Genomic DNA, 115343 nt, shown 5'->3' on the forward strand with positions numbered 1-115343 from the left:
ACGCGACGACGAGGCCGCCCTCGATATCGTTCAGGATGCGATGATCCGTTTGGCCGAGAAGTACGGCGACAAGCCGCCGTCCGACCTGCCGCTGCTGTTCACGCGCATCCTCCAGAACACCATTCACGACTATTTCCGCCGCCAGAAGGTGCGCAACACCTGGGTCACGCTGTTCTCCAACCTCGCCGGCCCCGGCGACGACGAACGCGACGACTTCGACCCGCTGGAAACCTTACTGGGCGAGGATGGGTCAGTGCAAACCGAGAGCAGTGAAGACTCGGTTTCGCGTGCCGAAATCCTCACACTGATCGAAGCGGAAATACAGAAACTACCGACACGTCAACGAGAAGCCTTCCTCATGCGTTACTGGGAAGACATGGACGTTGCTGAGACCGCCGCCACGATGGGGTGCTCGGAAGGCAGCGTCAAGACGCACTGCTCGCGTGCCACTCACGCGTTGGCACAGGCGTTGAAGGCAAAAGGGATCAGGTTATGAGTCACGATCTGGAAACGAGGGAAATTCGCTTCGCACATCGCGTGCGACTGGCATTGGACGAAGCGTCCGAGGCACCGTCGCCGAACATCGCGGCCCGGCTGGCCGCCGCGCGCCAGGAGGCGCTCGCCCGCAAGAAGCCCGAACCGGTGGCCGTTGTGCAACCGGCGCTGGTGCTCGCGGGTGTGGGTGCCATGCAATCGCCGGAGATCGGCGGGCCACGTCGCGCGTTCGACAAACTGGGCCGTCTGGGTCTGCTCTGGCCGCTCGCCGCATTGGTGATCGGTCTGGCAGGCATTGCGTACTGGGAACACCAGCAGCATATTCAGGATCTGGCAGATATCGACGCTGCCGTATTGAGCGACGAACTGCCGCTGTCGGCCTATGCCGACCATGGTTTCAACGCTTACGTGAAGCGTGCCCAGTAGTCCCCCCATCCAAGACCAGCCAGTGACGCGACGCAACGTACTTTTTCTGGTCGCCGCGCTAGTCGTCGCCGCTCTTGCCGGCACGGCAGCGCTGCGCCGCTCGCAAGCCCCCGAACCGGTGTCCGACGTGCCGCCGGTGATCGACGGCACCACCGCCTCCGGTAACGGCACGGCGGCGGCCTCCGGCCCTGTAGGTACGCTCACGACCAGCCAGCCCGCCGCAGCCAGCGCGCCGCTGGCCGCCCTGCCCTCGCCGGGCGGCGCATGGGCGAAGCTCAATGCCGCGCAGCAGGAAGCCCTCGCACCGCTCTCCCAGGACTGGAACCGGATGAGCGACCGTCAGCGCGAGAAGTGGGTCGAGATCGCCAAGCGTTTCCAGACGTTGTCGCCCGAAGGCCGCAAGCGTCTGCATGACCGCATGGCCGACTGGGTGCGTCTGACGCCCGAGCAGCGCCAACTGGCCCGCGAAAGCTATCAGAACGCCAAGACGCTGCCGCCGGAACGCAAGGCGCAGGTCTGGCAGCAGTACCAGCAGCTCACCGAAGAACAGAAAAAGCGTCTGGCGGCGGACGACAAGAAGCAGTCCAACCGTCCCAACGTGGTCAGCGCACCGCCCACGGGGCGTTCCGGCGTGAAGAACCCGTACGCCGCGGTGCATCGCAAGGACGGTGCGGCCGCGAAGAACGGTGCCCTGCCCGCACCGGCACCGGTCGCGTCGAGCCCGTCGGCTGCCCTTCCGGCACCGGCATCGGGCTCGTCGTCATCCGCCGCCTCGACGCCGTCGGCCGCCAGCAATGGCGCAGCCAGCGCCGCCCCGGCCAACAGCGACAAGAACGCGGATACCTTCAATTCGGATCTGTATCACCACAACTGACGCGAACCGTCAGCCAAACAGTCAGCCAGCCTGACAGTCGACGGCCGCCTACGGGCGGCCGTTTGCATTTGGCGCGCCGTGGACGCCCCGGCTGGCTGGCCCATCCGTCCAATCTTCCGCATAATGGGCGACGCCTTCTCAGCAAACACATCACGAACAAATCACGAACGCATGCTGCCGGATGCAAGCCGGGCCGCCACGCGCCTTCGACAACAAGACCTCAGACCACGCCGCGATGACCGATTCCGCTACGACTCAGCCTGCCAAGCCGCCTCGTTCGCCTCATTCGTCCCGTGCCACCGACACGTCCCGCACGCCCAACACGCCTGATACCACCGGGCCGCAAAGCTATGCCGTGCCGACGCTGCGCCGCCGTCTGCTCTCGATGGTCTACGAGTCGCTGCTGCTCTTCGGCGTGCTCTTCCTTGCGGGCTATCTCTTCAGCGCGCTGACGCAACAACGCAGCGGCCTGATGTACCGTCACGCCATGCAAGCCTGGCTGTTCCTCGTACTCGGCGCGTACTTCGTCTGGTTCTGGACACATGGCGGCCAGACGCTCGCCATGAAGACCTGGAAGATTCGTCTGGTCGACGCGCACGGCCTGCCCGTTCGCCCGGTCCGCGCGGTCCTGCGCTATGTCCTCGCCTGGCTCTGGGTGCTGCCGGCCATGGCGCTCGACTGGGCGCTGGGGCTCACCGGCTGGAACAGCGTAGCGCTGCTCGCGGGCTGGCTCGTGATCTGGGCGCTCGCGATGCGCGTGATGCCCGATCATCAGTTCGTTCACGACCGGCTCGCCGGTACGCGGCTCGTCAGCGTTTTGGGCAAATGAGGGGACGATGAGCACGCCGCCGGCCGCCGCCCCGGAGCTGCGGCCCTCCCGTCCACATCTGATTTACGGCGCGATCCAGATCGTCCTGTCGATCGTCGTCGCCATCGCGACGTGGTCGGCTTGGCACAGCCCGTGGACGACCGTCCTCTGGACACTCCTCTGGCTCCCGGTCTCCCACGCGCTCGGCCTTGCGGCCGGTTTCGTCATGGCCGCGCACGGCGACCCGAGCGCCGAGCGTCGCACCAACGCCGGCACGAACATCGCTGTCTGGGCTTACGAGTGCGCAGCGTCGATCCTCCTGCTCGATCTGTACCAGCCGTGGTTCAGTGCCGCCCCACTGCCGGCACCCAGTGGCCCGGCACGCCCCGTGGCCATCCTCCTGCTGCACGGTTACGGCTGCAATCGCGCCTTCTGGCTGCGCTTCTCCCGTCATTTGGCGGACGCCGGCTATCACTGCGACGCAATCAATCTCGCCCCGATATTCGGCGATATCGACGACTACGCCGAGACCATCGCCAACGCTGCACAACGCCTTGCAGAGCGCACGCGGCTGCCCGTGGTCATCGTGGGTCACAGCATGGGCGGGATCGCCGCACGCGCCTGCCTGCGCCGTTATCCGACGCTGCCTGTCGCGCACACCATCACGTTGGGTTCGCCGCACTTCGGCACGCTGCATGCGCGTCATGGCATTGGCCACAACGTCCGTCAGATGAGCCTCGGCAGCGAGTGGCTGGTGGCGCTGGCGAGCAGCGAAAAGGATTCGGAACGCGCGCGGATCACATCGATTTACACGGCGCACGATAACGTCGTGTATCCGGTGCGCACGTCGGTGCTGCCCGGCGCGCACAACATTGCGCTCGACGGTCTGGGCCACGTCTCTCTGGGCACGCATCCGCGTTCGCGGGCACTGGTACTGGAGACGCTTGAGCGCGTGGCCCAAGGTTTGCGCCACGGCAACTGACGTGGGCACGCCGATGTCGCCCGGCATTTCGCGATGGGTGCATGCGTTGCACGATGTCGCATCGGCACGACGCTAAAAGACACTTTCGCGACACACGCATGACTGTCATCGTGCGTTCACGAAGGCATGGCGGAATGCTCGCATGTTCAACGCGACGTGCGAGCCGCTATGACGACGACACCCACTTTCGATCTGCCGATCCCAACGCCTTCGGCTCGCGCCGGTCACTTCGCAGACACCCCGCCGGGCCGCCCCGCCTCCCCGCCCGCCAGCCCTCCCGCCGCACCGCCCTCCACCATCGATCTGCCGCCGGACACTCCCGATCCGCTCGACCCGCCGCCTGAAGGCATCACCCGCTACCGCACCATCTGGCTCTCCGACATCCACCTCGGCACGCAAGGCTGCCAGGCGGAATATCTGCTCGACTTTCTGCGGCATCACGACTCGGATTATCTGTATCTCGTGGGCGACATCATCGACGGCTGGCATCTGCGCAAGGGTTGGCACTGGCCTCAGGCGCACAACGACGTCGTGCAGAAAATGCTCCGGCGCGCGCGCAAGGGCACGCAGGTGATCTACGTGCCGGGCAATCACGACGAAGCGGCGCGTCAGTTCTGCGGGCTGGCGTTCGGCGACATCGCAGTGCGCGACGAAGCGTTTCACACCACGCTCTCGGGCAAGCGTCTGTGGATCACGCACGGCGATCTGTTCGACGGCGTGATTCAGCACGCCAAGTGGCTCGCGTATCTGGGCGACTCGCTTTACACACTCACGCTGCTGCTCAATCGCTGGTTCAACCGGGTGCGCACGCGCTTCGGCTTCCCGTACTGGTCGCTCTCGCAGTATCTGAAGCATCAGGTGAAGAACGCCGTGAACTTCATCTCCGCGTTCGAGAACGTGATGGCCGACGAAGCACGTCGACGGGGTTGCGACGGCGTTGTCTGCGGGCACATCCACAAGCCCGAAATCCGCGAGATCGACGGCCTGCTGTATTGCAACGACGGCGACTGGGTCGAAAGCCTGTCGGCGCTCGTCGAGACGACCGAGGGCGAGCTGAAGATCATCTACTGGACGCAGAAACGCAACACGCGCGAGGGCGTGAAAGCTACGCCGGTCAGCGCCTGACGCAGTGTGACGTCGCGAAACGCCACTGCGTGCGCGTGCACGAGGACACCGAGGCCATCCATGCTTCGACACCTCGACATCCTCGCCTTTGCGTGCAGCGAATCACGACACTTCGAACTCAACCCGCGCACGGCCGGGCGAACACTGCCCGACGTGCGCTTCACCTCACGCGCCACTGCGCGTGTCATTCCACCCGCGCCACGTGCGCGAAGGAGCGCCCGATGAAAATCATGATCGTCACCGACGCCTGGGATCCGCAGATCAACGGCGTGGTCCGCACGTTGAAAAACACGCGCGCTCAGTTGGAAGCGGCCGGCCATCGTGTCGAGCTGCTCACGCCGCAGGAATTCCGCACGATTCCGTGCCCGACCTATCCCGAGATCCGTCTTGCGTTCTTCGCCGGCGGACGCGTCGGACGCCGCATCGAAGACTTCGCCCCGGACGCCCTGCACATCGCCACCGAAGGCCCGCTCGGCATGGCCGCACGCAAGTGGGCCGTGCGTAACGGCTTCCCGTTCACCACCGCCTATCACACGCGCTTCCCCGAATACGTGCAGGCGCGCTTCGGCTTCCCGCTCTCTGCCACCTACCGCTTCCTGCGTTGGTTCCATAAGCCGTCGCGTGCAGTCATGGCCCCCACGCCGGTCGTCAAACGCGATCTCGAAGCGAACGGCTTCGACAACGTGGTGTTGTGGACACGCGGCGTCGATCTCGACATCTTCCGTGTGCAGGAAGCACATGTGCTAAATTCAGCACATCCGATTTTCCTCTACGTGGGGCGCGTTGCCGTGGAGAAGAACATCGAAGCCTTCCTGAAGCTGGATTTGCCTGGCTCGAAATGGGTCGCGGGCGAAGGGCCGCAACTGGCCGAACTCCGCTCGCGCTACCCCGATGTGAACTATCTCGGCATGCTCTCGCAGCCTGAACTGGCGAAGGTCTACGCGTCGGCCGACGTCTTCGTCTTCCCGAGCCGCACCGATACGTTCGGTCTGGTGCTGCTCGAAGCGATGGCGTGCGGTCTGCCGGTGGCGGCCTACCCGGTGACCGGGCCGGTCGATGTGCTCAACGGCTGCCCCGAAGGCGACGGCGGTGCACTACGTGAGGATTTGCGCGAAGCGTGTCTGGACGCGCTCAAGGTCTCGCGAGCCAGCGCGCGTGCCTGGGCCGAGCGCTTCTCGTGGCAGGCAGCCTCCGAAGAATTCGCCTCGCATCTGCATCCGCGCAAGCCCGAGCCGTCGCTCGCGCCCGCGGTCTGATCCACCTCCAGAGCCCGTTGCGGCGAGGAACCTGACGCTTGTTCATCGATCACCCGCCGCCACGCGACAAACAACCGAATCCGTACAAGGGCAACCGGGGCATCATGCGCGCCTGGCGCGCCCTGAAATACTCGCTGTCCGGATTCAAGTTTGCCGTGTTCGAGGAGAGCGCTTTCCGCCAGGAACTCGCGCTCGCCGCCATTCTCCTGCCCGCTGCGATTTTCCTGCCGGTCACTGCCGTCGAGCGCGTACTGCTGATCGGCTCGATCCTGCTCGTGCTCATCATCGAGCTGGTCAATTCGAGCATCGAGGCCGCCATCGACCGTATTTCGCTCGAACGGCACGAACTGTCCAAGCGTGCGAAGGATTTCGGCAGTGCCGCCGTGCTGGTCGCGCTCGGCCTGTGTCTTCTCACCTGGGTTTCGCTCGCCGGCCCGGTCATTGTGGAGCTCGTACGTACGGCATTTTTCTGATATCGCTCGTCGCCCCGGGTTGCAGGCTTGGCAGCGTTCGGCTGCCGGGTATAATCGGTCGCCGTATACCCAATACTCAACTCATAAACGCAAGCGGAGAACCTCCTTCGCCGAGCTTGCCGCTAACCGGGGCCGACAGACATGGAAGCAAAGCCGCCACGCCGAACCCGCGAACGAATTCTCGAAGTGTCCCTGCGACTCTTCAACGAAATCGGCGAACCGAACGTCACCACCACCACGATTGCCGAGGAGATGAAGATCAGCCCGGGCAATCTGTACTATCACTTCCGCAACAAAGACGACATCATCAACAGCATCTTTGCGCAGTTCGAGCAGGAAATCGAACGTCGCCTGCGGCTGCCCGATGATCACAAACCCACGCTCGACGAAGTCTGGACGTATCTGCAATACATGTCCGAATTCCTGTGGCGTTTCCGTTTCCTCTATCGCGACCTCAACGATCTGCTCGCGCGTAACCGCACGCTGGAAACGCACTTCAAGCAGATCGTCGGCCACAAGAAGCGTTTCGCACGCGAAATGTGCGACCTGCTCGTGGCCGATGGCGAAATGGAAATCACGCCGGAGCAGATCGAGATCGTGACCACCAACATGGTGGTGTTGTCCACGTACTGGTTGTCTTATCAATTCGTGATGAATCCGCGCAAGTACAACGATCCCGAAGAAATCGGCGCGGGGTTGCATCAATCGAGCTATCACATCCTTTCGCAGATGGCCCCTTACCTCAAGGGCAAGTCGCGCGAGCTGTATGACAAGATGGCCCGGGAATCATCGTCCAAGGGAGTGCAGTAACGCATGTCGTCGGAAGTCAAATCCATATGCATCTACTGCGGGGCCGCGACCGGCGCTCGCCCCGAGTACGCAGAAGCAGCCCGTGATCTGGGGCGTCGCATGGCCGAAGCCGGCATCCGTCTCGTGTACGGCGGTGGCAAGGTCGGTCTGATGGGCATCATTGCAGACGCCGTGCTCGCGCATGGCGGCGAGGTCATCGGCATCATTCCGAAGGCGTTGATGGAGAAGGAAGTCGGCCATACCGGGCTGACGGAATTGCACGTCGTCGAGAACATGCACCAGCGAAAGCAGATGATGGCCGACCTCTCGGACGCCTTCATCGCCATGCCCGGCGGCATCGGTACCTGCGAAGAGCTGTTCGAAGTGTTCACCTGGCTGCAAATCGGCTACCACGCGAAACCGATTGGCTTGCTCAACGTCGAGAACTACTACGACCCGCTGCTGGTGTTCCTCAAGTCGATGGTGACGGAGCAGTTCCTCAAGGCACCGCAACTCGATCAGTTGCAGATCGCCGCGTCGCCGGAATCGTTGCTGGAGACGATGCGTCACTTCAAGCCGTCGCAGGTCGATCGCTGGGCGCATCAACGCACGCAGATCTAAGCGGTCGCGTCGTTACCTTTCGCTTCATCGCTGCGCGACACGGCTGTCGCGCAGCACCTTCCCCCGCCCTCACTTCCCTCCGGCCCCCCTTCCCTCCCGCCGCTGCATCCACCTCAAAGCGGAGATCACCCGAGCCTACGTCCTGCTATGGCGTGCTTTCGGCAGCCAGACGCGCTCATCCCGCTTCCATCTCGCGCCAAACGTCGCGACTGTCGCAATTGAACTCTCGACGTCTCCGACACTCAGACATCCGTTGCATGCGGACCTTTGCGTGCACACCCGCCCTTCTGCCCGCCTGGGTCAACACCATCCGACGAGCAAGCTACCCATGATGTTAAAGATGCTCCGCCCGATGCGGCTGCTGCGATCCCGCTGGCTGCGTCCGCATGCCGGGCTGCTGTTGCGCCGCAGTCTGTGGCAAGCCACGCCCCGTGGCGTGGCTATCGGACTGGCATGCGGCGTCTTTTTCGGGTTTCTGATTCCGGTGGCGCAAATGCCTGTGGCGATTCTCGTCGCCGCCTTTCTGCGGGGAAATCTCTTCCTCGCAACGATGGGCACGCTGATCACCAATCCGCTGACGGTGCCGTTCGTCTATTTGGGTGCACATCATGTCGGTCGCTGGATGCTCGACTGGTCTCCCAAGGCCGAGATCGAAGCGACCGTCGCCGCAGCCGCGCAGGCGGGCGAGAGTTTCTGGACACAATTGCTGAATTTCGACTTCGGCACCGCGACGTTGCATCTCGGTACCGGCCTGGCCGCCTTTGCCGTCGCGGGTGGCGCGTTGGCTTACTTCATCGGTTTCTTCTCGATGCGGTGGCATCAGCAACGTCAGCAGATCAGAACGACGAGCCCGGCTCCTTGAGGAAAGCGATTTCCTCCGGCGTCGAGTCGCGCCCCAATGCCGCATTGCGGTGCGGATAGCGCCCGAATCGCTCGATGATGACGGCGTGCCTGCGCGCGTAATCGAGGTTGTCGACGAGGCCCGACGTCTGCGCCAGTTGCTCGTAGAGCGCCAGCGACATGTGCTGGCTTTCCAGCGACTCGTCGTGTTCGAACGGCAGGTAGACGAACACGCGATGTTGCGCAGTCGGCAACCGCTGATCGTCACCCGCCTCCACCAGACGACGCGCCACCGCCAGCGCCTGCGCATCGCCCGCGAACGCTTCGCCACGATGCCGGAACAGGTTGCGCGAGAATTGATCGAGCACCACGATCAGCGCACAAGCGCCGAGCGGCGTCTGCGCCCAGTCGCTCAACTCCCCGGCAACCGCCTGCGCATGAATCTCACCAAACCGGGTGCGGATCTCCTCGTCGAAAGCGTCCGATTTACGGAACCACTCGGGACGCGCCATCCCGTAGACCTCGGCGTCAGGCGCACCGAACCAGAAGTCGAGTACCGCCTGCCAGGGTTGCAACGGTTGGGTTTGCGAAAGAATGTCTGTTGCCGGAGTCGCCATCGAGAATCCTGAGGTGAACGTTGGGAGATCGCCCGATAATGCCAGACTCAGGCGAATGCCAACACCACCCGGCGGGTGCGCGACGTCTTCTTCTCGATCTTCGACACGCGCAATGCACCGATCTCCGCCGTGTTGCCCACGTGCGTACCGCCGCAAGGCTGCAAGTCGATGCCCTCGATGCGCACGAGCCGCACGCGCCCCAACCCGACCGGCGGCTTCACGCTCATCGTCCGCACGAGTTCCGGGCGCTCTGCCATCTCTTCGTCGCTGATGCTATCGATCGCCACCGGACGTGCCGCCGCCACCAGCGCCGCCAATCCGGCCTCCACCGTTTCTCGCTCAATCGGTTCGTTCGTCACGAAGTCGAGCCGCGCGTATTCCGTGGTGATGCTGCATCCGTCGACCGGGTGCGGTAGCACGGCACACATCAGGTGCGACGCGGTATGAAACCGCATATGACGGAAGCGCCGCTCCCAGTCGATCTCCGCCTGAACGACGTCACCCACCGACAGTCCGGCCAGTACGTGGCCCTGCCCTTCGGCGGGTACGTGCACGGCATCGTCCGGCGTCGCGCCTTCGTGCTTCGACTTGCGGGTGTCGGCGATGGTCAGGCGCGTGCCGTCGGCGAGCACGAATGCACCGGCGTCACCGGCTTGCCCGCCACCGAGCGGATAAAAGACGGTCCGGTCGAGCATGATGCCCGTCTCGTCGATATGTGTGATGCGCGCCTCGCATTGGCGCAGATAGGCGTCTTGTCGGAACAGCGCTTCGGTTGTCATGCGGCCTCCTGTGGGAACGGGACATGTTCGCGCGACTCCCGCCCCGCTGGCAAGACACAATCCCGTGCGCCGACGCCGGTACGGTCGCGCTCGCGCCATCCATCCAGCAGTTCCTCGTGCTTGTCCCAACGCGGCCCACTTTGGTCCATGACCAGCGTTGCCTCATAGGCCGCGCCCCAACCGGACGCCGCGTTTGCGACTTATCGACATCGATTGTCCCAGGACAACAGCCCACCGTTTTGGCTCGCCGCATATTACGGACGATCGCAATGACGCGATCGCATTTGAAAGGAACGACGCCATGACGAGACCCCCTCTTGCCCGTCCGCGGGCCCCTTCTCCTGATGCGGCCGCTCATCATCGGGCGCACGCCTTGTCGTCCCCGGCCTCCGCCTCGGCCTCCGTCTCCCACATCAGCGGCGCGGTGGACGCGCAGGCGCTCGCGCATGCGTATGCCCTGTATGCCTCGAACGATCTGGAAGGGGCCGCACGCGCATTCGCCGCGATTTGCCGTGCACTCCCCGATCACACCGCCGCGTACAAGGCATTCGGCTACGTGCTTTGCCAGCTTGGCGATTACGAACAGGCGATTGCACCGCTGATGGTGGCGATCTCCCGTGAATACGGCAATCCGGAACCGCTGTACTTCGCCGCGATCTGCATGCAACGCACGGGCGACGCACAAACCGCGCGTGAGATGGCGACCGATGCACTCGACATGGCGCGTTGCGCCCACGACAACACCGATCTGCGCGCGCGTCTCACGCGCCTGCTGGACGCCCTCTGATCCCCCTCTCGCTTTCAACGTCTCTCAAGCCCCCCAAGTCAATGCCAAGTACACAAACGAACATATACGTCACACCCGCCAGCGCCTCGAACCCCTATGCCAGTGGCATGCCTTTGCCCGGCGGGGACGACGCCGCCGTGCGAAACGACGCGGCGAAAGCCTTCAGCCGCCTGTCCGAGATTTCGAGCTCATTAAGTGAAATGGCACCGTCGCCGCCCACGGTCGGCCGCTTTACGGCGTTGATGCATCACGTCGGCAACTTCGCGCTCAGCGTCAGTGCACTCGGTGCCGCCAGTCTGAACACGGTGAAGGAAACATACGAGAGCAGCACGCTTTCCAGCGCACACAAGATTACGTTGGGGACGGCAGCGCTCGCGTCGTTGTCGAGCGTGATGGATCTGGCGGTGGCCGTCGGCAAGTACTGCAATCCCGAATCGACCACGTCGCAGATCATGAACACGGCCTGGTTCGCGTCAGCCGGCAAGCTCCTCGGCTCGAAGCACATCGAGACCTACGGCGGGAAATATCAGACGGCCCTGCTCGGCACGTCGATGATCCTGTTCTTCAATCAGGCAGGCCAGATTGCCGGCCAGCACGACGCGCACGAACACGACGACGTCGTCACTCCGAACTCACTCGGCTTGCCCGCCCCCTCGGCCGCACCGCAAACCAGCGCACAGGAACTCGACGCCCTGCAAAGCTGCATCGGCCTTGTCGCCACGGCTTACCGCGCCTTCGGGGATATTGTGACGACAGGGGTCATCGACTGGATGAGCGCGAGAGAAGCGAAACGCAATATGGATGTGGTCGAGCGCCGCCTGAACTACGAAGAAGCGTTCGGGACCGAGGGCAAGTTCAGGCTTCGTGACGCCGACGCGGCTTGATGCGACTTAATGCGGCTTGATGCGACTTAATGCGACTTAACCCGCCTTATTCCGCATCCAGTCGGCCGTGCCGTAGAACGCCTGCATCAGGCGTTCCTGCAACGTGCCTTCCACGTGGATGTCTTGCATGGCGAGCGCCATGCAGCGCAGCCACTGGTCGCGCTCGCTCGACGCGATGGGGAACGGCAGATGGCGCGCGCGCAGCATCGGGTGGCCGAAGCGTTCGATGTAATGGTTCGGTCCGCCCAGCCAGCCGCACAGGAACCAGAAGAGCTTGTCGCGCGAGCCGTCGAGCGACGCCGGATGCATCGCGCGAATGCCCGCAAACTCAGGCTCAAGGTCCATCAGGTCGTAGAAACGGTCGACGAGTTCGCGCACGCGCGCCTCGCCACCCAGCAGCGAGAAGGCCGTCGGCTGTGCCGGCGTGTCTTGAGCGTCGTCATCTGCCGCAGCAGCCTGACGGGTGTTTTCGGAGGAATTTTCGGTCGTCATGGGCGATATTGTGCCCGAGGCCCAACACGTCTGCCATGAACCGCGTCTCGAAAAAGACGCGGTGTTGGCGCGGCATGATGCCGCGCCCGTCACCAAGGCATCACACGTCGCGCAATGTGCGCACCGCCGACTGACGCAACACCGCGCGCAATCCGCTCCAACCACCAATCAGCGCACACAGGACACCCGCGCCGATCCCGAGCACCGGCAGCCACGGATTGAACGTCAGCGCGAACTCGAAGACGTAGCGCGCCAACGCCCAACCAAGCGCACCCGCCCCCAGCGCGGCGAGCAGCCCGGCCAACGCGCCAACCGTCACCAGTTCTGCCAGATGGACGTCGCGCAACTGCCGCGACGATGCCCCCAGCGCCCGCAAAATGCCGCTCTCGCGCATGCGTTCGTCGCGCGTTCCGGCCAGCGCGGCGTAGAGCACCAGCACCCCGGCTGCGAGCGTGAAAAGGAAGAGCGCCTGCACGGCGTCGATCACCTGCGACAGAATCTGCTGAATCTGTGCGAGCAACGCGCCCGTATCGATCACGGTGACATTCGGGAACTGACGCACCAGCGCGTCCGCCACGCTCTGTTGTTGGGGCTCAAGATGGAACGACGTAATCCACGTCATCGGAAAATCGCGCAGCGCGGCGGGTGGCATCACCACGAAGAAGTTCACGCGCATCGATCCCCAGTCGAGCTTACGCAGACTCGTGATCGGCGCGTCGATGGTTTGTCCCGTCACTTCGAAACGCAGCGTGTCGCCAAGCTTCAGACCGAGCGTCTTCGCGATGCCCTCTTCCATCGATATCTGCGGCTTGTCGGTATCGCCATACCACTGGCCCGCCGTCACACGGTTTCCGTCGGGCAACGCCGACGTGTACGACAGATTGAATTCGCGCTCGGCAAGGCGACGCGCGCGCTCCTCAGTGTAGCTTTCGCCCGTCACCGGCTTGTCGTTGATGGCCGTCAGGCGCGCGCGGATCATCGGCGAGAGCTGCACGTCAGGCAGACCGGCCGAGCGAAGTTGGGTCAGCACAGGGGCATCCTGCCCCGGCTGAATGTCGATGACGAAACGGTTCGGTGCATCGGGCGGGCTCGAATGCTGCCACCCCGCGACCAGATCGTTGCGCGTCACCGCCAACAGCAGCAGCGCCATCAGTCCCAGCCCCAACGCCACCACCTGCAAGGCACTGCCGAGACCCCGACGACGTAACCCCGCCACGGCATACCGCCAGCCGATGCCGCCCATCGCGCCACCGGCGGCCCCGGTGCGACGCGCCCATGCAGCGAGTCCGCGAATCGCCAACCAGGCCAGCACGCCGAAAACGATCGCGCCGACGACGAACCCACCGGCCACCATCGCGCCCAGACGCAGATCGCGCGCCGCGAACAACAGCAGCGCACCGAACGCCAGCGCGCTTGCCCCGTACGCAAGCCATCCCTGACGGCGCGCCCCACCCACCACGTCGCGACGCAGCACATGCAGCGGGGCCACTTCCGAGAGCGGCAGCAGCGGTGGCAACGCGAAACCCAGCAGCATCACCAGCGCGCTTGCGAGACCGAACGCCGCCGGTCGCCACGTCGGCGCAGGCAGTCCCGCCGGAATCACGTTGCCGAGTTGCGCCAGTAGCACCCAGTGCGCTGCGTAACCGAGCGCGACGCCAAGCACGCCGCCGATCAGACCGAGACCGATGAATTCGAGCGTCACCATGCCGCGCAAGGCCCGGCGCGGCAAGCCCAGACAGCGCATGACGGCACACGCGTCGAGATGCCGCTCACTGTACCGGCGCGACGCGATGCCCACGGCCACCGCCGCGAGCACAGCGGCGAGCAGTGCCACGAGCGAGAGGAAACGTTCGGCGCGATCGAGCGTCTGCCGCACCTGCGGCTGCCCGTCTTCCAGCGATTCGAGATGGACACCGCGCGCCTGCTCCGCCGCCGGACGCGCCCATGCCGTGAACTTGCCGACCTGTGTATCCGTGCCAGCGACCAACAGACGATAGGTAATACGGCTGCCGAACTGCACGAGTCCGGTCGACGGCAATTCGTCGAAGCGCATCATCACACGTGGGGCGAGCGAGCCGAAGCCGTAGCCCCGATCCATCTCGCGGGTAATGACAGCGGCGATGCGCAGCGTGCGATTGCCGACACGAATCGACTCGCCGGGTTTGACGTGCAGCGCGTCGAGCAACGCGGCGTCGACCCAGACGGTGCCGGGCGCGGGAATGCCGTCGGCGGGCGCGTCCGGTGTGTTGGCCCCGGCATCGGGGGCGACGCGCACACGGCCGCGCAACGGATAACCGTCGCTCACCGCCTTGAGCGACGAGAGACGGCTCGCGGCCATCTGCCCGCCCTTTCCGCCCTCGTCTGTGGCGCTGGCCATGCTCGGGAAATTGGCGATCACGGCCGTCGACAGTCCATCGGCCTGTGCCTGACGGGTGAATTCGGGTGCCAGAGGCGCGTCGCTGCGAACGACGAGATCGGCGGCGAGCATCTGGCGCGCATCGCGCTCAAGCCCGCCCTGCATCCGATCGGAGAGAAAACCTACGCTGGAGAGTGCGCCGACTGCCAGCAACAATGCCACGAGAAGCAGATGCAACTCGCCTGCGCGCCAATCGCGCAGGAACATCCGCCAGGCCTGGCGGGCAACTTCAGTGAACCCCATCGTTCCTCAATCCTTTGACCCGCGCCAGTAACGAGCGCCAACCGCGCCAGACGCGCGGCAACCACCACCAAGCCAACACGACGAACAGCAACAACATCAGGAGAAAAACGGCGGGAAGGAAAAATGCCAGCGCCAGTCCGCCCACCGTGGAGACATCTTCGCCGGCTGAGGCCGCGACATTCGAGAAAGGTTCCGGCGACGTATTGATCAGCGCACGGCTGCCCGCCTTGGCGAGATGCGCCGTGCCTGCCAGCGCACCGCCCGCCAGTCCGGCCAGTACAGTCACGGCCGGATCGGTCTGACCCAGCGCCGCCGCCCCAAGCACGATCCCCGCCGGAATCCGGATGAAGGTGTGCACGGCGTCCCACGCGCTGTCGACGAAGGGGATCTTGTCCGCGAAGAACTCGATGGCGGCCAGCACGCCCGCCGTGGCAATGACCCACGTCGACGCGAGTACGGCAAGCGTGGGTGGCAGATGCAGCCACCCGAAACGCGCCGCCAGCCCCGCGCAGAACACCGTCAGGTACAACCGCAGGCCGCTGCCCCAGGACAGCCCTGCACCGAGCGCAATCGATTCAAGCATGGTGACCTCGCTGCCGCCGACATGACGGCGTCGCACGATCACGCGTCGCACACTGCCGACGCGGCAACAGCCCACCGACCACCCGCCGGACATCGGACGCCTACTCCTGAATGCCGTCCAACTCCCCGGCATCTGCCCGACATCCGCCCTACATGTGACCGATGAGTAACTCGACTGTTACCGCGCCATTATGCCGCGCGTTGCGGCAACGCACCACCGGCGACTCAAAAGACCCCAGCGGCGTGTCAGAGCGCAGTATTGGCGCGGCACTCCGGCGACACAACGGCGGCCCGCCATCGACACGGCGACGCCACCGCCACGCCACCATCACGCGGCCGTCAGCTTCAGTCCGACCAGCCCGGCCAGAATGAGGGTGACGCTCGCGATACGGGCGGCGGACGCCGACTCGCCGAACAGCACGATCCCGAGGACGAACGCGCCGACGGCGCCGATGCCCGTCCAGATGGCGTAGGCGGTACCGAGCGGCAACGTGCGAACTGCGAGGGCCAGCAGCCAGACGCTACCGACCATCGACACGATGGTGAATACGGAGGGGACGAGACGCGAGAAACCTTGCGTGTACTTGAGCCCGACGGCCCACGCCACTTCAAGGAAACCGGCAAAAACCAGAAGAATCCAGGCCATGACTGACTTCGATGAAAGATCGGGGTCGTCCCCGGAGAAAAGAGAACCGCTTGCCGGGTCGTCCCGGCAATGGATTCCATCGAAGGTCAATCGAATTACGGCTGAGCGCCTGACACCCCGGACGGAACAGGGGCGATTTTAGCAAAGCAGGCCGACCGGCGTCGGCCGACAGCGTCAACCGTTCGCGTCCACCTCAAGCCGGTAGCCCACCCCCGTCTCGGTCAGGATGTGCTGCGGCTGTGCGGGGTCGGCTTCCAGCTTCTGCCGCAGGTGCCCCATGTAGATGCGCAGATAGTGATTGCTCTCGACGTGCGACGGCCCCCACACCTCCTTGAGCAGTTGACGGTGCGTGAGCACCCGTCCCGCATGGCGCACGAGCGTGACCAGCAGCCGATACTCGATGGGGGTCAGGTGCACCGGTTCGCCGGCGCGCGTTACCTTGCGGCGTGCAAGATCGATGTTGATGTCGCCGAACGAGAACGCTTCGTCGAGCGTCTCGGAATTACCCCCGCGATGATGCCGTCGCAGCTGCGCACGAATGCGCGCGAGCAATTCCGACACCCCGAACGGCTTCGTGAGGTAATCGTCGGCCCCGACATCGAGTGCGACGACCTTCTCCGCTTCCTCGTTACGCGCCGACAGCACGATGATCGGCATGTCGGTCCAGCTGCGGACTTCGCGAATGACTTCCACGCCGTCGATATCCGGCAGCCCGAGATCGACGATCAGCAAGTCGGGCTTGCGCGTGGCCGCTTCGACCATGCCCTGCCGCCCGGCTTCCGCCTCGTGCACCACCATGCCTTCGGCTTCGAGCGACGTGCGCAGAAACCGCCGGATCTGGCGTTCGTCCTCAATCACCACGATGTTGATGGTCGGTTCACTCATGTTGTTTCGTCACGTTTGCGTCTGGAGCGTCAGCGGCAGGTTCCACATCGCCGATCGGGTCGGCAGATAACGCCGAATCGCCGGACTCGGCCACGCCGTCCTCGATCCCCTCAACGACGTCGGGTGCCACCGGCGACGTTTCTACCGGCAGGGTAAAGATGAAGCGCGCCCCATGGCCTTCGGGGACATTGGTAGCATGAATTTTACCGCCGTGCGCTTCCACAATGGCGCGGCAGATCGCCAGCCCCAGACCGATGCCGGGCTTGGCCGACTCCTTCTCGCCGCGCATGAACTTCTCGAAGATGCGGCCTTCCGTGCCCGGCGACAAACCGGGACCGTCATCGCTCACGCTCACTTCGACTTCCTCACCGACGACGCGCGCGGCAATCTCGATATGCGAGCCCGCAGGCGAATACTTCGCGGCGTTCTCCAGCAAGTTGGCAAAGAGGCGCTCCAGCAATACAGCATCGAAACGCAGTAACGGCAGATCGGCAGGCAAGCGCGTTGTCACTTCGTGATCGGCGAGCACACGACGGCAAGCGCGCAGAGACGTGCCGACCACTTCCTCCAACATCTGCCACTGACGATTGAGTTGAACGCCGCCCCCTTCGAGCTTCGCCATGTCGAGCAGATTGGTCACGAGCCCCGTCATGCGCTGCGCCTCCTCATGAATGGCGTCGACGAGATCGATACGCAGCGGCCCGGGCGTCTGCGCATTACGACTGAGCATGCTCGCGAATCCGACGATGGACGTGAGCGGTGTGCGCAAGTCGTGCGAGATGGCCGAAAGTAGCGAATTGCGCAGGCGCTCCGACTCCATCGTGACCAGTGCGTCCTGTGCGATTTCGACGTAATGCACACGCTCCAGCGCCAGTGCGATTTGCGCGGCAAACGTATCGAGCAGACGTTGCTGTTCGGGCGTGCCGATCGCGCCGCGGCCCGACTCGGGGGCGACGACCAGCACACCGCGCGTGCGCATCGGTGCGCGCAGCGGCAGGTAGTAGGCGTCCGATCCGGGCAACGTATTCGTTCCCCGCCCGGCGGCCTGCTGACGGTCGTACACCCATTGCGCGACGTCCGTATCGATGTGCGCAGGCATCGTCTCTTCGCGGGCATTCTCCACCGGCTGACGCACACTGCTCTGACTGTCCGGCAGTAACAACGCCACGCGCGCCTGAAACACTTCACGCACGTGACGCGAGCCGATTTCCACGATCTGCGGCGTGGTGAGCGCCGCCGCAAGTTCGCGCGCCATCGCATACACCGCCCCAGTGCGCCGCTCCCGCCAGGTGGCGAGACGCGCCTGAAAGCGCAAGCTCGTCGTCAGGTGGCTGATGACCAGCGCGACGGTCAGCATGACGGCAAACGTCAGCAAGTACTGCGTGTCGGAGACCGACAGCGACATCTTCGGCGGCACGAAGAAGAAATCGAACGCTACCACCGACAGGAACGATGCTAGCACCCCCGGCCCGCGCCCCAGCCGCATCGCCGCAATGATCACACCGAGCAGATACAGCATGGCGATGTTGGCGAGATCGAGGAACGATGTCAGTTCCGCCGCCGCCAGCGACACCGCGCCGCAGATACCGACGGCCCACGCATACGCCCGCCACGGGCCACCGACGAGCCCCAGTTCCGGTGCCGACTCGAACCAGTCGCGCCAGTCGCCGCGCACCACCCGGTTCTCGGCCGACCGGTCGCCAGCCGCCGGCCCGATCAGCACCACATCGACCCCGCGTGCGTGACGCAGCAATTGTTCATGTAACGGCGTGTGCGCCGTCCACCAGCGCCGCGCACCACTTGCCCCGACCACCAGCTTCGAGACGTTGCGCATCTGCGCGTAGGCCAGCAACGTCGTCGCCGCTTCCGCCCCATCGAGCGTGAGTGTTTCAGCGCCCAGTTCGTGCGCCAGTTTGAGCGTGGCATAGACGCTTTCGCGACGCGCCGTCGCCTGCCGCAAAATCGCCGGTGTTTCCACATGGACCGCCAGCCAGTCGGCGCGCAGACTCGCCGCCAGCCGCGCGGCGGCACGCACCAGCGCCACGCCCTCCGGCCCCGGCCCGATCGCCACGAGCAAACGCTCGCGCGCCTGCCAGACCTGACTGATCGACTGGTCCGCACGGTATTCGCGCATCTGCGCATCCACGCGGTCGGCCGTGCGACGCAACGCCAGTTCGCGCAGGGCGATCAGGTTGCCTTTGCGGAAGAAGTTGCGCACAGCGCGCTCAGCCTGCGCAGCCATGTACACCTTGCCCTCGCGCATGCGTTCGAGCAGTTCGTCGGGCGGCAGATCGACCAGCTTCACTTCGTCCGCCAGATCGAACACGCGGTCGGGAATCGTCTCCCATACGCGGATGCCGGTAATCTGGCCGACCACGTCGTTAAGCCGTTCGAGGTGCTGCACATTGAGCGTGGTGTAGACGTCGATGCCTGCGTCGAGCAGTTCGTGCACGTCCTGCCAGCGCTTGAGGTGTCGCTCGCCCGCCACGTTGGCATGCGCGAGTTCGTCGACGAGTGCGACGGCTGGCTTACGGGCAAGCATGCCGTCGAGATCGAACTCGCGCAGCACCCGGCCGCGATACTCGACTGTCTTCTGCGGCAGGACTTCCAGCCCTTCGAGCATGCGCGCCGTTTCTTCACGGCCATGCGTCTCCAGCACACCAACGACCACGTCGGTGCCCTCATCGCTGAGCTTGCGGGCGGCTTGCAGCATCGCAAACGTTTTGCCCACACCAGCGGATGCGCCGAAGAATATCTTCAGACGGCCGCGCTGCTCGCGCGCTTCGTCGCGTTGCAGCTTGCCAAGCAATTCGTCGGGATCGGGGCGTTCCATGCCAGCCATCGGGTCAGTCCAATATGAAAACGCGAGCCAAGCCGCCCAATATGACCCTCGGGCGACAAAACGTCATCGGTTGCCCGATGAAGAAAAAAACGCGGCACGCGCAGGGCGTGCCGCCAATCTACCGCAGGCCGACAGGCAAAACCAGCCATTCCCGGCCATTCGCCCGCCTAGCACCGCCTGCGGCTGCGCCTTTCAGACAGCGCCGCGTGCCAACCCGTCCAATGCCAGGTTGAGCTTCAGAACATTCACCCGGGGTTCTCCGAAAATTCCCCACTGACGGCCTTGTGTGTTGCGTGCGATCAGATCGCGCACCACGTCCGGCGTCAGCCCACGGGCCTTAGCCACGCGCGTGACCTGATAGTCGGCGGCCGCCGGGCTGATTTCCGGGTCGAGCCCGCTGCCCGACGCCGTCACCAGATCGGCAGGCACCGGCAGTTGAGCGCTCGGGTCGGCGTCACGCAGCGCGGCGATACGGGCCTTCACGGCATCCGTCAGCGACGGGTTGAGCGGACCGAAGTTCGTCCCCCCCGACGCCGTAGCGTTGTTCGGATTCGGCGAGGTGGCCGACAGACGGCCCCAGAAGTACTTCGGTTCGTCGAAGTTCTGACCGATCAGCGACGAGCCGACGGCTTTGCCGTCCTTGTAGATCAGGCTGCCGGCCGCTTCGCGCGAGAACGCTGCGCGGCCAATGCCGGTCACGACCAGCGGATACACCAGCCCCGTGATGACCGAGAGCACGACAAACAGGCTCAGCATCGGGCGCAAGAGGGTTTTCATGACGTCTGTTCCTTAGAGTTTCAGCAATGTGGCCCGGGCGCACGGCAATCGCTGCCACCGCGCCCGGAAGCCGTCGCGATCAGGCCCAGCCCATCGCGGCGATGATCATGTCGATGACCTTGATACCGACAAACGGCACCAGAATCCCGCCCAGACCGTAGACGAAGAGGTTGCGGCGCAGCAGCGTCGCGGCCCCCAGCGGGCGATACTTCACGCCCTTCAATGCCAGCGGAATCAGCACCACGATGATCAGCGCGTTGAAGATCACCGCCGACAGGATGGCCGACGAGGGGCTTGCGAGACGCATCACGTTCAGCGCATCGAGTTGCGGATACGTGGTGGCGAACGCGGCCGGAATGATCGCGAAGTACTTCGCCACGTCGTTCGCAATCGAGAACGTGGTGAGGCTGCCGCGCGTCATCAGCATCTGCTTGCCGATCTCGACGATCTCGATCAACTTGGTCGGGTTCGAATCGAGGTCGACCATGTTGCCCGCTTCCTTCGCGGCCTGCGTGCCCGAGTTCATCGCCACTGCCACGTCGGCCTGTGCGAGCGCCGGGGCGTCGTTGGTGCCGTCGCCCGTCATCGCCACGAGCTTGCCTTCGGCCTGATACTTGCGAATCGTGGCGAGCTTCTCTTCCGGCGTCGCTTCCGCGAGGAAGTCGTCCACCCCAGCCTCTGCGGCGATTGCGGCAGCCGTCAGACGGTTGTCGCCCGTGACCATCAGCGTGGTGATCCCCATCTGACGCAGCTCGGCGAATCGCTCCTTGATGCCGCCCTTGACCACGTCCTTCAGCTCGATCACACCCAGCGCGCGCGCACCGTTCGCGTCTTGTTCGGCCACCACCAGCGGCGTGCTGCCACGGCGTGCGATCTCATCGACCGACGTCGCAAGCGCCACCGGCCACACGCCACCGGCCGACTCCACATAACGTTTGACGGCTTCGGCTGCGCCCTTGCGAATCTGCTTGTCGGTCAGATCCACACCGCTCATGCGCGTTTGCGCCGTGAACGGAATGAACAGCGCGTTCAGACCGCTCATCTCACGCTCGCGCAGATTGAAGCGTTGCTTCGCGAGCACCGCGATACTGCGGCCTTCCGGCGTTTCGTCGGCCAACGACGCGAGTTGCGCGGCGTCGGCCAGCGTGCGCTCATCCACGCCCGGTGCGGGCACGAACTGCGACGCCTGACGATTGCCCAGCGTGATCGTGCCGGTCTTGTCGAGCAGCAGCACGTCCACGTCGCCCGCAGCTTCCACTGCGCGGCCCGACGTTGCGATCACATTGGCCTGCATCATGCGGCTCATGCCCGCCACACCGATGGCCGACAGCAGGCCGCCGATGGTTGTCGGAATCAGGCACACCAGCAGCGCGACGAGCACCGTGATCGTGACCGGATTGCCGGCATGCGTGACGAACACGCTATAGATCGAGTACGGCAGCAATGTGGCCGTGGCGAGCAACAGCACCAGCGTGAGCGCGACGAGCAAAATCGTGAGGGCGATTTCGTTCGGCGTCTTCTGACGCTTCGCGCCTTCCACCATCGCGATCATGCGGTCGAGAAACGCTTCGCCCGGATTGACGGTCACCTTCATGATGATCCAGTCCGAGAGCACACGCGTGCCGCCGGTCACGGCCGAGAAGTCGCCACCGGACTCGCGAATCACCGGTGCCGACTCGCCCGTGATGGCAGATTCGTCGACCGACGCCACGCCTTCCACGACTTCGCCGTCGGCCGGAATGACATCGCCCGATTCGACCAGCACAAAGTCGCCACGACGCAGGCTGGCACTGTCGATCACCAGACACTCGGCGTCGCGACGTGCCGAGCGCAACTGCTTGGCCGGCACGTTCTTCTTGGCCTGACGCAGCGAAGCGGCCTGCGCCTTGCTGCGACCTTCGGCCAGTGCTTCGGCAAAGTTCGCGAAGAGCACCGTGAACCACAGCCACAGCGTGATCGCGAGGATGAAGGGCGCGCTCGCCTCGGCGTGGCCTGCCACGGCCATGCCGAACAGCACGGTCGTGAGCAGACTGCCGACGTACACCACGAACATCACCGGGTTTTTGGCCTGCGTGAGCGGGTGCAGCTTGCGGAACGAGTCCACGATGGCCGGCTTGACGATGGCGGGGTCGAACATCGACTTGGTCGCCGATGTATGCCCTTCGCCCGTCTGCCGGATGGCGGTGTTACCTGAGGGTTGATTCATGAGAGCCTCGAATGCCTCATTTCATTATTCAATGCGCACCGATCATCGCCAGATGTTCGGCGACCGGACCGAGTGCAAGCGCCGGTACGTAGGTGAGCGCGCCCACCAGCAGCACCGTGCCGAGCAGCAGCACGACAAACAGCGGACCATGCGTGGGCAACGTGCCCGACGTCGCGGCGATTCGCTTCTTGCGCGCCAGCGCACCGGCAATCGCCAGGACCGGCACGATCACCCAGAAGCGACCGAACCACATCGCGATACCCAGCGTCGTGTTGTAGAACGGCGTGTTTGCCGACAGACCCGCAAATGCGCTGCCGTTGTTGTTCGCGGCCGAGCTGTAGGCGTAGAGAATTTCCGAGAAGCCGTGTGTTCCGGGGTTCAGCACGCCCGCCTGACCGGCTGCGACGAGCACTGCAAGCGCAGTGCCGAGCAGTACCAGCAGCGGCGTCATCAGCACGGCCACGGCCACCATCTTCATCTCGTACGCTTCGATCTTCTTGCCCAGATATTCCGGCGTCCGGCCGATCATCAGCCCCGCCACGAACACCGCGAGCATCGCGAAGACGAGCATGCCGTACAGGCCCGACCCGACACCGCCGAAGATCACTTCGCCCAACTGCATCAGCAACATCGGCACCATGCCGCCGAGCGGCGTGAGCGAGTCGTGCATGGCGTTGACGGCACCGCACGATGCAGCCGTCGTGACCGTCGCGAAGATGCCCGACGAGACGATGCCGAAGCGCGTTTCCTTGCCTTCCATGTTGCCGCCCGACTGCGTGGCACTGACCTGCTGGTCGACGCCGAGCGTGGTAAGGATCGGATTGCCTGCCTGTTCTGCCGACACCGTCGCCACCGCCGCAATCGAGAACGCAATCGTCATGGCCGCCAGAATCGCGATGCCCTGACGACGGTCGCCGACCATGCGTCCGAACGTGTGGCACAGCGCCGCCGGGATCAGGAAGATCGCCAGGATTTGCAGGAAGTTCGACAGCGGCGTCGGGTTCTCGTACGGATGCGCCGAGTTCGCGTTGAAGAAGCCGCCACCGTTCGTGCCGAGCATCTTGATCGCTTCTTGCGAGGCGACCGGACCCATGGCGAGCGTTTGCGTCTGCGTCTGCGCGGGCGTCGTGACCGGCTTGCCGGCGGCGTCCATCTTCGGCTGACCGTCCGGGCCGAGGACCGGATTGTCGTAGTGCGTGACTTGCAGCGTGGTCACGTCCTTATAGGCGTCGAAGTTCTGAATCACGCCCTGGCTCATGAACGCAGCGGCAAGCACCACTGACAGCGGCACCAGAACATAGAGCGTGATACGGGTCATGTCGACCCAGAAGTTGCCGATCGTCTGCGCCGTGTGACGGGCGAAGCCGCGAATGAGCGCGACCACGACTGCGATACCGGTAGCGGCCGACAGGAAGTTCTGCACGGCCAGACCGAGCATCTGTGTCAGATAGCTCATCGTCGATTCACCGGCATAGCCCTGCCAGTTCGTGTTGGCCACGAAGCTGACGGCCGTGTTCATCGACGAGTCCGGCGTCACGTTACCGAACGCCTGCGGGTTCAGCGGCAGCCAGACTTGCCAGCGTTGCAGCGCGTAGACGGCGAAAGCGCCCACGGCGTTGAAGCCGATCAGCGCGAACGCATAGGTGCGCCAGTGCATCTCCTGTTCCGGACGCACGCCACACAGGCGATAGAGACCCCGTTCGAGAGGCGCGAACCAGCGGTTCACGCGGGATTCACCGGCGAGCACGTCGGCCATGAAACGGCCGAGCGGGCGCGCCAGCACCAATAGCACGACGAGGAAAACGCCGAGCTGGATCCAGGCATTGAGTGTCATGCTAGGTCCTCCGGCTTGAACAGCGCGTAGACGAGATAAGCGAGCAGCGCGAGCGTGAGTCCGCCGCTCAGCCAATACATGGCTGTCATTGCTGCCCCCCTACCGACGCGCAAAACGCGACAAAGCCGACGGTCGTGGCAACGAACACCACGATCACGCCGAGATATAACCAGTCCATGACAACTCCCTATCGTGTGGCGGCTGGCACGCCACGGGCGCGACGCACCCTCGCATGCGCATGCCAGCCGTGCCCTGAACGATACGTAGGGGCGCGTAAAGACGGGGACAAAAGGGGTAAAGGGGGTGTAAACAACGTGTAAACACAGGCCCGAAATGTGTAAACGACGAAGCCCGCCGATATCGCTATCGGCGGGCTTCGGGGCCTTGCTGGCTAAGGCGCAGCGGGTAATTGCCCCGCAGCGGCCTCAGAGGGCGCTCACTCGGTCACTTGCGAGCCTTTGCGCCAGACTTCCACGACTTCCTTGCTCGGTTCGAGGTTCAGGTTGACGTTGCGCGGCGGAATCGGTTGTTGGAACCACTTGCGCTGAATCCGGCGGATGTCGCCCGAGCTATACACGTGGGCCAGCGTCGTATCGACGAACCGTTTGAACTGCAGATCGTCACGCGGCAGCATCAGCGCGTTGAGTTCCGTCTCCAGCGGGGCACCGACAATCGCGAACGACTCCGGATCGCGGGCATTCGCGCGGAAGCCGGCGAGCAGCACGTCGTCCAGCGCAAATGCCTTGGCGCGACCGGTTTCGAGCGTCACCATCGATTCGCCGTGGTCGCGCGCCGGAATCACGCGGTAGCCGATCTTCTCGGCCTGCATGCGCGCCAGACGCTCACCGGTCGAACCGGCCGACGCCACGAGGTTCTGCCCCTTCAGGTCGTCCAGCCCGTGAATGTTGTCCTTCTTGTTGACCAGAAGACGCACTTCGGAGACGTAGTACGGATTGCTGAAACCGACTTGCTCAGCGCGCTCAGGGGTAATCGTGTTCGGGGCGCAATCGAGATCGACCGTGCCGTTCTTCACCAGCGGAATACGGTTCTGCGGCGTGATGGACATTTCACGCACGCGCAGGTTCGGCAGATTGAGCGCCGTCTTGACGGCGTCCACCACCGCATAGCACAGGTCCATCGTGTAGCCGACAGGCTTGCCCTTGTCGTTCACGTACGAGAACGGGATAGCCGCTTCGCGATACCCCAGCGTGATGACGCCGGTATCGCGGATCTTCTTGAGGGTGCCGGTCAGATCACCGTTGACCTTCGGCAGCGCGACGACCGCGTCGGCCTTGGCGGGCGCGGCCATCGCCGTCGAAATACCCGTCTGGGCGGCGAACCACACGGACAGACCGAGCGCGACGCGTCCGGCGGCGATTTTCCAATTCACTTTCTTGAAACCGTTCACAGCAAATTCCTATCGGATTAACAGCATGATAGGAAGTTACAGATTTGCGTCGCGCAGTGCAAAGAAACCTTTGTCATTAGCTTATGCGTGGACGGTCAACTGCCTGACGTCGAGGATTCCGGGGATGGGGCAGACGCCTCCTGCGCGTTATCGGGATGCCCGCCAGTCTCCCAGAGAGTCAAGGTTTCCGGCGACGGTTCGACCGCCAGCCGATGCCCGTAAGGCGGTATGGCGGCCTGAAACCATTGCTGCTGGAGCTGCGCCATTTCGCCGCTGCGAAAGATCGCCGCAAGGGCCGCGTCCACCCGCGCCTTGAACGCAGGGTCGTCCTTGGGCAAGACCAGCGCGTAAGACTCGGACTGCGTGGCGAGCGGCGCACCGACGATCCGGTACGCGTGCGGGGTCTTGCTCGTGGCGCGCAAGCCTTCGAGGAGCACATCGTCCAGCGCCAACGCCTGCGCACGACGCTCCCTCAGCATGCGAAACGCCTCGTCGTAGTCGCGCGCCATCAGAAGCTGGAACCCTGCGCGGGCATGTTGTGCCCTCACAAGGCGCTCGGCCGTCGTCCCCTGCACGACCGCGAGGCGTAACCCTCGCAGATCGTCGATTGACGCGACGCCCGTGCCCTTCCTCACCATCAACCGGACGTTCGCCGCGTAATACGGCAAGCTGAAGGCCACCTGCTGCCCGCGTGACGTTGTGACCGTCGACGGCGCGCAGTCGATATCGATGGCGTCGCCCTTCACCAGCGGCCCGCGCATCTGTTCGATCACCCGTACCGGCGTGATGCGCAGTTCCGGCATCGCCATTTCCTGTTGCAGCGACGTCACGACCCGTTGGCAGAGCGCCCACGCCAGCCCCATCGGTTGATCGTTGGCGTCGACATAGGAGAACGGCACGGCGGTTTGCCGATAGCCGAGCAGAATGCGTCCGCGCTCGCGAATGCGCGCCGTCGTGGGCGTATCCGCGACGGCCCGCGTCTGAGCGAACGATGTGTCGGAAGGGAATGCCGGAGCCTGTGCGGGCGCAGCCACCGTGCTCAGGCGCGGCATGCCTGCCATGGGCGGCTCGGCGGCGAGCGTCGCATTGGGTAAAGCAAGCGCGACGACGGTGGAGAAGGTCACCAAGCCGACCGTGGTACGGCCAGACCGACGGCGAGGACACGCAGAGATGACGGACAGAAGGGACATAGTCGACGCGACGCCAAGAGGGAAAATGCCCACACCTTAGCGACGACCACCGGCGAAATGACCGGTGACGCCAGCCCTTTCGGATTATTCCCTTATCGCGTATGCGCCAGCAACGTCTGCAACAGTTGCTCGTCGTCGTCCGGCGTCGGCGCGGTGTTATCGAAGCGCACAAGCCCCGGGAATGCTGCTGCGGGCGGCAGGAAACGACGCAGGCGATACTCGTCCCAATGCTCCAGCTTGTAGGCGTCGTTCGGATTGCCCCGGCTCTCGATGCGCTCGCGCGCGTGCGCTTCGTCGAGATCCACCCAGACCACGTGAACGCCCACGTCGTCGTCGACATCCAGCCACGCCCGGTCGAACAGCAAGCCTTCGCGCAACTCACGCGAGAGCGGGCCGACCACCAGCACGTTCACCCCCAGACGCAGGTTCTCGCGCGCCGTTTCCAGCAGCCCTGCGTACTCCGGCTCGCGCAGCGTCTGCAAATAGAGCGGGCTGTCGCGGTCGTTGGGGTTGCCGGTCAGCGCGCCCATCACCGATGCGCTGTACGCGCCGTACAGCGTGTCCTTGTCGAGCAGGCAAAACGCCTCGCCGCTTCGCGCGATCAGCGGACGAATCAGACGCTTGGCCAGCGTCGTCTTCCCTGCCCCGGCGTGGCCGCAGAAAAAGATCAGACGTGTCATGCGGCCGCCTTGCGCTCGAACATCACGAAGTGCTTGCGCACCGGCTCGATCACTTCGAACACGCCTTCGAACCCGGCCGGAATCACGCAGGCGTCGCCTGGCCCGAACTCCGACGCGTTGCCGTCGAGATCGCTGATGCGGATGCGCCCTTCGATCACGGAGAAATACTCCTGACGATGCGCACCGAAGGCAATGCGCCACGCGCCGGGCTCACAGGTCCATTCGCCGCAGTCGAACTCACCCAGTGCGTCGGTGTAGAACGGGCGCGTCATGCGCTGCGGATTGCCGCTCACGCGGCGCGCCTCGGCGGGATGATCGAAGACGGCTTCGCCCGCCTGATCGGGGGAAAACGTAATGAGCGCGGGAGATGTGTGCGATGTGGAAGATGTCATATGCGTCGAAGAAGTTGGAGAGCTGTAGGACGTCGGGGCGTCGGAACGCCGCTCAGTTCAGCGCCGCGCTCAGCTTGCGGCGCCATGTCGCCACCGTCGCCGGATCGGTCTCGGCAAGCGCTTCGAAGATGGCGAGCATCGACTTGCGTCCGGCATCGTCACCGAACGAGCGATCACGCTGCACGATATCGAGCAACGTCTGCAAGGCCGGCTCATAAGCACGGTCTGCGAGATAACGATTCGCGAGATCCAGACGCGCCTGAAGATTGGCCGGTTCGGCGTCCACGCGCGCCATCAGCTCCGACGCCGGCGGCAATTGGCTGGCCTGCTCGGCGGCATCGATACGCGTGTTGAGCGCGGCAATACGGGCGTCGCCACTCGCGGCCGTGCGCGGCGACAGCAGCGTCAGCTCAGTACGTGCCGCATCGATATCCCCCATGCCGAGCAGAACGTCCACCAGATCGAGACGGACCTCGTCATGCGCCGGGTCGAGCGCCAGTGCGGCTTGCAGGGCGTCGCGCGCCACCGTCGGCTGACCTTCCGCAAGTGCCTTGCGCGCTACGTTGCGCGCCATGTCCGCCGGATTCGGCACGATACGGTCGATGAACGCGCGCAACTGCCCTTCCGGCAACGCGCCCACGAACTGATCGACCGGCTCGCCGTCGACGAAGGCGACGACGGTCGGCAGGCTGCGCACGCCGTACTCCGCGCACAACTGCGCGTTTTCGTCGGCATTGATCTTGACGAGGCGGATGCGCCCCTGCGCTTCGGCCTCCAGCTTTTCGAGCATCGGCCCGAGCGTGTTGCAGGGGCCGCACCACGGGGCCCAGAAATCGGCCAGCACGGGGACCTGATGCGAGACGGCCAGTACGTCGGTGTCGAAACTGGCGAGATTGATATCGATCATGGGTTCTGTCGAGCGTGGTAAATTGCGTGAATAGCGGCCGTTACGCATAGAAAACAGCCGCCAGCTTGAAGCATGGTAATCGCAAAGTCCAACGACGGGCAGGGAGGCACATGCACGCAGGCCACGGCACGGCGATCTTCTTTACCCAACTTCTCTTGCTGGTGCTCGTCGGCCGTCTGCTCGGCGAGGTCATGCAACGGCTGCGTCAGCCGGCCGTCATGGGCCAGTTGCTCGCGGGGGTGCTGCTCGGCCCGTCCATCTTCGGCGCGCTGATGCCCGCCTGGCAACACGCCGTCTTCCCCGACAACGAAGCGCAGAAAAAGATGCTCGACGCCGTCTCAGAACTGGGCGTGCTACTGCTTTTGCTGTCCACGGGGCTGGAGACGGATCTGGGGCTTGTGCGACGCATGAAGCGCATGGCCATCTTCGCGTCGGCGGGCGGCATGCTGATTCCGTTCGCCTGCGGCTTCGCACTCGGGTGGCATCTACCCGACAACCTGCTGCCGCATCCGGAAGCGCGGCTCGTCACATCGCTCTTTCTCGGCACGGCGCTGTCGATTTCGTCCGTCAAGGTCGTGGCGATGGTCATTCGCGAAGTCGACTATCTGCGGCGCAACATCGGCCAGATCATTCTCGCCGCGGCCATTCTCGACGACACCACCGGTTGGATCGTCATCGCCGCCATCGCGGGCCTTGGCGCGAGCGGTTCGGTCGACCTCGGCCATCTGACGTTCAGCCTCGGCGGCACGCTGCTGTTCATTGTGTTGTGCTTTACCGTCGGCAAGCGCGCCGTGGCGGTGGCCATTCGCTGGACTAACGACCGCTTCACCGTCGAAATGCCGGTGCTCAGCGCGATTCTCGTCATCACCTTCGTGCTCGCGCTCGCGACCGACAGACTGGGCGTGCACACGGCGCTGGGCGCGTTCATGGCCGGGGTGATGATCGGCCAGTCACCCATTCTGAGCGAACAGATCGAAGCGCAGTTGCGCGGGCTGATCGTGGCCCTCTTTGCGCCCGTGTTCTTCGGCGTGGCGGGCTTGTCGGTGGACCTGACGATTCTGCTCGACTGGCGAATGCTCGGGCTGGTGGCCGGATTGATCCTGATCGCGAGCATCGGCAAGTTCACGGGATGCTTTATCGGCGGACGCCTGGGTGGCATGTCCTCTGCGGAAGCGCTTGCGCTGGCCACCGGCATGAACGCGCGCGGGTCGACCGAGATCATCGTCGCGAGTATCGGGTTATCGTTGGGCGTGCTGAGCAAGGATCTGTTCACCATGATCGTCATCATGGCGCTCATCACCACACTCATCATGCCGCCGGTGTTGCGCCGCGCGCTCGTGCGAATTCCGCTATCCGCAGAGGAGAAAGCGCGGCTTGAGAAAGAAGCCGCCGAGGAAAAGGACTTCCTGCCGAACGTCGAGCGCATTCTGACTGCGGTCGACGGCAGCGCCAACGGGCGCTTCGCCGCGTGGATCGCAGGACTCACGGCCGGTGTACGGGGCACGCTGACCACCGTGCTCGCTCCGGCTCCGGCCCCTGCTCCGACCGACGACAGCGCCGCCGTCGACGCGGGTGAATGCGCTGGCCTCGACGCCTACGAGATCGCCCTTGGCGCTGCAACGCACGCCGTGAGTCGCGCGCCGGGCACACCGGGCGTGGAGGAAGACAAACCCGTCAAACCGAGCGAGAAGGCGCGCGAGGCCGCACGTCTGGTGCTGCGCGAGCGCACGGGCAAAGCGCCGCAGAAAACGCCGGAATTGCCGCATGGCCCCGTGAAGGAAAGTAACGACAAGGCACCGGATGACGAAACGTCTTCCAACAACGTCCCGAAGCACGAGCCGGTCGGCGAAGCGCACGACGATAAGCGCGTGAGCGAGGCGAAGGAGGAAGGCGAATTCGTCGCAGACGATCCGTCCGACACCGCGCGCGAACAGGAAGCCGCACAGCCGGAGAGCAGCGACGAAGCGGTGCGCATCTCCGACGAAATCGCTAAGGGCTACGGCTTTGTCATCGCCGGATTCGACGCGCCGGGCGAGGAATCGGACTCGGACGTCCCCCCGCTCCCCTTGCCTACCGGCGTGCTGCCGCTGACCAAAGCGTTCGACGGGGCCATCGCCATCGTGCTCGCGCATGGCGACCACGCGCGCCAACCGGATGCCCCGCTCAACATCCTCGTGCCGGTCTCGGGCACCGACTACTCGCGCCACGCGGCCGAACTGGCGATTACGCTCGCGCGCGCGGCGAACGCGCCGGTCACAGCGCTGCATGTCTCGGCGCGCGTGGCACCGGGCATGCTGCACCGCCGGTGGCGTCCGCGCGTGCTGCGTCCGGACGCCGCCGAAGCCGCTATGCTGGAGAACCTGCACTCGCTGGCCGAGCGAAACGGTGTAAAGCTACGCACACGTCTGCTCGCGGGCGGCAAGGTCGACGACGCCATCCTGCATCAGATCCACCACGGCAAACACAACCTGCTCGTGCTCGGCGTGCAACCGCGCTTCGGCGACCGGCTCAACTTCGGTGCCGTCTCCCATCGTTTGCTGGAAGAGCGTCATTGTTCCGTGATCGTGCTCAGTGCCTGACGCGTCAGGGCATCCCAAATGAAAAACGCCTGTTGCGGGAGACCGTCAACAGGCGTTTTTCACGCTTCCTGCGCTGAAACTCAGTTCGCCGACGGTTTGCGCTCCGGCAGCGGAATCCATTCCGTCTCACCGGGCACCTTGCCCATTTCCTGCGCCGTCCAGGCGGCCTTGGCCTGTTCGATGCGCTCGCGGCTCGACGACACGAAGTTCCAGAAGATGAAGCGTTCGCCATCAAGCGGCGCGCCGCCCAGCAGCATCAGCCTTGCGGGCCGATCACCGGCCACGATGCGAACGTCGCCGCCCGGCGCGAGCACACCCATCCGATGCTCCGGCAGCGCCTCGTCGTTCACCGTCACCTCGCCCTGCACCGTGTAGACGGCACGCTCGGCGTACTCCGGCGGCAGCACGAACGCCGCGCACGGTTCCATTTCGACCGCGAGATAGAAGATCGGCGAGAACACTTTCACCGGAGCCTTCTCGCCGAACGCTTCACCGAGGATCAGACGCATATGCACGCCCGGCAGGAAGATGTCCGGCAGCGACGACGCCTCGTGATGCGCAAACGACGGCGCGGTCTCCTCATCGGCCTGCGGCAACGCGACCCACGTCTGAATGCCGTGAACGTCGCCGCCACGCTCGCGCACGTCGTCCGGCGAGCGTTCCGAATGCACGATGCCGCGCCCGGCCGTCATCCAGTTCACCGCGCCCGGCGTAATGCGCTGATCGCTGCCGAGACTGTCGCGGTGCCAGATTTCGCCATCGAACAGATAGGTGACGGTCGCCAGCCCGATGTGCGGGTGCGGACGCACGTCCAGCCCCACACCGGGCGGCAGCGTTGCAGGCCCCATGTGATCGAAGAAAATAAACGGTCCGACGGTCTTGAACGGCAGGCTCGGCAGACTGCGCTGCACGGTGAAAGCGCCGATATCGCTCAGATGCGGCTTGAGCACGGCAAGGAAGGGACTCGTGGAATCGGTCATGGCGCGGTTCTCCTGCGTTCGACACTTGCGATGAAGTGTGGCGTTCATGTGGGGTGCTGTCGCCCGATTGTAGAGGACATTGCGGGCGCACTCCATGACACCTGAGGATGATGGCCGCCATTGCGAAAATGGGGTGGCGCGCATGTTCCTGCGACATCGCTCCTATAATGCAGGGATTGTCTAACGCTTTTGGCTCGCGCGCGTCGCGGGCATCGACTTATGAACAAGGCCTTCGTCAAGGAAGATAACGGCGACGACGATGACGATCTCGACGCAGGTGCGCCGGAGATTCCTGCGGGCACCAAGAACTACATCACGCCCACAGGCTACCGTCGTCTGAAGGATGAGATGCTGGATCTCATCGATAATCAGCGCCCTGAAGTGGTGAAGATCGTGTCGTGGGCGGCGTCCAACGGCGACCGTTCGGAGAACGGCGATTACATCTACGGCAAACGACGTCTGCGTGAGATTGACCGGCGTATTCGCTTTCTGACGAAGCGTCTGGATAACGCGGAAGTGGTGGACACGCGTCGTCAGGAGAACGTCGATCAGGTGTTTTTCGGTGCGGAAGTCACTTATGCGGACGGCCGCGGCGACGAGCACACGATCATGATCGTCGGCATCGACGAAGTGGACCTCGACCGTGGGCACGTGAGCTGGATTTCGCCCATCGCCCGTGCCATCACAAAATCGAAAATCGGCGACACCGTGCCGTTGCGCACCCCGGCCGGGCTCGATCAGATCGAGATTCTCGACGTGCGCTACCCGCCGTCCGAGTAAGCGCACCGCGCGCCCCTCGGCACCATGCAAAACGCCTCCCGAGGGAGGCGTTTTCATTTCATCGATGCCGCGAATCAGTAGTTGCCGCGTTCGCGCGAAATGCGCATGGCGTGATTGGCTTGACCATCGTCCTGATGCCGCTCGCTCGGACGCTCGCGCGCCACGCGCATGACGTCCGGATTCACACGGATGCGGCGCATCACGTTAGCCAGATGCACGCGGTCGCTCACCTGAATGAGGAAGCGTAGCGTGGCGGATTCGTCCGGCACCACTTCATCCATCCCGATGTGCACGATGTTCGCGTCGGACGCCGTGATATCGGCCGCCACACGCGAGAACACGCCACGGTTGTGGCGCACGAGCACCTTGATGCCGACGTCGAACAGACGCCCCGGCTGCGGTGCCCACGCCACGTCGATCCAGCGCGTCGGATCCTTGCGATGGATGCGTCGTGCGACCGGGCAGTCCGTGGTGTGGATCGCCATGCCCAGCCCGATGCCGATGTAGCCCATGATGGCGTCGCCCGGAATCGGACGGCAGCACGCCGAGAACTGCACCGACATGCCTTCCGTGCCCGTGATGAGCACCGGCGGGCCGACGGTCTCGTCGCCCGTACGCGGCGAATCGGGATCGTCCGGGCTGTCGTCGTTCTCGCCTTCCTTGCCCGACAGCAGCACCGCGAGGCGCTTGGCCATGACGGCCGCGACACGACGTCCCAGACCGATGTCGGCAAAGATGTCCTGACGATCCTTGTTGCCCGTCCACTGCGCGAGCTTGTCCCAGACCTCCGGCGAGATCTCGCTCATCGTCAGGCCGTAGCCCTTGAGCGCCTGTTCGACCAGACGCTCGCCAAGCTGCACCGACTCGGCGAAGCGCATCGTCTTGAGGTAATGACGAATGGCCGAGCGCGCCTTGCCGGTACGCACGAAGCCGAGCCACACCGGGTTCGGCTTCGAATACGGCGCGGTAATGACTTCCACGATGTCGCCGTTCTTCAGTTCGGTACGAAGCGGCAACAACTCGTTGTTGATCTTGACGGCCACGCACTGGTTGCCCAGATCGCTGTGGACCGAATAGGCGAAGTCGAGCGCCGTCGCACCGCGCGGCAGCGCCATGATGCGCGCCTTGGGCGTGAAGACGTAGACGGCGTCGGGGAACAGGTCGATCTTGACGTGTTCGAGGAACTCGGTGGAGTCGCCCGTCTCGCTCTGAATATCGAGCAGCGACTGGAGCCACTGGTGTGCGTGCTTCTGAACGTCGTTCATGTCCGCGCCGCCGTTCTTGTACAGCCAGTGCGCGGCCACGCCCGCTTCCGCAATCTCATGCATGCGGCGCGTGCGAATCTGGAATTCGATGGGCGTGCCGAAGGGACCGACGAGCGTCGTGTGCAACGACTGATAGCCGTTGACCTTCGGAATCGCGATGTAATCCTTGAATTTGCCCGGTACGGGCTTGTAGAGCGCGTGCAGCACGCCGAGCGCGAGATAACACTGCGCGTTCGACTCGACGACGACACGGAAGCCATAGACGTCCAGCACCTGCGAGAACGACAACTGCTTTTCCTGCATCTTCGTATAGATGCTGAAGAGCGTCTTCTCGCGGCCGAAGACATCGGCACTGACTTCGCCGTCTTTCAGGGCTTTCTCGACGGCGTCGAGAATCTTGCCGACCACCTCGCGCCGGTTGCCGCGCGCGGCCTTCACGGCCTTGTCGAGCACAGCGTAACGACGCGGATGGTAATTCGCGAAGCTCAGATCCTGAAGTTCGCGATAGGTGTTGTTCAGGCCGAGGCGGTGCGCAATCGGCGCGTAGATGTCGAGCGTTTCGCGCGCCACGCGGCGCTGCTTTTCGGTCGACGTCACGCCCAGCGTGCGCATGTTGTGCAAGCGGTCGGCCAGCTTGACGAGAATGACGCGCACGTCGCGCGCCATCGCCAGCAGCATCTTGCGGAAGCTTTCGGCTTGTGCCTCTTCCCGGCTGCTGAACTCCATCTTGTCGAGTTTCGACAGGCCGTCGACCAGTTCGGCGACCTTCGGCCCGAATCGCTCGGCGAGTTCGGCCTTGGTCACGCCCTGGTCTTCCATCACGTCATGCAACAGCGCAGCCATGATCGACTGTGCGTCGAGTTTCCACTCGGCACAGATCTCGGCAACCGCTACGGGATGGGTGATGTAAGGCTGTCCACTCTGACGATACTGACCCAGGTGGGCCTCGTCGCTGAACTGGAAGGCTTCTTTGATTTGCGCGAGGTCGCTTTCCTTGAGGTACTCCCCAAGCATGCCCTTGAGACGGGCGATCGAAACGACCTCGTGTTTGCGCGGCTGCTCAGGCGTTGCCGTCGGACCGAAGAGGTGCCGATAGGACTGCTCCAGCAGCGCGTCGATGTACTGGCGCGTGGCGCTCTCACCCTTTTTCTTCTTGCGTTCGGGCTTGGGCTCCCCCGCTTTGGGTTCATCCGCTGCGATGGACGTGGCCGGTGATTTCGCATGACTCATACATGTACCTGCTTCGTCGAGCGGCCCGGAACGTCACATCGCATCAGTGCTGTCTCCCGATCAGAGCGGCACTTTCTTGAGCATCTCGATGCCCACCTGGCCGGCTGCGATTTCGCGCAACGCGACGACGGTCGGCTTGTCCTTGTTGTTCTCGAGCTTCGGCGTATGACCTTGCGCCAGTTGGCGGGCGCGGTAGGTCGCGGCGAGTGCGAGCTCGAAGCGATTCGGAATTTGTTTCAGGCAATCTTCAACGGTAATTCGGGCCATAAGGAGGTTCCTTCTCAATATAAGGCGTATTCTATCGCAGCCGGCGCGCGCTCGCGCAAAACACGAGCGCTGCCAACGAATGCGACGGTGTTACTCGTGATCGTTCGGCGCGTGGATATCCAGATCGGTGAACAACGTCTTGTGCCGCGCATACTGCGAAGCAAAGCGCAGACGCACCGCAGTGAACACCGATTGCAATTGATCCAGCGCGCGCTGGAATTCGTCATTGATGATGATAAAGTCCGCTTCCGGCGCGTGGGCAATCTCGCCACCGGCGGCCAGCAAGCGACGTGCAATGACCTTCGGCTCGTCCGTCCCGCGCTTCTTCAGGCGCTCTTCCAGCGCTTCGATGGACGGCGGCAGAATGAAAATACCGACCGCATTCGAGAAGCGCTTGCGCACCTGCTGCGCGCCCTGCCAGTCGATTTCCAGCAGCACGTCACGGCCTTCGCGCATCTGCTCTTCGATCCACACGCGCGACGTGCCGTAATAGTTGCCGTGCACCTCGGCGCTTTCCAGAAACTCGCCACGCTTGCGGCGTTCGAGAAACTGTTCGACCGAGATGAAGTTGTAATGCACGCCTTCTTCTTCGTTGGCGCGCGGTGCTCGCGTCGTGCAGGAAATCGACAGACGAACGTCGCTATCCTGCGCGAGCAGCGCGTTGACGAGCGTGGACTTGCCCGCGCCCGAAGGGGCCACCACCATGAACAGATTGCCGGGATACTCGGCATGCAAGGCGGGTTGCGGGGCGTGTGATTGCGGGGACATACGACTTACTCCAGATTCTGCACTTGCTCGCGCATCTGCTCGATGTAGAGCTTGAGCTCCATCGACGCATCGGCGAGTTCCTTCGAGGCTGCCTTCGAGCCGAGCGTATTCGCTTCGCGATTAAGCTCCTGCATCATGAAGTCGAGCCGTTTGCCGACCAGTCCTCCTTTATCGAGGATGTGGCGGGTTTCCTTCAGGTGGGCGTCGAGTCGCGTGAGTTCTTCCGCAACGTCGATGCGCACGCCGTACATCGTCACTTCCTGACGAATGCGTTCTGCGACTTCTTCCTTGCTCGGTGCTGCCGAGCCTTCCGGCACGACCACGCCCAGCGCTTCTTGCAGACGATCGACGATCTTCTGCTGATGGCGCGCGATCAGATCCGGCACGAGCGGTTGCAGGCCCGTGAGAATCGTCTCCATCTTCTCGATGCGCTCGATCAGGCTGGCCTTGAGCTGCGCGCCTTCGCGACGACGCACGTCGACCAGATCGCCGATCGCGGCACGACCGGCATCGATCACCGCATCACGCAGGGCTTCGGCCGTCACCGACTCTTCGCCGAGCACGCCCGGCCAGCGCAGGATTTCACCCGTGCGCATGCGTTCGGCATCGGGGAAATGAACGAGGACTTGCTGTTCGAGATCGGCGAGTTGCTTGACGGCGTCGAGATTGAGCGCACCGTTGGTGCCGCTCTCGGGACGTTGCACGTTGATGCGGATATCGACCTTGCCGCGCGAGAGCTTGGCAGTCAGCGATTCACGCAGCGACGGCTCGCACGCACGCGCCTCTTCGGGCATGCGGAATGCCAGATCGAGGAAGCGCGAATTGACCGTGCGCAATTCGACCGACACGCTCGCGCCTGCGGCTCCATCGGCATGCGCAATGTCGCGCGTGACGCTGGCGTAGCCGGTCATACTGTAGATATTGTTGTCTTTCATCGGGGTGACCGTTACCACAGCGCCGTGACACTTTTTCAGCGTAGCGATGCAGCAGCCGGTTTCGCATGCAATGGATGAAACGGGATTATCGCATTTTCCGGCCCGAGGCTCCTGAATCCGCGCACGACACCGGCGCGCGCCGCCAAGCTTTCGGCGTTTAGCGATACCATTCGGGTATTGCCGCATAAATTCACCTCGCAGGACATTCATCCATGACGCAAATCACCCGCCCGGACGGCCGTGCGCAAGACGCATTGCGCCCCGTGCGCATCACCCGCCAATACACCCGTTACGCCGAAGGCTCCGTGCTGATCGAGTGCGGCGAGACCAAGGTCATCTGCACGGCCAGCGTCGAAGAGAAAGTGCCGGGTTTCCTGCGCGATTCGGGCCAGGGCTGGCTCACCGCCGAATACGGCATGCTGCCGCGCGCCACGCACACCCGTGGCGACCGCGAAGCTGCACGCGGCAAGCAAAGCGGACGCACGCAAGAAATTCAACGTCTGATCGGCCGCTCGCTGCGCGCCGTTTTCGACCTCGAGAAATTCGGGCCGCGCACCATTCAGATCGACTGCGACGTCATTCAGGCCGACGGTGGCACGCGTTGCGCCTCGATCACCGGCGCTTTCGTCGCCGCGCATGATGCCGTCTCAAAGCTCATCGCCGATGGCAAGCTCGAAGCATCGCCGATCCGCGCACACGTGGCGGCCGTCTCGGTCGGGCTGTACCAGGGACAGCCCGTGCTCGACCTGGACTATGTCGAAGACTCGGCCTGCGACACCGACATGAACGTCATCATGACGAGCGAAGGCGGTTTCGTCGAAATTCAGGGCACGGCCGAAGGCGCACCGTTCACGCGCGCCCAGAGCAATGTGTTGCTCGACCTGGCCGACGCCGGCATCCGTCAGCTGATCGACGCGCAGAAGCGCGCGCTGGGAGTCTGACGATGGCCATGCAGAAGATCGTGCTGGCGTCGAACAACCCGGGCAAGCTGCGCGAGTTCGCGTCGTTGTTCGCGCCGCTCGGCATCGAGCTGGTGCCGCAGGGCATGCTCGGCGTGTCCGAGGCCGAAGAGCCGCACGTCACTTTCATCGAGAACGCGTTGGCGAAGGCGCGTCACGCGGCGGCTGCGACCGGCCTGCCCGCGCTCGCCGACGACTCCGGCCTGTGCGTGCCGATCCTCGGCGGTGCCCCTGGCGTGTATTCCGCGCGCTATGCCGCGCGCGCCGGCCGTGAGAAGTCGGATGCCGCGAACAACCGTCACCTGATCGAGCAACTGGCCCCGCATGCCGACACGCCGGGGTATCGCGACGCGTATTACTTCGCGGCGCTCGTGCTCGTGCGTCACGCGGAAGATCCGCAGCCGATCATCGCCGAGGGGCGCTGGGACGGCGAGATTGTGGACGACGCACGTGGCGCGCATGGCTTTGGCTACGATCCGCACTTCCTCATCCGCTCGTTGAATCAGACGGCTGCCGAACTCGATCCCGCCGTGAAGAACGCCCATAGCCACCGCGCTCGCGCATTGCGCGTGCTGCTGGAAAAGCTGGGGCGGGAGGCGTAAGTCGTATGAGTGAATCCACGTTGCCCGTGCAGAACTTTCTGCGGCCCGGCAAGATCAGTTTGCCGGCCTTGCCGCCGATGTCGCTGTACGTGCATTTCCCGTGGTGCGTGCGCAAGTGCCCCTACTGCGATTTCAACTCGCACGAGTGGCGCGGCGAAGGCGGCGCGCAGGCGTTTCCCGAGCAGGCTTATCTGGATGCGTTGCGTCAGGATCTCGAACAGGCGTTGCCGCTGGTGTGGGGACGTCCGGTGCATACGGTCTTCATCGGTGGCGGCACGCCGAGTCTGCTGTCGGCAGCCGGCCTGGATCGTCTGCTCTCGGATCTGCGCGCCCTGCTGCCGCTCGACGCCGATGCCGAAATCACGATGGAAGCCAACCCCGGCACGTTCGAAGCTGACAAATTCCGTAGCTTCCGGGCGAGCGGGATCAACCGGCTGTCCATCGGCATCCAGAGCTTCAACAGCGAGCATTTGAAGGCGCTCGGCCGCATTCACGATGGCGACGAAGCCCGTCATGCCATTGAGATCGCGCAGGCGAACTTCGACAACTTCAACCTCGACCTGATGTTTGCGCTGCCGAATCAGACGCTCGCGCAATGTCAGCAGGATGTGGAGACGGCGATTTCGTTCGCGCCGCCGCATCTGTCGCTGTATCACCTCACGCTCGAACCCAACACGCAGTTCCACAAATATCCGCCGACGGTGCCGGACGACGACACGTCGGCCGACATGCAGGACTGGATTGCCGAACGAACGGCGGCCGCGGGTTACGGACGCTACGAGGTGTCGGCGTACGCCCAGCCGCACCGACGCGCCAAGCACAATCTGAATTATTGGGAGTTCGGCGACTACCTTGGCATTGGTGCGGGCGCACACAGCAAGATTTCGTTCCCGCATCGCGTGCTGCGTCAGGTGCGTCATAAGCATCCGCAGCGATTTATGGAAGCGGCGGCTGCCGGTAACGCAGTGCAGGAAGAGCGCGAAGTCGATGCGCGTGATTTGCCGTTCGAATTCATGCTGAACGCGTTGCGTCTGACCGATGGCGTGAAGAGCGAGCTGTTCGCCGACCGCACCGGGTTGCCCATGGCGAAGATCGCCAAAGCGCTCGCTGCTGGCGTCGAAAAGGGCTTGCTGGTCGACGATCCGCAACGGATCGCCCCGACCGAGTTGGGACAGCGCTTCCTCAACGACCTGCAAGGGATGTTTCTGGAAGGCGACAAGAAGTAGTCGGCCTTCGACGATGCAAATGAAAACGGCGGGACATCATCCGGATGTCCCGCCGTTTTTTCTATCGCCTTCGCCCTACCCCAGCGCCGCCCCCATCTCCCTCAGTGCCTTGCGGATGATCTTGCCGGTGACGGTCATCGGCAGCTCGGGCAGGAAAACGACCTTACGCGGATATTCGTGCGCAGCGAGACGGTGTTTGACGAAGTCCTGTATCTCCTTCGCCAGCGCATCCGACGGCTCATGCCCTTCGCGCAGCACGACGAACGCCTTCACGATCTCGGTACGCAGGTCGTCGGGTTCACCGACAACGGCCGCAAACTGCACAGACGGATGCCGGATCAGGCAGTCCTCGATCGGCCCGGGCCCGATGCGATAGCCAGCGCTGGTAATGACGTCATCCGAGCGTCCGGTGAACGTGATGTACCCATTCTCGTCGACAAATCCCGAATCGCCCGTGAGCAGGAAGTCGCCACGGTATTTGTCCATGGTGGCGTCCGGGTTATGCCAGTAGCCGAGGAACATGACCGGGTTGGGTCGTGCGATGGCGATGTTGCCCACGGAACCTGTGGGTAACGGCGTGCCGTCGTCATCGACGATGGTGACGTCATGCCCGCGCACGGCGCGTCCGATGGCACCGGGCAGCGCCGGGAATTCGGCGGCGCACGACGAGACGACCATGTTGCATTCCGTCTGCCCGTAGAACTCATTGATGTCGACGCCCAGATGCTCCCGTCCCCACGCCAGCAGTTCGGGGCCGAGCGACTCGCCGCCGCTCGCGACCGAGCGCAGTTGCAGCGGCCAATGGTCGCGCGGGGATGCCACGGTGCGCAGCATCTTGAGCGCGGTCGGCGGCAGGAACGTGTTGCGCACGCCGTGACGCGCCATCAGATCGAAGGCGGCCACCGGATCGAACTTTTCGAAGCGTCGCGACAGGACCGGCACACCGTGATGGAGCGCGGGCAGCAGGACGTCGAGCAGCCCGCCGATCCAGGCCCAGTCGGCGGGCGTCCAGATCAGATCGCCCTCCTGCGGGAATCCGTTGTGCGACGTCTCCACGCCCGGCAAATGCCCCAACAGCACCCGATGCGCATGCAGCGCACCCTTGGGTTTGCCCGTGGTACCGGAGGTGTAGATGATCACGGCCGGCGCGTCGGCGCGCGTCTGGACCGGTTCGAAGTGCGTATCGCGCGAGGCGATCGCCGGCCACAGTGCGAGCAATCCGTCTTCGGCAACGCCCCAGTCTTCATCATCGGCGACGTGATGGTGCGCTTCGGGCAGGTCGTCATGGACGACGTACACGAGCCGCAGGTCGGGCAACTCGGCGCGGATGTCGTCGATCTTGCCAATGCTGGCGAGATCGGTGACGAGCACGGCTGCGCCGGAGTTTTGCAGGCGGTAGGCGAGCGCTTCCGGGCCGAATAGCGTGAATAGCGGGACGGCAATCGCGCCGAGTTTGTAGGCGGCGACATGAGCGACGAGTGTGGCGGGCGACTGCGGCAGGAAGATGCCGATGCGGTCACCGGCCTTGACGCCGTTGGCGCGCCATTCATTGGCGAGTTGATTGGAGAGTTGTTTGAGGACGTCGAACGTGAGGCGCACGTGCGCGCCGTCTGCGCTTTCGTGGATGAGCGCGAGACGGTTGGAGCCGTCGGCCCACTTGTCGCAGACGTCGACGCCAATGTTGTAGAGCGTGGGGATCTGCCAGGTGAACGGCGCGGCAGCCGGGTTAGCGCTTGCCGCGTTTGTCGCGTTCTTGTTCGGCGCGTGGGTCACGCGCTCGCCACTGGCGTCATTTGACGTCTCTTGGGCGGGGGCACGGGAGGTGTCGGCATCCATGCGGTGTCTCCGGGTCATGTCTGGCCTCGCACGGTAACGCCGGGGGCGTACACCGCACGTCTTCAAGCATGATGCATGCCGGAAGATGACAAGACAAGGGGGATGGGGGGTAATCCTAGGAAATTAGCGGGGTGTGAGGCGATTTTGGTTGCGAGAAGGCTTCACATGGCGGGATGTGCAGGTATAATGCGCGCTGCCGTGCGGTACTGGCCTGCGTTGGGACGCAACGATCCCGATGCCGATTCCACCGGACCGCACGCATCTCAAGTCGTCCCCGGACGACATCCCAAGCCACGATCGAGCATCGTGCGCAACGCCCCGGAGGCGTGCCAGAGTGGTTTAATGGACCGGTCTTGAAAACCGGCGAAGGGGTAACCCTTCCGTGAGTTCGAATCTCACCGCCTCCGCCAGAATTTCTTGGTTATCACATTCAGCGACTACTAGTCGAGCCACTAGCACCTATAAATTTGGCTCATGCTGATGGAGAGTTTCCATGCTTGAAAGGTATCTAGGGAAATTCCGATATGCGTGAGCGTGTTTGCGAACTCATCAAGCATGTCTCGAACGCAGAGCGATGTTGGCGCGATATGGAGGACTTCACGGGAATTCCGTCGAAGCGATGGCAGAACGTCTCTCGAGGTCTTCAACGTCCGACGTCCGAGATGATTGAGGCAATAGGCCACGTGTGGCCCCAGTTCGCGTTCTGGCTAATAACAGGACGCACCGACGAATCTAGTGGACATATCTCGCCCACAGCGACGCATGCGGCGCAGGACTCTGGGAAAAAATGAGGAAGGCGGGGGGGGGGGTAATCGCAACAATGTGTGCCACCGAATCGATTCACTCTTCATTCCTGCCGCCCGTTGGTCCGTAGAGTCATGTTGGACTTTCCCATCTTGATGCCAATGTCCGGCCAGCTTCATACCATAAACGGTCAGACTTCCTCCACTTGCAGATATGTTGCCTGTGATACACTTGAAAAAATGAGCATCACCATATTGATTTATTCATACAAATCAATAAATTACAGCATCAACCGCAGCAAGAGGAGAGCACCATGAACTTGAAAGACAAACTGACATCGTCGCTTCGCAAGCGTAGGTCGGACGTCTTCTTGCGTGCCGACTTCGCAGGGCTGGGCAGCGAAGCCCAACTCAGCCGCGCGCTGCGAGAGCTCGTTGACGCCGGGACAATAGTCAAGCTTGGCGTCGGCGTGTATGCCAAGGCCAAACCCAGCGCGCTGTCCGGCAAACCAATCCCCGTGCGCCCGGTCGAAGTGCTCGCACCGCAGGTCTTCAAGCGGCTCGGTGTTAAGACATATCCGAGCCGGTTAGTCGCTGCCTACAACGCAGGCGCCACTACACAGTTGCCCGCGAACGTTGTCATCAACACCGGTAACCGCCGAATTGCTCGCAAACTTGGGTTCGGTCGGCAATTTATTCAGTATGAGAATAATTTCGAAAGCGCAATTTGAACTAATCGACGCATTAGTCGCTGAAGAAGATCTCGGCGGTATCTCAGCAGCGATCTTAGAGAAGGACATTCACGTTACCGACACGCTGCGCGCTCTGGCATCGCTGGAGCATAAGAACACTCGGTTGGTGTTCTGCGGTGGCACCAGCCTTTCGAAGGCACATCGTCTGATTCACCGGATGTCCGAAGACATCGACCTGAAGGTCGTGCTCTCGCCGGACACCGCACTTTCTCAAAATCAACTAAAAACGCATCTTTCAGCGCTGAAGAAGCAAGTGGCTGACTGCTTACACAAGTTAGGTTTTGCAGAAATCGCAGGTGAGGCAACAGCGCGAAACGCCAACAGGTACTTCGCCAGTGGTTGGCTGTACAAGGAGCAGTACGCTACCAATACCAGCCTGCGCCCGCACCTGAAACTCGAATTTACGACTCGAACGCCGTATTTCGCAACGTCCGAGCAGCCCCTCGGATATCTCGCCTATCAGTTGGCGAACAGAGACGCATCGGAGTTCACGATGTCGTGTGTGGCTATCGAAGAAACGCTAGCGGAAAAGGTCCTTTCGTTCCTCCGTCGATTTGCCGAGCATCGCGCTGAGAAGAGAAACGATTGGGACGACGCATTAGTCCGCCACATCTATGATGTGTGGTGCATCGTCAAAGAGGAACAAGCCGTGGCCCACCGAGCGGCCGAGCACTTCAATGACTTGGTTGCGTTTGATCAGGGCGAATTCACGCGTCACAAAGAGTTTTGCGAAGATCCCGCCGCGTGCATGAGCGTCGCATTGGAGGCGATTGGCAACGACAAGCAGACGGCCGAAGAATACGCGACGAAGCTCATCCCTCTGATCTATGGGAACGACAAACCGACCTTCGTCGAGGCATTCGGCGTATTCAAAGGTGTTGGGCAGAAGCTACTCAACACGATACCGCGCGCACACGTTTAAGGTGACGCCGCATCTTTCATGTGCGTCGACAAAGCTAAGGGGACTTCGATCCCCTTTTTGACGTCCAGCACTCTTAGAAAAGGACGTCCCGGTTGCCCCTCGAACATCAACAATCCCTGCTCCGCAACGCCCTCCCCACTTCCAATAACCACGCGGGTTTCCGGCCGATCACATCCCGCCCACCTCGAAGCAAAATCCAACCTAACCAACGGTTTCACAACGATTTCCCAGCCAGACTTGAAAACCGGTGAAGGGGTAACCCTTCCGTGAGCTCGAATCTCACCGCCTCCGCCAGAATTTCTTCATTGCTCGATAGCGATCACCGACATTGCGAACCACGCTCAGTTGAGCAACATCGCTCCTCAAAGCGTCGTCGGATTCCCATTCCGATCCAGCTCAAACACTTTGTGCTGCGCCATGCGCTTTATCAGCCAATTGCAGGCCGGGCCCATGACATGGGCTTTGGCCCACACCAAGTCCACGCCAACATGCCAGTCGGTATGGGGATACGCCGACAATTGCAGTTCCACGAATTCGCCGCGCTCCAGCCCGTGCCGGATCATCTGACGTGGTAGCGTCGTCCAGCCAAGCCCTGCCCGCATCATCTCTAGCAACGCCAGAAAACTATCTGCCTGCCATACGCGTGTCGCCTCTAGATACTCAGTACTCGGCAGCGTCTCCCCATGCGCACTGAAGATCAGTCGACGATGCTGTCGGAGCACGCTGAAGTCCACGCGCGCCTCCCGCGCCAGCGGATGCTCACGGCTGACCACGTGGATTAGCGTCAGTTTGCCCATCTGCGTGAACGAGAAGTCGCGCGAATAACGCGGCTTCGCGAAGCCGATGCCGAAATCGGCGGTGCCGTCCCCCACCAGTGTCGTCACGTCGCCATGCACCGGATGCCGTATGTCGAGATCGACGTACGGAAACGCTTCCGCAAAGTCGGTCAACGGTGCCATCAACGTGTTGTGCGGCACCTCGATCGCCAGCGTCAGTTTTCGCTCCACGTCCTCCCCAAGCGCATTCGCATGCGCGTCGAGCGCAAGGCACCGCTCAAGTATCAACTCCGCCTCGCGAAGCAGCTTTCGGCCAGCGTCGGTTAGCCCGGGGATTCGACTCGTGCGGTCGAACAGCGCGACGCCAAGATCGATCTCGAGGTTGGCAATCGCCGTACTGACGGTCGACTGCGTCTTGCCAAGATGCCGGGCCGCCGCGGAAAACGAGCCCGCATTCGCCACGGCGGCAAACGTCTCCAGCTGCTCCAACGAATAGCGCATTTCGCCCCCTCCGAACTATTGAAAATTTCGATGGTTACCAACTTTTACCATCGATAAGAACGACCGATTATGTGCCACCGACGAACGCCGCGTAAAGCAGAAAGGAAGGCTGAAAGAAAGCGGCGGAACGCGCACGAGAAGCGCGTCGGACACGACAAATCCCGGAGGAAGGAGACACCTCATGAAAGACACGCAAGCGACCCATCCGGTCGACGAAGTGCTGCCATTGCGGCAACTGTTGAGCTATGGCCTGCAACACGTACTGGTGATGTACGCAGGCGCGATTGCCGTTCCCTTGATTCTTGGGAGCGCATTGGGCCTGACGTCGCAACAGATGGTCTTGCTCATCAACGCCAACCTGCTGACGTCCGGGATCGCCACGCTGATTCAGACGATCGGCGTCTGGAAGTTCGGTGCGCGCCTGCCCCTGATCCAGGGCTGCTCGTTCATCGCCATCGCCCCCATGATCATGATCGGCAAGCAATACGGCATCGATCATGTGTTCGGCGCGGTCATCGCCAGTGGGGCGGCAACGATTGCCATCGCCCCCATTTTCAGCCGTCTGCTGCGCCTATTCCCACCCGTCGTCATCGGTAGCCTGATCACGATCATCGGGGTGTCGCTGATGCCAGCGGCAGCCATCTGGCTGGGCGGCGGCAATCCCGGCGACGCGAGCTTCGGCGCGGCATACAATCTGCTGCTCGGACTGGCGACGGTGGTCATCACACTCGTCGTCTACGCCCGTTTCACCGGCTTCATCGCCAACTTGTCGGTGCTGATCGGCCTGATCGCCGGTACCGCACTGGCGGCGGCTTTCGGCCTCACGCACTTCGACGACGTCGGCCGCGCCGCCTGGTTCGAACTCAGTCCGCCCTTCGCCTTCGGTCCGCCAAGCTTTGCGCTCACACCGATCCTGGTCATGACGCTCGCGATGCTGGTCATCATGGCCGAGACCACCGGGAACGTACTGGCCATCGGCACCATCATCGGGCGACCGTCTTCGCAACGCACCCTTGGCGACGCATTTCGTGCCGACGGGCTGTCAACGGTGTTGGGTGGCGTCTTCAACAGCTTTCCGTACAACGCCTTCACCCAGAATACCGGCCTGATCGCGCTGTCGAATGTGAAAAGCCGCTACGTCGTCGCGGCCGCCGGGGCCATCATGGTCCTGATGGGCCTGTTCCCCAAACTCGGGGCCCTGATCGCCTGCGTGCCTCGCCCCGTACTCGGTGGCTGCGCAATCGTGATGTTCGGCATGACCACCGTGGCCGGCATTCAGGAGCTCACGCGCGTGCGTTTCGACGGCACCCGCAATGCCATCGTCGTCGCCGTCTCGGTCAGCGTCGGTGTGCTGCCGATGTCGTTTCCTGCCCTCTTCGAGCATGTCCACGGTCCGCTGAAGCTCGTACTCGACAGCGGCATCTTTCTCGGCGCGATCACCGCTATCACGCTCAACCTCCTGCTCAACCGGCATCAGCACGCCCCTCACGCCGAGTCGTCCGGTCTCCCTATCGCGGAAGCGGAAACGCCCTGACGCCAGCACCTGCCCCAATTCAGCAATTTTTCTCTTTATCGCGGCAATCACGCATTGCCGCGCCCCTTTCATCCACACGACAAGGAGTCATTCATGAACGTACGTCACCCGGCTGTTGCCGCCACGCTGTCCGAGCAAGACATGGCGCTGCTGCGTCAAGCCATCGCTTTGGCCGAAGCGTCGCGCGAGCGCGGCCGTCATCCGTTCGGTGCGCTGGTGGCCGACGAGCACGGCAACGTCATCGTCACCGCAGGCAACAACTCGATGCCGCCGGAAGGCGACCCCACACAGCACGCCGAGCTGGTCGCCGCCGCAGCCGCCGCCAAACTGCTGTCGCCCGAGGCACTCGCGCGCTGCACGCTGTACACAAGCGCCGAGCCGTGCTGCATGTGTTCCGGGGCGATCTACTGGTGCAACATCGGACGTGTGGTCTACGCCCTGTCGGAGCACAAGCTGCTGGGACTGACCGGTGACCACCCGGAAAACCCCACCTTCTCGCTGCCCTGCCGCGAAGTCTTCGTGCGCGGACAACGTCCGGTCGAAGTGATCGGCCCGCTGATCGAGGACGAAGCCGCCGGCTCCCACGTCGGCTTCTGGGGATAAGCGATGGAGATGCACGGCATTTCGGTGCATGTCGTCGACGTGTCGCGCGGCCTGGTGGCGCAGGGACTCGCCGTCCGTCTGGAGCACCTGAGCACCCACGGACGCATCGTGCTCATCGCCAGTCGAATCGGTGCACGCGGCACGCTGGAAGAACTCGACGATCTCAAGTCGCAATGCGTGCCCGGCACTTATGAAGCGACGTTCAGCGTCGGGGACTACTACCGGCGCGCGGGCGTCTCGATGCCCACCGTGCCGTTTCTCGACGAAGTGCCTTACCGCTTCGGACTCGCCGACAGCGGCCAGCACTATCACCTGCCATTCAAGATGACCCCGTGGGGCTTTTCCTGCTTCCGTGGCGGTGCCTGAACGGTGCCTGAGCGACGTCTGCGCATCAACCGCGAACGTCAAACAAGAACAAATCAGAGGAGACAAACATGAACTCGTCCGCACGCGCGGCACTGCCCTCGCCGACCTGGCGATCCATGGCGCTGTTGGCCACTCTAGGGGCGCTGGCGAGCGCGCCTGCGGCAGCATTCACCTGGAGCGACACGTCGATTCATTACGCCTATGGCAACGACTTCCGCGAACCGGGCGTGACCGACGCGAACGGGCGCGCCGCGCAAATCGCCAAGCAGATCGTGTCGTTCACGCACACCGACGGCTACGCCTACGGCACGAACTTCTTTAACGTCGACATGCTGATGTCCAACAAGGCGGACCCGGCGAATAACGGCAACACCGGGGCTACGGAGTTTTACGCGACGTACCGGCACCAACTGAGCCTGAATGCTGTGACGGGATCGAATCTCTTCACACGTGGCCCGCTACGGGACGTATCTATTGCAGCAGGATTCGACCTAAATACGAAGAACACCGCGTTCGCCCCCGAAAAGCGCATGTTCGTGGTCGGGCCGACCCTTCAATTCGACGTCCCCGGCTTCTGGAATGTTTCGCTGCTGTTCCGCACGGAGCGGAACTACAACGGCATCGTCGGGCAAAGCGTGCGCTTCAGTAACACGGCGATGATGGAAACGGCGTGGAGCATTCCGTTTCAGATCGGTAGCACACCCTTGCATTTCGAGGGCTTTGCCAATGTGATCGCCCCCAAAGGGCAAGACGGCTTCGGCGCGCAAACACGAACCGAAATTCTCTTGCACCCGAAAGTCATGCTCGACGTCGGGCATTGGCTCAACCTGAAGGCGCGCACGCTGGAGGCCGGAGTCGGTTGGGAGTATTGGTACAACAAGTTCGGCAGCGATCACCACCGTGTTCCCGGGGCAATCCAGAGCACGGCATTTGTGGAAGCCGCGGTCCATTTCTGACGGTGAGCAACGCCGCGACACGCACCTCTACACCCACTTCTGCACCCACCGGACCTCCTCCACTCGCACCACGTGCCTGTCGATCCCCAGCGCTGCCGCATCAATACCTAGCGCCAGGCCGACAAGCTGTGGCAAGTGGAGGACGGGCAGATCCAGCGTCGTATTCAGATCGCGCGCCATGTCGTCCTGATAGGTGTCGAGCACCGTGTGGCACAGGGGACACGGGGTGACGATGGCGTCCGCCCCGGCGGTTTTCGCGGACGCCACGTGCCGACCGCTCAGCTTGACGGGAATCACATCGCTCTGCGCCGAGCAGTGAAAGCCGCAGCACGCCGTCCTGCCCGAGTAGTCGACGGTCTCACACCCCAGAATCTGCGCCAACGTTTCAATCGACTGGACATCGCGCGCATCCGTGTCGCCATACACCGACGGCGGCCGGACGATATGGCATCCATAGAACGCCGCAATCTTGTGCGACGACAACGGCGTTTTCACCAGCGCGCGCAGCCGCGATTCCCCCACCTCCTCAAGCAGATACCAAAGAAAGTGCGTGATACGCGCCGTCCCGCGATATTCAAGCCCCTCCTCCGCCAGTTTTCGCCCGACACGTTCACGCAAAGCAGGATCGTTGTCCACACGCTGTTTGGCTTCGAGCAAGTTCAGCGTGCAGGTATTGCAGATCGTCATCAGATCGAGGCCACGCGCCTCGGCCATCGCGATAATCCGCACATTGAGTGCGACGAAGCGCTCGGCGTCCGCCGCGCGGATCTCGCGGCTGCCCGTACATGTTGCGGAACTGAGCGTCTCCAGCGCGATGCCCAGCCGGTCGGCCACCGCCTGCGTGGCCGTCAATAACTCACCACAAGTCGTTCGGGCGCTGCACCCGGGATAGAAAGCGATTCGCATGGCAATGCCTCACTAGAAGAAGCCCGTCGAGAGAAGGATCGACGGGCGGATACCCACGAAGATCAACGGGCGCAGAGCGCGTCGACGGCAAACGAATCAACGGAAGAACGTCCGCCTGATCGCCTCGATCCCCGCCACCGGCTTTCGCAACAGCGCCGCCAGCGGACGCACCTTGCCGCGCAGCATCAGCTTCAACGTGCGTCCGGGACGTTGCAGCGCCGCTCGCCAGCCCCGCGTCCCAAGCACCAGCAACATGGGCTCGATGCGCCCGCGTCTCTCAACGATGTCCATAAACGTGCGCGCATGCGGCGACGCCTCCGGCGCACGCGCGTACGCCAGTTGCTTGAGCGGTTCGATGGCGGCACTCACGATCGGAATATGCGCCGGGCAAACGGCCTCGCACTGGTAACAGGAGACGCAGTGGTGAACGTGCGCTTCATCCAGAATGGCTTGCAAACGGGGCGCATCGTCCCGCGCATCGAGCGCGACGCGGGCCAGGTGCACCAACGGCGCAGGCCCTGCAAACGCAATGTCGTCGGGAAAATCGAGCACCGGACACGCCGAGTAGCACGCCAGACAACTCAGGCAGTCCATCGTCGCGCGGAGGGTCGCGGCGTTTGCGGCATCTACCGGTTCGGGGAACCCACCGTACGGACGCGTCCGCTGGAGCCACGTCTGCAACGACACGAGCTTCGCCTCGGCCGGTGCCCGGTCGACCGCCAGATCGCGAATCAGCGGCAGATGACGCAGGGGCTCGATATGCATCTCGGCTTGCGCCGCCTCCCAGCACGCCAGTACCTCGCGACCGTTCATCCGCACAGCGCAAGTACCGCACTTCTTCGTGCCGCAATACCACCGATAGCCGATGTCCACCCCGAGCGCTTCCTGCACGTAGTTCAGCGCGTCGATGATCCGCATGTGCGGCACCGCCGGCACCGCATAGGTCTCGACATAGGGCGCAGCGTCCGTCTCCGGATCGAAACGCGAAATGTGCAACGTCACCGTCGTCAGCTCACTGTCGCTATCGCTATCACCCGGAAATTGCCTGACGTCCGAATGCATGTGTCCCCTCTCCCTGCAAAGTCGACCGGTCCAAGCCGGTCCGTGTCCCGACGCCAGCCGTCGAGCCTTCCGTGGCTCACCACGGCACGCTGAAATACTCCTGCCGCTCGAATCCGGGCGCGATGGCCCCCTCGGGGTAGCGCTCACGCCGGAACCGGTAAGCGCCGCCGTCGCGCGCCACGATGTTCTTGCACTGCCATGCAGTGTTATCGACGTACGGGAAGTCCGTGCGGTAGAAGCTGCCCCGGCTCTCCTCCCGCTTCAACGCGCTTTGCAGCGTGACTTCGCATACGTCGATCAGGTTGTGGGCGTCGAGCGCGTCTAGCCAGGCAGTGTTGAACCGGCGCGAGGCGCTCGGCGGTGTCATGCGCGGCAACTCGCGCTCGCGCATCGCGGCAAGCCTCGCCAGACCGGCACGCATGGCATCCCCGCTCTTGATCAGTCCGTACGCCTCATCCATCACGTCCCAGATACCGGTCTTGACGTGCATGGGGGCGAGCGCCTGCCGACCCACCTCGCTGTTAGCGGCCCGACCGCCCGAGTCGGCGCTGTGTCTCAACCCCTCCACCCGCGCTTCTTCCGCCCGAATCTGCTGCTCGGTCATGCCATCGTGTCGATGGCGGTCCGGCAAGCTGCCGGCAATCGACTCGGCCACCAGCCCACCGTCGTAAATCGCGACGGCCAGACTCCCCGTGACATGCGCGCCCACGCCGCCCGCGACCCACAATCCGTCGACGCTGGTGCGCATCGAATGAGGATCCGACTCGATGCCGCCTTGCCGGTAGTGCATCGTGGTGCGCGCCTCGACCTTGTCGCGCGTAATGTCCAGCCCCAGTTGCTCGAACGCCGAACCGGCGTACTGGTAACGTCTCAGCACCGCCGCATCGACGTGGCTATACGACGTGTAATAGCCCCCACTGAAACGCGCCGTGCCCGCGAGCACCTGCTGCGTGAGCCGCTTGACCTGGAGCGTGTAAGGCGCGAGCGCAGCAGGCGCGTCACGTGACTGCTCGAAGAAGCACTCGCCTTGCGCGTTGTACACACGTGAACTCTGGTCGGTACCGACAAGCGGATTCGGATAGATGTGCAGACGCTGCCAGGTCGGCGGATTCGCAAAATCGCTGATGTGCCAGAACTGCATCTCCAGATTGGTCATCTCGGCGCCCGCGCGCAGCGCCAGCGCAATGCCGTCACCGGTCTGCTCTCGTGTTCCCGTGGAGCGACGCACCATCCTGTCGGCGTGCCCGGTCGCCATCACGACGGCCTTGGCATGCACCGCGAACATCTCGCCGCGCACGTAGTCGAGCGCAGTCAGCCCGCAAACTTCACCGTTCTCGTTGCGCAGCAGCGCCGTCACGACACATTCCTCATGCATCGGAATACCGCGCGCCTGCAACTGCTTGCGCCGGATATCCATCAGCAGAATGCCGGTCTGCCCCTGCATGGGGGCGACCGCCCAGCGCACCGGCGAGTGGCTCATCGCGATCTGCCCATCGGCCTCGCGCGAAAACAGCAAACCGAGCGACTCCATCTCCGGATAGAAGGTGTTCTCGATCCAGTGCCCCGCCGCCGCCAGATACGACTGATCGACCAGAAAGTGGCTGTAGTACTTCGCGAAGAATTCCAGCGAACTGGCCGCGTTCTGCTCGTTGCCGCCCAGCATCTTCGAGCCGACGATCACCGCCCCGGCCATGATCGACGCACCGCTCTTGCCGACGAGCCCCTTCGAGATCAACATCGGCTTCAACCCCAGGTCGTGCAGACGCAGCGCGGCATAAGTGCCTGCACCGCCGCCGCCCACGACTACGACATCGCAATCGATTACCCTCATCGCAGTAGCGCCCTCCTCGGGCCGGTAATGGATTTCTAAAACCGCTTAATAGGAATAGGACGTGATGCAGAACGTGATGCAACGGGTGCAACGGAGTGCATCACGAAGCAACGTCACCATTGTGGGCAGCCCGCCCCTGCGCCAATGCGGCGATCGGGACACGTCATCCAGCAAAGCGGCCAAAGTGGGATAAATGTGTGAGGGCGGAAACGGAAACAGCGCAGAAACGCGCTCGGGGAAACCGGCGGACGACGGCCACCGGATGCCACGCGCGCGAGCCGCGCGAAAATTCTGTCCGTTTTGCGATATGTGTTGTCCCGCGCGCGGTGTGCGCGGCAGGCGAGCGGCGCTAATGTGGTCAGGGCATCAGGACAAACAAGACCCACCACAACGACAATCAGCCATCAGGAGACACACCATGGATGCGACCCTGCAAGCCGTCGCCCGCAACGAGCGCGGTTCGCCCGCCAAGTCGGTCATCTTGGGCGCGGGTATCGGTAACGCGCTCGAGTGGTACGACTTCGCGTCGTTCGTACTCTTTTCCCGATATTTCTCGACCCAGTTCTTCCACGCCGAAGACCCGACCGCCGCCTTCTTGTCCACGCTCGCCGTCTTCGCCGTCGGCTTCCTGCTGCGCCCCATCGGCGGTATCTATTTCGGCTGGCTCTCCGACCGGCGAGGACGCCGCTTTGCGATGGTGGCCTCGATGGCCGTCACCGCCGCAGGCTGCCTCGTCATCGCGGTATCGCCGACGTATGCTTCCATCGGATTGATGGCCCCGGCGTTGCTCGTCTTCGGACGCCTGCTCCAGGGCTTCGGGCTCGGCGGCGAGATCGGTGCATCGTTCACGTTCCTCGTCGAAAGCGCCCCCGTGCACCGCCGGGGTTTGTGGTCGAGCAGCATGTTCATCGCCATTACGGGCGGCTCGCTGCTGGCAACTGCCGTGGGACTGGTGCTCACGCAGGTCTTTACCACGGACGAGATGACCCGCTACGGCTGGCGCATCCCCTTCTTCCTCGGTGCGGCCCTCGGGGTGTATGCGCTGTTCCTGCGTGGCAGGCTCAAGGAAACGTCCGCCTTCGAACAGGAGCAAAACGAAGCGCGCGCCGGTGCCCCCGTGCAACCCATGGCGCAGGCGATCTGGGAGCATCGTGCCTCGGTGCTGCGGATCATCGCGCTCACCGCCGGACCGACGCTGACGTTCAATACCTGGATGTCGGGGGCCATTACCTTCGCCACGCACTTCAAGGGCGTCGATGCCCGTCAGGGGCTATGGGCGCTGTGCATAGGCTGCCTCGTATACATGGCCGTGCAACCGTTCTGGGGCGCGCTCTCCGATCGCATCGGCCGCAAACCGAATCTGCTGATGGGGGCCGGCGGCTCGGCGCTCGTCATCGTGCCCCTGCTGATGCTCATCGACGGCTCCTTTGTGCGGCTCACGCTGGCGATCTGCGCCGGACTGGTGGTCCTCGCCGCCTGGACGGCCATCGCCCCGGCCGTCTACGCCGAACTGTTCCCCACGCGCATCCGCGCCACCGGCGTGGCCATCCCGTACTCGCTGACGGTCGCAATCTTCGGCGGCACGGCCCCCTACCTTCAGAACTGGATGGCCGATCACGGCCATCTGGGGTGGTTCGCCGCCTATCTGATTGCGCTCAATCTGCTGACGGTGCTCGCGGTCGTTCGCATGCCCGAAACGCGGGGGCAGCCGCTCGAATGAGCCACGGCGTCCGGAGGGTGGCGTCGCCCTCCGGTCCTTTGTCATCTTTTAGTGTTCATCCCCGTCCTCTGACGCCACATCCCCACCCACGTTAACCCCCATGTCCTGCGCCAGACGTTCAGGAAAGAATGAAACGAGCATTTTTTTCCTTCACGTCCCTTAACGTCACGGGGGCCGTCATGCAGACCCGGATCATCACCGCACAGGATGTCGAGTTCTTCGAGTCGCGAATTTCGCCCGCCCCCATGGTCGGACTGGCCTTCGAGTTCCCCGCAGGCGGTGGCGTCGAGCCCCACGTCCATCCCTATGGTCAGGTGCTGTTTGGCGGCGAAGGCATCATGTGCGTCGATACGCCGCGCGGCACGTGGGTCGTGCCGCCGCAGCGCGCCGTCTGGATTCCGCCGATGACACTGCATGCCGTACGGCTGCGGGCGTCGTTCGGCATGCACAACCTGCTGATCTCGCCACACGTCGTCGCCGACTTGCCCAAAACATGCGAGCCGCTCGTCGTGTCCAATCTGATGCGCGAACTGATCCTGCGCGCGGCGTCGACCGACGAACCGTTGCTGCGCAAGCGTCACGTCGACAAATTCTTCGAGATCATCCGCGACGAACTCGAATTCAGCGACGAGATCCCGCTGTCGCTCGAAATTCCGCGTGAACGCCGCCTCGCCCGCCTGTGCACCGAGTTCCTGCGTGAGCCCTCCGACAACCGGACGCTTCAGGAATGGGGCGATCATGTCGGCGCCAGCTCGCGCACCCTGTCGCGCCTGTTCACCCGCGAACTGAACCAGACGTTCGACGAATGGCGACGCCACGTCCGTCTGCAAGAAGCCCTGTACCGGCTGGCCGAAGGCCGGGCGGTCTCCGCGGTCGCCAACGAACTCGGCTACGAGAGCACGACGGGCTTCATCGAAATGTTCCGCAAATCCCTCGGACGCACGCCCGGCCAGTACTTCGCCTGATCCGGGGCGACGATCCCGACCGGCTGCTGCGCCCCGCTGCCGCACCTTCCAGACGCCTTTCAGGCGCACTCGGCATCCCCCTGCTTCTGTGTCGCACGATCCTGCGCCAAAGCACCGTTATCCGTTAAGTCTTATATAAGACATAAGACATTTGACCTTGCCTTGCATAGGGACTAAAATCACGGGCAAAAGCCGTACTGGAACAAGCCCTGGAGGCCTCAAAACCTCCCCCGAAACGCAACATCAGCAGGTCTCCTCATGCTTGAAAACTATCGTGAACACGTGGCCGCCCGCGCCGCGTTGGGTATTCCTCCCCTGCCGCTGACCGCTCAGCAGACCGCCGAACTGGTCGAACTGCTGACCAACCCGCCCGCCGGTGAAGAGCAGACGCTGGTCGATCTGATCACGAACCGCGTGCCCGCCGGTGTTGACGAAGCCGCCCGCGTGAAAGCCGGTTTCCTCGCCGCTGTCGCCAAGGGCGAAACGGCCTGCGCGCTGATCTCCCGCGCCCGCGCCACCGAACTCCTCGGCACGATGCTCGGCGGCTACAACATCGCCCCGCTCATCGAACTGCTCTCGGACGCCGAAGTCGGCACCGTCGCAGCCGACGCGCTCAAGAAAACCCTGCTGATGTTCGACCAGTTCCATGACGTCAAGGAACTCGCCGACAAGGGCAACGCCAACGCACGCGCCGTCCTGCAAAGCTGGGCCGACGCCGAATGGTTCACGAGCCGCCCGGAAGTCCCGCAAAGCCTGACCATCACCGTGTTCAAGGTCACGGGCGAAACCAACACCGACGATCTCTCGCCGGCTCCGGACGCCACCACCCGCCCCGACATTCCGATGCACGCGCTGGCAATGCTCAAGAACGCTCGCCCCGGCATCACCCCGGAAGAAGACGGCAAGCGCGGTCCGATCAAGTTCATCGAGTCGCTCAAGGAAAAGGGTCACCTCGTCGCTTATGTGGGCGACGTGGTCGGCACGGGCTCCTCGCGCAAGTCGGCCACCAACTCGGTGCTGTGGTTCACGGGCGAAGACATCCCCTTCATCCCGAACAAGCGCTTCGGCGGTGTGTGCCTGGGCAGCAAGATCGCCCCGATTTTCTACAACACGATGGAAGACGCCGGCGCACTGCCGATCGAACTCGACGTGTCGCAAATGGAAATGGGCGACGTCGTTGAACTGCGTCCGTACGAAGGCCGCGCGCTGAAGAACGGCGCAGTGATCGCCGAATTCCAGGTCAAGTCGGACGTGCTGTTCGACGAAGTGCGCGCCGGTGGCCGTATTCCCCTGATCATCGGCCGTGGCCTGACCGCCAAGGCGCGTGAAGCGCTGGGCCTCGCCCCGTCGACGCTGTTCCGTCTGGCTCAACAGCCGTCCGACAGCGGCCGCGGCTTCTCGCTGGCACAGAAGATGGTGGGTCGCGCCTGCGGTCTGCCGGAAGGTCAAGGCGTGCGTCCGGGCACGTATTGCGAACCGAAGATGACCTCGGTCGGCTCGCAAGACACGACCGGTCCGATGACCCGCGACGAACTGAAGGATCTGGCCTGCCTCGGCTTCTCGGCCGACCTCGTCATGCAATCGTTCTGCCACACCGCCGCTTATCCGAAGCCGGTGGACGTGAAGACGCACCAGACGCTGCCGAACTTCATCAGCAACCGTGGCGGTATCGCCCTGCGTCCGGGCGACGGCGTGATCCACTCGTGGCTCAACCGCATGCTGTTGCCCGACACCGTCGGCACCGGCGGCGACTCGCACACCCGCTTCCCGATCGGCATCAGCTTCCCGGCAGGCTCGGGTCTGGTCGCATTCGCCGCAGCCACCGGCACGATGCCGCTGGACATGCCGGAATCGGTGCTGGTTCGCTTCAAGGGCAAGATGCAGCCGGGCGTCACGCTGCGTGACCTCGTCAACGCGATCCCGCTGTACGCCATCAAGCAAGGTATGCTGACGGTCGCCAAGCAAGGCAAGAAGAACATCTTCTCGGGCCGCATCCTCGAAATCGAAGGCCTGCCCGAGCTGAAGGTCGAGCAAGCGTTCGAACTGTCGGATGCCTCCGCCGAGCGTTCGGCTGCCGGTTGCACGGTGCACCTGAACAAGGAACCGATCATCGAATACCTGAACAGCAACGTTACGCTGCTCAAGTGGATGATCGCCCAGGGTTATCAGGATCCGCGCAGCCTGCAACGCCGTATCACGGCCATGGAACAGTGGCTGGCCGATCCGCAACTGCTCTCGCCGGATGCCGACGCCGAATACGCTGCCGTCATCGAAATCGATCTGGCCGACATCCATGAGCCGATCGTGGCCTGCCCGAACGATCCGGACGACGTGAAGACGCTGTCGGACGTTGCCGGTGCCAAGATCGACGAAGTGTTCATCGGTTCGTGCATGACCAACATCGGTCACTTCCGCGCCGCATCGAAGCTGCTCGAAGGCAAGCGCGACATTCCGGTCAAGCTGTGGGTCGCCCCGCCGACCAAGATGGACCAGAAGCAACTGACGGAAGAAGGTCACTACGGCGTGTTCGGCACGGCCGGTGCCCGTACCGAAATGCCGGGCTGCTCGCTGTGCATGGGTAACCAGGCACAAGTGCGCGAAGGCGCGACGGTCATGTCGACGTCGACCCGTAACTTCCCGAACCGTCTGGGCAAGAACACGAACGTGTACCTCGGCTCGGCCGAACTGGCTGCGATCTGCTCGCGCCTGGGCAAGATCCCGACCAAGGAAGAGTACATGGCCGACATGGGCGTGCTCGCTTCGAACGGCGACAAGATCTACAAGTACATGAACTTCGACCAGATCGAAGACTTCAAGGAAGTCGCCGACACGGTTCAGGTCTAAGCCTTTGCCGGGTTACGGCGCGACGTCTGCGCCGTAATTTGAAAAAGCGCCGCCAGCGAAATGCTGGTGGCGCTTTTTTGCATCTGACGTCTGTAAAATCACGGGTCGACGATGTCCATTTGAGTGACGTCCTTTTGAGAAGTGGCATGCAAACAGTAGCGATCCTCGACTTTGAAACCACTGGCTTGTCGCCGACGCAGGGCGACCGGGCGACCGAAATCGCCGTCATCCTGCTGCGCGACGGCGAGATCGTCGACCGCTACCAAAGCCTGATGAACGCCGGCCGCCGCATTCCCTCGGATGTCGCGGCGCTCACCGGTATCACGAACGATATGATCGCGAGCGCACCGCCCGTCTCGCAGGTCATGCGCGAGGCCGCCGAGTTCGTCGGCAGCTGTCCGGTCGTCGCGCACAACGCCGGGTTCGACAAACGCTTCTGGCAAGCCGAACTCGCCATGCTGGGCGCGCGCTCGGACCACGTCTTTGCCTGCACGATGCTGACCGCCCGACGCCTCTACCCGCACGCCCAGAATCACCGCCTCTCCAGCCTCGCCGATCTTCTTCAGCTCCCGAAGACCGGTCGTGCCCACCGGGCGATGGTCGACGCCGAGATGACGACGCACCTGTGGCGTCGCATGCACGACGACATTTCGCGCACCTACGGCCTCAAGCGCGTGGATCACGCGCTGATCGCCCGCGTGCAAACGACTAGCAAGGACAAAGTACCGACGTTGTTGCGCTCGCTCGCGCAGGGTACGTCGGCATAACAGGCGTCAGCCCGTCCACCGACGCCCCGCTCCCGCTCACCGCTTGATATGCCGCTCAAGCAAATCCAGATCGTCCCGCAGTAATTTCAGCACGCCCGCAGCGCTCTGTTCGCCGAGCTGTCGCGTCGAATCCTGCTCAACGGAACGAAGCGCCATGTCGGCGATCTGCGCCGCAATCTCCTCGGCGTTACGCGCGCCGGACGGTGTGAACCACCACGCCGTCCAGTTGCACATGCCGATGATCGAGAACGCGGCGACCTTCGCATCCATCACCCGAAACTGACCGCGCTCGATGCCCAGCTCGATCGCGTGACGGAACTGCTCCAGCACCGCACGCCGTGACTGCTCTGCCAACTGGCGCTGCTCGGGCGGCAGATTGTCCTCGTTGCGCTCGACCACGCGAAATTGCAGCGGGTGCGTCAGGATCAGATGCGCATGACGCAGCACCAGATGTCGCAGCATCGCGGACGGTTGCCGCAGATCGTCCGGCAACGCCTCCGAGGCCAGCTCTCCAGCCGCCCGCGTCACCACTGCCGTCAGCACTTCCAGAATCGCTTCCTTGCTCTTGAAGTAGTAGTAAAGCGCAGGACGCGTCACCCCCACCACATCGGCAATGTCGTTAAAGCTCGTCCCGTCGAACCCGCGTTCGATGAACAGCCGCGTCGCGACTTCCAGAATGTTCTCCCGCAACGCGTCGCTCTTGGTCTGCGCTTTGCTCATCGCCTCTCCCTCGTTTCATACCGATGCATCGACATCCGCCAAATTTTTGACGCAAGTGTCAGAAAACCCAACGATAACCAAATTCCTCACCCCAGAAAACCCCAAGGCAACTGATGCTCAGGGTTTTTACGTATCTGTCAAATTTTAACGAAAATGCTTACCAATTCGTAAAAAATTGAACTAGGATGTAAAAAAACGGAGGTTGAGAGATGAGTCAACAGCAAGCGGAACGCCGTGACGGTCAGAGCGCGACGGCAGGGTTCCTGAACACGGACTGGAATCCGCGTGATCTGCCGCTGGGCACGACCACGCGCAACGTTGTCCTGCGCACCGCCGACGGTGCGGCCACGAGCGGCGCGTTGTATGTCCCCGGGTCGACGGACACCGTGGTGTGCATCATGCATCCGCGTGAGTTCATGGCCTGCCACTACCTGATTCCCGACATCGTCGGCGCGGGCTTCGCCGCGTGGACGCAGGCACCGCGTTCGGTCGGCAACGACATGCGCCTCGAACACGAATTCGCGCTGTACGACGTCGCCGCCGGGATGCAGTTTCTGCGGGACGCGGGCTTCAAGCGCATCGTCATGCTCGGCAACTCGGGCGGCAGCGGCCTTTACGCGCTCTACGTTCAGCAGTCGAATCTCGCCCCAGAGCAGCGCATCGAACGCACGCCCGGTGGCCGCCCGACGAAGCTCGCGTCGCTCGACATGCCCGCCGTGCATGGTGTCGTGTTCGTGGCACCGCACCCGGGTCAGGGCGCGCTGCTGCAAACCTGCATCGACCCGTCCGTCACGAACGAACACGACGCCCTGTCCGTCGATCCGTCGCTCGATCCGTTCGATGCCGCCAACGGCTACGTGCATCGTCAGCCGGGCGAAGCGGCCCAATCACGCTACGACGTGGACTTCGTCACGCGCTACCGTGCCGCACAACGTGCCCGCGTCGCGCGCCTCGACGCCACCGCGCGCGACCTGATCGCCGCACGCCAGGGTGCGCGCGAGCGCCTCAAGCGCGACGCCGGTGCCGCAAGCACCGACGCCCGCCTGCGTCGCATGGCCGCGCACACGCCGCTGATGACGATCTGGCGCACCGACGCCGACCTGCGCTGTTTCGACCTGACGCTCGATCCGTCCGACCGTCGCTACGGCTCCCTGTGGGGCAGCGACCCGTTCACGTCCAACTATGGCTCGGTCGGCTTCGGGCGCGTGTGTTCGCCGGAAGCGTGGCTCTCGACATGGTCGGGACTGTCCTCGAACGCGCTTCTCTCGAAGACGGCTGCCGCCATCGTGCAGCCCACCCTACTCATCGAATACACCGGCGATCAGGCGTGCTTCCCGAGCGTCATCGAAGACATTTACGCGAGCCTCGGCGCGACACAGAAATCGCATCGACGCGTACGTGGCGACCATCACGGCCGTGCGTTAGCAGACGGTGAAGAAGCGGGACGCTACATCGCCGGACGCCTGTTACAGGACTGGTTGCGCGAAACGTTTCCGCAATGACATCCGCGATTTGCCTGAACAACTGACTGAACGACCGAATTCCCGGAGTCCCTAATGAAACTGAATGACATCCCCGCCGCCGCCGCAGACGATCTCGCGCTGCGTCTGCATGGCGTCGATCACACAGCGCGCCCGACGTGGCGCCTGCGCGAAACCGTCGAGTTTTACCGTGACGTGCTCGGCCTGCCGCTCATCCACACGATCTCTGCCCGAGGCTGGGGACCGGCCACGCACCCCGACTTCCTGCACTTCTTCTTCGATAGCGGCAACGGCAGCACCATCGCGTTCTTCTACTACCTCGGCGGCGAAGTCCCCGCCTCGCTCACCGACCGTCCGGGACGCGCACCGCTGCCCGAAGACCACGTGTTCGACGCCACCCACACCGCGTGGCTCGTCGACACGCAGGAGGAACTGCACGCGTGGAAAGCTCGTCTGGAAGCGCGCGGCGTGACGGTCTCGGCCGAGACAGCGCATGAAGTCATCGAGTCGATCTACTTCCGCGATCCGAACGGCTACTTCATCGAGATCACCCGCAAGCTGCGCGCACTGGCCGACATCGACGCGCGCGACGCCGCCGCGACCCTCGAAGCGGCCATGGAAATCGAAGACGAAGCCATCGCCGGTGGCGCGCCGTTCACCCAGATCGACACTGTCTGGCAGCGCAAGGCGCAGCGTCTGGGCCAACACCTGCGTCAGGAGCGTTGATCATGACTTCACAACCGTTGCAGATTTACGTGCTGAACGTGCCCGAGTTTGCGTCGCTGGTCGAAGCCGCCCGCGCGATGCCCGAGTGCCGCGTCGAGAACACCGGCGATTACACCGTAATTTCGAGTGACGTGACGGTCACCTTCGGACGTCGCGCACTGGGCCTGAAGCCCGCCGTCTGGTACGGCCTCTTCACCGGTGGACTCGACGGCCAGATCGAAAGCTATGAACGCGACATCGTGCGCATCGCCCCTCGCGGCCACCACTGAGCCACTGACTGAACACAGGCGCCCCCGATAAAGTCGCCGAAGCACGTGCAGGAGACACCATGAGCGGTATTTTTCATCCTATCGACGGCGTGACGTACTGTGCGCCGGATCTGGCGCGACGCTATTTCGCGTCGAACGCCTGGTACGACATCACCTTAGGCGACGCCCTGCGCGCGACCGCCGCGCGTGTGCCGGAACGCCCGGCCTACCTCAGCGACGAAGCCACGCTGAGCTTCGCCACGCTCGACGAACGCAGTGAACGGCTCGGTGCATCGCTCATCGAACTGGGGCTGCGCCCGGGCGAGCGCGCCATCTTCCAGATGGGCACGAACGTCGACACGGTCGTGGCGCTGATGGGCGCGTACAAGGCAGGGGTCGTACCCGTGTGCGCCGTGCCGCAGTACCGGGAAGTGGAGATCGGCCAACTCGCGTCGCAATCGGACGCACGCGCCTACTTCGTGCAAGCCGATTTCTCGGCGTTCGATCTCGTCGGCTTTGCCCGTCAGATGATGGACAGGCACACGTCGATCGAACATCTGCTGGTGGCACGCGGCCGTGCCGAGCATGACGCCGTCGCCGGGAGCCGCGCCATCGATCAGTTGATCGACGCCATGCCGTTGGCGCGTGCGCGCGCCGTGCTGTCCGGCATCCAAATCGGCAGTGAAGATGTCCTGAGCTTCCAGTTGTCCGGCGGCACCACCGGCGTGCCGAAGATCATCCCGCGCTTTCATGCGGAGTACATCGGCCATTCGCTCGCGTGGATGCGTCACATCGGCATGACCGAACACAGCCGCATGATCTGGTCGCTGCCGTTGCTGCACAACGCCGGGCAGTTGTATGTCCTCGCGTCGACGGTCGCCAGCGGCATGACGACCGTGCTGATGCCGCGCGTCGACATCGCCCGCATGCTCACGCTGATCGAGACACACCGTGTCACGCACGGCCTGTCGATCGGGCCTGTCGCACCGCAAATGATCGCGTACAAGGACATCGCAAAACACGATCTGACGTCGCTGGAACTCTTCGGCACGATGAGCCGGGCCGACTCGCTCGAAGCACATCTCGGCGTGCCCTGCTTCAACCTGTACGGCACGACCGAGGGGTTGCTGATGGGGGCGGGTGCGCACCACGCACCTGACCTTCGCCATCACACGCAGGGGTTGTCCGGCTGCGAAGACGACGAGATCCGCGTGCTGACGCCCGGCAGTGATACGCCGGTCGCCGATGGCACACCGGGCGAACTCTGCTTCCGTGGCCCGTCGAGCCTGCGCGGCTACTTCAACGCCCCCGAGGCCACCGCGCAGACGCTCACGCCCGACGGCTTCGTGCGCACCGGCGACATGGTGACGGCAAAGGTGATCGCCGGCGTGCGCTGCTTCGCTTTCGAAGGACGCCTGCGCGACAACATCAACCGAGGCGGCGAGAAGATCGGCTGCGAGGAAGTCGAGGCGTTCGTAAGCCATCACCCCGCCGTGGCCGACGCCAAACTCGTCGCCATGCCCGACCCGCTCTACGGCGAGCGCGGCTGCGTCTATCTGATCCTGCGCCCCGGCCAGCCTGCACCGTCCGTTGGCGAACTCGGCGCATTTCTCGTGAGCCACGGGCTGGCAAAGTTCAAGTGCCCCGAGCGCATCGAGATCATCGACGAGTTTCCAGTGACGCGCGTGGGCAAGGTCGACAAGGCCTCGTTGCGCACGACGATTGCCGGACGCATTGCAACGGAAACCGCGCAGGCGTCCGCCCAGCCGCAGCCCGCCAGGGAGGACGCATGATCAGCACCGAACATGTCGTGAGCGAGCATCCGTTCGTCGTCCGTCGCCGCGTGAAATGGGGCGACTGCGATCCGGCTGGCGTGGTCTACACCGTGACGTTCTCGGAGTACGTGATCTCCATCGCCGAGCTGTTCTACGGTTCGCTGTTCGACGGCACGCCGCAAGCCGTCAAGAACCATCACGGCTTCGGCACGCCCACCCGCGCGCTCGACTTCGACTTTCGCCGCTCGCTCTGGCCGGACGATGTCTTCGACGTCACTGTCGATGTCACCGACATCCGCACGCGAACCTTCACGCTGACGATGACAGCGTGCAAGGAAGACGGCGACATCGCCTTCGTCGCCCGCCTCACGCCGATCTGCATTCAGCGCGGCGTGCGCGAATCCATCGAGATGCCCGACGTGCTGCGTGCGGCACTCGACCAGTACCGAACTCGCTGCGCCACGCTTTCCACGCCCGCTGCCGCAGCCTCAGCTTTCGCCGGAGAACCGACACCATGACGAAAACCCCGCAAACGCTCTTCCGCATCGGCCAGATCGTGCCCAGCTCCAACACCACGATGGAGACGGAGATTCCCGCGATGCTGCGCGCCCGCGAACAGATCCTGCCCGAGCGCTTCACGTTTCATTCGAGCCGCATGCGTATGCATCGCGTGGTGAAGGAAGAACTGGCCGCGATGAATCTTCAGGGCCTGCGCTGCGCCGCCGAACTCGCCGACGCACGTGTGGACGTCATGAGCACGGCCTGCCTTGTCGCCATCATGGCGATGGGACCGGGCTACCACCGTCAGGTCGAGGAAGACTTGCGACGCGTGGCGCGCGAGAACCATTGCGACGCCGCCATCATGACCTCGGCGGGCGCGCTCGTCGCCGGTCTGAAGACGCTGGGCGCGCGCAAGATCTCGCTGATGGCCCCTTACATGAAGCCGCTCACGCAAGCCGTGGTCGAGTACATCGAGCACGAAGGCATTGAAGTCATCGATGCCCTGTCGTTCGAGATCCCCGACAACCTGGAAGTCGGCCGTCGCGACCCGATGCAATTGCTCGACGACGTCAAGCGCCTGAACACGGCCAATGCCGATGCCGTCGTGCTGTCTGCCTGTGTGCAGATGCCATCTCTGCCCGCCGTGCAACTGGCTCAGGACAGGCTCGGCCTTCCTGTGACGTCCACGGCCGTCAGCACGGTGCGGCAGATGCTCGACCACCTCGGCCTCGCGCCCGTGGTCCCCGATGCCGGTGCATTGCTCGCCGCCGGACGCGAGGCGGTGTCCGCCCGCGTCGCCTGATCTCCACGCATCCCCCCATCAAGGAGCCCATCATGAAAATCGCCGTCATCGGTGGCGGGCCTGCCGGCCTGTACTTCTCGTTGTTGATGAAACAACGTCATCCGGAAGACGAGATCGTCGTGCACGAGCGCAACGCCGCGAACGCCACTTATGGCTGGGGCGTCGTGTTCTCCGATATCGCGCTCGCCTTCCTGAAGGAAGCGGACGAAGCGTTCTTCCGCAAGTTCACGGCGCATCACACGCGCTGCGACCACATGGAGATCGTGCATCAGGGCGTGCCCGTGCGTCTGTCCAACAACCATTTCTCGCGCACGTCGCGCATCGATATGCTGCGGGTATTGCAGCAAGCTTGCGCCGAAGCCGGTGTGGAGGTGCGCTATGAGAGCCACGTCACCGATCCGGCGCAGCTGCCAGACGCCGACGTGATCGTTGCGGCCGATGGCGTGAACAGCGAAGTGCGCACGCGCATGGCCGAACACTTCAGCCCTAGCTTCGACGAGCGTCGCAACAAGTTCGCGTGGTACGGCACGTCGCGCACGTTCCATCCTGTGTCGCTCATCTTCCGCCAGACGCCGCACGGCGTGTTCATGGCGCATGCGTACCAGTACAGCCCCGACCGGTCGACGTTCCTCGTCGAAGTCGATCCCGACACGTGGCAACGCTGCGGGCTGGACACGGCCACCGAAGACGAAAGCCGCGCCTTCTGCGAACAGATCTTCGCGGACGACCTGCAAGGCCATTCGCTGCTGACGAACCGCTCCAACTGGTTCCAGGCACGCGTGGTGAGTAACGCGCGCTGGTCGCACGGCAATGTGGTGCTGCTGGGCGACGCGTTGCGCAGCGTCCACTTCTCGCTCGGCTCCGGCACGCGCATGGCGATGCAGGATGCCATCGCACTGTTCGAAGCGCTGAGCGCGAACCGCAGCGATGTGCCCGCCGCCTTCGCGGCCTTCGAGCAGAGCCGTCGCAGTGCCTCGGACCGCTTTCAGGACGCCGCCCGTCGCAGCCTCGACTGGTACGAATCCGTCGACACCCGCATGCATCTCGACCCGGTGCGCTTCGCCTACGACTACATGCTGCGCACGGGACGCGTGACGCATGAAGACTTGCGCGCGCGCGATCCCGAGTTCGTCGCGCAAGTGGAGGCGCTGACCTCGCCGGCGCACGCCGCTTAGCGACACATCAGGCCATCGCTCAAAAACATCCATAACAAGGCAAAAACGCCACCCGAGGACAGGAGACATTTCATGGACAAGCACGACACCCGGCACACGTCAGTCGACGTGCGGGACTTCATCAACGCGGCCCCGGTGTCGCGCTTCCAGATACTGATCAGCACGATGTGTTTCCTGATCGTGGCGCTGGACGGGTTCGACATCGCCATCATCGGCTTCATCGCGCCGCATATCCGCAGCGAATGGCAGTTGTCGATGGTGTCGCTCGGCCCGCTCTTCAGCGCGGGCCTGCTGGGGCTGATGGTCGGCGCGTTTTGCAGTGGACCGATGGCCGACAGGATCGGACGCCGCCGGGTGCTGATCCTGTCCGTCGCGTGGTTCGGTGCGGCGAGCGTCGGCGCAGCACTCGCGCCGAACGTCGCATGGCTCATCGCGCTGCGGTTCCTGACCGGCCTCGGGCTGGGGGGCGCGATGCCCAACGCGATCACGCTCACGTCCGAGTTCAGTCCCGAACGTCGTCGTGGCACGCTGCTCACGCTGATGTTCTGCGGGTTCTCGCTCGGTTCGGCGCTGGGTGGCGTGGTGACGGCATATCTGGTGGCGGGCGTCGGCTGGCGCGGGCTGCTCGCGATTGGCGGACTGCTGCCGCTCGCGCTCGTGCCGGTGCTGTGGTTCACCTTGCCTGAATCGGTCCGCTTTCTCGCCATCCGTGGCGGCACGCAGGCGCAAATCGCCGCGACGCTCAAGCGTGTGGCACCCGGCCTTGTCGTGGCCGGTCAGACGTACACCGCTGCTGACGACCGCCTGCCGTCCTCGCCCGTCGTGCAACTGTTCCACCGCGATTACCGGCGCGGCACGCTGCTGCTCTGGCTGGCGTTCTTCATGAGCCTGTTGCTGCTGTACCTGCTCATCAACTGGCTGCCGATTCTCGCGGAACGCAGCGGGCTGACGCTCAAACAGGCGTCGATGTTTGCCGGGCTGCTACAAGGAGGCGGTGTGCTGGGCGCGATTGTGCTGGGCGTGCTGATCGATCGCTTCCATCCGTACAAAGTGGTCGCGGTGGCCTACTTGTTTGGGGCGGCCTCGCTGGCGTCGCTGGCGCTGACGGAGAGTCCGGTGTGGCTCGCAGCGGGCATCTTCATCACGGGATTCTGCGTAAGCGGCTCGCAAGTCTGCGCGAACGTGATCGCTTCAGCGTATTACCCGACGTCGAATCGGGCGACGGGTGTGGCGTGGGCGTTGGGCATCGGCCGCATCGGGGCCGTTGCCGGATCGTTCGGCGGGGCACTGCTGCTGGCCGCGGGCTGGAGCAACGCCGGACTGTTCACGATTCTGGCGATACCGGCCATGCTCGCGGCACTCGGCATTCTGCTCGCAGGGACGAAGCACCGCCGGGTGGCGCAAGCACCGGACGCGGTCAGCGCGCCGTCGCCGACGGCACTCTCGTAACGCGGCAAGCAGAAACGAGAAAGCGCGCGGATATCGTCGATATCACGCGCGCTTTCGGGACTTCCGGGAGTCAGCGGAATATGCGGCCTCAGTCGTAAGCCCGCGCATCCTCCACCAGCTTGCCATCGGTCGGCAGCGACCCAACGGCGACGAAATCCACCTCACCGCGCAATCGCGTCACGTCACGCAACGTCTCTTGCAGACGTGCCGCCAGTCCATCCGGCGGCGTGTCGTTCGTCTCGCACAGCAGACGCATCCGGTCGTCACCCACCCGCCCTTCCACCCGCAGACGCAACCGCACCAGCTCCGGATAGCGTTTGCCGATCTCGCCGATTTGCCCGGGATGTACGAACATGCCGCGCACCTTCACTGTCTGATCCGCACGCCCGAGCCAGCCTTTGAGACGCATGTTCGTGCGCCCGCAAGGACTGATGCCCGCCTCCACCGCCGACAGATCGCCGGTCGCGAAGCGAATCAGCGGGTAATCCGGGTTGAAGTTCGTCACCACGACTTCGCCGATCTCCCCCATCGGTACCGGCTTCGTGCCGCCCGGCTCGACCAGTTCTACCAGCACGTTTTCGTCGACGATCAGCCCCGCCTGCGCATCGCTCTCGAAGGCGATCAGCCCCAGATCGGCCGTGCCGTACAACTGACGCGCCGTAATCCCCCGGCCGTTGAACCACTCGCGCAACGACGGCGGCAACGCTTCGCCCGAGAGCGTCGCGCGACGGATGCAACTGAGGTCCGCCCCGGCCGCCTCGCCCTTCTCGATCAGAATCTTCAGGAACGACGGCGTGCCCGCATACGCGCCCGGCTTCAGGTGCCGGATGGCTTCCAGTTGTAGCTCCGTCTGCCCCACGCCAGCGGGGAACACGCAACACCCCAGCCGTGCCGCCCCCGTCTCGATCATCATGCCGGCGGGCGTGAAGTGATACGAATAGGTGTTGTAGACCAGATCGCCCGGACGCAGCCCCGCCGCATACATCGCCCGTGCGAAGCGCCACCAGTCACTGCCACGCCCGTCCGGCTCGTAGATCGGACCGGGTGACTGGTAGACGTGCGCGAGGCCGCTCACGGGCGTGGCGTTCAGACCGCCCAGCGGCGGATGACGCACCTGAAACGCCGCCAGATCCGATTTGCGCGTGACGGGCAACCCGGCGAGCGCGTCGCGCGAGTCGATCTCGCCCGCGTCGATATCGCTCAGTGCCTCGGAAAAGTAGGCGGCATGCGTGCGGGCATGCGAGACCTGCGCCGGGAGCGCCGCCAGCAACGCCTTCTCGCGAACCTCTGGCGCACGGATTTCCAGCGTGTCGAAGTAATCGTTCATATCAACGGATCAACGATGAGGATTGACGAAGATTCACGAGCGGGCGACCCGCTCGGGCAGGCAAGCGTTCAGGCAATCCAGCGCTTGCGCCGCCGGTAACTCTTGACGTTGCGAAAACTCCCCGCACTGCTCGCCCCGTCTTTGGCGATGCCCAGATAGAACTCCTTGACGTCCTCGTTATCGCGCAGCGACGTCGCATCGCCATCCATCACGACACGCCCGTTCTCGAGGATGTAGCCGTAGTCCGCATAACGCAGCGCGGCCATCGTGTTCTGCTCGGCGAGCAGGAAGCTGACGTTCTCGCGCTGATTCAGGTCGCGCACGATCGTGAAGATCTCTTCGACGATCTGCGGCGCGAGCCCCATCGACGGCTCGTCGAGCAGGATCATCGATGGCTGCGCCATCATCGCGCGCCCGATGGCGCACATCTGCTGCTCGCCACCGGAGGTGTAACCCGCCTGCGACTTGCGCCGCGTCTTCAGACGCGGGAAGTACGCGTAAATACGCTCCAGCGCGTGCTGCTGCGCACTGCGCGACGCGTGCCGTACATAGCCGCCCGTGAGCAGATTCTCTTCGATGGTCAGATGCCCGAAGCAGTGACGTCCCTCCATCACCTGAATCACGCCACGCTTGACCAACCCGTTGGGCGTCAGTTGCTCGACACGCTCACCGCGATAGTCGATGGTGCCCTTCGTCACCTCGCCTCGCTCCGCGTGCAGCAGGTTCGAGATGGCCTTGAGCGTCGTGCTCTTGCCCGCGCCGTTGGCCCCGAGCAGCGCCACGATCTTGCCCTCGGGCACGATCAGCGACACGCCTTTGAGCACCAGAATGACGTGGTCGTAAATGACTTCGATGTTGTTGACGCGCAAACTCGCTTCCATGCATCACTCCGAAATCGGTGCTGCCGGTGCCAATGACCGGCAGCAGATCCTCAACCCTTCATCAGCCCTTGAAGCAGGCAGGCGTAATGCCCTTTTCCTTGGCATATTGCTTGGCCGACGCTTCGAACAACGGGTGAATCAGACGGCGATTGCCTTCGATCCAGTCGGACACCATCACCCACTTGGTGCCATCCCATTGCTGGATGCGGACCTTGCCCGAGCCTTCGTGGTCCTCGCAGCTCGTCTTGATGTCCGGCAGCAGGCCCGTCGCGCCCAGCGCCTTCAGGCGCGCCGCGTCGATGTTCAGGTTCTCGAACGCCCAGCGCACCTGTACCGGCGTCGACACCTTGCCCTTGCCGAACTTGTTCTGCGCGGTGTTCAGCGCTTCGACCGTCGCCACCGCCGCCGAGACGCCACGGTTGTAAAGCACCGAGCCCACCTTCGACGGGTCCTGCATATTCCCCTTGCCCGCGCCGTAGACCACCTTTTCGATGTCGGCGATCAGCGGCACCTGCTTACCCGCCACGTTCCACGTCGCACTCATGTAGCCCTTGGCGGCCGGACCTGCGGGAATCGTGTCCTCTTCCGAACCGGCCCACCAGCTGCCGATGATCTTCTCGCGCGGATAGCCGACCTTCTGCGCTGCCTTGAGCGCCGTCTGGTTCATCACACCCCAGCCCCAGAACACGACGTAATCCGGGTTCTCCTGACGAATGCGCAGCCACTGCGCGCCCTGTTCGTTACCCGGGTGCGCGACCGGAATCTCGATCAGGTTGAACTTGTTGATCTTCGATTCGGCCTGCATCGCGACAATCGGCTCCTTGCCATACGCCGAGTCGTGATACAGGAAGACGATCTTCTTGCCGTTGAGAGAGCCGCCGTTCTTGTCGGCGAGGAACTTGATGATGGCGGACGCCTGCATCTGGTAGGTCGTCACCAGCGGGAAGGCCCACGGGAACACGGTGCCATCCACCGCGTCGGTGCGCCCGTACCCCATCATGACGAGCGGCACCTGATCGGTCGCGGTCTTGTCGATCAGCGCATAGGAGATGCCCGTCGCCATCGTGTGATACGCCGTGCCCTTCGTCACCGGGTTCTTGCCCTTGAGACGCTCGTAGCACTCCACGCCCTTGGCGTTGTTGTACTCGGTCTCGCACTCTTCCCACGTGAGCTTCACACCGTTCACGCCGCCGTTCTTCAGGTTCACGTATTGCAGATAGTCGATGAACCCGCCGTAGAACGATTGCCCGTTCGCGCCATAAGGGCCAACGCGATAGTCAGCCAGCGCGATGAACTGATCGTTCGACTGTGCGAACGACGTCCCCACCGCCCCCGTGCCGAGCGCCAGCGCCAACGCCAGCGAGCCCAACGATGTCGTCAACTGTTTCGTGTTCATGCTGTGTCTCCATCTGTGGTTTTGTGTGTGACCGAACGTTCACCGGCAACCGAAAACAACGGCCGCCGGCGTGGCAAACCTCAATGCGGGAAGGGCCAGATGCGCAGCTTCTCCTTGGCAATCTGCCAGAGCCGCGCCAGCCCATGCGGTTCGGCAATCAGGAAAAAGATGATGAGACCGCCGAACACCATCAACTGAATATGCGAGACGGTGGCGTTGGTGAACGGCAAATGCAGGAAGGTCGCAATCGTCGGCAGCGTACTGTCGAGAAAGATCGGCAGCAGCAGGATGAACGCCGCGCCCAGAAAGCTGCCGAGAATGCTGCCCACGCCACCGATGATGATCATGAACAGAATGCGAAACGACAGGTCGAGCGAGAAGCCGTCCGGCTCCACGGAGCCGAGGTAGCAATAGGCATACAGTGCGCCTGCCACGCCGCAGTAGAACGAACTCACAGCGAAGGCAAGCAGCTTGACCCGCATGAGCGGAATGCCGATGACCTCGGCGGCCACGTCCATGTCGCGCACGGCCATCCACGCGCGGCCGATATGCGAGCGCACCAGGTTCTTCGCGATGAGGGCCATCAGGGTCACAACGCCCAGCACGAACAGGTATTTGCGCACCGGCGTGTCGACATCCACGCCGAACACCGAAATCTTCTGCGCCGTGATCACCCCCGACGAACTGTTGTTCGAAAGCCAGGGGAATTTGGTGAGCACCCAGAGCACGAAGAACTGCGCGGCGAGCGTGGCCACCGCGAGATAGAAGCCCTTGATGCGCAGCGACGGCAGGCCGAACGCAATGCCCACCATTGCCGCACAGACACCGCCGAGCGCGAACGAGGCCAGGATCGGCATGCCTTCGATACGCAGCTGGAAGTTGTACGACGCATAAGCGCCCACGGCCATGAACGCCGCCGTGCCGAGCGACAGTTGTCCTGCGTAGCCCGTCAGCAGGTTCAGCCCCAACGCCGCGAGCGAGAACACGAGGAACGGCACGAGGATAGCCGTCAGCCAGTACTCGGAGGCGATCCACGGCAAGATGCCGAACGCCACGACGAGCAGGCTGCAAACGGCGATCCGGTCCTGCCGGATCGGGAAAATCTGGCTGTCGGCGACGTAGGATGTCTTGAACTGCCCAGCTTCGCGATAGAACATGTATGGCCTCTGCGATGAATGCTTGCGCGTGCTTTCCGACTCGAATGATTCGAACGATGCGAACGACCGAAGCGGTCAGCCCCCGGTCAAACCCGGTCGATGTGCCGTTCGCCGAACAGCCCTTCCGGGCGCACCAGCAGGAACAGCAGTGCGAAGACGTAAGGGAACCAGCCCTCGATGCCACCGAAATTCCCGCCGAACTGGCTTTGCAGCAGTTGCGGCACGTAGATCTCCGCGAGCTTTTCCGCCGCGCCGATGATCAGCCCGCCCACAATCGCGCCGGGAATCGACGTGAAGCCGCCGAGAATCAACACGGGCAGCGCCTTGAGCGCCGTCATCGTGAGCGCGAACTGCACGCCATTGCGCGAGCCCCACAGCATGCCCGCCACGAGCGCGACAAAGCCCGACACGCTCCACACGACCACCCAGATGCGCTGCAACGGAATGCCCAGCGAGAGCGCCGCCTGATGGTCGTCGGCGACCGCACGCAGCGCCCGGCCGATGCTCGTTGCCTTGAAGAACAGGGCCAGCAGCGCGACCAGCACCGCCGCGATCCCGGCAGCCGCGAGGTCGAAGCTGCTCACCAGCACACCCGTCGAATCCATGATCGAGGCGATAGGTTCGTCCACGATGCCCAGCGACAACGGACGCACTTCGTTGCCCCACAGGAGCGGCGCCAGACCTTCGAGGAAGAACGACAGACCGATGGTCGCCATGAAGAGCGTGATCGGCGACTGATTCACGAGCTTGCGCAACACGAAGCGCTCCGTCGCCATGCTCATCAGCACCATGACGACGAACGCGCCGATGGCCGCCGCCCACAGCGGCAAGCCGCGCTCCATGAGACCGACGACCGACAGGGCCGCGAAGTACACCATCGCGCCCTGCGCGAAATTGAACACGCCGGACGCCTTGAAGATCAGGACGAAGCCCAGCGCCACGAGCGAATACATCACGCCCGAGAGCAGCCCGCCGATCAGGATTTCGAAGAAGAACTGCATCGATGTCTCCAGTGTGCCAACGCTCAGTCAACTGCCATTCGATGTTCGGTGCTCGAGGCTTGCGATGGCCTCCCGAGCGATCACGCCGCTGCCGGCATGCCCTGTGCTGCGCCGAGATAGGCGCGGATCACCTCGGGGTCGGCGCGCACCTCGGCCGGGGTGCCGTCGCCGATCTTCTTGCCGTAGTCGAGCACCACGACGCGATCGGAGATGTCCATCACCACACCCATGTCGTGTTCGATCAGCACGATGGTCGTGCCGAACTCTTCGTTCACTTCGAGAATGAAGCGGCACATGTCGCGCTTCTCTTCGAGGTTCATGCCCGCCATCGGCTCGTCGAGCAACAGCAGCTCGGGCTCGGCGGCCAGCGCACGCGCCAGCTCGACACGCTTTTGCAGGCCGTACGGCAGCCGTCCGACCGGCGTCTTGCGGATGTGCTGGATTTCGAGAAAGTCGATGATCTCTTCGACCTTGGCGCGATTGGCCATCTCTTCCTGCCGCGCTTTCCCCCACCAGAGAGCGCTGGCCAGCAGTCCGGCGCGCATGCGGGTGTTGCGTCCCGTCATGATGTTGTCGAGCACGGACATGCCTTTGAACAGGGCGATGTTCTGGAACGTGCGCGCTACGCCCTGCCGTGCGGCGGACGTCGGATGCATGCGCTGACGCACTTCGCCGCGAAAGACGATCGTGCCCTGCTGCGGGTGATAGACGCCATTGATGACGTTGAGCATCGAACTCTTGCCCGCGCCGTTCGGGCCGATGATGGCGCGGACCTCGTGCGCCATCACGTTGAACGAGATATCCGTCAACGCCTTGACGCCGCCGAACGACAAGCTGATGTGCTGCAAATCGAGCAATACTTCGCCAGTCTTGCGGTGCTCACTCATACCTTCTCCTGCGGCAATGCCCGGCTGGGGGGCGTAGGACGTAACGACCTGTGGGCCGGGACTCGCGTTTGTCGGGTTCGTCGGGTTCGTCTGTATCGTCAGGCCGCGCAACGCAACTTCGCAGGCGCAGGGTCGTCGACGGGCGCACGCACGCCGACCACGCGCGCCGGGTGAATCGTGAGCGTGGCGCTGACACTGCCCTCGCGCCCATCTTCGAACTTCACGCGCGTTTCGATGAATTGCGTCGACTTGCCGGTGTAGAAAGCGTCGATCAGCACGTCGTATTTCTGAGCGATGAACGCGCGGCGCACCTTGCGCGTGCGGGTCAGCTCGTCGTCGTCCGGGTCCAGTTCCTTGTGCAGGATCACGAAGCGCTGAATCTGTGCCGCAGCAAACGCCGACTCCTTCGCGAGATCGGCGTTGACCTGCTCGATACACCCGAGGATCAGTTCGGCGACCAGCGGATTGCTGGCAAGATCGATGTAACCGGCGTAGGCGAGGTTTTTGCGTTCGGCCCAGTTGCCCACGGCGTCCATATCGATGTTGATGAAGGCACAAACGCCGTCGCGGCCGTCACCGAAGGCCACCGCCTCCTTGATATACGAAAAGAACTTGAGCTTGTTCTCGATGTACTTCGGCGCGAACAGCGACCCGCAGGCGAGCTTGCCGACATCCTTGGCGCGATCGATGATGCGCAGGTGACCGTCGGCATCGATGATGCCGGCGTCGCCGGTGCGGAAATAGCCGCCTTCGTCGAGCGCCTCGCGCGTGGCATCAGGCCGCTTGTAGTACTCCTTGAGCAAACCCACGCCGCGCACGAGCACTTCGCCGTTATCGGCAATCTTGATTTCCATGCCGGGTGCGACCGGGCCGACGCTGTCGAATCGCACCTGACGATCCGGCTGCAGGCAGACGTACGCGCAGGTTTCCGTCTGACCGTAGAACTGTTTGAGGTTGATGCCGATGGCGCGGTAGAAGCGAAACAGGTCCGGCCCGATGGCTTCGCCGGCGGTGTACGCCGTGCGGATACGGCTCATACCGAGCGTGTTGCGCAGCGGGCCGTACACACAGAGGTTTCCGAGCGCGTATTGCAGACGGTCCAGCCACGAGACCGGGCGACGGTCGAGCACGGCCGCGCCACAACGGTTCGCCACGTCCATGAAGTGCGCAAACATCTTGCGCTTCAGACGGTTCGCGTCTTCCATGCGGATCATGACCTGCGTGAGCACATTCTCGTACACGCGCGGCGGCGCGAAGTAATAGGTCGGACCGATCTCGCGCATGTCGGTGGAGATCGTGTCGGGCGATTCGGGGCAATTGACCGTGAAGCCGGCCACGAGCGCCTGCGCATAGGAAAACAGGTGATCGCCGACCCAGGCCATCGGCAGATAGGACAGCACTTCGTCTCCCGGGCCGAGCCGGTCGAACGTGCTGCCGTGATACGCCGCACCGATCAGGCCGGCGTGCGAGTGGCAGACGCCCTTCGGTTTGCCCGTGGTGCCGGACGTGTAGAGGATCGTGGCGGTGTCGTCCGGACCGACGGCCGCGACGGCGTCGTCGAAGTAGCGCGGATGCTGCGCGTTGAAGGTGCGCCCCTGCTCCACCGCCGACGCGTACGATTGCAGCCCGGCAGCATCGTAATTGCGCAAACCTCGCGGGTCTTCGTAGATGATGTGCGACAGGCGCGACTGGTGTGACAGGCGTTCGCGCAGCTCCAGCAGCTTATCGACCTGTTCCTGATCTTCGGCGATGACGAAATCGATCTCGGCGTCTTCGAGTACGTGGACCATTTCGGCCGCGACGGCATCCTGATACAGCGGCACGGCCACGCCCCCAAGGGCTTGCGCGGCCGTCATCGCCCAGTACAGGCGCACCCGGTTGTTGCCGACGATGGCGAGATTGTCGCCACGTTTGAACCCGGCAGCGGCGAGCGCGCAGGCGAGCATGCGCACTTCATGCGCGGCTTCCTGCCAGCTCCAGCTTTGCCAGATTCCCAGATCTTTTTCCCGATACGCCGTGCGGGCGCCCCGTGTCGCGGCATGGGCCAACAACAATCGCGGGAAGGTAGTCCGCTCCTGCATGCCAGTCTCCTGTGTCTCGCCACGTTTCGACATCCGTCGAGGGGGAGTGGCGTGGCTCGGTCGGCGTGCGTGTTCGTGACACGCTCCTTACTGCTTGCAGCGCCTCTGATCGGCGCTGTTCTTTTGTTTGGAATGCCATACAGCGTCAATGCAGCGTCAATGCAGCGTCAATACAGCATCAATGCAGCAACTGCGGTGAAACGACTACGGCGACTACCGATATGCCGGGTAACGGTCAGCTTCTATACTTGTGCTTCGGCGTCGTGTTCAGACCGCCAGGAATGCTTGTCTCGCCGTTGCCAGGCAAGGCGAAGATACCTCATGGCTCACGGCGGATTTGTCACCAGGATGACAATCAAGGGAAAGTCCCTATATGTCGCTCGAAACCTTGTTGCAGCGCAGCGCCTGGGCGCAAGGACTGACGCCCGATCAGCGCGCACGCGTGGTGGCGGAGATTCAGGTGCGTCCGGTCGAAAACGGGGGCTATGTGTGCCGCAAGGGCGACCCGACGCACGCGTGGTTCGGCGTGATCGAAGGGTTGGTCAAGATCACGACAGCGTCGGCCAGCGGCAAGTCGGTGACGTTCACGGGCGTACCGGCGGGCGCATGGTTCGGAGAGGGGTCGGTGCTCAAGCACGAGATCCGGAAATATGACGTCATGGCGCTGCGCGACTCGGTGCTCGCGCACATGCCTATTGCCACCTTCGACTGGCTGCTCGACACGAGCATTCCGTTCAATCGTTTTCTGACGCGGCAACTCAACGAACGGCTGGGGCAATTCATTGCGGCCGTCGAGCACGAGCGGCTGCTCGATACCGATGCCCGCGTCGCCCGTTCGTTGTCGTCGATGTTCAATCCGAACCTATATCCGTCCGACGACAACACCATGCAGATTTCACAAGAGGAACTGAGCTACCTTGCGGGTGTTTCGCGCCAGCGTGTGAACCTCGCGCTGAAAGTGCTGGAGCAGGCGGGATTGGTCAAAGTCGACTACGGCGTGCTGACCATTCTCGATCTGGAAGGGCTGCGCGAGTTCGGCATGTAAAACCCAATATTCGACGCCTTGCCGGGGCGCTGGAGTGGGCGCAGAATGGCCGTTTCGCAGGTCTTTTCGTTACCACCGCGCCCTTCCTCATGTCTATCCAAGCCACACCCGCCGACGCGCTGCGACCCACGCTGCTCGGCAACAGTGTCGAACTCCACCCGTTGGAGCGCCATCACGCACAGGCGCTGGTCGCCGCAGCCGCCGACGGCGAGCTGTGGAATCTGAAAGTCACCGTCGTGCCGAACGCCGATACCGTCGATGCCTACATCGACCGGGCATTGAAGGGACGCACTGATGGCACCGTCATCCCTTTCGTCATCGTTTCGACGGCCACAGGCAACGTGGTCGGCCATACCCGTTTCTGGAAGGTGGACCGTGCGAACCGGAAACTGGAAATCGGTCACACGTGGGTCAGCGCTTCGGCGCAGCGCTCCAGCATCAACACCGAAGCGAAGTCTCTGTTGCTCACTTATGCCTTCGAGACGATGCATTGCGTGCGCGTGCAATTCACGACGGATGAACTCAACGAAAAATCGCGCGCTGCGATCTTGCGTATCGGCGCCAAGCAGGAAGGCATCGTCCGTCATGAACGGATCATGCCCGACGGGCGCAAGCGCAACTCCGTCCGGTTCAGCATCATCGATGATGAATGGCCGGAAGTGAAGGCCGCGCTGGCCGAGCGTCTTGCGCGGGGTGCGCGGCAGGCGTCGGGCTGACACTGCGTGTCATTTGTCGGACCTGTCGGATATCTCGGACCGGTCCGAGCGCTCAGGCCACCGCGGTGACCGCAGCGGACGGTCCGGCGCAATACAGCACCAGACACGGGCACACCATGCGTCGCGCGATGTCGAGTGCTTCGGTTTTCGTTTCAAGAAACGCGGCTTCCCACGGATTGCGGACGTGGTCGCACACATACGCCTTCGCTTTCTTGTCGAATTGCGATCCGAAAAATTCGTTTCTGAAGTAAAACCAGACGACATACCCGCGTCGCGGCAACCGGTCGGGGAGCGGATGCACGGGATATTCGTTCGCGGGCACCCGCCGTCTGAGCGAAATCCAGCGTTGATAGTCCACACGTGTCGCGTTCATGTCGAGCCTCCTTTAACGAAGTCGCCCCGGGCGGGGCGATTCGACATGATGGGCAAGAACACGCGACAAGAGTTACAGAAACTTCCGCTTCGCCGCCATCGATGATGCGTCAATCGACAGTGCCGTGACCAGATTCGACAATCATCCGGGTTTTGGCACGCAGATATCGGAGTGATAGGTATCGTCTACTGGCCGACATCCACACGGATCTGTCCGTTCCGGGCCCCGGTTGTGGGTGGCGGTTCGCGGGCTCGGTGCACAGAATAGGAACTGTCCCCCACGGAGGTTTCTTATGTCGTCCAGCCCCTCAGTCCACACCCCGGCGAACATTGCCGGCATTGCCGTTCCCGATAGCCAGTTCGCCCGCGAGATCACGGAAATCGTTCGCGATACCGCGTCGCCGCTGCTCTTTCATCACTCAAGCCGAGTGTTCTATTTCGCCGCCCTCGCAGGACAGCATCGCGGCCTGAAGTTCGACCCCGAGCTGCTCTATTGCGGTTGCATGTTTCACGACATGGGTCTCACGCATCAGCACAGCAGTGCGTGCGAACGCTTCGAAGTCGACGGTGCCAATGCCGCCAGCGACTTTCTGAAGCGTCAAGGTATCTCGCAGCAGGAGATCGACATCGTCTGGACCGCCATCGCGCTTCACACGACCCCCGGTATCCCGCAGCACATGCATCCCGTCATCGCGCTGGTCACGGCAGGCGTCGAAATGGATGTGCTCGGGCTGACCTATGCCGAGTACTCCGACGCGGAACGCGAAGCCGTGGTGCGCGCGCACCCGCGCACACCGCACTTCAAGGAAGACATCATTCAGGCGTTCTACGACGGCATCAAGCACAAGCCCAACACCACCTTCGGCAACGTCAAGGCCGATGTACTCGCCGACAAGGACCCGCATTTCCACGCGGGCAACTTCTGCAGCGTCATCCGCCGGTCAGCCTGGGCAGGCTGAAACGACCGGATCGACCGAAGCAACACCGTGGCGGCGAAAGCACCCGCCGCCACCGAGCCTCACCACGGCGCGTACTGCTCGAACACCGTCTGACGCTCGAAGGCGATCAGCACGGCCCGCTTGTGCGGGAAATCGAACTCGCGCAGGCGCGCCGCGCCCTGCCCCTGCATATAGGCGATCCAACGGTCGTGATCAATGCGTGGCTCGCCCACGATGCGCTGCGTGCGCGGATCGTCGAGGAAGATGTAGTGGACGATAGACCGCAGCCACGCCTCGGTGCGCCCGGGTGAGCGAAAGCGCGTCGAACCCACCAGCAAATGGAAGCCACGGTCGTAGTCGGCCGCCTCGCAAAACGGCGCGATACGATCTTCCTTCGCCCAATACACCTCGAAGTAGGCGAATGGCTCGTCGTCGAAACATGCGAACAATGTGACGGTGTGCGGGTCGGCCTGCATCTTCGCCAGATACTCGGCATGTTCCTCCAACGTGCCCGTCTGCTCCCAGAAGTGCGCCACGCTGTCGAGGTTCATCCACTCGTGAAAGCGTTCGACGTCGCCCGGCTGATCAATGGCACGAAGACTGAAGCTCGTGCCGAGTCGTGCGATGTGACGCCGGTACACCTCGCCCACCGGCTTCGGCGCACGCAACGGATGCCGCTTGCCGTCCGACACACGGTACTGCTGCGCCATCCCGGCCGACGACGGCCCCTGAAGCCACTGCGCCGGATGCTGCCAGAACGTCTGACGCGACACATGCAGAACGCTCGCTCCATCGGCCTTCGAAAACTGTTCACCGACGCCATCGCGAACCGCTGCAACGAGCCAGTCCGCCAGCGCCGGGTCGGCGTCAGTCCCCGGCCACACCACGTTAGCCCGCTTGCACGCTTTGTGACGGCAGAACACCGCCGCCAGCACGGGCAGCAGCGCTTGGACCGGCAGATGGGCGTCGTGCGGCGTGCTCGCCCGCAGCGTTATCGCGTCGTCGGCTTCGCTGACCTGAAACACGGCGACGGCACGCGCATCGCACCAGAGCGTGAGGTCCTGGCCCGCGCGGGCGACGCCATCGTCCGGCCCGCTCGCGTGATACCGATGGCCGTCGGCCAGCGTGATGCCGTAGGGATCATAGAGTGCAGCGGACGATTCAACAGGGGCAGTCATTGCAATTGACACGATTCGATCTCCTCTCAGCCAAGCCGGACGCCGCCACGGCGTCCGTCAGAATTCAGGCGCTGTTCAAACGCCGGACGCAGCCCTCGCACGCATGGCCGGTGCCATCGATGCGAACGCCGCGCCGACGAGACCGGTAATCCGGTCGAGCGACACCGGCCCACCAAAGCCCCACGACGGCGGCAGAAACGCGACACGTCCGTCGCGCACGGCAGGCAACGCCCGCCAGACCGGCAGTTGATACGCGGGCGCCGCGCCGTTATCGACAACGATCAGCGACCACTCGGGATGCCGCGCCAGATCGCCCAGCGACAGATTGACCATCGACTGACGCTCGTCGAGCCACCCCAGCGCATTGCGCGCCCCCAGATGCCCGATCAGCGCGCCGATCATGTCCTTGTTGTCGTAAGCCCAGAAATTGCCACCGCCCGCGTTAGCATTGAGCAGCGCAATCGGCGCGTCGCGAAAACCATCCCGCAACGCACTCGCACGCGCCACGGCAATGTGCGCCTCGCTATCGGCGATGATTTGCGCTGCCGCGTCAGCATGCCCCGTCATGCCGCCAAGGGATCGGAAGATCGCCAGCATGCGGTCGAGCGCGTCGCCCTCGCCTTCGGCGGGCTGAACGTTGAACACAACGGTCGGCGCGATGCGCGCCAGTGCGTCGAACAACCGTTCATGCCGATACGCGTACGCGATGATCAGATCGGGACGCAACGCCGCAATCGCTTCGAGATTCGGTTGCTCTCGCGTGCCGACGGAACTGTCCGCGCTCAACCGGTCCGCACGATATTTGACCCACTGCGTGTAGCCACGCGGATCGGCCACCCCGACGGGCGTGACGTCGAGCGCCAGCAACGATTCGGTAAACAGGAACTCCAGCGAGATGACCCGGCGGGCGTTTGTCGGCAAGACGGGGGACGCGCGATTGAACAGGCCGCGATAGTTCTGCGCCTGTGCGTCGAGCGTCACCGCGCCCGTCATCGCAGCCGCGCCGGCCGCTAGGTACTTCAGGCACCGGCGACGTGACAAGTGCACAGGCACGCCGCCATAGGATTTAGCCAGCATGCGCGTGCGACCTCAGAAAAGTGCGGGAGAGCAGCCAAAGGAAGAGCGGTGTGCCCACGGCGGCGGTGACGATGCCTAGCGGCAAATCGAGCGGTGCGAACAACGTCCGGCCGAACAAATCGGCCACGCCGAGCAACAACGCGCCCACCAGCGCAGCCGTGACTATACGGTCGCGGGTGCCCGTCAACGGCAGCGAGCGCAACGCATTCGGGACGATCAACCCGACGTAGGCCACCGGGCCGACGGTCGCCACCGCCGCCGCTGCCATCGCGCTCGCGAGCACCAGCAATCCGAGACGCGCACGCACGACCGGCACACCCAGCGCTTCGGCCGTCTCGTCGCCGAGACTCAACAGATCGAGCCAACGCCCCGCATACACCGCGAGCGGCAGACAAATCACCAGCCACGGCAGCAACGCCCGTACGCCATGCCACGATTGCCCGTAACTGCTACCGACGAGCCATACCAACGCCTGCGTGGCATGCACGTGGAATTGCAAGACAAGCAGGTTCGCCAGCGCCGCGAGCAGACCGGCCAGCGCCATGCCCGTCAGGATCACCCGCATCGGCGCAAGGCCCCAGCGTGCGTTCACGCCGAGCACAATCGCCAGCACACCGGCACTCGCCGCCCACGCGGCGGGCATCGACCAGCGTGCCGCGGCATCTGGCGACACCAGCAGCAGCGCAAGCACCGCCAGCCCTGCCGCCTGATTCACGCCCAGAAGCTCCGGCCCGGCGAGCGGATTCCGGCAAGCGCCCTGAAGCAACACACCGCTACCTGCCAGCAATGCGCCAGCGCCCATCGCGATCAGACTGCGCGGCAGACGCAGGTCCACCAGCATGCCTGCCGCCGTGTGCGGATCGAAAACGTCGCGCCATTGCCATGCCGACGGCCACGACAGCACGCCCATCGTCAGCGTCAGCCCGGTGACGGCGACCAGCGCGACGACCACCAGCGCCGCGATCATCGCCATCGGCCGCCGGTTCGACGCCCGATGTCCGGCAGCCATCGGGGCGGTCATTTCCGCAGTACTCGCAGGCAGGCCGTAGCGAAGCAACAGCAACAGCACGGGCGCGCCGATGACAGCGCTCATCACCCCGACCGGCAGCGCGCCGAACGTCACCAGCGCACGCGCAATGGCATCGGTGACGATAAGCATCGCGCCGCCCCACAACGCCGAGAGCGGAATCAGCCATGCCGGGCGGTGAACCCCCATCAGCCGCACCAGATTCGGCGCGGCCAGCCCGACGAAGCCGACCGGCCCCGCCAGCGCAATCGCAATCGCGGACAGCACGGCCGCGAGCAGAATCGTCCCCACGCGCACCGCACCAACGCGCTGCCCCAACGCCGACGCCTGTGCTTCGCCGAAGCGCGCCAGCCCGAGCGGATGCAGCAACGCCAGCAAGGCCACCCCCGCCGGAAGCAGCAACCACATCGCCTCGTCGGCACCGCGTTTGCCGAACTGCTGCAACGACCCGGTGCTCCACTGCACGACGCCCACGGCCGCACGCGTGTACAGCGTCAACGCGACCATGCACAACGCCGAGAGCGCGAGCGCATTCGCCGCCCCGGCCAATGTGAGACGCAGCGGCGTTGTGCGCGTGCCGCCCGCCAGCGCAAACGTGAACAGCGCCGCCAGCACGCCGCCCGCCAGCATCATCGGCAACACGGCGAGCCCCGGCACGAGCAGCGCGACGATCAACCCCATCTGCGCCCCCGCCGACACGCCGAGCAATTCGCCGGACGCGAGCGGATTCTGTGTGATGGTCTGGAGCAACGCACCGGCGATTCCAAGGCACGCGCCAGCCGCCAGCCCGGCGCGAATCTGCGGCATCCATGCGTCCACGAACAGCAACCAGCCGAGCGTTGCATCGCTGTTCATGCCGCTCAGACCGCCTTGCATCGCCTGAGCGACCGTGCCCACGCCCGGCCATGCGTCGTTCGCGATCGCATGGACGACGATGGCGAACGCGAGCGCCAGCCATCCCCCCCACAACGCCCTTGTGCGGCGCGCGTACTGGCGCGGTGCGGCGTGCGCGGGCACCGTGAGGCGTCGCGCGAAGTGTAAGGTCCCCACCGTTCGCTCAGCCGCCATGTCCACCACCATTCGAGCCACCGACCTCAACCGGCTCGCGAATATCGCGAATGTCACGAACGCCACCCTGCCCGCTCAGCACCGGCAAGCACATCGGCAGGCCCTGAAAGTCGATGCGTTGCATCGGTGTGGCGAACACCGCCATGAGACGGTCCGGGTCCATCGTCTCGTCCGGCGTGCCGGAGAAGACGAGCTTGCCGTCGCGCATGAGCAGCATCGCGTCGGAAAAGGCGGCGGCCTGATTGAGGTCGTGCAGCACCCACACGACGGTCATGCCCGTCTCGCGATTCAGCTCGCGAATACGCGCAAGAATGTCGATCTGATGGCGCACGTCGAGATACGTCGTCGGCTCGTCGAGTAACAGCACGTTGCCTTCCTGCGCCAGCGCCATGGCGATGAACGCGCGCTGACGCTCGCCGCCGGACAGCGCCGTGACGTCGCGTGTGCACAGCGTGTCCAGCTCCATGAGATGCAGAGCGCGTTCGATGGCGAGGTTGTCGCGCTCGCCGAGGCGTCCGCCCATGCCCGTGTGGCTGTAGCGACCGCAGGCGACGAGTTCGGCGACGGTCATGCCGAACGGCATGCCGAACGGCATGCCGGGGGTCTGCGCGAGCAGCGCGATGCGACGCGCACGTTCGCGCGCACGCAGCGAGTCGAGCGGCGTGTCGTCCAGCCATACGCGACCGGAAACAGGTTTTAGCAGGCCGCCCAGCGTGCGCAGCAGCGTGCTCTTGCCGCAGCCGTTCGGGCCGCACAGCGCGCTCACACGGCCCGCGGCGAAGGTCACGTCGACCTGAGTGAGGACGTTGCGTGCGCCCACGGCAACATTAAGGCCTTCCGCGCGCAACGACGCGCCTGCGGCAGGCGTCAGAGATTCGGTCATGTTGGATGCCGGCCTGGCGGCTGCTGGGCCGGTTGAATTACGGGTATCGGGCACCAGTCGTCTCGACGGCCGGCGTGAGCGCGCGCCGCCTAAACTCCGGAAGTAGTGGTTCGTCGCTCAAAAGACGTATCACCAACCGGCATATTTACCCATGTCCCGATCGCCCCAGCCGTCGCGCCTGTTTCTTGCCTGCTCTGCCCGTCCCGCCTTACCTGCTCTGCTTTCCTCCGCGATGACGTCTAGCCGCCTGCGAACCGCGCTGGCCGTCATGACCCTGTGCCTTGCAGCATGCACGTCACCGAATTCCCCGACACATCAGGTCGCCGAAGCCCCCAAAACCTCGGAATCGCGCGCCCCAACCATTACCGCGCATTACAACGCCGACGTGCGTCGCACGACCGACGGCACCGCCCACGTCCGTGCCGAGAACTGGGGCGGACTGGGCTACGGTTTCGGTTACGCACAGGCGCAGGACAATCTCTGCACGCTCGCCGAGAGCATCGTGACGTTTCGGGGCGAGCGCTCGCTCGCCTTCGGGGCAGACGGACGCGTTGCTGTGCGCGCAACCTTCGGCCAGCCGAACAACCTCGATGCGGACGTCTTCTTTCGCCTGACGTTCGACGCGGCCACCCTCGACCGGTATCGCGCTGCCCAGTCGCCGCGTGGACGTGAGCTGGCGCAAGGCTTCGCGGCCGGTGTCACCCGCTATCTGCAAGACGTGCGCGCGGGCACCGATGCCGGTAGGCACACCGCCTGCCGCAACGCCGACTGGGTGCGGCAGCTAGGCACGGTGACGGAGGACGACGTCTACCGCCGCCTCTACGCCGCCACGCTCGCCGCGAGCGCCGCCACGCAGATCACCGCCATCGCGACGGCCCGGCCGCCGTCAGCCAGTGCGGCGATCAATGGTCGACCCCGCCCGGCGCGCAAGGTCGCGACATCGTTGCCCGCCACCGCGCCCCCGATGTCGCTGGCGTCGATCAACGATGCAGGCGTCGGCAGCAACGCGTTTGCCTTCGGGGCGTCGCTGAGCGCCGACGGTCAGCCGATCCTGTACGGCAGCCCGCACTGGTACTGGGAAGGCCCCGACCGGCTCTACCCTGCCCATCTCACGATCCCCGGCCAGTTGGACGTCTCGGGCGTCGGCATGCTCGGCGCGCCGTTCGTCATGATCGGCTTCACGCAGGACGTCGCCTGGACGCATACGGTCTCCAGCGCGCGACGCTTCGGTCTGATCGCCCTCACGCTCGATCCGGCCGACCCGACCCGCTACCGGATCGACGGTCGCACCGAAGCCATGCAGCGCGTGTCCGTGGCGGTCCCCGTGCGTGACGCGCAAGGCAAAGCATCGACCATCCCACGAACGCTGTATCGCACCGCAGACGGACCGGTCGTCAATCTCTCGCCCATGTCGCCAGCGCTGGGCTGGACGACGCGTCAGGCGCTGGTGCTGCGCGACGCCAACGCGAACAACTTCGGCCTGCTCGACCACTATCTGCGCATGGCGCAGGCCGACTCGCTCGACGCCTTCGCGTCCGGCATGCGCACCGACGCGGCCAATCCGTGGGTCAACACCGTGGCCATCGGCCGACGCGACCCGCGTGTGTGGTTCGGCGACATCGGCCCGGTGCCGGGCGTGCCGGACACGTTGTCGGCCGCTTGCACCGCCAAGCCCGCAGGACTGGCCTTCGCGAAGGCCGCACCGGGCCTGCCCGTGCTCGACGGCAGCCGCAGCGCCTGCGCATGGCAAACCGCGCCGGACAGCCCGTTGCCGGGCACGCTGGGCCGCCACGAGATGCCGGACATCATGAGCGACACGGTCGTCGCCAACATGAACGACAGCGCGTGGCTGGCCGCGCCGGACGCGCCACTCTCCCATCTCAGTAGCGTGCTTGGCCAAAGCAACGCACCGCTCTCGCTGCGCAGCCGCGCGGGCCTGCAACGCATTGCCGCCTTGCGCGCCGCCGGTCCGGTCACGACGCAGGCAGTGCGCGAGTCCGTGCTGCGCGCCGATCCGTTGTCCGCTGACCTCACTCGCCAGTCGTTCCTCGCGCGAGTGTGCCCATCGGCGCCCGGGCGCAAAAACCAACGCTTCGACGTGCGAATCACGCAAGATCCGCTCGACGGCAAGCCGTTGAAGTCGCCACAGACCGTCGATCTCGCACCGGCCTGCCGGGTGCTGGCCGCATGGGACGGCACGGGAGACCGCAGCGCCAGAGGCGCGAACTTGTGGGATGCCGTCTGGATCCGGCTCGCGGGCGTCGATGCCACCGGTCGCCGGGCGTTTGCCGAGCCGTTCGATGCGACGCGGCCCGTGGCGACGCCCGCCGGACTCGCCGCAGACAGCGCGTCGCTCGCGCAAGTGCTGGGCGCGGCCGTGCTGGAGATGCAACGCATGGGGCTGGCGCTCGACAGCCGACGTGACGAAGCGCTCTTCGCCACCCGTGGCGGACGTCGCATCGGTCTGTCGGGCGGCTGCGACATCGCGGGCTACTTCTCAATCATGTGCGCCGACGCTCGCATGGGCACCGATCGCTATGGCATGGACACGGCACCACGCGGCGATACCTATCTCCAGGTGGTCTCGTTCCCCGACGATCCGGCGCGACGCGTCGCTGCCGCCACCCTCGACGCCTCCGGCCCTGCGGACGACCGCGCCGATCCGCGCAACGCGACGGCCTTGCAAGCGTGGGCCGACAAACGCTGGCAGGCTGCGCCGCTCACCGAAGCCGACGTGGCAGCGGCCACCGTCAGCGTGCTGCATCTGTCGCAATGAGGCGCGCTGCATGACAGGTTGATGTTGGCCCCCTAAATATCCGGCAAGTTGGTTCGTCCACTACTCGATAGGTGCCGTCGCCCGGGGATTCGAGTGCGCACGTCGCCTCAGTCTTCGATAAAAACCTAGGAGTCTTAGATGAAGCACTACGGGAGCGCACGTGGCCGGGGGGCCAGTCGCCTGCAATCGATCCATCGCCCGATCCGCCCAATTCACCGTCACATCGCGCTGGCAGCCAGTCTCGCCTTCGCGCCGCTGGCTTTCTCCCACGGCGCTTGGGCGCAGACGAGCAGCCAGCAAGGCGACGTCGCCCTCTCGCCCACACAGGTGAGCGCCGAACGTGCGCCGGAGAACGGCGCAGGGCCGGTCGACGGTATCGTCGCCAAGCGCAGCACCACGGGTACCAAGACGGATACCCCGCTCATCGAGAATCCGCAGTCGGTGTCGGTTATTCCCAAGGAGATGATTCAGGATCTGGGCGCGCAGTCGGTCAGTCAGGCCATGCGCTACAGCGCCGGCGTGCTGCCCGACAACGCAGGCTTCGAGACGCGCTTCGACTGGATCAACATTCGCGGCTTCTCGGCGTCCACGCTGGGCCTGTTCATGGACGGCACGCGCCTGCAATCGGCGACCGAATTCCAGCTGGACCCCTACGGCCTCGAGCGCATCGAAATCCTGCGCGGACCGTCGTCGGTGCTGTACGGACAGAACACGCCCGGCGGCCTGATCAACATGGTCACGAAGAAGCCGCTGGAAACGCCGCTTCACGAAATCCAGCTCTCGGCCGGTTCGTTCAAGAACAAGCAGGCGGCCTTCGACTTCAGCGGACCGCTCGACGCTGATGGCAAGGTTCTCTACCGCCTCGTCGGCCTGTTCCGCGACAGCAATACGCAGGTCGATTACACGCCGAACGACCGCATCTACATCGCACCGTCGCTCACGTGGAAGGCCAGCGACAAGACCACGATCACGTTCGAAGCCAGTTACCAGCGCGACAAACTCGGCTTCGGCCAGTTCCTGCCTGCTTCCGGCACGGTGCTGCCGAACCCGAACGGCCAGATTCCGGTCGGCCGCTTCGTGGGCGATCCGAACTACGACAACATCAAGCGCGAGCAGGTCTTCGCCGGTTATCAGCTCGAACATCGCTTCAACGATCAGGTGACGTTCAAGCAAGCCGCGCGTTATTCGTACTTCGACTACAAGGTCGACACGGACGCCTACGGTCTGGGCTTCGCGCCGGGCAGCACACGACTGATCAACCGCTTGCCGTTTGCCGACTATCGTCAGACGGACGTGCTCACCATCGATAACCAGTTGCAGACGAAATTCACCACGGGTCCGCTCTCGCACGTAGCGCTTTTCGGCTTCGACTATTACTACTACAACGAGCATCGCAGCATGCGTCAGGGTGTGGCGAGCGCGGCGAACCAGCTCGACATCTTCTCGCCCAACTATGGTGCGGCCGTGTTCGGTCTGACGCGTCAGGCATTGGACAACGACTCGCGCTTCACGCAAGGCGGTCTCTACTTCCAGGACCAGATCAAGTACGAGAAGTGGTTGCTCACGCTGGGCGTGCGTCAGGACTGGGTGGCACAGAACGTCTACAACCGGCTGACGAACCGCTCGTCGAATCAGTCGGACCAGCAGGCGACCTATCGTGCCGGCCTGACGTATCTGTTCGACATGGGGCTGGCGCCGTACTTCAGCTACTCCGAGTCGTTCCAGCCGAACATCGGTGTGGACCGCCTCGGCAACCAGTTCAACCCGTCGAAGGGCAAGCAGTATGAAATCGGCGTGAAGTATCAGCCGAAGGGCTACAACAGCTTCATCACGCTGTCGCTGTTCGACATCCGCATGACGAATGTGCTCACGCCCGATCCGGTCAACACGGCATTCTCGACTACGACGGGCGAGCAACACTCGAAGGGCTTCGAACTCGAAGCGGTCGGCGAAGTCACCGACAACCTGAAGGTGATCGGCTCGTACACGAACACGAACATCACCAACTCGAAGACCACCGACCCGACGCTGCTGGGCAAGGTACCGCCGCAGCAACCGCGCACGGCCGCCGCGCTGTGGGCCGACTACACGTTCCACGCGGGTGTACTCAAGGGTTTCGGCTTTAACGGTGGCATTCGCTACGTCGGACCGACCTTCATCGACGCGACCAACACTGCCGGACAAGCACCGTCGCGCACGCTGGTCGACCTGGGCCTGCACTACCAGTTGGACAAGCACTGGCGCTTCCAGCTCGACGGCAGCAACATCTTCGACAAGACCTACGTCGTGTGTGTGACGACCGCCCAGTGCGCCTATGGTGCACGCCGTACGATTCTCGGGACGGCGAGGTATAGCTGGTAAGAGAAGTGGTCAGACGTTCAAGTTGGACGTCTGACGTGTCGAAAAAAAGCGAGGCCATTGAACCGGCCTCGCTTTTTTTTGTGACGTCGCCACCGCGATCTCAAGCGGCGACGCTCACCCCAGTAGTACTCACTTCGCTCACCTCCCGCATCGACCGGGCAACATCATCGATCCACGCCTTCGTGCGGGGCAGTTGCATGTGACTCGACGCGACCGTGCCCTCGTACACCGGTACTGTCCCCATCGCACGCGACAGCCGTTCGCGGTCGTCCGACGCACGTCGCTCGACCCACCACGCATGTACGGGCACCACGGCCGGCCGCAGACGGTGAACGTCTGCCAGCGAGCGCAAGTGCGCCGTCACCCGGAACATGTGCGCGAGCTCGTCGCGACCGAGCGACGCGTAATCGCCCTTAGCGGCCACCGGCGCACCGCCCTGCCCGTGCATCGTCAATGCGGCGTCGACGGCGGCCGCCAGTACGCCTTCATCCAGCGGCTTCCCGGCATGCGGTGCGAGCGACGCGCGCAGTTTCGCCGCATCGACCTGCGGCAGGATCGTGACGAGATAGTCGAGCAGATCGCCCGTCCAGTCGCGCGACGAGGCGACGGATGACGCATCGTCTTGCTGCGTCGGCACGAACGTATCCGCCAGCCCGAGGAACGCTACCGTCTGGCCGCTGGCACGCAGACGCTCGGCCATCGCCATCGCAATCGGTCCACCGAGCGACCAGCCGAGCAGGTGATACGGCCCGTTCGGCTGTGCGGTGCGCACGGCATCGACATATCGTCCCGCCATTTCATCGAGCGACGTGTCTGACCATGCCGGATCGAGCAACATGCGCGACTGAATGCCGATCACCGGGCGTTCGTCGGCCAATGCCTGCGCAAGCGGACGATAGTCGAAGACGGTGCCCACCGCCGGGTGAACGCAGAACAGCGCGGGCGCCGCCGACTGGCTGGCATTCAACCGCACCAGCAGCTCGCCACCGGCCGATGGCGTGGCGTCCGAAGGCGTGAGCGCGGCCGCAAGGCGCGCCACCGTGCCGTGCTGCATCAGTTCGCGCAGACTGACCTTGAGCGGCGGCGTCCCGCGCTTAAGGCGTGCAATTACCTGCAACGCCAGAATCGAATCGCCGCCGATCTCGAAGAAGTTTGCGTCGCGGCTCACGTGATCCGTCTTCAATACCGCTTTCCAGACGTCCGCGATGCGGGCTTCGAGCGCCCCGATCTCGCCAGACGGTGCGGTCAGTGCCTTCGCGTCTGCGACGGACGTGTCGGTCGATATCGCCGCCAGCAACGCGCGACGGTCCACCTTGCCGTTCGCCGTGAGCGGAAGTGCGGCCAGCCGCACGAGCCGCGACGGCACCCACGCCGACGGCAAGGCCGAGGTGAGCGCTGCCTTCGCGTCGGCCTCGGTCAGCTCCCCCGTGTAGCCAGCGAGCAATTGCGATTGGCCGCGCGCGTCGCGTGCCACGAGGACGACGGCATCCTGCACACCGCCCAGCGCACGCAGCGCATGCGCCACCTCGCCCGGCTCCACGCGATAGCCACGAATCTTCACCTGATCGTCGGCGCGTCCGAGATAGACGATTTCGCCGTCTGCACGCCGCTTCACACGATCGCCCGTGCGATACATCCGCGCGCCCGGACGCCACGGATCCGGCACGAAGCGCTCCGCCGTCTTGCCCGGCTCGCCGAGATAGCCACGCGCGAGTGCGACACCGCCGATGTATAGCTCGCCGCTCACGCCGGGCGGCACCGCGTTGAAGTCGTCGTCGAGTACGTAGGCACTCACGTTCGGTAGCGGCATGCCCACGGGCAATAACACGTCGTTCGATACCGAGCGGTGAGTGAGCACGCCCACAGTCGTTTCCGTCGGTCCATAGTGATTGAGTACGCGCAGCGCTGGACGATGGGTGTGCAGCAACGTCAGCAACTCGGCATCCGCCGCTTCCCCGCCCACGATCAGCCAGTCGTGCGGCAGCACGTCCGGCCCTGCGGCCAGCATCAGCCCCTTCAGATGGCTCGGCACGATCTTCGTCGCCCCGATGCGGCGCTCGCGCATCCATTCTGCGAAGCGTCCCGCGTCGAAGGCATCTTCCGGCGGCATGAGATGCAGCGGCCGTCCCATCGCGAGCGCGCCGAACAGCACCGTGTGCCCGAGATCGGCTGCGACGGTCGAGACCATCGCCATCCCGGCGTCTTCCGGGAAATCATGCAGTTGGGACGTCACGCCCTGCACGTAGTTGTGCAGCGCCCCTCGGCTCACCACGACGCCCTTCGGCTGTCCGGTGGACCCCGAGGTGTAGATGACGTAAGCCGCCTGCGCCGGATGCACGCTGCGATTGACGAAGCGCACCTCGTCTCCTGCCAGCACATCGACGATGGCCAGCGTCTGGCAGCCGTCAACCTGAGGGACCGACGCAACATCGGGCGCGACGACCAGCGCCTTCGCGCCGCTCGCTGCGATCAATTGTGCGAGACGCGCGGACGGTTGCGTCGGGTCCAGCGGCACGTAAGCCGCGCCCAGCTTCCATACACCGAGCATCGCGGCGACCCAACCGGCGCTGCGCGGCATTAACAGCGCAACGCGATCCTCCGCACCGACGCCCCGCGTCGCAAGCGCCTGCGCCACACGATTGGCATGCGCGTCGAGCGTGCGACGCGACCACGCGCCATCCCCGCCTTCGACGGCAAGCGCGTCCCCCTGCTGCGCGACGCGCGACGCCCACGTTTCCATCCAGTCGCGCGTCTCCCATACGCGCCGCTCACCGTCGGTCGTGACCGGCACGTCGGCGTTCAGTGCAATATCGGCGAGCCGGTCGTCCGGTGCCTGCGCCAGTTGTGCGAGCAGACGACGGAACGCGCGCGCCAGCGGCTCGACCGTCGATGCGTCGAACAGGTCCGTGGCGTACGTCAGCGCGATCTGCAACGTGTCGCCGCGCTCCAGCGTGTCGAGCGAGAGATCGAAGTGCGAGCTTTGTCCGGCGACGACCACGGGCTCAATGCGAAGACCCGCCACCTCCGGTACGGCGTCGCGCGCAATCTCGTGATTGAATTTCGCCTGAAACAACGCGTTGACGGACGCGTCGCGCGCCGGTTGCAGCGCTTCGACAAGCTTGTCGAACGGCACATCGGCATGCGCTTGCGCTTCGATGGCCCGCGCGCGCATCGTCGCGACAAGTCCGCCGAAGGATGCCTTCGGATCGAGCGGCACACGCATGACCTGCGTGTTGACGAAGAAGCCGATCAGCGGCTCCGTTTCCAGCTTCGCGCGCCCGGCGACCGGCACACCAACGCAGACACTGCGAACACCGGCAATGCGTCCCAGCCACACGCCATACGCCGCGAGCAACACGGTGTAGAGCGTGGTGTCGTGAGTACGCGCCAACTCACGCAGCCGTGCGGTGAGCGGCGCGTCGGCGTCCATGACATACGTCGCGCCGCGTCCGCTCGGCACGGCCGGGCGCGGACGGTCCGTCGGCAAAGGCAAGATGGGATGTTCGTCGCCGAGCTGCGCACGCCAGTAGTCCAGTTGCCGCTCCAGCTCACCGGCTTCCAGCCAGCCGCGTTGCCAGATGGCGTAGTCGGCGTACTGCACTGGCAACTCGGGCAGCGCTGCGACGTGAGTCTCTGCTTCGCCGGCACCGATGAACTGCGCGTAGCCACGTGTGCATTCCTCCACCAGACGCGTCATTGACCATGCGTCCGCCACGATGTGATGCAGCGTGAGCAGCAACACGTGTTCGTCGGCCGCCACACGAATCAGTCGCGCGCGCATCAGCGGCGCGACGTCCAGCGCGAAGGGACGTACCGCCTCGTCCCGCGCGCACGCTTGCACTCGCGCGTCCTGATCCGCGACGGTCGTGCCATCGCTTTGCCAGTCTTCGTAGTCGATGGAGAACGGCACGTCATCATGTACGCGCTGCACGGCCCCGTTCGGACCTTCGTGAAAGCTGGTGCGCAGCGCTTCATGGCGTGCGACGATGGCCGCGAAGGCTTGCGACAGCGCTACAACGTTCAGCGTCCCTTTCAATCGCACGGCCGCAGGAATGTTGTACGCGCCCGTGCCCGGATGCAGTTGCTCCACGACCCACAGGCGTTGCTGCGCGTACGACAACGGCGCGTCGGCCCCGTCACGCAGGCCGCCCGGAATCGGCAGACTGGCCAGATCGACGCCCTGCTCACGAGCGCGCGACTGAAACACGCGACGCTTGTCGCCGGGCAAGGCGAGAAAGCGTCGCATCAGTGCCGAGTCGTCAGCCTTGGGGACATTGGCCACGTTGGCCGAATTGGCGAGAGACATCGCGAAATCCTTCTATCGAACCATCAGAAATCGAATGGAGATGGCCTCGCGTTGTACATGTCGCGGCAAGCGAGCATGCGCCACACGAGGCCGTAGTACATCAAGCTGCGTCGGCCTCCAGATCGCCGAGCAGGTCATCCAGTGCGTTGCGTGTCTGCGCATCGAGCGCCGCGGGCGCAGCGGCCGCCCACGCGGCACAGAAGTCCGACAGCACCGGCGTCTCGAACAACTGACGCAACGCCACCGGTCGCCCCGACGCCGCCTGCAAGCGCGCGACCATCTGCGTCGCCAACAGCGAGTGGCCGCCCAGCGCAAAGAAGTTGTCGTGACGCCCCACGCGCTCGACGCCGAGCACCGCCTGCCAGACCTGCGCGACGTCCGTCTCCACACCGTCCTGCGGTGCGACGAAGCGCGCGGCAGCCGCCTGCGGTGCCGGCAGCGCGCGACGGTCGAGCTTGCCGTTCGGCGTGAGCGGCAACGCGTCCAGACGCAGCCACTGTCCCGGCATCATGAACACCGGCACGCGCGTCGCAAGATGCTCGCGCAGACGCTCCCAGAGCCCCTCGTCATCGGCACTGGCGACGACATACGCCACCAGTTGTTCGTCGGCGCCCTCGCCTCGCACCAGCACGGCGGCATCGCTGACTTCCGCGTGCGCCAGCAACTGCGCCTCGATCTCGCCCGGCTCGATCCGGAAGCCCCGCAGCTTGACCTGTTGATCGCCACGTCCGAGGTAATCGAGCGTGCCGTCCGGCAAACGTCGCACGCGGTCGCCCGTCTGATACATACGCGCACCGGCAGGCCCCCACGGATCGGGGACGAAGCGCTCTGCGCTCAGTGCAGGACGTCCCAGATAGCCGCGCGCCAATCCCTCTCCCCCCACATACAGATCGCCCGGCACCCCCATCGGCACTTCGGCGAGCGACGCGTCGAGCACACGCCAGCCGATATCCGGCAGCGCCTCGCCAATCGGCGACTGACCGATGCCTGCCTCAGCCGCCTCCGGCGTCACGACGCCATAGCTCACATAGACGGTCGTCTCCGTCGGCCCATACATGTTGATGACGCGGGTTTGCGTGCCGAAGTGCGACCACCACGGCGCGAGTCGGCGAGGCGTGAGCGCTTCGCCCGCCAGCACGATGTGGCGCAGCGTGGTCTGTGAAGCGTCTGCCGGGAGGGCCGCGAGTATTTGATAGAACGCGGACGGTGTCTGACACAGCACCGTCACCCGTTGCTGCTCGATCATCGACCACAGCGCCTGCGGTTCGCGGCTCGTGTAATACGGCACGACGACCAGCCGCCCGCCATGCGAGAGCGCGCCGAAGATCTCCCACACCGACACGTCGAACGCATACGAGTGGAACATCGTCCAGACGTCGTCCGGACCGAAGCCGAACCAATCCTCCGTCGAATGCAGCAAACGCATCAACTGACGGTGTGCGACCTGCACACCCTTCGGCCTGCCCGTCGAACCGGACGTGTAAATCACATACGCCAACTGGTCGACGTGAATACGCACTTCGGGCGACGTCGTCGGCAGCGTCGCGTCACGCGACAGCGCATCGATGCTCACGCTGTCCTTGGGCAACCACACGGGTGCGCCCAGCGCAGCGTCCGTCACCACGACCTTGATGTCGGCGTCCTGCACGACGTAACCGAGGCGTTCGTCCGGATAAGCGGGGTCGAGCGGCACGTAGGCCGCGCCCGCCTTGAGCACGCCGAGAATGGCGACGATCAGTTCGACGCGACGCGTCAGCGCAATGCCGACACGATCCTCACTCGCCACACCTCGGCGCAGCAACGCGTGCGCCACCCGGTTCGCCTGCGCGTCGAGTTCCGCGTAGGTCAGCGAGCGCTCGCCATCGGTCACGGCGATGGCCTCCGGTTGTGATGTCGCGAAAGCCGCAATCGTCCGGTCGACGGTCGTTATGACGTCGAACGTCCGGCGCGGTCCGCGCTGCGTCGGCCATGCGGTGTCGGCGTCGTGCAAGACGACGTCCGCCACGAGCAGCGTCGTCGCCGTCTGCGGCGCACACAGCTGCGCGAGCAGATCGTGCAACTGCGTCCACAGGCGCTCCACCGCACCGTCATCGAAATGCTGACGGTCGTAGCTCATGCGTACATCGATGGTCTCGCCCGACGCAATGCCGATCGTGAGCGGGTAATGCGTGGTCTCCACGTTCACGATGTCACCGAAGCGCAGCGCGTGTGCGCCCTGCGCCCGAAGTGCACGATCCACCGGATAGTTCTCGAAGACGATCAGCGAATCGAACAGCGCCTGCCCCGGCCAGCCGACCCAGCGCTGAATGTCGTAAAGCGGCGTGCTCTCGGCTTCGCGCAGCGCCAGGTTGTCTTCCTGCAATCGGTGCAGCCAGTCGTCGAGGGCTTCCGAAGGCATTGGGCCTTGCACCACGGGCAACGTGTTGATGAAGAGCCCCATCATGCGCTCGGCCCCCGGCAGCTCCGCCGGACGACCGGACACGGTCACGCCGAAGCACACGTCGCGCTTGCCCGTGTAGCGCTGAAGCAGCAGCGTCCATGCGCCCTGCACCAGCGTGTTGACGGTCAGACGGCGGCTGCGAGCGGCGCGCTGCCACGCTTGTGCGCTCGTCGCGTCGACCCGGAACGTGCGCTCGCCGTGGCCCTGCGCCGGGGCCGTCGTACGCAGCACGGTCTCATGCAATTGCGTCGGCGATTCGAAGGCGGCCAGCCGCTCGCGCCAGAACGATTCACCGTCCTGCGGCGCGTGCGCATCAAGCCACGCGATGTAATCGCGAAAACGCGGCGCGGTGCCTTCCACCGCCGGCGTGCCGGACAGATACGCCTGAAGGATCTCACCGATCAGCTGCGCACTGCTCCAACCATCGAGCAGCACGTGGTGCAGCGTCCAGATCAGTTGCCACGCGTCGTCCCCCACACGCACGAGCGCCACGCGCTGCAACGGCGCGACGGCAAGGTCGAACCCCTGTGCGCGCTCCTGTTGCGCCAGTTCCGTCAGCACACCCGCGCCCTGCTGGGCCACACGTTCGCGCCAGTCAAGCAGACGCAGCGCTTGCGGCACTTCGCGGTGCACGAGTTGCAGCGGCGGTGCTCCGTCTCGCCATATGAAGCTCGTGCGCAAAATTGCGTGACGTTTGACGGCTGCCTGCCACGCAGCGGCAAAGGCGTCGGCCTGCAATCCTTCGAGACGAATCTGAAGCTGGTTGATGTACGACGCACTGTCCGGTGCGAGACGCGCATGAAACACCATCCCCTGCTGCATGGGCGAGAGCGGATAGGCGTCTTCGAGATCGGCGGCGACCACCGGCAGATCGGCCAGCGCGGCTTCGGTCAGCCCCGCCAGCGGGAAGTCGGCCGCGCTTGTGACCTGTGCGTCGACGCTGGCTGTGACGAGCGTGCCCAGCGCCGCTTGCATGCGTGCAGCCACAGCGGCAATCGTCGGCTCGTGGAAGCGCTTGCGCGAGAAGCGCCAGTAGAGACGCAGGCAGCCGTCGGTGATCGCCCCGTCGACCGACAGCCAGTTTCCCAGCGGCGCGGACGCGTCGCGGGCAGCCCCTGCGGGGGCATCGCTCGGCGCGAACCGCCCGTCGCCGAAGCCTGCGTCGACGCGGCCGAGGTAGTTGAACGTGATGCGGCCCTGCGGCAAAGCAGCCATCGCTTCACGTACTTCGTCACTGCCGTGATACCGCAACGCGCCGAATCCCAGCCCGGCGCGCGGTACAGCCCGCCACATCCGCTTGAGCGAGAACAGCGTTTCGCGCGGCGATGCCGACACGTCGACGGCCAACGGATAGACCGACGTGAACCAGCCGAGTGTGCGGGTCAGATCGAAAGCCTCCGTGCCCGGCACGTCGTCGCGGCCATGGCCTTCGACGCATAAAGCCACGCGTCCTGCCCCGGTCCACTCGCCGACAGCCTGCGCCAGTGCTGCAACGAGCAGTTCGTGGATACGTGCCCGGTCGTTCACGGCATCGAGCAACCGCCGGGTGACGGACGCGTCGAGCGCCAAGGTGACTTCAGCTGCATCCGCCTGACGGTCGCCCTCGGCAGGCGTGGCGTCGACAGGCAGCGTGTTATGTGCGCCCTGGAGTGTTTCCGTCCAGAACGTCGCTTCCTGCGCCGCCTCGTGCGACGACGCCCAATCGCGCCAGTAGGTCGCCCAAGCACCGTACGACGTGCCATTGTCCGCCAGCGCGACGGGCTGCCCCGCTTCGCGTTGGGCGAGGGCTCGCTGCAAATCACCCAACAACACGCGCCACGACACGCCGTCGACGGCAATGTGATGGCAGACGAGCAGCAGACGCTGACGTCCCTCCGTCAGATTGACGAGCACCGCGCGCAGCAACGGACCGTTTGCCAGCGACAGACCGCGTTGCGCACGCTCGGCAGCGGCAAGCGCCTGCGCTTCGCCGGCGGCGTCCACGACGTCCAGTGTGACGAGCGATGCGTCGGACGACGCGCGCTGTTGCTGCCAGCCGTCGCCGTGCTGGATGTAGCGCATTTGCAGAGCTTCGTGATGCGCAGCGACGGCCTGCAATGCGTCACGCAATGCGTCGCCATCAAGCGGGCGTCCCACGTCGCGTACTTCCACCTGCACCCACTGATTCCAATGGTCGCGCTGAGGGATCGGCTCGCCGAAGAACCACGACTGGATTGGCAGCAAGGGGATCTCGCTCGCCTCGCCAGCAGCAGACTGCGCGACTGCACCGGCATTCGTCTGCGCAGGCGCTGCCACTGCGGCCAGCTCCGCAAGCGTTTGATGGCGGAACACGTCGCGAACCGTGATGCGCCAGTCCGCCTCGCGCGCACGGCTGACCAGTTGCAACGCGATGATCGAGTCGCCGCCAAGTGAGAAGAAGTTATCGCCCCGGCCGACTTGCGCCGCCCCGAGCAACTGCGTCCAGATCGCTGCGAGATCCGCCTCGGCCCCGGCGCGCGGTGCTTCCGCACTCGCGCTCTGCCACACCGGCTCGGGCAGACGCTTGCGATCGAGCTTGCCGTTGACGAGCTTGGGCAGCGCGTCGAGCACCAGAATCTGTGCGGGCACGAGATACGCGGGCAACCGCACGGCGAGCGCCTGTCGCAATTGCTCACCGAAGCTCGTCGGGTCGATGCCGTCCGGCGGCGTGGCACTCACGTGCGCCACGAGTTGCACGCCCGCCGGTCCCTGCGCGGTGCCGACGACGGCCTCGCGCACGCCCGTCTCCGCCAGCAATTGCGCTTCGACTTCGCCCGGCTCGATGCGAAAGCCGCGCACCTTGAGTTGCTGATCGCGGCGTCCCAGGTATTCCAGCGTGCCGTCATCCAGCCAGCGAACGCGGTCGCCGGTGCGGTACATGCGCGTGCCTGGCACGCCCCACGGGTCAGGCACGAACCGCTCGGCACTCTGGCCCGGACGCGCCAGATAGCCACGCGCCACGCCTTCGCCGCCGAGGTACAGCTCCCCCGCTACGCCGACCGGCACCGGTTGCAGACGCTTGTCCAGCACATACGCACGACGCTCGCCGACGAGCGAGCCGATGGGCGCATAGGGCGTCGGGCTTTGCATGCCCGCGTGGACCGTCCAGTTCACTGGCGTGACGACCGTCTCCGTCGGCCCATAACCGTTGAGCAATCGCACAGGTTGCAGCGTGCGCATGACGAGCGCCAGCGTGTCGCGGGACAACGCCTCGCCGCCGCACGAATAGATGAGGCCCGGCGGTACGGCGTCCGGATGCGCTTCCACCCAGTGCGCAACATGACGCAAGAGTGCCGTCGGTAGTCCTGCGTTGGTCACGCGACGCTGCACGATCTGCTCGCAGATTTCCTCCGGCGTCCATTGACGTGGGCCACGCAGCACCACGCACGCACCCTGCGAGAGCAGCGTCAGCCAACGCTCGTGCGCACCGTCGAACGACAGCGACGCCACATGCAGTTCGCGGAAGTCCGGCGTCATGCCGAACAACCCGGCGATCGCGCGGCAATGCATCGCAATCGGGCCGTGCGATACCGCGACGCCCTTCGGTCGCCCCGTCGAACCGGACGTGAAGATCACATAGGCCAGTTGCGCGGGATGCAGCACAGGCAGCGCTGCCTTCGTAGCCGAGGAATCGGCTGCGGCAATGTCCAGCGCGGCCACGCCCGACGGCACGCGCGTCAGCCCGTCCCTGTCCGTGATCACCCGCGCAATGCCCGCATCCGCGCACAACTCGGCTACGCGCTCGGCCGGATGTTCGACGTCGAGCGGGACATAAGCGCCGCCTGCGCGCAGCACCGCGACCATCGCGACGAACACGTTCGTCGAGCGCGGTAGCCACACCCCGATGTGCGTCTCCGGCGTCAACCCGTTCGTGAGCAAGCTCGCCGCCAGTGCGTCTGCGCGACGCAGCAGTTCGCCGTACGTCAGCACATCGCCATCGCATTCGACGGCGATGGCGTCCGGACGACGTGCGGCATGGTCCGCAATCATGTCCGGCAGGAGACGCGTGTCGTTCGTGGCGACGCCAGCATCGTTCGCGGGGCTGCCCCAGCGGCGGATGGCGGCCAGTTCGTCGTCATCGGCAAGCGGCAGGTCTTGTAAGGGCGAGGCCGATTGCGAGACGAGCGCGGTCAGCAGCGTCTGCCAGTGCGCGCAGATGCGCTGCGCCGTTTGCGACGAGATGACGTCGCAGGCGTAGCCCAGCCCACCGCCGAGCGTGCCGTCGGGCGACTCGACAATCCCCAGATCGAGGTCGAACTTCGCCTGGGTGGTCTCGCCGTCGAGCACCGTCGCGGTAACACCCGGCAACTGCAACGCCGCCGCTGCATGACGCCGCTGATGGTTCACCATCACCTGGAACAGTGGGCTATGGCTCAGGCTTCGCGCAGGGGCGAGACGCTCGACCACCTGTTCGAACGGGACATCCGCGTGACGCTGCGCGTCGAGCAGCGTGTCGCGCACCTGCGCGAGCAAAGCGTCGAATCCCGCCGACAGATCGACGCGCGCACGCACGACCACCGTGTTGACGAAACACCCGACCACGCGTTCCAGCGCCGTGCGGCTGCGATGACTCACGGGCACACCGACACGCACATCGATGGTCGTGGCATCCATAGCGTCATCGCTCTGACCTGCCGCGTAGCGGGCCAGCAGCGCCTGGAACGACGCCAACAAGACGGCGAACGGCGTGGTGCGGGCGTCACGCGCCAAGGCGCGAACGCGCTCCGCCAAGGGCGCGGGCAGCGTGAACGCCACGCGTCCGCCTTCGGCATCGCGCTGCGCCGGGCGATGACGGTCGAGCGGCAACGCCAGCAGATCGTCGGCATCGGCAAGCTGCGTCGCCCAGTAATCCAGTTGCCCGGCCAGCGCTTCACCGCCCAGCCGCAGCCGTTGCCAGATGGCGTAGTCGCCGTAGGTCGGGCTGGTCGTCTGCGTCGCCGGCGTCTGTCCGTTGCGCACGAGGGCGTAGTCACGGGCGATCTCGCCGATGAGCACATCGAGCGAGCCGCCGTCGGAGATCAGGTGATGCATCGTCAGCACCAGCACATGACACGTCGGCGTCACGCGCAGCAATGTCGTGCGCACGAGCGGGCCGAGCGTCAGGTCGAAGGCGCGACGGCTGACGTCCGCTACCGCGTCTCGGATGTCCACCTCGGTGGCCCCTGCGGCCAGCGTCACGATGTCCAGCGGCACTTCGACGCGCGCATGCACGTGCTGCATGAGCTTGCCATCCGTCACCTCGAAGGTCGTGCGCAGCGCGGCGTGACGGGCTACGGCGGCCGCAAAGGCTTGCGCCAGCGCCGCCGTGTCGAGATCGCCATCGAGCTGTACTGCGCCGGTGATGTGATAGGTGTCGTGGCGCTCGTCCAATTGCAACAGCGTCCACATGCGTTGCTGCGCGAACGAGGCGGCGGCGCGCGCGCCGTCCTCTCCTTCCGCCCGGGACACCCAACCGTCGAGCGGCAAATGTTCGCGCACGTCGACGCCCTTGCGTTCGAGCAGCGCGATCATCGCCTGCCGTTGCGTCGGGGCCAGACGGGCGAGCGTCGTTTGAATGTCGTCTTTCGTATCAGCCATGCTTGGTTTGCCCATGAGTAGCCTCCGCGCCGAGCAGCGCCTGCAGCGCCTCGGGGGAAAGCGATTCCATTTCACGCAGTGCGGCTTGCAGGTCGTCGTCGGCGACCGCCGGGATGGCGGGTGTCGCTCCGGTCATCTCGTCAAGGGCTTCCGCCAGCGCCGTCAATCGGCTCGCTTCGAAGAGGGTGCGCAGCGGCACGTCGAGCGAGAGCGCATCGCGCAGCCGCGAGGCGACCTGCGTCGCGAGCAGCGAATGGCCGCCGAGCGCGAAGAAGTCGTCGTGACGCCCCACGCGCGGCACGCTCAGCACGTCCTGCCAGATCGAGGCGATGCGCGCTTCGATGCCGTCGCGCGGTGCTTCGAACTGCGCCGCACCGGCGGCTTCAGGCACCGGCAACGCGCGCCGGTCGAGCTTGCCGTTCGGCGTGAGCGGCAAGGCATCCAGACGCAGCCACTGGCCCGGCACCATGTAAGCGGGCAATTCACCACCCAAATGGGTGCGCAAACGCGACCACAACGCGGCGGTATCGACGTCGGCGGCGCGGTCCAGCGGCGACACCACGTACGCCACCAGTTGCTCGCCCGCACCGTCGTCCCGCACAAGAACGGCGGCGTCCGTCACATCTTCATGGCGCAGCAGTTGCGACTCGATCTCGCCCAGCTCGATGCGAAAGCCCCGCAGCTTGACCTGTGCGTCACCCCGGCCGAGGTAGTCGAGCGTGCCGTCCGCCAGCCGTCGCGCACGGTCGCCGCTGCGATACATGCGCTCGCCCGGTGCGCCCTTGGGGTCCGGCACGAAGCGCTCGGCCGTGAGGCCCGCCTGTCCCAGATACCCGCGCGCCAGCCCCTCGCCGCACACGTACAGATCGCCTGCGACACCCGGCGGCACCTCATTCAGTCCGGCGTCCAGCACGCGCCAGTCGAGGTCGGCAATCGGCTCGCCGATGGGTGACCCCGTCGTGTCGTCCCGATGCAGCACATGCTGGCTGACGTGCACCGTCGTCTCCGTGATGCCGTACATATTGGTCAGACGCGTCGCCTCACCAAAACGCTGCCACCACGCAGCGAGTCGCGCGGGCGTGAGTGCTTCGCCGCCGAAGACGATGTGGCGCAGCGTGGTCGACGTCGCGGCCGACGGCATCGCGCCGAGCCATTGATAGAACGCCGAGGGGGTCTGGTTGAGCACCGTCACGCCTTCGTTGGCGACGAGCGCCCACATCGCAGCCGGGTCGCGCGCGGTGTCCTGCGACACGACCACGAGCCGCGCGCCATGCGCGAGCGCACCGAAGATTTCCCAGACCGAGAAGTCGAAGGCGTACGAATGGAACATCGTCCAGACGTCGTTCGCATCGAAGGCGAAGTCCTGCGACGTGCCGGTGAGCAGTCGCATCAGGTTGCGATGCGTCAGTTGCGCACCCTTCGGACGCCCCGTCGACCCGGACGTGTAGATCACGTAAGCCAGCTGATCGACGTGGACGTCGCGCGCCGGTGCGTGATCCGGCAGCGTGGCGTCTGCGAGCATCGATTCGAGGGTCATCGCCTTGCCCGGCAGCCACGACGCCCCGGCCAGCGATGCCTGCGTGATCGCGTGCGTCACCCCGGCGTCTTCCACCATGTAGCTCAGACGCTCGGCCGGATACGCCGGGTCGAGCGGCACATACGCAGCGCCCGCCTTGAGAATGCCCAACATGGCGACGATCAGGTCCGTGCTGCGCGACATGGCCAGCCCGACACGCGCCTCGGGCGCAACGCCTGCGCGAATGAGCGCATGCGCGATACGGTTCGCGCGAGTGACGAGGTCTGTGTACGAAACGCGCGTGTTGGCGTCGCACACGGCAATCGCGTCGCCCCGCCCGGCGGCCTGCGCGTCGATCACGGCATGCACGGGCAGCGGCACGGCAACGCTCACTCGCTTGCGGCCCTTGCCTTGCCCCTGCGCCACCGCATCGCTCGTCGTCATCGCCAGTCGCGCGACGGGTGTCGTGGCCTGCGTCATGGCGACGTCCAGCAGCGTCAGCCACTGCTCGCCGAGGCGACGCACCGTCGGCGCATCGAACACGTCGCAGGCATACGTCAGCCAGCCCCGCAGTGCGCCCGACTCGTCTTCCTCCGTATCGAGCGCGAGGTCGACCTGCGCATGATGCGCACGGCGCTCGATAGCCTGCATCGTCACACCGGCCAGATCGCTCAGCGGCGCGAAAGCGCGTTTCTGGTGATTGATGGACACCTGGAACAACGGATGCCGCGACGCGCTGCGCACCGGCGCGAGGTGTTCCACCAGCCGTTCGAAAGGCACATCGGCATGCTGTTGCGCCCCAAGCAGTTGATCTCGCACCTGCGTGACGAGCGCGGCAAACGTCGTCGGCGATTCGATCTGCGAGCGCAGCACCTGCGTGTTGACGAAGAAGCCCACCACAGGCTCGACGGCTTCATGTGCGCGCCCGGCCACGGGCATCCCCGTGCGCACATCGCCCTCGCCGGTGACGCGATGCATCAGCAGATGGAAGGCGGCGGCCATGACCATGAACCGGGTGACGCCGTGCTCGCGCGCGAAACGGTCGAGCCGCGCGGGCAAGCCCGGTGGCATCGTGAGGTCGATGCTGGCCCCCGCGCCGTCCCGAACGACGGGGCGTGCCCGGTCGAACGGCAAAGCCAGCTCCGGATGCGTCGTGCCAAGCTGCTGACGCCAGTAGGCAAGTTGCGCGGCTTGCGCCGGCCCCGTCAGTTGTTCACGTTGCCACACGGCATAGTCGCCGTAGCGCAGCGATGAAGCCGATGCGTCGCGCACCGGTTGAGTCCCACCGGCATGTGCACGGTAAGCGCGCGCCAGATCCGCCACCAACAGGTTCATCGACCAGCCGTCCGAGATCAGGTGATGCATCACCAGCATCAGCACATGCGACCGGTCGTCCAGTTGCATGAGATGGACGCGCCAGAGCGGCCCGTTGGCCAGATCGAAGGCGCCAAGCGTCAGCGCCTCCAGACGCGCTTGTACGGCAGCATCCGCAGCGTCTCCGGACGTCCCCGGCGCAACGGCGTCGTGCGTGAACGCGACCGGCAGCGCGGCGTGTACGCGTTGCGCCGGTGCGCCGCCCTCGGTGGCACTCACCTCGATGGTCGTGCGCAACACGTCGTGCCAGTCCGACAGCGTCTGCAAGGCGCGCTCAAGCGCATCGGCCTGCAACGGTCCATCCAGACGCAGCGCACCGGCGATGTGATACGCCCCCGCGCGCGGTGCCATCTGCGTCTCCAGCCACACGCGCATCTGCGACGACGACAGCGGGAACGTGCTGCGACGGTCGTCCCCACGCGTCGGCCCGGTGACGGCCGGTGGTATTTGCGCAGACTTCGCTTCGGCAGGCGCCGCCAGCGTCGCCAGTCGCGCCACCGTCGGATGCGACGCCAGATGCTGCGGCCCGACCTTGATGCCGCGCTTGCGCAGTCGTGCAATCACCTGCAACGCGAGAATCGAGTCACCGCCGATGTCGAAAAACGCATCGTGACGGCCGACCTGCTCGCGCTTGAGCACCTGACACCAGATCGCGGCGATGTCGGCTTCCGCACCGTCGTGCGGCAATTCCACCGACGCCGCGCCCGCGCTCTCCTTCGTGGTGCCGACGCTATCGGTCAGCGCCAGCAAGGCGCGACGATCCACCTTTCCGTTCGCCGTGAGCGGCAGCGTGTCGACACCGTCGATTCGCGCTGGCACCCACGCGGACGGGAGTGCCCCGGTCAGCGCGGTACGCACGACGTCAGTCGTCGCATCGCCTGTGAAGACGCCGTGCAGCCATGCGTCACCCGGCCCGTCATGACGGGCAACGACCACGGCGTCGATCACCCCTGGCACGCGACGCATTGCCTGCGCCACTTCCGCCGGTTCCACGCGATAGCCGCGAATCTTGACCTGATCGTCCATACGGCCGAGGTAGACCACGGCACCGTCGGTGCGCTGCACCGCACGGTCGCCGGTGCGATACAGCCGCGCGCCTGAACCCCACGGATCCGGCACGAAGCGCTCGGCCGTCTGTGCGGGGGCACCGAGATACCCCCGGGCCAGCCCGGCACCGCCCAGATACAGCTCGCCGGCTACACCCGGCGGCACCGGGTTCAGGTCTGCATCGAGCACATGCGCGTGCAGGTTCGCCAACGGACGACCGACAGGCACAGGTGCCTCCGCGACGTCGCCTAAGGCATGTGTCAGCGCGCCAACAGTCGTCTCCGTCGGGCCGTAATGATTGAGGACAGCCAACCCCGGACGCGCCGCCCGGATCTGCGCAACGAACGACGGATCGAGCGATTCCCCCCCCGTCACCAGCACCGCGCGCGGCAACACCGCTGTGCCCGCTGCGTCGAAGAGTCCTTTCAAGTGACCCGGCACGATCTTGAGCACGTCGATGGGGCGCGCTGCGCACCACTCGGCAAAGCGTTGCGCGTCGAATGCGCACGCTTGCGGCACGAGATACAGCGGACGGCCGAGCGCAAGTGCGCCGAACAACGTCGTGTGACCGAGATCGGCGGCGACGGTCGACGCCATCGCAAAACCACCGGCCTCGTTCGCCGCTTCCAGACCGCCCTCACGAAGGCGCGCCGCGACCGCCTGCACGTAGTTGTGCAGCGCGCCGCGACTGACGACGACGCCCTTCGGCTCGCCCGTCGACCCCGAGGTGTAGATGACGTAAGCCGCCTGCGCCGGATGGGTGCGGACCGGCGTCGGGGCTTTCGTGCTGACGTTCGCGTCCGCAATGTCGCGCCAGCGAACCAGCGACGCGTGCGTGATCGCAGGTGCCTGATCGTCGACGATCACCGCCTTCGCACCACTGGCACTCACCAGCTTCTCCAGACGCGCCACCGGTTGCGTCGGGTCGAGCGGGACATAAGCCGCACCGGCCTTCCACACGCCCAGAATCGCGCCAGCCAGCGCTGCGCTGCGCGGCAGACAGACGGCGACGCGATCCTCCGGGCCGATCCCCTGTGCTTGCAACTTGACTGCCAGACGGCTCGCGACCGCGTCGAGTTCGTTGCGGCGGTACGTCGCGTCCTCACCTTCGGCGGCCAGCGCCGCGCCATCACGGGCGACATGCGCCTGCCAGTCGTCAAGAAAGTCATTCGACGGCCAGACAACGCTCTCGGCCGTCTGTGGTGCCTCATTCGTCAGTCCGATCTGCCCTACCGGCGTGGACGCCGTGGTCGACATGCCTAGGCTGTCCGCCACCGCACCGAGCAACGCGACGAACTGCTCGCCGAGTGCTTGCACGGCCGCATCGTCGAAGCGCTCACGGGCGAACGCCAGCACGAGACGCAAACCGTCGTGCTGCTCGACGATCAGCGACAGCGGATAGTTGTTGCGCGCCTGCGTGCCGCGTTCCAGCAGCGACAGCCGCAGTCCGTCTTCACGCTGACCGAGCAACGCGGCATCGAGCGGATAGTTTTCGAAGACGACGATGCTCTCGAACAGCGCACCGTCAGCGCTTTCTCCATCGCGCTCATTGTCCCGCTGCGCTTCGCGCGTGATGGCGGACAGCGCGACATGCTCATGCTCACGCGACTGCGCCGTTTGTGTCTGAAGATCGCGCAGCCAGTCGACGACCGGACGACGCGCGTCGAACGTGGCCCGCACCGGCAGCGTGTTGATGAACAGACCCGCCATGCGTTCGATGCCCGGCACGGCCGCAGAGCGGCCTGAGGCCGTCACGCCGAACACCACGTCGCGCAATCCGGCATGACGCGCCAGCAGCAGTGCCCATGCGCCCTGACACAACGTGCCCGGCGTCACGCCTGCGCGACGGGCGGCGTCGCACCACGTCTGCCATTGCGCGGGGGGGAGCGTCCATGCCGCTTCACCGTGCCCTGCCGCGTCAGTGGTCGTACGATCCTGACGCGCGGCAGGCAGCGGCGTCGGCACGCCTACGCCGTCCAGCAATTGCCGCCAGTGGGCGAGCGATGCGCTGGCATCCAGTTCACGCTGCCACACCGCAAACTCAGCGAACGACGGTGCGGCCTGCCCCCCGCCGTCCGTCGATGCCACGCCCTTCGCCAACGCGGCGTAACGCGACATCACGTCGCTCAGAATCAGGCCCGTGCTCCAGCCGTCGAGCGTGACGTGGTGGCTACTCCACAGCAGCCACCAGCGCGACTCGCTCACACGGATCAACGCCAGACACGGACGATGCGCCTGCACGAACGAGAAACCGGCGGCACGCTCGGCCGCGAAACGGGCGTCCAGACGCGCGTGTTGTTCCGTCTCGCTCAACTTGCGCCAGTCCTCCTGCGGCAGCAAATCGGCCGCCGTAGCCACCGTCTCGCGTCCGTGCACCAGCAGCAACGGCAGTTCGCCGATGTCGCTCACATAGGCTGTGCGCAACGCAGCATGACGCACGACCGCCTCACGCCATGCTTGTGCAAACGCGCTCGCATCGAGTTCGCCGTCGATCACGAAGCCCTTCTGATAGAAGTACGGATCGGCGGTGCCCTGTTGCTGCGAGTAGAACAGCAGCCCTTGTTGCATCGATGTGGCGGGTACGACGGCCTCGATCTGCTGCATCGACGCGGGCAGTGCCGCGAGTTGTTCGTGCGAGAGGCCTGCGTGCGGAAAGTCTTCGGCGACGACCGGTTCGTGACTAGGCAGCGTCTCCGCCAGCGCACGCAGCGTCGCCCCGATCTCGTCGACGAGCGCCTGAACGTCGTCTCCCGCGAGACGCGCGCGGTCGTAGCGGCAAACGAGTCGTAGCGTGTCGTCGCGCTGCCAGATGTCGAGCGTCAGCCAGTTCGGCGGCGGCACGTCGGACTCGTGCGACAGGCCCCCGTCAACGATGCCATCCGCGTCGGTGCGTCCGAGGAAGTTGACCGTGACATTGCCTGCGGGCAGCGCGTCGAGCGTCTGACGGGCCTGCGGTGCGCCGAGGTAACGCAGCGCGGCGTAGCTCGCGCCATCGTGCGGCACACGTCGCCAGGCTTCGCGAGCCGCAGCCAGCGTGCGTTCGGGTGTGCTACCGACCGCAATGGCGAGCGGCCACGCCGCCGTGAACCAGCCGAGCGTGCGCGAGAGATCACCCAGCCCTTCGCCGCCACGGCCATGCCCTTCGACGTGGACGACATAACGCTGTGCACCCGCACGCCGGGCCAACGTGTGTGCGACGGCGGCACTCAGTGCCTCATGCATCCGCACACGGCGCAGTTGCGTGAGCGGCACGGCAATGTCTGCCGACCACGTATGTTCGATCTCGCCGGTCCCCGCCGCTGTGGTCTCCGGCTTCGCGATATCCACCGAATCCACGGCACCGGCCAGCGCCTGCTGCCAGACCTCCAGCGCGGCCGCTGCGGCGTCGCTCTGCGTCCAGTCATGCCAGCGCTGCGCCCATTCGCGCATCGACTGACCGACGGCAGGCAATGGCTGCGCTCCCTGTCCTGTCCCGAGCGCCGTTTGCAGGTCGTCCAGCAGAATGCGCCACGACACCCCGTCGATCACCAGATGGTGCGCCACGAGGAAGCAACGCAGCTCACCCGCCTCCGTGCGCACCAGCAGCGCACGTAACAGCGGACCGTCGGCCAGCGACAGGCTGCGTTGGGCCTGCGCGAGTGCGTCGGCAAGCTGTGCGTCGTCGCACATCGCCGCGTGCCAGAGCAGATCGTCGGCCGCGTGCGGCGCAACGTAACGTGCCTGCCATTGACCGTCATGCTCGGTGAACCGCAACCGGAGCGCATCGTGATGCTTCACGACGGTAGCCAGCGCTTCACGAAGCGCCGTCAGGTCCGTGCCTTCGGGCAACGTCACTTCGACCCATTGGTTCCAGTGATCGCGGCGCGCGATGGGCTGACGGAAGAACCAAGCCTGCACGGGCGTGAGCGGCACCGCGCCTTCGAGCGGTTCGGGCGCACGCGTCGAGGCGGCCGCTTCACCGACCGCACGCGCCTGTGCCGCGAGACGTGCAAGCGTCTGGTGACGGAACACATCCTGCGCGCCGACTTGCCAGCCCGCCTGACGCGCGCGTCCGACCATCTGCAACGCGACGATGGAATCGCCGCCCAGCGCGAAGAAATTGTCGTCGCGACTCACCGACGGCACGCGCAGCAGATCCTGCCAGACGGCCGCCAGCGCGCACTCGGCCTCGCTCTGCGGTGCCCGTCCGCCCGCGCTGCCCCAGACCGGCGCAGGCAACGCCGCCCGGTCGCGCTTGCCGTTGGGCAGCTTCGGCAACGTATCCAGCACGATCACGAGCGACGGCACCAGATAGTCCGGCAGACGACGCGACAGCGCCACGCGCAGCGCTTCGCCATCGAGCCCCTTGCCCGCGACGTAGGCGACGAGTTGATCGCCTGCCGGTCCGGCTGCCACCACCGCCAGCGCGTCGTCGACGCCCGGCTCGCGCAGCAACTGCGTCTCGACTTCACCCGGCTCGATACGGAAACCGCGCACCTTCACCTGCTGGTCGAATCGACCGAGGTAGACGAGCGTGCCGTCGGCCAGTCGACGCACCCGGTCGCCCGTGCGATACATGCGTGCGCCCGGCTCGCCGCGCGGGTCCGGCACGAAGCGTTCGGCCGTGAGCGCAGCACGTCCGAGATACCCGCGCGCCACGCCCTCACCCCCGAGGTACAGTTCGCCCACCGCGCCGAGCGGCACTTCGCCGAGCCACGGATCGAGCACCCATGCGTGACGGCGACCCACCGGCTCGCCAATCGGTGCGTACGCCTGACCCGCGATCTGTGCGGCCGGCTGAGCATCCAGCACCCCGTCGATGGACCATGCAACGGGTGTCATCACGGTCTCGGTCGGACCGTAACCGTTGATCGTCTGCGCCGGACGGAACATCGCCTGTGCTGCGCGCAACGCAGGCCATGCCATCGCTTCGCCACCGAACGAGAGCAGACGCAGCGCCGGTGCGCCCGTCGCCCCGCTCGTGGCGAGACGGCAAAGATAGGCGGTCGGGAAGCCGGCGTTCGTCACGCCGTGACTGCGCATCGCGTCGACCATCGTCTGCGGGGCCCAGTGACGTTCGTCCGCAATGAACAGCGACGCGCCGCAGATCATCGGCGCCATCCACCGTTCGTGCGCGCCGTCGAAGTTGATCGAGAGCACGTGCAGCTCGCAGACCTCGGGCGTGAGGCGGTATTGCGCGCCGGTCGCTACGCAATGCATGGCGAGCGGGCCGTGTGCCACCGCTACGCCCTTCGGCGTGCCGGTCGAGCCGGACGTGTAAATCAGATAAGCCAGTTGGTCGGGATGGAGCGAGACCGCCGGCGAATGTTCTGGCAGCGAGGCGTCGGCCATGAGGTCGGCCACCACGGCGCGACGCGCTGGGAGCCATGGTGCGTCGGCCAACACCGCTTCAGTGAGCGCCAGCGAAATGCCTGCGTCGTCGATGATCTGCGCCAGCCGCTCGGGCGGGTAAGACGGATCGAGCGGCACGAATGCACAGCCGGCCTTCATGATGCCGAGCAGCCCGGCGATCATGCCCGTCTGACGCGACATCGCCAGTCCGATGCGCGCCTCCGGTTGAACACCCTGCGCGAGCAACCAATGTGCGATGCGGTTGGCTCCACGCACGAGTTCCGCGTACGTGAGCGTACCGGCTTCGTCCCGCAACGCGATGGCGGACGGTTGCTGCTGCGCCTGCACGTCGATCAGCGATGGGACACTTTGAAACGGTGACGAGGCTTCTGCGAGCGCAGTGCGATGCCCGGCACCGTCCAACGCGCTTTCAAAGGCAACGTCGAGCGACGCCAGCGGCTGCGTCGGGAGCGCGAGCAGCGTCGCCAGCCCGGCGCACCAGTCCGCACCAAGGCGTTCGATGGTCGGCGCGTCGAACAAATCCGTCGGGAAAGTAAGACGAGCGCGCAGCGTCACGCCGTCGAGCGGATCGGCACCCTTGCCTGCCGACGCCTCGTGAAGCTCGTCGATGTCGAGCGCGAGGTCGTACTGCGCGCCACCGGTCAGCGGCTGTGCGACCACATTCAGGCCCGCAGGCCAGCCCGTCGCGGCGCGCGAAGCCGCAGCATTCGCCACGTGATGATTCAACATCACCTGGAACAACGGCGATTGTCCGAGGCTACGCTGCGGCGCGATGCGCTCCACCACACGCTCGAACGGCGCTTCGCGGTGCGCCTGCGAGTCCAGCGCCCCGTCGCGCACCTGCATCACCAGTCGGTCGAAGTCGGCCGCCGGGTCGATCTGCGCACGCCAAACCTGCGTGTTGACGAGGCAACCGAGCATGCGCTCCAGTCCTGCCACGTCGCGCTGCGCAATCGGCACGCCCACGCGGATATCGGTCTCGCCCGCATAACGGTGCAGCAACCATTGGAACGACGCGGCCAACACGATGAACGGCGTCGCCTTGCGTTGTGCCGCGAAGGTCAGCACGTCGCGCGTGAGACCCGCCGGGAATTCGAACGCGAGCGTCTGCCCCGCGCCGCTGCGCAACGCGCCACGCGAACGGTCGACCGGCAACGCGAGCACGGGCGACGGTTCCGGCAGACGCGCCTGCCACCAGTCGAGCTGACGGCCGAGCGCCTCGCCATCGACGCGGGCATGCTGCCAATGGGCATGATCTCCTGGCTGGACAGGCACCGGCGCCAGCACCGGCGCCTCGCCACCGGCGAATCCGCTGTAAGCGCGGGCCAGCTCGTCGACCAGCAAGGTCATCGACCAGGCGTCCGTCAGCAGATGGTGCAGGACGAAGACGATTCGATGCGCCTCATCCGACATGCGAATCGACGCCACGCGCCACGGTGCGACAGTGTCTAGCGCAAACGGCTGCGCAAGCAACGCATCGGTCAGACGGGACGCGGCGGCGTCGGGGTTCGCATCGCCCGACACATCGTGGCTGACGAGCGGCACGTCGGCCTTCGCGTGCACGATCTGCACAGCGACGCCGTCGCGCTCGTCGAACGTTGTGCGCAAGGCATCGTGACGGGCCGCGATCACTTCGAGCGCGCGCGAGAACGCGGTCGCGTCGAAGCGTCCCTTAACGAGCAACTGTCCGCCGACGTGATACGCCGCGCTGTTCGCCGGATCGAGACGATGGACGAACCATAGCCGGGACTGCGCAAAGGACTGACGGAAAACACGCGTGTCCGGGGTTTGTGCGAGCGGTGTCGCGGGCGGGATTTTCTGCCCGGCGTCGATGGCTTGCGCGCCCGATACAGGCGCGAGCTTCGCCAGCTCTCGCACCCACTCTCCCAGCCGCGCATGTTCGTACAGCGAGGCGGGCGTCGCCTTCACGCCGAGACGTTCATGCACGCGCGCCAGCACCTGCATGGCGAGCAACGAACTGCCGCCGCACAGGAAGAAATGATCGTCCGCGCGGACCTGCTCGCGCCCCAGCACTTCGCGCCAGATCTGCGCGACGGCGTCGAATGTGGCGTCCTGCGCCTGCGCATCGGGCTTGTCGTTCGACGACGCGCTTGCCGCATCGTCGCCGACAATCGCACCGTTCTGCCACGTCGCCCATGCATCGAGTGATCCATCGCGCCAGCCCTTCGCACAGGCACTACGCTGTAACTTGCCGCTCGACGTCTTGGGCAGCGCACCCGGATTGAGCAGCACGACGACCGACGCCGCTTGCTGACAGACGTCGGAGACCGCCACGGCGATCACCTCGGCCAGCGTCTGCGGCGGCACCATCTTCTGCACGCCCCGACCGACTTCCGCCGCAATGCCGATGCCCGGCTCACCGTCGATGTCGACGGCGAACGCCGTCACACGGCCCTTGCGCACGAGTTCGACGTCCGCCTCAACGGCCTTCTCCAGATCCTGCGGATACAGGTTATGGCCGCGCACGATGATGACGTCTTTGCAACGGCCTGTGATGTACAACTGATCGCCGTGCACGAAGCCGAGGTCGCCCGTGCGCAGCCAGCGCTTGCCGTCCGCCTGCACGAAGGTGCGTGCGCTCGCCTCCTCGTTGCGCCAGTAGCCCTGCGCCACGCTCGGCCCGCTTACCCATATCTCGCCAACGCCGCCCGTTCCAACCACGGACGGCGCGACGTCCGGGGAATCGTTCCACGTCATCAGACGCACTTCGTGA

At 64.6% G+C, this 115343-nt stretch carries 82 protein-coding genes, 1 tRNA gene and 1 pseudogene (2 of these 84 cut by a window edge); 41 read left to right on the forward strand and 43 right to left on the reverse strand.

The features are described from left to right. The 11 genes from PAQ31011_RS04725 to PAQ31011_RS04775 form a co-directional block, all read left to right on the forward strand. Positions 1 to 496, forward strand: the 3' portion of a protein-coding gene (locus PAQ31011_RS04725) for an RNA polymerase sigma factor (protein ID WP_046292342.1). It extends 77 nt beyond the left edge of the window; 496 of the gene's 573 nt are visible here — the last part of the coding sequence; its start codon lies beyond the left edge, outside the window; the stop codon is at positions 494 to 496. Then, the gene (locus PAQ31011_RS04730) at positions 493 to 921 is read left to right on the forward strand and encodes a DUF3619 family protein (RefSeq protein ID WP_046292343.1); all 429 of its coding nucleotides are present in this window, start codon (positions 493 to 495) and stop codon (positions 919 to 921) included. Before PAQ31011_RS04725 ends, PAQ31011_RS04730 begins: the two co-directional genes overlap by 4 nt. Positions 922 to 943: 22 nt before the next feature. Continuing rightward, positions 944 to 1795, forward strand: a complete 852-nt coding sequence (locus tag PAQ31011_RS04735) for a DUF3106 domain-containing protein (protein WP_174989933.1) — start codon at positions 944 to 946, stop codon at positions 1793 to 1795. Between the two features lie 235 nt (positions 1796 to 2030). Next, a complete protein-coding gene (locus PAQ31011_RS04740; protein ID WP_150574679.1) occupies positions 2031 to 2624 on the forward strand; it encodes an RDD family protein in 594 nt (197 codons plus the stop codon). A gap of 7 nt (positions 2625 to 2631) precedes the next feature. Further along, positions 2632 to 3585, forward strand: a complete 954-nt coding sequence (locus tag PAQ31011_RS04745) for an esterase/lipase family protein (RefSeq protein WP_150574680.1) — start codon at positions 2632 to 2634, stop codon at positions 3583 to 3585. A 192-nt stretch (positions 3586 to 3777) separates the two neighbouring features. Continuing rightward, on the forward strand, positions 3778 to 4710 hold the full coding sequence (locus tag PAQ31011_RS04750; protein WP_246179393.1) for a UDP-2,3-diacylglucosamine diphosphatase: 933 nt from the start codon (positions 3778 to 3780) through the stop codon (positions 4708 to 4710). Between the two features lie 221 nt (positions 4711 to 4931). Then, positions 4932 to 5966, forward strand: a complete 1035-nt coding sequence (locus PAQ31011_RS04755) for a glycosyltransferase family 4 protein (RefSeq protein WP_150574682.1) — start codon at positions 4932 to 4934, stop codon at positions 5964 to 5966. Between the two features lie 38 nt (positions 5967 to 6004). Beyond that, complete coding sequence (locus tag PAQ31011_RS04760) at positions 6005 to 6439, forward strand: diacylglycerol kinase (RefSeq protein WP_150574683.1); 435 nt, start codon at positions 6005 to 6007, stop codon at positions 6437 to 6439. Between the two features lie 141 nt (positions 6440 to 6580). Further along, positions 6581 to 7249 carry a TetR/AcrR family transcriptional regulator gene (locus PAQ31011_RS04765; protein WP_150574684.1) on the forward strand — a complete coding sequence of 223 codons (669 nt, stop codon included), beginning with the start codon at positions 6581 to 6583 and terminating at the stop codon, positions 7247 to 7249. A 3-nt stretch (positions 7250 to 7252) separates the two neighbouring features. Continuing rightward, entirely contained in the window at positions 7253 to 7849 is a 597-nt protein-coding gene (locus PAQ31011_RS04770) for an LOG family protein (protein ID WP_150574685.1), read from the forward strand. 328 nt (positions 7850 to 8177) lie between these two features. Further along, a complete protein-coding gene (locus tag PAQ31011_RS04775) occupies positions 8178 to 8711 on the forward strand; it encodes a DUF2062 domain-containing protein (RefSeq protein ID WP_150574686.1) in 534 nt (177 codons plus the stop codon). Here the strand turns inward: PAQ31011_RS04775 and PAQ31011_RS04780 are convergent. Both PAQ31011_RS04780 and PAQ31011_RS04785 read right to left on the reverse strand, forming a co-directional pair. Beyond that, entirely contained in the window at positions 8686 to 9306 is a 621-nt protein-coding gene (locus PAQ31011_RS04780; protein WP_150574687.1) for a DUF924 family protein, read from the reverse strand. The genes PAQ31011_RS04775 and PAQ31011_RS04780 overlap by 26 nt on opposite strands. A 47-nt stretch (positions 9307 to 9353) precedes the next feature. After that, complete coding sequence (locus PAQ31011_RS04785; RefSeq protein WP_150574688.1) at positions 9354 to 10085, reverse strand: alanyl-tRNA editing protein; 732 nt, start codon at positions 10083 to 10085, stop codon at positions 9354 to 9356. Positions 10086 to 10458: 373 nt separating this feature from the next. On the opposite strand from PAQ31011_RS04785, the gene PAQ31011_RS04790 reads away from it, so the two are divergent. Continuing rightward, complete coding sequence (locus tag PAQ31011_RS04790) at positions 10459 to 10872, forward strand: hypothetical protein (RefSeq protein WP_150574689.1); 414 nt, start codon at positions 10459 to 10461, stop codon at positions 10870 to 10872. A gap of 200 nt (positions 10873 to 11072) precedes the next feature. Then, positions 11073 to 11756, forward strand: coding sequence for a hypothetical protein (locus PAQ31011_RS04795; RefSeq protein ID WP_150574690.1), 684 nt, complete (start codon positions 11073 to 11075; stop codon positions 11754 to 11756). Between the two features lie 36 nt (positions 11757 to 11792). On the opposite strand, the gene PAQ31011_RS04800 is transcribed toward PAQ31011_RS04795, so the two are convergent. The 15 genes from PAQ31011_RS04800 to trxA all read right to left on the reverse strand — a co-directional run bounded on the left by PAQ31011_RS04800 (position 11793) and on the right by trxA (position 29253). Next, positions 11793 to 12248, reverse strand: a complete 456-nt coding sequence (locus PAQ31011_RS04800) for a group II truncated hemoglobin (protein ID WP_150574691.1) — start codon at positions 12246 to 12248, stop codon at positions 11793 to 11795. Between the two features lie 100 nt (positions 12249 to 12348). Further along, on the reverse strand, positions 12349 to 14907 hold the full coding sequence (locus PAQ31011_RS04805; RefSeq protein WP_246179339.1) for an ABC transporter permease: 2559 nt from the start codon (positions 14905 to 14907) through the stop codon (positions 12349 to 12351). After that, on the reverse strand, positions 14894 to 15490 hold the full coding sequence (locus PAQ31011_RS04810; RefSeq protein ID WP_039402874.1) for a DUF4126 domain-containing protein: 597 nt from the start codon (positions 15488 to 15490) through the stop codon (positions 14894 to 14896). The genes PAQ31011_RS04805 and PAQ31011_RS04810 overlap by 14 nt, the downstream gene beginning before the upstream one ends. A gap of 327 nt (positions 15491 to 15817) precedes the next feature. Then, positions 15818 to 16135, reverse strand: a complete 318-nt coding sequence (gene sugE / locus PAQ31011_RS04815) for a quaternary ammonium compound efflux SMR transporter SugE (RefSeq protein WP_150574692.1) — start codon at positions 16133 to 16135, stop codon at positions 15818 to 15820. A 174-nt stretch (positions 16136 to 16309) separates the two neighbouring features. After that, a complete protein-coding gene (kdpE, locus tag PAQ31011_RS04820; RefSeq protein WP_039397601.1) occupies positions 16310 to 17020 on the reverse strand; it encodes a two-component system response regulator KdpE in 711 nt (236 codons plus the stop codon). After that, positions 17013 to 19853, reverse strand: a complete 2841-nt coding sequence (locus PAQ31011_RS04825) for a sensor histidine kinase (protein WP_150574912.1) — start codon at positions 19851 to 19853, stop codon at positions 17013 to 17015. The genes kdpE and PAQ31011_RS04825 overlap by 8 nt, the downstream gene beginning before the upstream one ends. 201 nt (positions 19854 to 20054) lie before the next feature. Then, positions 20055 to 20639, reverse strand: a complete 585-nt coding sequence (gene kdpC, locus PAQ31011_RS04830) for a potassium-transporting ATPase subunit KdpC (protein WP_150574693.1) — start codon at positions 20637 to 20639, stop codon at positions 20055 to 20057. Between the two features lie 79 nt (positions 20640 to 20718). Continuing rightward, a complete protein-coding gene (kdpB, locus tag PAQ31011_RS04835) occupies positions 20719 to 22845 on the reverse strand; it encodes a potassium-transporting ATPase subunit KdpB (RefSeq protein ID WP_150574694.1) in 2127 nt (708 codons plus the stop codon). Positions 22846 to 22873: 28 nt separating this feature from the next. After that, on the reverse strand, positions 22874 to 24679 hold the full coding sequence (kdpA, locus tag PAQ31011_RS04840) for a potassium-transporting ATPase subunit KdpA (RefSeq protein WP_150574695.1): 1806 nt from the start codon (positions 24677 to 24679) through the stop codon (positions 22874 to 22876). Beyond that, on the reverse strand, positions 24676 to 24768 hold the full coding sequence (gene kdpF / locus PAQ31011_RS04845) for a K(+)-transporting ATPase subunit F (protein ID WP_063389843.1): 93 nt from the start codon (positions 24766 to 24768) through the stop codon (positions 24676 to 24678). Before kdpF ends, kdpA begins: the two co-directional genes overlap by 4 nt. Before the next feature lie 347 nt (positions 24769 to 25115). Further along, a complete protein-coding gene (locus tag PAQ31011_RS04850) occupies positions 25116 to 26087 on the reverse strand; it encodes an amino acid ABC transporter substrate-binding protein (protein WP_246179340.1) in 972 nt (323 codons plus the stop codon). Positions 26088 to 26182: 95 nt separating this feature from the next. After that, on the reverse strand, positions 26183 to 27211 hold the full coding sequence (locus tag PAQ31011_RS04855) for an amino acid ABC transporter substrate-binding protein (RefSeq protein WP_174989935.1): 1029 nt from the start codon (positions 27209 to 27211) through the stop codon (positions 26183 to 26185). A gap of 158 nt (positions 27212 to 27369) precedes the next feature. Then, positions 27370 to 27957 (reverse strand): P-loop nucleotide/nucleoside kinase family protein, encoded by a 588-nt coding sequence (locus tag PAQ31011_RS04860; RefSeq protein ID WP_150574697.1) that lies wholly within the window; start codon positions 27955 to 27957, stop codon positions 27370 to 27372. Beyond that, on the reverse strand, positions 27954 to 28349 hold the full coding sequence (locus tag PAQ31011_RS04865; RefSeq protein WP_150574698.1) for a cupin domain-containing protein: 396 nt from the start codon (positions 28347 to 28349) through the stop codon (positions 27954 to 27956). Before PAQ31011_RS04865 ends, PAQ31011_RS04860 begins: the two co-directional genes overlap by 4 nt. Before the next feature lie 52 nt (positions 28350 to 28401). Further along, positions 28402 to 29253, reverse strand: a complete 852-nt coding sequence (gene trxA / locus PAQ31011_RS04870) for a thioredoxin (protein ID WP_150574914.1) — start codon at positions 29251 to 29253, stop codon at positions 28402 to 28404. 113 nt (positions 29254 to 29366) lie between these two features. Between trxA and PAQ31011_RS26315 the strand changes: the two genes are divergently transcribed. After that, positions 29367 to 31835, forward strand: coding sequence for a cation:proton antiporter domain-containing protein (locus PAQ31011_RS26315; RefSeq protein ID WP_174989937.1), 2469 nt, complete (start codon positions 29367 to 29369; stop codon positions 31833 to 31835). A gap of 80 nt (positions 31836 to 31915) precedes the next feature. Here PAQ31011_RS26315 and PAQ31011_RS04880 read toward each other — a convergent pair whose 3' ends face one another. Beyond that, entirely contained in the window at positions 31916 to 32815 is a 900-nt protein-coding gene (locus tag PAQ31011_RS04880) for a pirin family protein (protein ID WP_150574699.1), read from the reverse strand. A 219-nt stretch (positions 32816 to 33034) separates the two neighbouring features. Here PAQ31011_RS04880 and greB point away from each other — a divergent pair, with 219 nt between their 5' ends. Then, on the forward strand, positions 33035 to 33595 hold the full coding sequence (gene greB, locus PAQ31011_RS04885; RefSeq protein WP_150574700.1) for a transcription elongation factor GreB: 561 nt from the start codon (positions 33035 to 33037) through the stop codon (positions 33593 to 33595). A gap of 74 nt (positions 33596 to 33669) precedes the next feature. Here the strand turns inward: greB and PAQ31011_RS04890 are convergent, their stop codons facing one another. From PAQ31011_RS04890 to PAQ31011_RS04905, 4 genes are all read right to left on the reverse strand, one after another. Further along, the gene (locus PAQ31011_RS04890; protein WP_150574701.1) at positions 33670 to 36090 is read right to left on the reverse strand and encodes a RelA/SpoT family protein; all 2421 of its coding nucleotides are present in this window, start codon (positions 36088 to 36090) and stop codon (positions 33670 to 33672) included. Positions 36091 to 36150: 60 nt separating this feature from the next. Next, on the reverse strand, positions 36151 to 36357 hold the full coding sequence (rpoZ, locus tag PAQ31011_RS04895) for a DNA-directed RNA polymerase subunit omega (RefSeq protein WP_039397582.1): 207 nt from the start codon (positions 36355 to 36357) through the stop codon (positions 36151 to 36153). A gap of 90 nt (positions 36358 to 36447) precedes the next feature. Further along, positions 36448 to 37125 (reverse strand): guanylate kinase, encoded by a 678-nt coding sequence (gene gmk / locus PAQ31011_RS04900; RefSeq protein WP_150574702.1) that lies wholly within the window; start codon positions 37123 to 37125, stop codon positions 36448 to 36450. Between the two features lie 5 nt (positions 37126 to 37130). Beyond that, the gene (locus PAQ31011_RS04905) at positions 37131 to 38060 is read right to left on the reverse strand and encodes a YicC/YloC family endoribonuclease (protein ID WP_174989939.1); all 930 of its coding nucleotides are present in this window, start codon (positions 38058 to 38060) and stop codon (positions 37131 to 37133) included. A gap of 212 nt (positions 38061 to 38272) precedes the next feature. Here PAQ31011_RS04905 and rph point away from each other — a divergent pair, with 212 nt between their 5' ends. Genes rph through hemW form a run of 3 tightly spaced genes read left to right on the forward strand, consistent with a single transcriptional unit; the run spans position 38273 to position 40847 of the window. Beyond that, a complete protein-coding gene (gene rph / locus PAQ31011_RS04910) occupies positions 38273 to 39001 on the forward strand; it encodes a ribonuclease PH (RefSeq protein ID WP_150574703.1) in 729 nt (242 codons plus the stop codon). 2 nt (positions 39002 to 39003) lie between these two features. Next, entirely contained in the window at positions 39004 to 39621 is a 618-nt protein-coding gene (rdgB, locus tag PAQ31011_RS04915; RefSeq protein WP_150574704.1) for an RdgB/HAM1 family non-canonical purine NTP pyrophosphatase, read from the forward strand. Between the two features lie 5 nt (positions 39622 to 39626). Then, the gene (gene hemW / locus PAQ31011_RS04920) at positions 39627 to 40847 is read left to right on the forward strand and encodes a radical SAM family heme chaperone HemW (protein WP_150574705.1); all 1221 of its coding nucleotides are present in this window, start codon (positions 39627 to 39629) and stop codon (positions 40845 to 40847) included. A gap of 75 nt (positions 40848 to 40922) precedes the next feature. Here the strand turns inward: hemW and PAQ31011_RS04925 are convergent, their stop codons facing one another. Then, the gene (locus tag PAQ31011_RS04925; RefSeq protein ID WP_150574706.1) at positions 40923 to 42683 is read right to left on the reverse strand and encodes an acyl-CoA synthetase; all 1761 of its coding nucleotides are present in this window, start codon (positions 42681 to 42683) and stop codon (positions 40923 to 40925) included. 320 nt (positions 42684 to 43003) lie between these two features. Between PAQ31011_RS04925 and PAQ31011_RS04930 the strand changes: the two genes are divergently transcribed. From PAQ31011_RS04930 to PAQ31011_RS04945, 3 genes are all read left to right on the forward strand, one after another. Then, positions 43004 to 43093, forward strand: a tRNA-Ser gene (locus PAQ31011_RS04930). 647 nt (positions 43094 to 43740) lie between these two features. Beyond that, complete coding sequence (locus PAQ31011_RS04940; protein ID WP_150574708.1) at positions 43741 to 44157, forward strand: DUF6088 family protein; 417 nt, start codon at positions 43741 to 43743, stop codon at positions 44155 to 44157. Further along, positions 44129 to 45100, forward strand: coding sequence for a nucleotidyl transferase AbiEii/AbiGii toxin family protein (locus tag PAQ31011_RS04945; protein WP_150574709.1), 972 nt, complete (start codon positions 44129 to 44131; stop codon positions 45098 to 45100). The genes PAQ31011_RS04940 and PAQ31011_RS04945 overlap by 29 nt, the downstream gene beginning before the upstream one ends. A 362-nt stretch (positions 45101 to 45462) precedes the next feature. Here PAQ31011_RS04945 and PAQ31011_RS04950 read toward each other — a convergent pair whose 3' ends face one another. Beyond that, positions 45463 to 46377, reverse strand: a complete 915-nt coding sequence (locus tag PAQ31011_RS04950) for a LysR family transcriptional regulator (RefSeq protein ID WP_150574710.1) — start codon at positions 46375 to 46377, stop codon at positions 45463 to 45465. Positions 46378 to 46558: 181 nt separating this feature from the next. Between PAQ31011_RS04950 and PAQ31011_RS04955 the strand changes: the two genes are divergently transcribed. From PAQ31011_RS04955 to PAQ31011_RS04970, 4 genes are all read left to right on the forward strand, one after another. Further along, positions 46559 to 47911: a nucleobase:cation symporter-2 family protein gene (locus PAQ31011_RS04955; RefSeq protein ID WP_150574711.1), complete on the forward strand. Its 1353-nt coding sequence runs from the start codon at positions 46559 to 46561 to the stop codon at positions 47909 to 47911. 93 nt (positions 47912 to 48004) lie between these two features. Beyond that, positions 48005 to 48514 (forward strand): nucleoside deaminase, encoded by a 510-nt coding sequence (locus tag PAQ31011_RS04960; RefSeq protein ID WP_150574712.1) that lies wholly within the window; start codon positions 48005 to 48007, stop codon positions 48512 to 48514. A gap of 3 nt (positions 48515 to 48517) precedes the next feature. Next, a complete protein-coding gene (locus PAQ31011_RS04965; protein WP_174989941.1) occupies positions 48518 to 48880 on the forward strand; it encodes a hydroxyisourate hydrolase in 363 nt (120 codons plus the stop codon). Positions 48881 to 48948: 68 nt separating this feature from the next. Then, positions 48949 to 49836, forward strand: a complete 888-nt coding sequence (locus PAQ31011_RS04970) for a hypothetical protein (RefSeq protein ID WP_217424835.1) — start codon at positions 48949 to 48951, stop codon at positions 49834 to 49836. Between the two features lie 27 nt (positions 49837 to 49863). On the opposite strand, the gene PAQ31011_RS04975 is transcribed toward PAQ31011_RS04970, so the two are convergent. From PAQ31011_RS04975 to PAQ31011_RS04985, 3 genes are all read right to left on the reverse strand, one after another. Then, positions 49864 to 50742 carry a CoB--CoM heterodisulfide reductase iron-sulfur subunit B family protein gene (locus PAQ31011_RS04975; protein ID WP_150574713.1) on the reverse strand — a complete coding sequence of 293 codons (879 nt, stop codon included), beginning with the start codon at positions 50740 to 50742 and terminating at the stop codon, positions 49864 to 49866. A gap of 96 nt (positions 50743 to 50838) precedes the next feature. Beyond that, the gene (locus PAQ31011_RS04980) at positions 50839 to 51804 is read right to left on the reverse strand and encodes a succinate dehydrogenase/fumarate reductase iron-sulfur subunit (RefSeq protein ID WP_150574714.1); all 966 of its coding nucleotides are present in this window, start codon (positions 51802 to 51804) and stop codon (positions 50839 to 50841) included. Positions 51805 to 51880: 76 nt separating this feature from the next. Next, on the reverse strand, positions 51881 to 53635 hold the full coding sequence (locus PAQ31011_RS04985) for an FAD-binding protein (RefSeq protein WP_150574715.1): 1755 nt from the start codon (positions 53633 to 53635) through the stop codon (positions 51881 to 51883). 418 nt (positions 53636 to 54053) lie between these two features. Here PAQ31011_RS04985 and PAQ31011_RS04990 point away from each other — a divergent pair, with 418 nt between their 5' ends. The 4 genes from PAQ31011_RS04990 to PAQ31011_RS05005 all read left to right on the forward strand — a co-directional run bounded on the left by PAQ31011_RS04990 (position 54054) and on the right by PAQ31011_RS05005 (position 59931). Beyond that, entirely contained in the window at positions 54054 to 55355 is a 1302-nt protein-coding gene (locus tag PAQ31011_RS04990) for an MFS transporter (RefSeq protein ID WP_150574716.1), read from the forward strand. Between the two features lie 128 nt (positions 55356 to 55483). Beyond that, positions 55484 to 56320 carry an AraC family transcriptional regulator gene (locus tag PAQ31011_RS04995; RefSeq protein ID WP_150574717.1) on the forward strand — a complete coding sequence of 279 codons (837 nt, stop codon included), beginning with the start codon at positions 55484 to 55486 and terminating at the stop codon, positions 56318 to 56320. A gap of 258 nt (positions 56321 to 56578) precedes the next feature. Further along, complete coding sequence (gene acnB / locus PAQ31011_RS05000) at positions 56579 to 59164, forward strand: bifunctional aconitate hydratase 2/2-methylisocitrate dehydratase (RefSeq protein ID WP_150574718.1); 2586 nt, start codon at positions 56579 to 56581, stop codon at positions 59162 to 59164. Between the two features lie 146 nt (positions 59165 to 59310). Then, positions 59311 to 59931 carry a 3'-5' exonuclease gene (locus PAQ31011_RS05005; RefSeq protein WP_150574719.1) on the forward strand — a complete coding sequence of 207 codons (621 nt, stop codon included), beginning with the start codon at positions 59311 to 59313 and terminating at the stop codon, positions 59929 to 59931. Between the two features lie 36 nt (positions 59932 to 59967). Here PAQ31011_RS05005 and PAQ31011_RS05010 read toward each other — a convergent pair whose 3' ends face one another. Next, complete coding sequence (locus tag PAQ31011_RS05010) at positions 59968 to 60651, reverse strand: TetR/AcrR family transcriptional regulator (protein ID WP_150574720.1); 684 nt, start codon at positions 60649 to 60651, stop codon at positions 59968 to 59970. Between the two features lie 209 nt (positions 60652 to 60860). Here PAQ31011_RS05010 and PAQ31011_RS05015 point away from each other — a divergent pair, with 209 nt between their 5' ends. The 7 genes and pseudogenes from PAQ31011_RS05015 to PAQ31011_RS05045 all read left to right on the forward strand — a co-directional run bounded on the left by PAQ31011_RS05015 (position 60861) and on the right by PAQ31011_RS05045 (position 68808). After that, positions 60861 to 62153 (forward strand): alpha/beta fold hydrolase, encoded by a 1293-nt coding sequence (locus tag PAQ31011_RS05015; RefSeq protein ID WP_150574721.1) that lies wholly within the window; start codon positions 60861 to 60863, stop codon positions 62151 to 62153. Positions 62154 to 62207: 54 nt separating this feature from the next. Beyond that, a pseudogene (locus PAQ31011_RS05020) lies at positions 62208 to 63127 on the forward strand (VOC family protein). 59 nt (positions 63128 to 63186) lie between these two features. Beyond that, positions 63187 to 64899, forward strand: a complete 1713-nt coding sequence (locus tag PAQ31011_RS05025; protein WP_150574722.1) for an AMP-binding protein — start codon at positions 63187 to 63189, stop codon at positions 64897 to 64899. Beyond that, positions 64896 to 65399, forward strand: a complete 504-nt coding sequence (locus PAQ31011_RS05030) for an acyl-CoA thioesterase (protein WP_150574723.1) — start codon at positions 64896 to 64898, stop codon at positions 65397 to 65399. Before PAQ31011_RS05025 ends, PAQ31011_RS05030 begins: the two co-directional genes overlap by 4 nt. Continuing rightward, a complete protein-coding gene (locus tag PAQ31011_RS05035; protein WP_150574724.1) occupies positions 65396 to 66184 on the forward strand; it encodes a maleate cis-trans isomerase family protein in 789 nt (262 codons plus the stop codon). Before PAQ31011_RS05030 ends, PAQ31011_RS05035 begins: the two co-directional genes overlap by 4 nt. 32 nt (positions 66185 to 66216) lie before the next feature. After that, positions 66217 to 67359 (forward strand): FAD-dependent monooxygenase, encoded by a 1143-nt coding sequence (locus PAQ31011_RS05040; protein ID WP_150574725.1) that lies wholly within the window; start codon positions 66217 to 66219, stop codon positions 67357 to 67359. Positions 67360 to 67431: 72 nt separating this feature from the next. After that, on the forward strand, positions 67432 to 68808 hold the full coding sequence (locus PAQ31011_RS05045; RefSeq protein WP_150574726.1) for an MFS transporter: 1377 nt from the start codon (positions 67432 to 67434) through the stop codon (positions 68806 to 68808). Positions 68809 to 68896: 88 nt separating this feature from the next. Here the strand turns inward: PAQ31011_RS05045 and PAQ31011_RS05050 are convergent, their stop codons facing one another. The 7 genes from PAQ31011_RS05050 to PAQ31011_RS05080 form a co-directional block, all read right to left on the reverse strand. After that, positions 68897 to 70135 carry a phenylacetate--CoA ligase family protein gene (locus PAQ31011_RS05050; RefSeq protein ID WP_150574727.1) on the reverse strand — a complete coding sequence of 413 codons (1239 nt, stop codon included), beginning with the start codon at positions 70133 to 70135 and terminating at the stop codon, positions 68897 to 68899. A 68-nt stretch (positions 70136 to 70203) separates the two neighbouring features. Beyond that, positions 70204 to 71016 carry an ABC transporter ATP-binding protein gene (locus PAQ31011_RS05055; RefSeq protein ID WP_039397512.1) on the reverse strand — a complete coding sequence of 271 codons (813 nt, stop codon included), beginning with the start codon at positions 71014 to 71016 and terminating at the stop codon, positions 70204 to 70206. A 61-nt stretch (positions 71017 to 71077) separates the two neighbouring features. Further along, on the reverse strand, positions 71078 to 72412 hold the full coding sequence (locus PAQ31011_RS05060; protein ID WP_174989943.1) for an ABC transporter substrate-binding protein: 1335 nt from the start codon (positions 72410 to 72412) through the stop codon (positions 71078 to 71080). Between the two features lie 80 nt (positions 72413 to 72492). Further along, on the reverse strand, positions 72493 to 73569 hold the full coding sequence (locus PAQ31011_RS05065) for a branched-chain amino acid ABC transporter permease (protein ID WP_150574728.1): 1077 nt from the start codon (positions 73567 to 73569) through the stop codon (positions 72493 to 72495). 86 nt (positions 73570 to 73655) lie between these two features. After that, positions 73656 to 74570, reverse strand: a complete 915-nt coding sequence (locus PAQ31011_RS05070; protein WP_039397508.1) for a branched-chain amino acid ABC transporter permease — start codon at positions 74568 to 74570, stop codon at positions 73656 to 73658. A gap of 80 nt (positions 74571 to 74650) precedes the next feature. Next, a complete protein-coding gene (locus tag PAQ31011_RS05075; protein WP_150574729.1) occupies positions 74651 to 75457 on the reverse strand; it encodes an ABC transporter ATP-binding protein in 807 nt (268 codons plus the stop codon). Positions 75458 to 75555: 98 nt separating this feature from the next. Continuing rightward, positions 75556 to 77538: an AMP-dependent synthetase/ligase gene (locus PAQ31011_RS05080; RefSeq protein ID WP_150574730.1), complete on the reverse strand. Its 1983-nt coding sequence runs from the start codon at positions 77536 to 77538 to the stop codon at positions 75556 to 75558. Positions 77539 to 77911: 373 nt separating this feature from the next. Here PAQ31011_RS05080 and panV point away from each other — a divergent pair, with 373 nt between their 5' ends. Both panV and panU read left to right on the forward strand, forming a co-directional pair. Beyond that, complete coding sequence (gene panV, locus PAQ31011_RS05085) at positions 77912 to 78583, forward strand: pandorabactin biosynthesis transcriptional regulator PanV (protein ID WP_150574731.1); 672 nt, start codon at positions 77912 to 77914, stop codon at positions 78581 to 78583. Positions 78584 to 78672: 89 nt separating this feature from the next. After that, a complete protein-coding gene (gene panU, locus PAQ31011_RS05090; protein WP_150574732.1) occupies positions 78673 to 79299 on the forward strand; it encodes a pandorabactin biosynthesis N-acetyltransferase PanU in 627 nt (208 codons plus the stop codon). Positions 79300 to 79351: 52 nt separating this feature from the next. Here panU and PAQ31011_RS05095 read toward each other — a convergent pair whose 3' ends face one another. Beyond that, positions 79352 to 79672, reverse strand: a complete 321-nt coding sequence (locus tag PAQ31011_RS05095; protein ID WP_150574733.1) for a hypothetical protein — start codon at positions 79670 to 79672, stop codon at positions 79352 to 79354. 292 nt (positions 79673 to 79964) lie between these two features. Between PAQ31011_RS05095 and PAQ31011_RS05100 the strand changes: the two genes are divergently transcribed. Continuing rightward, complete coding sequence (locus PAQ31011_RS05100) at positions 79965 to 80630, forward strand: HD domain-containing protein (protein ID WP_150574734.1); 666 nt, start codon at positions 79965 to 79967, stop codon at positions 80628 to 80630. 59 nt (positions 80631 to 80689) lie between these two features. Here PAQ31011_RS05100 and panQ read toward each other — a convergent pair whose 3' ends face one another. The 4 genes from panQ to panN form a co-directional block, all read right to left on the reverse strand. Then, positions 80690 to 81787 (reverse strand): pandorabactin biosynthesis N-acetyltransferase PanQ, encoded by a 1098-nt coding sequence (panQ, locus tag PAQ31011_RS05105; RefSeq protein WP_150574735.1) that lies wholly within the window; start codon positions 81785 to 81787, stop codon positions 80690 to 80692. Between the two features lie 75 nt (positions 81788 to 81862). Next, on the reverse strand, positions 81863 to 82864 hold the full coding sequence (locus PAQ31011_RS05110) for an ABC transporter substrate-binding protein (protein ID WP_150574736.1): 1002 nt from the start codon (positions 82862 to 82864) through the stop codon (positions 81863 to 81865). Next, positions 82854 to 84959 (reverse strand): pandorabactin ABC transporter permease subunit PanO, encoded by a 2106-nt coding sequence (panO, locus tag PAQ31011_RS05115; protein ID WP_484549339.1) that lies wholly within the window; start codon positions 84957 to 84959, stop codon positions 82854 to 82856. The genes PAQ31011_RS05110 and panO overlap by 11 nt, the downstream gene beginning before the upstream one ends. Further along, positions 84949 to 85842, reverse strand: coding sequence for a pandorabactin ABC transporter ATP-binding protein PanN (gene panN / locus PAQ31011_RS05120; RefSeq protein ID WP_150574738.1), 894 nt, complete (start codon positions 85840 to 85842; stop codon positions 84949 to 84951). The genes panO and panN overlap by 11 nt, the downstream gene beginning before the upstream one ends. A gap of 151 nt (positions 85843 to 85993) precedes the next feature. Here panN and PAQ31011_RS05125 point away from each other — a divergent pair, with 151 nt between their 5' ends. Next, positions 85994 to 88618, forward strand: coding sequence for a penicillin acylase family protein (locus PAQ31011_RS05125; RefSeq protein ID WP_150574739.1), 2625 nt, complete (start codon positions 85994 to 85996; stop codon positions 88616 to 88618). 138 nt (positions 88619 to 88756) lie between these two features. Then, complete coding sequence (gene panL, locus PAQ31011_RS05130) at positions 88757 to 90979, forward strand: TonB-dependent pandorabactin receptor PanL (protein ID WP_150574740.1); 2223 nt, start codon at positions 88757 to 88759, stop codon at positions 90977 to 90979. Between the two features lie 100 nt (positions 90980 to 91079). On the opposite strand, the gene PAQ31011_RS05135 is transcribed toward panL, so the two are convergent. From PAQ31011_RS05135 to PAQ31011_RS05145, 3 genes are all read right to left on the reverse strand, one after another. After that, complete coding sequence (locus PAQ31011_RS05135; RefSeq protein WP_150574741.1) at positions 91080 to 95285, reverse strand: amino acid adenylation domain-containing protein; 4206 nt, start codon at positions 95283 to 95285, stop codon at positions 91080 to 91082. 100 nt (positions 95286 to 95385) lie between these two features. Beyond that, the gene (locus PAQ31011_RS05140; RefSeq protein ID WP_150574742.1) at positions 95386 to 103335 is read right to left on the reverse strand and encodes a non-ribosomal peptide synthetase; all 7950 of its coding nucleotides are present in this window, start codon (positions 103333 to 103335) and stop codon (positions 95386 to 95388) included. Then, positions 103313 to 115343, reverse strand: partial view of a non-ribosomal peptide synthetase gene (locus tag PAQ31011_RS05145; protein WP_150574743.1) — the 3' portion only. 1223 nt of this gene lie beyond the right edge of the window; 12031 of the gene's 13254 nt are visible here — the last part of the coding sequence; its start codon lies off the right edge, out of view; it ends in the stop codon at positions 103313 to 103315. The genes PAQ31011_RS05140 and PAQ31011_RS05145 overlap by 23 nt, the downstream gene beginning before the upstream one ends.

This window comes from Pandoraea aquatica, from assembly GCF_902459565.1.
GTDB lineage: Bacteria > Pseudomonadota > Gammaproteobacteria > Burkholderiales > Burkholderiaceae > Pandoraea > Pandoraea aquatica.

Coding starts and splice junctions, on each gene's coding strand:
- PAQ31011_RS04860 (WP_150574697.1), bottom strand. CDS start 27,957: ATGACACGTCTGATCTTTTTCTGCGGCCACGCCGGGGCAGGGAAGACG.
- PAQ31011_RS04975 (WP_150574713.1), bottom strand. CDS start 50,742: ATGCGAATCGCTTTCTATCCCGGGTGCAGCGCCCGAACGACTTGTGGT.
- PAQ31011_RS05015 (WP_150574721.1), top strand. CDS start 60,861: ATGAGTCAACAGCAAGCGGAACGCCGTGACGGTCAGAGCGCGACGGCA.
- PAQ31011_RS04980 (WP_150574714.1), bottom strand. CDS start 51,804: ATGCATTCGGACGTCAGGCAATTTCCGGGTGATAGCGATAGCGACAGT.
- PAQ31011_RS04940 (WP_150574708.1), top strand. CDS start 43,741: ATGAACTTGAAAGACAAACTGACATCGTCGCTTCGCAAGCGTAGGTCG.
- PAQ31011_RS05125 (WP_150574739.1), top strand. CDS start 85,994: ATGTCCCGATCGCCCCAGCCGTCGCGCCTGTTTCTTGCCTGCTCTGCC.
- PAQ31011_RS04960 (WP_150574712.1), top strand. CDS start 48,005: ATGAACGTACGTCACCCGGCTGTTGCCGCCACGCTGTCCGAGCAAGAC.
- PAQ31011_RS05060 (WP_174989943.1), bottom strand. CDS start 72,412: ATGAACACGAAACAGTTGACGACATCGTTGGGCTCGCTGGCGTTGGCG.
- PAQ31011_RS05030 (WP_150574723.1), top strand. CDS start 64,896: ATGATCAGCACCGAACATGTCGTGAGCGAGCATCCGTTCGTCGTCCGT.
- panU (WP_150574732.1), top strand. CDS start 78,673: ATGTCTATCCAAGCCACACCCGCCGACGCGCTGCGACCCACGCTGCTC.
- kdpA (WP_150574695.1), bottom strand. CDS start 24,679: ATGACACTCAATGCCTGGATCCAGCTCGGCGTTTTCCTCGTCGTGCTA.
- PAQ31011_RS05025 (WP_150574722.1), top strand. CDS start 63,187: ATGAGCGGTATTTTTCATCCTATCGACGGCGTGACGTACTGTGCGCCG.
- panN (WP_150574738.1), bottom strand. CDS start 85,842: ATGACCGAATCTCTGACGCCTGCCGCAGGCGCGTCGTTGCGCGCGGAA.
- PAQ31011_RS05080 (WP_150574730.1), bottom strand. CDS start 77,538: ATGCAGGAGCGGACTACCTTCCCGCGATTGTTGTTGGCCCATGCCGCG.
- PAQ31011_RS05005 (WP_150574719.1), top strand. CDS start 59,311: ATGCAAACAGTAGCGATCCTCGACTTTGAAACCACTGGCTTGTCGCCG.
- PAQ31011_RS04745 (WP_150574680.1), top strand. CDS start 2,632: ATGAGCACGCCGCCGGCCGCCGCCCCGGAGCTGCGGCCCTCCCGTCCA.
- hemW (WP_150574705.1), top strand. CDS start 39,627: ATGAGTGAATCCACGTTGCCCGTGCAGAACTTTCTGCGGCCCGGCAAG.
- PAQ31011_RS04780 (WP_150574687.1), bottom strand. CDS start 9,306: ATGGCGACTCCGGCAACAGACATTCTTTCGCAAACCCAACCGTTGCAA.
- PAQ31011_RS04775 (WP_150574686.1), top strand. CDS start 8,178: ATGATGTTAAAGATGCTCCGCCCGATGCGGCTGCTGCGATCCCGCTGG.
- PAQ31011_RS05110 (WP_150574736.1), bottom strand. CDS start 82,864: ATGCTGGCTAAATCCTATGGCGGCGTGCCTGTGCACTTGTCACGTCGC.
- PAQ31011_RS04990 (WP_150574716.1), top strand. CDS start 54,054: ATGGATGCGACCCTGCAAGCCGTCGCCCGCAACGAGCGCGGTTCGCCC.
- PAQ31011_RS05075 (WP_150574729.1), bottom strand. CDS start 75,457: ATGAGTGAGCACCGCAAGACTGGCGAAGTATTGCTCGATTTGCAGCAC.
- PAQ31011_RS04905 (WP_174989939.1), bottom strand. CDS start 38,060: ATGAAAGACAACAATATCTACAGTATGACCGGCTACGCCAGCGTCACG.
- PAQ31011_RS05100 (WP_150574734.1), top strand. CDS start 79,965: ATGTCGTCCAGCCCCTCAGTCCACACCCCGGCGAACATTGCCGGCATT.
- kdpE (WP_039397601.1), bottom strand. CDS start 17,020: ATGAGTGAACCGACCATCAACATCGTGGTGATTGAGGACGAACGCCAG.
- PAQ31011_RS05045 (WP_150574726.1), top strand. CDS start 67,432: ATGGACAAGCACGACACCCGGCACACGTCAGTCGACGTGCGGGACTTC.
- PAQ31011_RS04995 (WP_150574717.1), top strand. CDS start 55,484: ATGAAACGAGCATTTTTTTCCTTCACGTCCCTTAACGTCACGGGGGCC.
- PAQ31011_RS04970 (WP_217424835.1), top strand. CDS start 48,949: ATGAACTCGTCCGCACGCGCGGCACTGCCCTCGCCGACCTGGCGATCC.
- PAQ31011_RS05140 (WP_150574742.1), bottom strand. CDS start 103,335: ATGGGCAAACCAAGCATGGCTGATACGAAAGACGACATTCAAACGACG.
- PAQ31011_RS04800 (WP_150574691.1), bottom strand. CDS start 12,248: ATGACGACCGAAAATTCCTCCGAAAACACCCGTCAGGCTGCTGCGGCA.
- PAQ31011_RS05070 (WP_039397508.1), bottom strand. CDS start 74,570: ATGCAGTTCTTCTTCGAAATCCTGATCGGCGGGCTGCTCTCGGGCGTG.
- PAQ31011_RS04765 (WP_150574684.1), top strand. CDS start 6,581: ATGGAAGCAAAGCCGCCACGCCGAACCCGCGAACGAATTCTCGAAGTG.
- PAQ31011_RS04805 (WP_246179339.1), bottom strand. CDS start 14,907: ATGGGGTTCACTGAAGTTGCCCGCCAGGCCTGGCGGATGTTCCTGCGC.
- PAQ31011_RS04880 (WP_150574699.1), bottom strand. CDS start 32,815: ATGACCGATTCCACGAGTCCCTTCCTTGCCGTGCTCAAGCCGCATCTG.
- PAQ31011_RS04955 (WP_150574711.1), top strand. CDS start 46,559: ATGAAAGACACGCAAGCGACCCATCCGGTCGACGAAGTGCTGCCATTG.
- panO (WP_484549339.1), bottom strand. CDS start 84,959: ATGGCGGCTGAGCGAACGGTGGGGACCTTACACTTCGCGCGACGCCTC.
- PAQ31011_RS04755 (WP_150574682.1), top strand. CDS start 4,932: ATGAAAATCATGATCGTCACCGACGCCTGGGATCCGCAGATCAACGGC.
- PAQ31011_RS04810 (WP_039402874.1), bottom strand. CDS start 15,490: ATGCTTGAATCGATTGCGCTCGGTGCAGGGCTGTCCTGGGGCAGCGGC.
- PAQ31011_RS26315 (WP_174989937.1), top strand. CDS start 29,367: ATGCACGCAGGCCACGGCACGGCGATCTTCTTTACCCAACTTCTCTTG.
- PAQ31011_RS04965 (WP_174989941.1), top strand. CDS start 48,518: ATGGAGATGCACGGCATTTCGGTGCATGTCGTCGACGTGTCGCGCGGC.
- PAQ31011_RS04825 (WP_150574912.1), bottom strand. CDS start 19,853: ATGGAACGCCCCGATCCCGACGAATTGCTTGGCAAGCTGCAACGCGAC.
- PAQ31011_RS04795 (WP_150574690.1), top strand. CDS start 11,073: ATGGCACCGTCGCCGCCCACGGTCGGCCGCTTTACGGCGTTGATGCAT.
- rdgB (WP_150574704.1), top strand. CDS start 39,004: ATGGCCATGCAGAAGATCGTGCTGGCGTCGAACAACCCGGGCAAGCTG.
- acnB (WP_150574718.1), top strand. CDS start 56,579: ATGCTTGAAAACTATCGTGAACACGTGGCCGCCCGCGCCGCGTTGGGT.
- PAQ31011_RS05065 (WP_150574728.1), bottom strand. CDS start 73,569: ATGTTCTATCGCGAAGCTGGGCAGTTCAAGACATCCTACGTCGCCGAC.
- panV (WP_150574731.1), top strand. CDS start 77,912: ATGTCGCTCGAAACCTTGTTGCAGCGCAGCGCCTGGGCGCAAGGACTG.
- PAQ31011_RS05010 (WP_150574720.1), bottom strand. CDS start 60,651: ATGAGCAAAGCGCAGACCAAGAGCGACGCGTTGCGGGAGAACATTCTG.
- greB (WP_150574700.1), top strand. CDS start 33,035: ATGAACAAGGCCTTCGTCAAGGAAGATAACGGCGACGACGATGACGAT.
- PAQ31011_RS05035 (WP_150574724.1), top strand. CDS start 65,396: ATGACGAAAACCCCGCAAACGCTCTTCCGCATCGGCCAGATCGTGCCC.
- rpoZ (WP_039397582.1), bottom strand. CDS start 36,357: ATGGCCCGAATTACCGTTGAAGATTGCCTGAAACAAATTCCGAATCGC.
- PAQ31011_RS04950 (WP_150574710.1), bottom strand. CDS start 46,377: ATGCGCTATTCGTTGGAGCAGCTGGAGACGTTTGCCGCCGTGGCGAAT.
- kdpF (WP_063389843.1), bottom strand. CDS start 24,768: ATGACAGCCATGTATTGGCTGAGCGGCGGACTCACGCTCGCGCTGCTC.
- PAQ31011_RS04785 (WP_150574688.1), bottom strand. CDS start 10,085: ATGACAACCGAAGCGCTGTTCCGACAAGACGCCTATCTGCGCCAATGC.
- panL (WP_150574740.1), top strand. CDS start 88,757: ATGAAGCACTACGGGAGCGCACGTGGCCGGGGGGCCAGTCGCCTGCAA.
- kdpB (WP_150574694.1), bottom strand. CDS start 22,845: ATGAATCAACCCTCAGGTAACACCGCCATCCGGCAGACGGGCGAAGGG.
- panQ (WP_150574735.1), bottom strand. CDS start 81,787: ATGACTGCCCCTGTTGAATCGTCCGCTGCACTCTATGATCCCTACGGC.
- PAQ31011_RS04740 (WP_150574679.1), top strand. CDS start 2,031: ATGACCGATTCCGCTACGACTCAGCCTGCCAAGCCGCCTCGTTCGCCT.
- PAQ31011_RS04985 (WP_150574715.1), bottom strand. CDS start 53,635: ATGAGGGTAATCGATTGCGATGTCGTAGTCGTGGGCGGCGGCGGTGCA.
- kdpC (WP_150574693.1), bottom strand. CDS start 20,639: ATGAAAACCCTCTTGCGCCCGATGCTGAGCCTGTTTGTCGTGCTCTCG.
- PAQ31011_RS05050 (WP_150574727.1), bottom strand. CDS start 70,135: ATGAACGATTACTTCGACACGCTGGAAATCCGTGCGCCAGAGGTTCGC.
- PAQ31011_RS05055 (WP_039397512.1), bottom strand. CDS start 71,016: ATGGAAGCGAGTTTGCGCGTCAACAACATCGAAGTCATTTACGACCAC.
- sugE (WP_150574692.1), bottom strand. CDS start 16,135: ATGGCCTGGATTCTTCTGGTTTTTGCCGGTTTCCTTGAAGTGGCGTGG.
- PAQ31011_RS04945 (WP_150574709.1), top strand. CDS start 44,129: ATGAGAATAATTTCGAAAGCGCAATTTGAACTAATCGACGCATTAGTC.
- PAQ31011_RS04890 (WP_150574701.1), bottom strand. CDS start 36,090: ATGAGTCATGCGAAATCACCGGCCACGTCCATCGCAGCGGATGAACCC.
- PAQ31011_RS05095 (WP_150574733.1), bottom strand. CDS start 79,672: ATGAACGCGACACGTGTGGACTATCAACGCTGGATTTCGCTCAGACGG.
- PAQ31011_RS05040 (WP_150574725.1), top strand. CDS start 66,217: ATGAAAATCGCCGTCATCGGTGGCGGGCCTGCCGGCCTGTACTTCTCG.
- rph (WP_150574703.1), top strand. CDS start 38,273: ATGACGCAAATCACCCGCCCGGACGGCCGTGCGCAAGACGCATTGCGC.
- gmk (WP_150574702.1), bottom strand. CDS start 37,125: ATGTCCCCGCAATCACACGCCCCGCAACCCGCCTTGCATGCCGAGTAT.
- PAQ31011_RS04770 (WP_150574685.1), top strand. CDS start 7,253: ATGTCGTCGGAAGTCAAATCCATATGCATCTACTGCGGGGCCGCGACC.
- PAQ31011_RS04925 (WP_150574706.1), bottom strand. CDS start 42,683: ATGGATGCCGACACCTCCCGTGCCCCCGCCCAAGAGACGTCAAATGAC.
- PAQ31011_RS04730 (WP_046292343.1), top strand. CDS start 493: ATGAGTCACGATCTGGAAACGAGGGAAATTCGCTTCGCACATCGCGTG.
- PAQ31011_RS05135 (WP_150574741.1), bottom strand. CDS start 95,285: ATGTCTCTCGCCAATTCGGCCAACGTGGCCAATGTCCCCAAGGCTGAC.
- PAQ31011_RS04865 (WP_150574698.1), bottom strand. CDS start 28,349: ATGACATCTTCCACATCGCACACATCTCCCGCGCTCATTACGTTTTCC.